The following is a 101,247-nucleotide window of genomic DNA, read 5'->3' as shown; positions in this document are numbered from 1 at the left end:
TAAGCGCATTACAAGCGCTCAGGAAAGCAGCACAGCACTGAAGGCAAAATCGCTTGGCAGAATGCCAGAATTTAACCGGCATTCCGGGCAGGCCTCTCTAAAAAGAGTGTTTTCACACAGCCTGTGTCCCCAGCCCGCCGTCGTCGAAGCCCCTGACGTTCTGGCCATGCATAGTTCCATCGCCAGCCACAACAGAAAGCGTTTCACAAGCCAGCAATCAAATTCCGCAGATTTGCCCGCGCCGTGGCTTCAAACTGCTCACGAGCCCACTCAGTGAGATAGATCTGCCCACGCTGCAAAAAGCCGTTCAGAATTTCCGCGCGTTTCTCCGCATACACATCCTGCGGCACCCACGCATACTCCGCACGGATCTGCCTCTCATACTCCAGCACACGCTCCAGCGGCTGCGCAAAGATGCCGAGATCAATGTCGATGATCCACGCATCATCCGCGCAGTCTCCCGGCTCGTGAGACTTCGTCAGCATGACCAGCCGCGCCACTTCGTGTGCGATGTCGCTTCCGCCCAGAGCCTCCACCGCCATCTGCGCGCTGCGCTCTTCATTCTCGCTCCCTTTCGGATCATACACCGCATCATGAAACCACAGCGCCATCTCGATGAGATCCGGCTTTGCGATCAGGCCCGTCTTCTTCGCCTCATCCAGGCACTGCAGGCATTCTTCGAGATGCTGCAAGGTGTGGTAGGCCCGCTGCGGCTCTGAGTAACATTTCAACAGCCTTGTGTGCCATGCACCCGCGTCGCCCGGCAAAAGCAGATTCCTCCACAGGGATTCGAAGCGATCGAATGAAGTCGTCATAAGTTCAGCAAGTCAGCCGTTGGCGTATGAGCCGCCCCGGTTCAGCCGCGGAAAATCAAAAGGTATGAAGCGACCGCGAACTGTAGTGCGCGCTTCACAACAATTTCAAGTGATGCTTCGGGCAACTTATTCACAGCAATCACTTCACCCCCGCGCTTGAATCCAGAACGCAGCGCGGTATCGCTGATTGCACACATGGATTGCCGCCAAACTGAAATCGTCTCCAGCCTCATGGCCTCGTATCACGAGGTGGGCGGGATCAACCACGTCGATTGCGGCAATCTGCCGTCCAAGCGCGCGATTGCCACCCTTTGCGAAGACTTGCTGCACCTGCTCTTTCCCGGCTTCTTTTCCGATGAAGCGGTGTCCTCCCAGGAGCTGGAGCTCATGACCAATGAACTCGTGGCCAGCATGCGCGAACGCCTCAACGTGGAAGTGCGCCGCAGCCTCCGCCTGAATGGCAACCATGAAAATCGCGATGAAGAAGTGTCCGGCATCGTCTGCAGCTTTTTGATGGGCCTGGCCGAGGTGCGCGCGTTGTTAAAAATGGATGTCGAAGCCGCGTATGCCGGCGATCCCGCCGCGCGTGGCTTTGAAGAAATCATTCTCGCCTATCCGGGCCTTGAGGCCATCGCCATTCAGCGCACCGCGCATGTGCTCTATTTGAAAAACGTACCCGTGATCCCGCGCATGATGACGGAGTGGGCGCACAGCCGCACGGGCATCGACATTCATCCCGGCGCGGAGATCGGCACGCATTTCTTCATCGATCACGGCACCGGCGTCGTCATCGGCGAGACCGCCACTCTGGGCAATCATGTGAAGCTGTATCAGGGCGTCGGCCTTGTGGCACGCTCGCTTGCCGCAGGACAGGCGCTGCGTGGCAAGAAACGCCATCCCACGCTGGAGGATCACGTCACGGTCTACGCCAATGCGACGATTGTCGGTGGCGACACGATCATTGGTGCGCGCAGCACCATCGGCGCAAACGTATTCCTCCTTGAATCCGTGGCACCCGACATGCTCTACGCCCTTGGCGACCAGGAGCACAAGGTGCAGGTCAAAAAGAAGAAGTGACGCGCATGTTCGATCTCTCCCAGCTCAGTTTTGATTTCTCCGCGCTGCCGCACTGGATGCCATTCAGCTCCGTGCGCGAACTTGCTCCCGCTCCCGCGCCGGCACCTGCCGGAGATGAGGAAACCATTCTCGACGGGCGCGATGAAACGCTGGAGGAGCAGACCCGCGCCATGCTGCTGGCGCTGGACATGCCCGGCGGCGCCAAGCTCGTAACCGTGACCTGGAATGCCCGACTGCGCAGCACCGCAGGTTATGCGCGGTATCCAGGCTGGGCCATCGAGCTGAACCCGCGGCTGCGCGAGTTTGAAGGGCAGGTGGATCGCACCTTGAAGCATGAACTGGCGCATTTGATCGCCTATCATCGCAGCGGAAGGAAACGCATCGAGCCGCATGGGCGCGAATGGCGGCAGGCCTGCGCCGACCTTGGCATTCCCGGCGAAAAAGCGCACCATCGCCTGCCGCTGCCGCGCAATGAAGTGGAGCGCAAGCTCACCTACGCCTGCCCCGTGTGCCAGACCACCGTGCAGCGCGTCCGCAAATTCCGCCGCCCCACCGCCTGCCTGCAATGCTGCAACCGCCACGCCGGCGGCAAATACGACGGCCGCTTCCGCCTCGCGCTGGTGGCGCAAAGGTAGGCAGATCTTCTCCGGGCGCTTTGCATTCTGGAGTGCTGCCGCGTGTCTTGAAGGCCCGCCGTCTACCAACGTTTTCAGACTGTGTGGCGCCGCTTCATCTTCCAGCCGATCCCCGCCCACAGCAGCAGGCCAAGGGTGAGGCCGATGAGGCGGGAGTTTGTTTTCGGATCGCCGACACGCTGGATGGCCACTTCCAGCACCGCGTGGTCTTTCAGCTTCGAAAAATGATGCGCCGTGCCATCGAGCGGAAGATCAATGCCAAGCGCCCGACGCCCCGTGGGACGCAGAGACTCCACCGTTTGCGCAAGGGTGGTGGGACGGCCTCCCGCCCTGCCATCGTCATCCTCTTTGGCCGCCGGTGCTGCCTTCGCTTTTTCCACCGCGTCTCTCGCTTCGGGCATTTTGGCTCCAGCACCGGGTGCGCCGAAGGGATCGGCACCCCTTAATGCGACTGCAGCAGGCTCCGCAGGAGAACCGAATGGATCAGCGCCCATGGCTGGAGCAGCGGGCTGCTGTGCCTCCGGCTTGGGCATTGGCAAGGCCTGCTGGAGTGCCTGGGGCTGCTGCACCGGGGTGCCCGCGATCACGCCCCCAAATGTGGTGCTGCCCGCCATGTTGGTGGTCAAGCTTGAAGCAGTATTGGGAACGGAAGCAGTCTGTGTCAGGGCGCCAGTTCCGACTGCCTGAGATCCCAGTGTCGTTGCTGCACCAAGAGTGAGAGAACCTCTGTCGGCATTTGCATCAGCCGTAGCCCAGCCTCCCGCGATACCGGCAACATTGGCCACCGCAACCGGCTGGTCCGTCCTGCCATAGAAGTTGACGGTGCCGCTTATAGCAGGCGGGCTGTTGAGGGTTACTCCCGCACCGCCGCCGGGGAGGGATTGCATGTCTTTCCCCATGGAGAGCACGCTGTTCGCAGGTTTGCCAGAGGCCATCTGTTCACCTCTTTTTTCTTCGGTCGTCGTGGCCGTTGCTTGATTGAATGCAACGATCGCGTTGTTGCCGAGGTTGTTGCTGCGGGCGTTGGAGTTGACGGTGTTGAAGGAGCCGTTGGCGTTCTGGGCGAGGGCTGTGGATTGGAAATTGCCGTAGTTTTGGGATGCCGTGGGGTTGAGGCTGTTGATGCTGAGGACGCCGCCCGCATTCACCGTGGTGCCGCCGACGTAGGCATTGGCACTGCTGAGAACGAGTGTTCCGCCATTCTGCTGCTGCTGCGGAACTCCGTTGGCGGCGAAGTAGCTGTTGTCCACGGCCACGTTGTCATTGAAAAGCTGGCCGCCGTTGGTGGTGACGGAGCCGGTGAAGGTGTTGTTGCCTGCGAGGCGGATCTGCTGCTCCTGCGGCGCGGCGTTGTTGAAGTCCCAGGAGGTCTTCCCCTGCTCGATCCTGCCGTTTTTTGCCACGCCTTTCCCGTTGGCGTAGTTGCTGTTCCAGTTCCCTTGCAGCAGTTCCTGCTGCTGCCTGACTTCGGTGTCCACACTGTCCTGGCGGGGGATGTCCACGGAGGCGCGGCTGCGGACTTTGGTCAGGATCTCGGCCTTCTTCTGCTGCACCACCTGGGCCAGCGCATTGGCGTCGCGGTAGGCGGCCTCGGCTTCCCGGTAGTCGAGTTTGCCGGAGGAAAGGAGGCGGTTGGCCTCGCCGAGTTCGCTGAGCATGCCTTCAAGCTGCAGCAGTTCGCGGCCTTCCGCGGCGGTGGAGGTCATGTTGCCGTCAAAGTCCTTGAGGCTCCAGCCTTGGGGAGTCCACACCGTCCAGGTGGTGCGCTCCACGGAGAGTCCGACGACTTCGGGGTCGTCCAGCTTTGTGGTTTGCTGCAATTTGCCGCTTTTTGCGAAACGATAGATCATTTTGACCTCCAACGCGCGCTGGCCCGGGCGGGTGTGGATGAGGGGGATGAGGCGGACGCGTTGGCCGTTTTGAGTTTCTTCATCGGCACGCACGGGTTCACCGGAGACGCTGACGCTGATGAGTTCGGCATGGTCTGGAAGGATGACGGGCAGGAACTGCAGGGAGCGGTTGATCAGGGAATACTGGGCGACGTCCCAGCGGGTGCCGTCGGGACGCAGGATGGTGGTCAGGTCAGCGAGGGTGATGAGGGCGGCGTTGCCTTCCGTGCTTGTAAGTTGTTGATAGGCAATCTTTAACGCACCCTCTCCTGTGGCGCGGAAGAACTGGGGGCGGAGAAGGCTGGCGGGCAGGTAGGGCACACTGTCGCGGGCCACGGGCTCCAGGGCGGTCTGGGTGGTGACCTTGGCTTCGCGGGCGGAGGCGTTGTCGAGGACGAACCAGCGGGTGAGGCGGCTGGCTTCCGGGACCTTCACGAAGGGGACGTCTAGTTCACTCGAAAGGGGTAAATCGAGGTCAAAGGTCAGTTCGGCGCGGTCCAGGACTTCGGTTTGGAGGGAGCATTCGTAGATGCGCTCGTTGTTTTCGATGTGGGAGCGGGTTTCGCGGAGGAGGGGGCCGCTGACGACGGCTTCGGGGAGGGAGGCGGGGAGGCGGATGCTGAGCTGCCTGACGGCACCTTGTTCCACCAATGCCACCACTTGCTGCGAAATGCGGATGCCGGCGTCTGAGGCGAGGACGAGGAGCATGGTTTCGGTGGTGAAGCGGGAGGGCTGGCGGGTGAGGGAGACGTCCAGGGTCCAGGAGGTGCCTTCGTGCTGCAGGCCGCGCTTCTTTTCCATGGGGGGAGCGATGGCAAAGACGCTGTCGAGGACGGTGGCATCGAGCTCTTTGAGTGCAGAGTTGTGTGTCGGATTCGGCAATTTGACCTCGTTGGCGGCGTGCGCGACGATCAAGGCCTTGCCGCCGACCTTTTCGTAGTTTTCGAGTTTGAGGGGTTCGAGGGTCCAGGTGGTGACGGGCTGGGGGGAAACCCTGGCCAAATGGACGACGAGGCGGGCCTCGGCACCGGCGAGGCCGGGGTGGAGCTGGAGGTAAAGCTGGGAGCCTTCGTGCTGCCAGGACATGAGGGCGGGGCCCTGGACGGCCTGGACTTCGTAACCGGCGGGGAGGCCGACGACGGCGTTGGTCCAGAGGCCGCGTTTGCGTTTGAGGGTGAGGGCGGCGAGGAGCTCGGCTTTCTGTTCGGTGAGCTGGAAGACGTAGGAGACGTCTGCTTCGGCGAAGAGGGCTGCGGGCTGGACGTCGTAGGTGGGGGCCGTGGGGCTGGAGGGGCCGGTGAACTGCCAGAGGCGGGCGGGTGTGGTGAGGCCGCTCCATTGCCAGCGGCCGGCGTCCTGCAAGTCCTGGTTTTGGGAGCTGGTGGAGCGCTGGGCGGAGCCGGCGGCGACCTTGAGCTTCATGGAGTCGTCGTGCAGGAGGGTGATGTCCTGTTTGACGCGGAGGGCAAGGGGATGGACGAGGGAGAGGGAGCGCTGGCCGGGGGCGCTGAGGAAGCGCTGGGCGCCCTGGATGTGGATGACGGCACCGTGGCTGACCTCGTGAAGGAGGGTGATGGTGAAGATGATCCTGCCGCCTTCGCGCCGGGTCTGGGTGGTCATGGCGGGGACGGGGACGATGCCTGCGCTGGGAAGGGTGGTGCGGATGTCGAAGGCGCCGATTTCCAGCGCGCCTTCATCGACCGCGAACTCCAGGGTGCGGCGGACGACGCCGGGGAATTCGTATTCGATTTGTGCGTCGAAGGATTCAGGCTGGAGTTCGCGCAGCGTGAGGGTGCCGCGGACGGTGGCGGAGGAGACGGGGGCTTCCCCGCGTTCGAGGCCGCGGGAGGAGCGCTCGAGGCGGACCTCATGGTGGGTGCCAAGGGTCTGGGTGAAGAGGCGGGCGGAGGGCTGCTCTTCGACAGTGGAGGCGGCGGCGCCGTTGATGCGGAGCCAGCCGTCGGACTTGGGGGTGCTGAGGGAGAGGATGCCGGAGAGAGCGGGAGGGAGGCTGAGGGTGAGACTCTTCCAGTCGCTCTGAAGAGGGAGGGTGGCGGTGAGGTCGATGGAATGGGTGCCGGGATGCTCGAGGGTGACGGCGTTATCGGTGAGGGCGGCGGATTTGCCATCGACACGGACTTCGCCTACGAGAGCGTGGGTGGGAGGGGCGGCAAAGGGAAGCTGCAGCTTGGTCCAGTCGCCACGGGAGGTGGCGGTGATGCGGGCTTCGAGGACGAGGCCGCGTTCTTCGATGCGGCCTTTGTAAAGGGCGCTGTGGATGACGGCTTCATGGGTGGAGTCGGTCTCCGGGGGCAGGGCGCGGCGGTTTTCCTTGGCGAGTTTCCAGAGGCGCTGGAATTCGTCGTAGCCCAGGTAATAGCGCTCGGCTTTCTGGGAGTCGAGGGGCTGCTTGACGTCGTAGGGGATGATGACGGTGTGGGCAGCGGGGTCGGGGGAAGGTTGTTTGTCTTCGGCGGGGAGGGTGGTTGCCAGAGACAGAAAGGCGAGCAGGAGGGGGAGGGCAGTCTGGGGGCCGGGGAGATTGCGGGGCGCTGGCCGACAGACAGGAGTGTCTGTCGTACCGACGGAGAAGAGGTGGCCGAGGAGGTGGAGGAGGAGGGCGGAGAGCCAGCCGAAGGTGAGGGCGTTGGCGAGGGCTAGATGGGGCGCGGGAAGAAGGAGGGGGAAGGCCCAGGCGGTGAGGATGAGGACGAGGAAGGTGAGGAACCAGGGGCGGTGCCTGCCCCAGCGCCAGAAGAGGGCCATGCCCAGGGCCATGGCGAGGACGGCACGGAACATCTGCCGGGACCAGGCGGTGTAATGGAGGGCGAGGGTTTCCGGGGCTTGAGCGCCGTGGAAGTGGAGGAGACGGCCGGTTTCTGGCAGGGTCACATCCAGGGGGATGAGGCCGGATTTGGCCTGAAGCCGGCCGTCGAAGAGCATTTCATCCACGTTCGCGAAAAGGCGGCCTGAGCTTTTTGAGACCGACTGCACATAGGTCTCGATAAGGTCGAGGTTTGGCTGGGTGTTGCGAACGACGAGCTGTGCGGTCGCAGGATTGTAGCTGGCAGAAGCGCCGTCAGGGAAGAGGATGCCTGCGGCTTCGAGGACTTGTCTTGCGGTTTTGAATCCCTGACCGCCCGCGTAGAGGAAATCTGGGGGGACGCGGTAGGTGCGAAAGGACTGCTCGCTGGCGTTTTCGGAGAGCGGGACGATGAGCACGGCGTGGGCTTCCACCTTGTACTTCATCTGCGCCAGTTCGGTGACGTAGCGGAGGGCTTCGCCAAGAGGGACGTCTTTGAGGTCGAGGCTGATGCTGGTGTTGGAGGGAGCCTCGCCCTGTCTCATGATGAGGTTGACGCCTCTGCTGCCGGATGTTTCGGCGAAGGTGTCGAGATCGCGTGTCTTTACACGCAGATATTCGATGGCCTCTTCGATGGTGGCGCCCTCAAAATGCACTGAGGGAAGAATGATCTTGTTCATCTTCTCGGTGAGGTAGGCTCCTGGTGAGCGGCCAACGCCATATTCGAAACCGACGAATCCATCCGCCGCAGGGGCAAGCTGCCTGCCTTCGATGACACCTGACGCTGTACGATCTGCCAGTCCAGGGTTAAGCCCTCCTCCAATGGTGGAAACGTAGGCTTCCACGAGGTCGAGATTGGCCTGGGTGTTGCGCACCACCAGTTGTGAATTGGCCGGGTTGTAGGAGGCTGCGGCACCCTCGGGGAAGGTGATGCCAATGGCTTCGAGTCCGCTTCTGGCGGTTGTTCGCTGGAGAGGACTTTGGCCCGCACCCGGGGGAGTGGGTGCGAAGGGATCGGCCGGAAGTAGCACTCCCTGCGACGAGGGCGTGATCTGTGTGAGGAAATCTGGTGGCACCGGGAAGCTGCGGGTGAGCAGTTCCGGCGTGCCTTCACCGATCGGGGTCACCATCACGGCGTTGGCCTCGACCTTGTATTTCATTTGCGCCAGCTCGGTGACGTAGCGCAGGGCCTCGCTCATGGGGATGTCCTTGAGATCGAGGCTGATTTCGGCGTTCGTGGGGGCATCGCCGGTCCTGAGGATGATGTTGACGCCTTTGACGCCTGAGGAGGAGTGGTCGAGGTCGCGGGATTTGACGCGGAGGTACTCGAGAGCTTCTTCGACGGTGGCCTTGTTAAAGTTCACCGAGGGGAAGATGATCTGGTTCATCTTGTCGGCGAGGTCGGAGCGCTGGTTGCTTGAGGCCCTGTCACCGCCAACATCAACAATCCCAAAGGGCATCACCTGGCGCTGCACGGGAACTTTGTCCTCCCACCGTTCATTCACCTGGGCGAGCATCTTGGCGCGCTGGTGGTCGTAGGCGGTCTTGAAGTAGGCCGTTCTTTTGCGCTCCGCGTTCTCAATGCCGCGGCGGGCGGCGCTGTTGTAGGGGTCAATGCGGAGGACGTCCTGGTATTGGGACATGGCGGCATCGTAGTTGCCGAGTTCGACGCTGGAGTTGGCGAGGAGGAGGCCTCTTTGAACCTGCACAGCATCGGTCTGGACGATGGGGGGATAGCGATCGGGATTCTTCAGGTTGGAGAGCGCCAAAGCGGCGGCTTTGTGTCCGGGAACGAGCCGCTGCGCCTCCTGGAGCAACTGCTGCGCCTCATTGAATTTTCCCTGCTTCGCCCGCTCCCGCGCCACGACCACGCTGCAATCCGCGAACTTGAGGCGGGCGAGATTGAGCCAGTCCTCGGTCTCGGGTGCGTTTGGAAGGGAATCCATGGCGGTCCTGTAGGAACCAAGAGATTCTTCATAGTCGCCTTCGCTGAACAGCTTGTCGCCGCGGTCCATGAACCTGCGCGTTTCTTCAATCCGATGGTGGCGCTTAGGACTTTCATGACCTACACGAACGCCGTGCTCATCGAATACCCACCCTGACCCGCCGGGGAGGAAATCGACGTTCTTCTCGTACCGGTAGGAGCGTTCGAAGATGTTTTGGAAGGGTTTGCCGAGGATGGAGACGAGGCGGGGCATGAGGCCGGGGGCGGCGGCGTCATTGAGGAGGTGGGACTGCTCGAGGGTGGTGTCCGCGGCGTCATAGCCGAAGGTGGCGGGGGCGTGGACGGCCCAGTCGGTGGAGAGGACGGGGACGTTTCCGACGAGGCGGATGGGCTCGAGGTTTTGAGTGCCGCTGGTGCTCCAGGCGGTGACATTCTGGCGGTATTGCAGGCTGACCTGGGTGTGGGGCTCGTTGGCGGAGCCGGCGGGGAGGGGGATGGCGATGGCGTTTTCGACACTGCGCACGGGCTTGACGGCCTGGCCACCGCTGGAGGTGCTGAGAAGTTCGGCGCCTTTGGGCAGATGGAGGCTGACGAATTGCTCGCCGGAGTGGGAGAGATCGAGCTGAACTTGGTGAAGGCTGTGGCCGTCGGTGCCGAGGACGGAGGTGAGGGTCATGCGGTTAATGACGAGGGCGGCGAGCTCTGAGTGGGCGTGACGCTGGGCAGTGACCGTGAGGGAGCTGTCTCCGGCACCGTAGGTGAAGGCGCTGGTGATGCGGTGGCGGGGCTGGTAGCCGATGACGACGGGAACACGCAGCACATCGAGCGGCTGCATGTTTTGGATTTTGGTGGAGAGCTGGGTGTCGGTGTTGGCCTCGATGACCCAGGTGCCGGAGAAGCGGCGGGACTGGGGGAGGGAGAGGTGGGGGAGAGTGGCGGTGAGGGAGGGGGGAGTGGTGGCGTTTTGGGGAGCGGGAGCGGGGTCAGGAATGGCCCCGGTGCTGGGGAGGCTCATGCGCCAACGGATGGTGTGCCTGCCCTTGGACTCCTGGCGGAGGGTGTAGGTCCAGGTGCCGGTGGCTTCATCGAGCTGCTGCTCGCCGACAAGGGGGGAGGTGACGCGGAGGAGCTTGGCGTTGGCGGTGGGGAGCTGGACCTGGAAGGTGCGCAATGGAGCGCCGGAGATATCGAGGAGGAACTGGCCTTCGATCTCAATGGTGCGGGCGCGGGGCAGGGCGTAGGCGGTGACTTCGGTGGAGAAGACGGCTTCGGCGCGCTCGACTTCAAAGGTGAGCGAGTGCTCGCGGAGGCCGAACCAGGCCATGCGGCCTTTGACGGGGGTGAGGCGGGCATCCCGGTCTTCGAGGCCCTTGGCTTCTTTCAAAGCGACGCGCCAGGCGTCGTCGAAATCGAGGGCGGTGTAGCCGGCGACTTTGACGGCGTCCGGAACATCGAGCTGACGGAGGGTGACGGTTTCAGGGTTCCTGGGGCCGGTCCAGGCCTTGGTGAGCTTGAGGCGGGAGGTGATGCTGAGTTCAAGGGGCGTGGACGGATCGATGGGCCGGAGGGGCAGAAGGGCGATGGTCTGGCCGACGCGACGCCAGGTGAGGGGGAAAGGGGAGGATGAACCGGTGGAATTGTTGACGATGTTTGAGGTGATGAGTCGTTCTGAGAAAACCGGCTGGCTGATGTTGTTGGGGGTGACGAGGCGCTCGGGGGAGGATGCGACGTTGCTGACGGCGAGCTGCTGAGAGCCGTTGGTGGTGAGCATGGGCGCGGTGCCACCGGCTGGCGTGGACAGGATGGCGATGAACTCCTCCTGCGGCGGGAGGGTGACTTTGACCTCGGTGACGGGGCGGTCGCTGCGAAGGGTGAGCTTGCGCTCGATTTGCACGCTGTCTTTGTCGATGCGGGCGAGGACATCGACGTCGGATTCGATGCGGGGCTTGGAGGTGCGGAGGACGAGGCGTGGCTGATCGACGCCGAGCTGGAACTCGAAGGTGCGGGAATCCACCTGGCGTGCGCCGGAGAGATTCAAGAAATCGAGGTCCGGGGCGAGGGAGAAGGTGACGCGGGCATGCAGGGGGGGATTGAGCTGGAGGAGGGGCGGCTCCGCAGCGTCTGCGAGGGAGCTGATCATGCGGCGGAGTTTCACGGTGAGGTCGTGCATGGCGCCATCGCGCTCAAGGGTGACGAAGAGCTTGCCGCCTTCCTGGCGCCAGCGGCGGAGGGCGGTGCCGGTGACATCGGTGACCTGGGCGTCCTTTCCGGTGAGGGGCCAGGCGATCTCGGTCTCGCGCCCGGTGTTGCTTTGAACACAGACGCCGAAGACGAGGGTGGTGGCGACGGAGGCCTCCGTGACCGAGACTTCCGCTGAGGCGGAGTCTGAGAAGCGCAGGGGCTGCGAGGCGATGGCTGGCGGGGCTTCGATCCAGCGGACGCGAAGGGCGCGGGGGGTGCCGGGAGGGAGGAAGGACTCGCTGTCGTGGTAGCTGCGGTGATCGAAGGCGACCTTGAGGGCATCGCCGCTGCGCTCGGCGGCTGATCCGGCAAGGAGGCGGACGCCGGGGGGCAGGGTGAGGTGCAGGGACCCGGCGAAGGGGAGATCCGGGAGTTCCAAGGTGCGCTCTCCGGCACCGAGACGAACCCAGAGGGGGAGCTGGGCTTCGAAGCGGAGTTTGGCGGGGCCGGGACCTTTGGCGAACAGAATGAGGTGGGGGGCGGCGGCGGAGCCGGCTTTGGAGCCTTGGGAGGCTGCCTGGGCGGGTTCCATGTGGGCGAAGATGCTGCCACCTTCCGAGGTGACGCTGCTCATTTCAAAGGGCCAGGGGATTTGGGTGCTGAGCCAGTCTTTGGAGGGAAGCTGGAGGGAGAGCTCTCCGCGCAGTGTGACGGTGGCGGCACCGGGGGCCACGGTGCCGTCCAGACGGAGGGACTCGATGGCGATGAGTTTCGGCGGGGCGAGCCTGGGGTCGGGATTGTCCTCGGGCTTGGTCTTGCCGGCGTCGCGGACGAGGGTGCTGTACTGCTCCGGGGAGAGGAGGACGGCGTTGGGGTGGGAGCGGAGGACGGTGTCTAGCTGGTTGGTGGGGACCCAGAGTTCCTGGCGGGGGGGCTCGGCTGAAAGGATGAAGGATGAAGGGTGAAGGGTGAAGGCCAGGGTGGCGAGGAGTGAAAGAAGATGCTGGATGCTGGTTGCTGGATGCTGGATGACGGAGGGGCGAGGGCTCGCAGAGGTGGGGGGACGGGCGGGGCGTTGTGGGACTGAAAACTGAGAACTGTGAACTGAAAAATGGGAATTGGCAGAGGGACTGGGGATGGCGCGGGGCGCTGGGAGATGGCGAGGCGTTGGGGTCGAGGACGAGTTCGAGCAGGAGGACGATGGGGTGGGAGAGAGCGTAGGGTGTGGCGAGAGCGGTGCTAAAGCACCGCAGTCCGGGGACGCTGGCGCGGGCTTTGGGGGATTTGGGATGTTGGCCCGCTGTCCACTTTGCGGAAAGGGGTGGGTCGGCTCATGGCCCGGTGGGTGACCGCCCTCGAAAGTGGGGCGCTGGGTGGCGGCGGCTTGGGGACAAGCCGCCCTACCTCTGCCGTAGCTGGGAGGGCGATGAAGAGGATGAGTGGGATTCATCTCGGTCAAGCGGCGGGGGGTTGGGGCGGCGGGAGGGGGGCTGGGTGGGGAAGGGGGGGCGGGAGGAGGGGCTGGGCGGGGGAGGGGGGAGCGGGGGGCTGGGGGTGGCGGTTGGTCCACCAGGTGTGGGTGCGGTGGACGAGGCGGGGGACGGAGGTAAAGAGGGCGCAGATGATCCAGGCGATGAGGAGGATGAAGGCGGCCAGCATGGAGGAAAGGAGGACGGGGACATTGGCAGCGCTGACGAGGCCGGTGAGGAGCATGGCGCCGAGGCCAAAGATGATGAGGTAGCGGAGCTTGACCGAAGGGGCGCTCTTCCAGCAGCGGATGCCGGCGATGAGGGAGACGAGGAAGGCGAGGGCCTGGTAGAGGAAAGTGACGCGGCGGCCGCGGAAGCTGACGCCGATCTCGGCAGGTGGACCGAGACGGTGCAGGACTTCACGATGGCCCTGCTGCTGAACCTGGGAGCCGTAGAGGAGGCGGATGTCATCCGTCACAGCTGGCATGCGGCTCTGCTGCGTCTGATCGAGGTTGTCGAGCTGAGGGCCAAAGGCGGGGAGAACGGTGTTGACGAAGGTCTGCATCTCCCGCCAGGAGGTTTCCCGGGATTCCGGGGAGAGGGGGCCGCTGAAGCTGGTGTAGTGCCACTCATTCTGCGGGAGCAGGAGGGTGTGGCGCGTCTCCATGATGCCGACATCGGCGACCTGGGGGACATTGACGGAGAAGGCGCCCCAGAGGCCGAGTTTTTCGCCCGGAGCCGTGCTGGGGGACTCGAAGACGAAACGGACGGGGAAGGCGACGCGGGCGGCATCGCCACTGGGAAGGCGGACGAGCATGTCCTCGCTGCCTTCACGGCGCATGGGCTGCTGGGCTTCCCGATTGACAAAGACGTCTGACTGGAGGCGAGAGCCCTGGGGGAGGCGGACGACGAGGAACTGGAGGTCGTTGTTTTTCACCCAATAGATGACCTCGGTGGTCTGGGCTTTGTCCGTGGCGACGGCGGTGATGAGGTCGGCGTGGGTGATAACGGCCTGGGGGACGGGAATGAAGCTGTTTTTGGCGAGTTCGACGCCGAGCTTGATGGGGAGGGAGCGGTACTTGTAGGCAAGGAAGACGCCGGGGCGCTGAAGCTCGGGGCGGAGCTCGCGGGCATCGATTTCTTCCAGGGTTTCGGGCTCGGCCTTGCGGATTTCGAGGCTGGGGGCCTTGACGACGGCGACCTGGCCGGTCTCCTGGAAGGCACCGGGGACGTGGACGTGGAGGAGGTCCATCTTGCCCGTTTTTCCAGCTTCGAGGGTGATGGGGCGCTCAAGGGTGAGGGTGAGGGAGAAGGCGCCCTGGCGCTCGCTGCGGAGAACGACTTCCCAGAGAGCGTAGCTGGCGGCGTCTGGAAGGGTGACTGGCTGAGGGGGCTGCCAGGCTTTGTTGATCTCCTTCACCTGCTGATCGACGAAACGGATCTGGTCTGCGACGTCCTTGGGGACGGCGAGAATGAAGCGATCGGTGGCGGCGTAGGCGACATCGAAAGCGAGGGTCCAGGAGTGGCGGGTGGACTGCTCTTTGACCTCGACGAGGGTGAGGACTTCAACGCTGACCTGGGAGCTGCGGCTTTTCAGGCTGAGGGTGGCGGGCTTGGCGGCATCGCGGTAGCGGAAGGCGAGTTCGGTGGCATTGGCCTCGCTCTGGAGATGCACGGCGCTGACGTCCTCCTGCTGGAAGTCGCCGAGTTCCTTGGTGTTGGGTTCCAGGCTGGAATGGATGGTGGCACCGACGAGGGCCTCGTGGCGAGTGACGTTTTGCGGGGCGAAGACGGGGAGCACGACGTCTGCCGTGGCCTGCGGACGGGTCTGGCGGGCGGTGAGGGTGAAGGAGAAATCGCCGGCGGTTTGCTTGGGGAGTTTGATGACGAGGTCCGCGCCTTCGAGGTTCCAGGATTCGATCTGGCCTTTGACATCGGTGATGTTCCAGCCGGCGGGGGGAGTGAGGCGGGCCTCGAAGATGCCGACGCGGCGGACGGTGTAGTGGAACTCGGTGCTGAGGGTGGCGGCCTCGCGGCGGACGGCCAGCTTGGTGAGGCTGGTGGCTTCGACCTGGGGCTTGGCCTCGGCGACATCGAGGGTGAGCTTGTAAGGCTGGCGGAGGATGCGGAAAGTGCCGACCTGGGAGCGGCTGTCGCCAGCGAGGGAGCGGGTGGTGGAGGTGAGGGTCTTGGGGGTGACATCGAGCTGCGCCTCGGCACCGACGACGACTTCGCCATGGGCCTGAGCAGCGCCGATGACCTCAAGGTCGGGGACGCTGACCTCAGCGGGCAGCTTGGCGACGGGGCCTTCGAGCTGAAGCTGGAGGGAGTAGTCATCGCGCAGAGGCTTCTCCGGGAGAACGACGAGGGTTTTGCGGGCCTGGGCGGGATTCCCGGCGATGGGGCCGTTTTCGATCTTCCACTCCTTGATGCCAGCGCCGGTGACGCCGAGGATTTCCTGATCGGCAGGGAGGGCGATTTTCAATTCGCTGATGGGAGCGCGGAGGATGCGCAGGGAGAGGTCTGCCGTGGTGGCGACGGAGCCGATGCCGATGTGGGTGGTGAGCCTGTTTTGTGCGAGGACGAGGGGGCTCATCTGCGTGACGGCCTTGGCGGAACCCCAGGCGATGTTTTGCTGCGAACCCGCGCCGAAGAAGCAGGCGAACTGAGTCTGGCCATTCTGCACCTGGGTGGTGAAGGCGGCGGCGGGCGCGAGCTGAAAGTCGAGGCCTTCGCCAGGGACGGTGATGCTGAGACGGGAGACGGCGGCGCGGGGGAGATTGAGAGTGACGCTGGATTTGCCGGCGGTGCGGATGATGGGGGCGTAGATTTTGAGGGAGATCTCATAGACGCCCTTTTCGGGGAGCATGAGATCGCTGCCGTCTGAGCGGGAACGGAGGACGGCCTTGCCAGTGGTGGCCTCGCCGATGCCGGGGGCGGCTTTATCTGTGAGGGGGAGGAGGACCCAGCCTTTCTTGAACGATTCGGCGGTGATCTTGGCATCGAGGATGACGCTGTCTCCTTCGACGCGGCCGGTGTATTCGGCTTTGGCGAGGACGGCCTCGGCGGGCGGGGCTTTTTCGGTCTCTTCGCGCTTCAGAGTGAGCTCGTTCCAGAGGTCGAGGAATTCGCGGTAGGGGAGAAAAACGCCTTTGCCGCCGTCCTTGAAGACTTTTTCGAGTTCATCGAAGGGGACGTAGACACGGCGCTCGCGCTCGCGGACGACGGTGGTGGGGGCGGGAGCGGGTGCCGGGGCTGGAGGGACTACTTTGGGGGGAATAGCCGCGGGCGGTGTCTGCGGGGGTGGACTCGGAGGCGTCTGCGCAGGCGGAGGCGCGGGTGTCTGCGCGACGAGTGCGGAGGCGAGGCACGAGACGAAGAGGAGGGACAGAAGCGCGCGCATGAGGAGGGTGGGTGGAAAAGGATTTCGAGAATTTTTTATCAGGAAGTGGGGCTGGTGACGAGATAAGTTGTGTAAAGGCTCGGTAAATTCTTAGGGGGGAGGTGGACGGGGGGGGGAGCAGGGTCGAATGACGAATGAAGGGGAGAGGGAGGCGTGGGCGGGAAGGAGGAGGTGGGCTTGGCGGAGCTTGTGGGGGCGAGGACGAGTTCGAACAGGAGGACGAGGACGATTTGTGGTGAGGGGCGATGGGGAAGGGAGGAGGAAGATTGGATGGTGCGGCACCGGCAGAACGGGGTGAGGAGAGTTATTCTTGGGAGGGACATGATTTGTCCCAAACTCTGGGGAGCGTCTGCGTTTATACTTGACCTGTGCGGTGAGAGCCGCTGGTTTATTGTCCCCCCCTAACTTTTTGTTATGAAAACTGCCGCGCGTTATCTTGCTGTTGCTTCTGTGTGTCTGATGGCCGCCTCCCGAGGGAGTGCCCAGCTGGCGGAGGAATACCGCATGTGGACGAACACAGCGGGCAAGACGGTGGAGGCGACACTGGTGTCTGTGGATGCGGTGGCGAAGACCCTGAAAATCAAGATGAAGGACGGGAGGGAGTTTGACGTGGAGATCGCCAAGCTGAGCCCGGCGGATTTTGAATATGCGAAGGCACGCTATGCGGCGATGCAGGCTGCGCCTGCCACAGCGCCCGCCGTGGCGATGCCTGCGACTCCCGCGGGAACTCCGCCAGCAACGACGCCACCCGCCACTCCGCCGGCGACGCCGAAGGGCGGTGCGAAGACGGCGGCGGTGGTGAAGAAGCCTGCGCCGCCACGGCCGGCGATCGCGGTGGTGCCTTTGGCGAAGTTTAAAGCGCCGGTGGTGAACGATTACCTGGGCGGGATCAAAGGACGGCCGCGAATGATTCACAACGCAGCGGAGTGGGCGGCGCTGAAGGCTCAAATAGCGGCGGATCCGGTGCTGGCGAAGATGCTGGAGACGCTGAAGGCTTCCGGGGACGATCTGGTGCAGGATCCGGCGCTGACGCGCATCAATGGTGACACGGGTGGCGAGGGGCCGAAGGCGGTGTACCGGATTGGTTTGATGGGTGCGCTGCACTACTGCGATGGCGATTTGAAATGGCAGCAGAAGGGCATCGATGAACTGCTGGCGTTTACCGACAAGGTGTCCTTCCGCGACTGGCACCCGGACCTGATGGACAATGTGACGGACATGGTGGTGGCGGTGGCGCTGGGGTATGACTGGTTCCGCGCGGGACTGAACAACGAGCAGGCGGCGACGATCCGCACGTGCCTGGCGGAGAAGGGGATCGGAGCGCTGATCGCGCACCTGGAGGGGGAGGAAATCCCTGAGAGCGCGAAAGGCGTGTCCGGCGGGCAGACTGGGACGAAGAAGGGCCCGCCGCCGAAGGCGCCGGTGAAGGGGCAGGCGAAGCCGGATGTGGGCAAGCTGCCGCCGGACAGCAAGCAGATGGCGGCGGCGTCCGCGCTGCTGCTCTCGGCGATCTGCCTGGTGGATGATGATCCGGCGACGGCGAAGAAAGCGGCCGATGCGGCGGCGAAGGTGTTTGGCAAAGGGATCGTGCGTTTTGCGCCGGCAGGCGTGTGGCCGGAAGGGCTGCAGGCAGGCGAAACGGTGATGGACTACGTGGCGATGGTGTCGAGCTCGCTGAAAGCAGCTTCGGGCAAGGACCTGAACATCAGCCTGCTGGAGGGGATTCCACAATTCAACACGGCGCGGATGCACATGATGGGGCCGAGCGGGCAGACGTTTAACTTTGGCGATGCGAAGAGCGCGACCTCGGTGCGGCCGTGGGTGGCGACGTGGCTGTGCGGAGTGGCGGGGAACCCGGGCATTCGTGCGGTGGCGGCGGGTGGCAAGATGCCGGTGACTGCGGCCTACTTCGGGCAGGTGGGGCATTTCATTTATTACAACCCGCATGCGGCGGGGGACGGCACGGCGGACACGATGGACTATGCGCAGCCGGGGGGCTTTGTGGCGACCTCGCGTTCGGGATGGGGCAAGGATGATTACTTCATCGCGGTGAAGGGCGGAGAGAACGAAGACACGACGGCGCAGCTGGACATCGGCAGTTTTGTGATGGAGGCGGGCGGACAGCGCTGGGGCATCGAGCTGGGAACGGAAGGGGACCGGGTGCCGGGTGCGGAGATCAAGCCGGGTGCGGACCGCACGAAGCGGTTCCAGCTTTACCTGGAAAACACGAAGGGGCAGAACACGCTGGTGATCGACGGCAACGACCAGGAGCAGGACGCGAAGGCGGCGGTGCTGCTGGGCAGTTCGACGCCTGAGCGCGGATCTGCGGTGGTGGACATGACGAAGGCGTATTCGAAGCCGGCGAAGGACGTGCACCGCGGAGTGATGGTGGTGCGCGGGGAGAAACCTTACGTGGTGATGCAGGATGACCTGTTCATGAAAAACACGGGCACGATCGTTTGGAGCATGCACACGAAGGCGGAGGTGGTTGCGGACGGGAAGGCGGCGAAGCTGACGCAGGGCGGCAAGACGCTGGTGGCGACGATTGTTGCGCCGGCGAGCGCGACTTTCAAACTGACGGAGCCGCCCGAGGCTGCCAATGAGCAGGCGCGTGATCTGATCAAAGAAAAGGTGCATGTGCTGCAGGCGGAGATTCCTGGAAGCAAAGGAGCGCAGAGTTTGTGCATCACCTTTGCGCTGGATGAAGCGCCTGCGCATACGCCGACGCCGGTGGCGACGTGGGGTGCGAAGAAGTAGGCGGGTCCATCAGCAAGCGACTGAACGGACGAGGCGGGCTGGAGACAGCCCGCTTTTTTTTGTGGCTGCGCGGGGCTTTGGGGAGGCGTGGGGGAAGAAGGGGCATACCATGGTGTATGGGGAGATGGTATGCTGGTGGACATGAAGATGACGGATGCTGCGGAGGGTTGTGGGACCAGGATGGTCCCACTCCTGCCAGAGTGTCGTCACGCGGATTCCACGCAGCGAAAACACATGGCTGCATGCCGGAGGGTGGCCTAAGGGCGGAGGGATCTCTTCACCCCACGAAAGCGGTAGCTGCGATGCAGGGCTGCGCCTTGCATCTCCGCGACCGCACTCCAAATGGCGGTGGGTGGTTGGGGAGCTTTGATGGACCGGGGCTTACGCCTGACTGCGCGCGGAGGTGCGGCTAAGGGGAGGGCTTGGAGAAGTGGGCGAGGACGGCCTTGGTGACTTCTTCGGGTGTGACGAGCTGCATGCAGTTGTAGTGGCCGAAGCGGCATTCGCGGTCGAAGCAGGGGCTGCATTCGATCTTGTGCTGGATGACCGTATGGCGGTCGCCGAGGGGGCCGGTTTCGATGGGGCAGGTGGAGCCGAAGATGCTGACGGTGGGGATGCCCAATGCGGCGGCGAGATGCATGGTGCCGGTGTCGTTGGTGAGCAGAAGCTGGCAGCCGCGCAAGGTGGTGATGAGCTCGGAGAGGCGGGTCTTGCCGACGAGGTTTTCGTGCGGGGCCGTCGGGAGCATGGCGGAGAGTTTTTCGCCCATCTCCTTTTCCTTCGGCGCACCGACGAGCTGCCAGCGGAACTGGGGGTGCTGGGCGGAGATTTGATTGATGACGGTGGCGAAGCGCTCCAAGGGCCAGCGTTTGGCGGGGCCGTATTCGGCTCCGGCGCAGACGGCGATGCGGATGGTGCCGTCGGTGGTGGAGGCGGGGGGGGTGCCGGAGTCCCAGAGGCCGGGCTGCTCGATGTCTGCACCGATGCCTTTGGCGATGCGGAGATAGCGGTGCGCGTGGTGCTCTTTGTCGATTTTAACCTTCGGCGGCTTGATGATCTGATTGAGCAGCTTGGCGCGGAAGGAGCCGCGGGTGCCGACGCGGCGGGGGATGCCGGCGAGCCAGACTTCCAACGTACTGCGGGTGGAATTGGTGCAGAAGACGGCGGCATCGAATTTGACGCCAGTGGCCTTGATGCGCCGGGCGACGGCGAAGAGGCCTTCCTTGGCGGGCTTGGCGATGTAGCGGGAGACTTCGGGCATGGAGAGCCAGAGTTCCTCCAGCTTGTCGGGGCCGAGGATGGTGATCTTGAGGTCGGGGCGGCCGCGTTTGATGGCGCGGACCATGGGGAAGGCCATGCAGGCATCGCCGAGCCAGTTGGGGCTGCGGATGAGGAGCTCGAAGGGCTGCAGGCGTTTCAGGTCGTAGTCCGGAGGAAAAGCGATGCCGCGGCGGTAGTTGGAGAGAAGGAAGTGGGGCTTGGGCGTCTTCCAGCGGTTGTGGACCCAGAACCAGGCCTCCGGCTGCTTGCGGATGAGGCCTTCCACAGCGGCATTGATGGCGAGAGTGAGACCCTCGGCACCGGGCCGGGAGGGGTCTGCCTTGACTTCGGGGGCGCAGAGCAGCCGCCAGCGGGCGGGGCCGTCATTGTAGACCATCATGGGCAGTACGACGGCATCCGTGCGGATGGCCATGAGCGCGGCGATGGTGGTGGTGGAGGCGAGGCGGTCGAAGAAGGGGCACCAGAGGCCGTGGTCGCCGGCGTGCTGATCGACGAGGACTCCGACCTGGCCGCCCTCGCGGATGAATTTCATCGGGGCGTTGAAGCCGGCCTGGCGGTCGAAGAGGGTGTAGCCGAGCTTTTCGCGGCGGCGGAGGACGAGCGCGTTCAGCCAGGGATTGCGCAGGGGCTGGTAGATGGCGCCGGCCTTGTGACCGCGCACGTACATGGAGGGCACCTGGGTGAGGATTTCCCAGCAGCTGGCGTGGAGGACGAGATTGACGACGGGGCGCTTGCCATCGTCAAAGGCGGCCTGGGCGCGCTGGGTGCCTACGGAGCGGACGTGCCTGCAGATGGCAGCCTCGGTCATGAGGGGGAGCTTGAAGCCGCAGAGGATGTTGGCGAAGAGACTTTTAAAATGCTCGCGGGCGAGGTGCCGGAGTTGGGCAGGGGATTTTTCGCGGCCGAAAGCGATGTGGAGATTGTGCAGGGCCAGGCGGCGGTACTTGCCACCGATGTAATAAGCGAGCGTGCCGAGCACGCGGCCGACGCACCACACCACGATGAGCGGCAGCAGCCAGAGCACGCCTTCGATGCACCGGAACAGCGCGTAAACCAGCCACTGCACGGTGCGCGTGGAAAAACTGGCGGAGTCTTTGGAGCGGCCCATGTGCGGTTCCTTATGCCGCAACGGCTCCGGACACGCAACCGTTCATGCGAGATCAAAGGCGGCGGCTCCGTTTGGCATGAGATGCACCGCATTCTTTTTTTGCTTACGATTTGTTTTCCGCTGCTGCTGCGGGCTGCGCCAGCCAAGCCGAACATCGTTTTCATCATGGCGGATGATCTGGGCTGGGCGGATGTGGGGTTTCATGGCGGAAATGCGCCGACGCCGGTGCTGGACAAGCTGGCGGCGGAGGGGCTGGAGCTGACGCACCACTACTCGGCGCCGGTGTGCAGCCCGACGCGTGCGGGGCTGATGACGGGGCGGTGCTGGAGCCGCTTTGGGGTGACGACGCCACAGAACGAACGGGCGCTGCCATGGGATACGATGACGCTGCCGCTGGCGCTGAAAACGGTGGGCTATGAGACGTGCCTGACGGGGAAGTGGCACCTGGGCTCGAAGGCCGAGTGGGGTCCGAATCACTTTGGGTTTGATCACAGCTATGGCTCGCTGGCGGGCGGGGTGGGGCCGTGGGATCATCACTACAAGAAGGGGCCCTTCATGGAGACGTGGCAGCGGAATGAGAAGCTGATTCAGGAGACGGGGCACGTGACGGATCTCATCGCCAAGGAAGCCTGCGAGTGGCTGGGCGCGCGGAAGGGCGCGCCGTTTTTCCTGTATGTGCCGATGACGGCGGTGCACCTGCCGGTGAAGGAGCCGGAGGAGTGGGTGAGCAAGGTGCCTGCGAGTGTGACGGGTGCGGTGGCGCGGCAGTATGCGGCGTGCATCATGCACCTGGATGCAGCAGTGGGGCAGATCGTGGCGGCGTTGGAGAAGAACGGGCAGCGTGACAACACGCTCGTCATTTTCACCAGCGACAACGGGGGCAGCACGGCGGAGAACAACGGGCAGGCCTATCCGCCGGACGGCTATGAATCGGGGCCGCTCACGGGGAACAACAAGCCGCTGCGCAACGAGAAGGGCACGGTGTATGAGGGAGGAACGCGGGTGCCGTGCCTCATGAACTGGCCGGGCGTGGTGAAGCCGGGGAAGCATGAGGCGCCGGTGCAGATCATCGACTGGATGCCGACCTTCTGCGCTCTGGTGGGAGTCAAACCGGCGAAGGATCTGAAATGGGATGGCGTGAACCTGTGGCCCCAGCTGGTGGAGGGGGCACCGCCGCAGCCGCGCATGCTTTACACCGTGGCGCCGGGTTTCAAATCACGCGCGCTGCGGTGCGATCCGTGGAAGCTGGTGGAACATGGCAGCGGGGAGAAGGCGAAGCATGAGCTGTATGACATCTTGGCAGATCCGAACGAGACAAAGGATGTGGCGGGGCAGCAGGCGGACGTGCTGGCGACGATGAAGGAACGGCTGCGAGTGAAGGCGCGGGCGGACCGGGATGCGGTGGCGAAGGATTGAGGTTTGGGCGTGGAGACGACTTTTAGAAAATTCGGCTGGCCGCAGAGGGGCAAAGGAGCCGAGGTGGCAGAGGTGTGAAGGCATTCATTCTGTGCGTCCTTTACCTCTCAGCCCCTGTGTGGCGAAATCGGAGGTGCTCAGAATTTCGAGCGCGAATAGCCGCGAATTATCGCGAATCAAAATCCGATCCGGCGCTGTAGCTATTCAGATCCACAGGGAATCTGGCTGCGACAGCTCGGGGATGTGTTTCACCCCTCACCCGGCCTCTCCCCGAAGAATGCTCAGAGCTACGAGGTCTGGGGCGGGGAGAGGAGGTTCGCGTTGCCACTCCCGCTGAGTTTTAAAGCGTCCCAGCGCCGTTCCCCTCTTCCCGTCCCAAGCCTGCACCCGGCGCTGTTTGATGCAATGCGTGGTGGAGATGCGGGGGCTTGCCAGAACGAGCTAAAGCTCTGGACTACTTTTGCCAAAAAAAAACGGGCGGTGCCGAAGCGCCGCCCGTTGGGATGATTTGTTGATGTGAAGTTGATGAAGAGATCCTATTTCTCGACCCAGCGGACGGCTTCCATGAGGAGTTCGCGGGCGGAGGCGAGGCCGAGCTTCTGACGGATGTTGGCCTTGTGGGCGTCCACGGTCTTGGCGCTGAGGGCCAGCTTTTCGGCGATGCTGTGGGAGTCGAAGCCACGGCCGACCATCTCGAAGATTTCGAGCTGGCGGTCGCTGAGCATGCGGGCGGGCTCGCCACGAGAGCCGCCGCGAGGGCCGCCACCGGAGACGATGCTGCCAAGGAGGGCGGCGCTGAAGAAGAAAGAGCCGGCGGCGACCTGACGCAGTCCCTGAAGGACGCGGGTGCTGGGCTCTCCCTTCATGACGTAACCCATGGCGCCTGCGCGGAGGCAGCGTTCTGCATACACGTTTTCGTCGTGCATGGAGTACACGAGGATCTGCATGTTTGGATGGCTGGCACGAAGCTTTTTGATGAGGTCCACGCCGCTGCGATCCTTCAGGGTAATGTCAAGAACGACAACGTCGGGCTTGATCTTTGTAATCTGCTGGAGAGCGGAGTTTGCGTCTTCAGCACTGCCGATCACCTGCATGTCTTCCTGCTGGTCGATCAGTTTCTTAAGCCCTTCGATAACGATAGGGTGGTCGTCGAGTATATAGATTTTGCTTTTCACGGTGATAGTAGAGGACTCATTTTCAAATAAATGTCAAGCCTACGTTCTTAAGAAGGGTTAACCCAACTCGCGCACTGCATTGCCTTTCAATGCCATGGGGCTATCTGGGAATAGCTTAGAATGGTCAAAAAATGTCCATCCGGGGGCCGGAAGGGCGGGTAGTAAGCCTGCAAAAATCCGAAATTTGCACCCCAAGATTGGATTACGCCCCCCGTCATGCTGGCAGACGCCATGAAAAACACCATCCACTCCGACACCACCGCGATTGGTTTTCAAATTGCTCCCATGATCGATGTCGTTTTCGTGATCATGCTATTCTTCATGGTGATGACGGGAAGTGTGAAGGTGGAGCGTGAGCTGAAGGCGCAGCTGCCTGATCCCGGGCACCCGGCCAAGCTGATCAAGTTTCCGGTGGAGGAGATCACCATCGGCATCGGCGAAGACGGCACAGTGACGATGAACGAGCAGGAGTTTGACACGCCGAAGGACAAGGCGCTGCCTGTGCTGACGAGGAGCCTGATCCGTGCGCAGGAGTCCTCCAAACGGCAGAATCAAAAGGTGCTGGTGACGCTGCAGGCAGAGGAGCAGGCGAGCTATGAGCGCATCATTGATGTGCTCAATGCCATGCACAAAGCCGGGATCCAAAACGTGACCTTCACGGTGGGGAGCGAGACGACGTTTTGATGCGCGGCGACAGGCCTGTGCGGCTGCGTGCGTTTTGTGCCCATGCCACGCTGCCTTTTGTTTCTGCTGCTGTCCGCAAGTGCTTTCGCCCAAATGGCCAACCGACCACCGGTGCCGCAATGGCTGGCGGCGAATGATGGAGGAGCGACGTTCACGCAGAAGGTGAAGCACGAGGGCAAGCTGCTGAAAGCGGTGCTGCTGACCGCTGGAGATGCGGCGGTGGAGATCGTGCTGGATGGCAACACAATCGCCACGGTGAAAGCGGCGGAGACGGCGAGTGGCACGGACCTGACGCGAGAACTGGGCGATGGCAAGGAGCACACTCTCGGCCTGCGGGTGCCGGGCAAGGCGAAGGCGGCGGCGCTGCTGGAACTGAATGGCGACCTGGCGGCGGTGCGCTGGATCGTGACCGATGACTCGTGGCAGAATGCGGTGGTGGCAGGGGCGACGGATGCGGACGCGGTGAAGAACCCGTTTGATCTGAAGAAGACTTTTGATGCCTACAACTCCTGGCAGCTGGCGAAACCGGGCGCGCAGAATCAGGCGACGGATGCCGCGACGCTAACGGTGCCGCCGGGTTTCAAAGCGGAGCTGATCCGCTCGGCGCAGCCAGGGGAGGATTCGTGGGTGTCCATGGCGTTTGATCCGCAGGGGCGCATCACGCTGGGGAAGGAGAAGAAGGGCCTGCTACGCCTGACGCTGAGCGGCAGCGGCGAGCAGAAGGTGGAGATGATCGATGACGAGCTGCTGGAGTGCCGAGGGCTGCTGTATGCGCATGGCTCGCTGTTTGCGAACGCGAACAACTCGAAGGCGCTGTACCGACTGACGGATGCGGACGGGGATGGCGTGTTTGAAAAACGCCAGGAGCTGATGCGCACGGAGGGTGGTGTGGGACATGGGCGCAATCACATCAAGCTCGGCCCCGATGGCGACATCTACGTGGCGCATGGCAACAACGTGCTGCTGCCAAAGAATTTGGATCCGGACTCGCCGCTGAAAAACTACGCTCCCGACCAGCTGATTCCGAATCCATGGGATGGCAGCATGTTTGATGGCAATGTGGAGCTGCCTGCGGGGCACATCCTGAAAGTGAAGCCGGATGGGAGCAAGGTGACGCTGATCGCGGGCGGGCTGCGCAATCCGCTGGATATCGCGTTTAACAGTCGGGGCGATCTGTTTACCTTTGATGCGGACATGGAGCGGGATGTGGGCACGCCGTGGTATATGCCGACGCGGGTGCTGCAGATCGTGCCTGGGGGTGATTATGGGTGGCGGCGTGGTACGGGGCGGTTTCCAGCGTGGTATGCGGACACTCTGCCGAGTGTGATCGATATTGGGCTGTCTTCGCCAACGGGGATTTTCTTTGGGTATGAGGCGGAGTTTCCAGATTCTTATCGTCGTGTGCTGTACCTGCTGGACTGGAGCTATGGGCGCATCATCCAAGTGGCTTTTTGCAAATCCGATGGCGCGGCCTACACGGCGATGCAGGCAGATTTTGTGACGGGCAGACCGCTGAATGTCACCGACGGTTGCATCGGGCCGGACGGCGCCATGTGGTTCATCACGGGAGGGCGAGGGACTCAGAGCGGACTTTATCGGGTGTCCTGGGCTGGCAAGAAACCCTATTTTTCTCCGATGCCCAACCGCCTCTTACGCCACTCCTCCGGCCCTGAGCTGCAAGCAGACACGATACGCGAACGAAGCGTGGAAGGAGGCTGGACACCGGACCTCTCCTTCACCTTTCAAGGCATTGAATCACCTGATCGGTTTGTGACCAATGCCGCGCGTCTGGACCTGGAAAAATCCGATCCCGCCCTGTGGAGAGAACGTGCCTCGGCGGGGAAGAGCATGCATGCTCTTCTAGCTCTCGCGCGGACCGGGGAGAAAAAAGACCTCCCGGCCATTCTGGATGCAGTGATGAGAGCAGCGCCGAAGCCCACGCTTGATGCGCTGCGTGTGATTGCCGTCGCCATCGCGCGGCAGGGGGCACCCGATGAGGCGCACCTGAAACAACTCAGCACCTGGGCTGCTTATCCCTCGGATGATGGACTGCAAAACCGCGAGCTCTGCCGCCTCCTTGTCTATCTGAAATCGCCGACGGTCATTGAGAAAACGATGCCGCTGCTCCAAGCGGCGACGACTTCGGAGGACCTGCTGTATTTCCCCTTCATGCTGCGCTATCTTAAAGAGGGCTGGACGCTGGAGCAGAGGCGTGTGGTGTTTGAGGCGCTGAACAAGGCGGAGAAGATGAACGGGGCCTCGACTTTCTTTAAAGCGATCAGCGACACGCGCAGCGAGCTGGCGGCGGCGCTGAAGCCGGAGGAGGCGAAGGAGCTGGCGGCGGTGATCTCGCCGGCGAAGCCGACGGTGCTTTCCGCGCATGCGCTGCCGGGGCATTCGTTCAAGAACTGGACGCTCGATGATCTGACGCCGCTGCTGGCAAAGATGGATGCGAAGACGCGCAACCGCGAGAGCGCGAAGGATGCGCTGATCCGCGCGCAGTGTGTGTTCTGCCATCGCGTGAGCAATGACGCGACGCTGCCGGCGGGGGTGTTTGGGCCGGATCTGGTGCAGGTCTCGGCGCGCTTCAATCGACGCGATCTGCTGGATCACATTTTGAATCCGTCGAAGTTCATCGATGAGAAGTTCCGCTACGTGACGGTGAAGACGAGCGATGGGAAAACGATCACCGGCAGCCTGGAGAGCGAGGACGATGAACGCGTGGTGCTGAAGACGAATCCGCTGGCGGCGGAGAAGACGGAGATCGCGAAGGCGATGATCAAGGAGCGCAGTGTGTCGGAGATTTCGCCGATGCCGCCGGGGCTGCTGAACTCGCTGAAGGCGGAGCAGATTTTGGATCTGCTGGCGTGGTTTGAGAATTTGAAGTGAGGGAGGTGTGAGGGCCGCTGCGCCCTCCAACCCAAATCACTCCCTCTTCGAAAACTGGCCTAATGGCTGACCTTGAGCTTGTAGGTCACTTCGCCGGGGTTTTCTTTGCGATCGCTGTTGGTGTTGATGCGCAGGACGACCTCGGGCCGGGAGGTTTGGACGAGGTAGGTGAAGGGCTTGAGCGTGGTCTCGGGAGTGACGATGGCGAGGACCTTGCCGGGCACGCCTTTGTCATCCGCAGGCTCTGCGATGACGAGGCGGTCATCGTCTTTGTAACTGGCTTTGGGGTCGTCAGGATTCTCGGTGGCGATGCCGCCCTTGCTTTTCCATTTTCCGGTCACGTATTCGAGGGTGATGGTGTCTCCTTTTTTCACGGCGCCGATGCGGCGCCCATTGGGATCATTGGCAGGAATGGTAACGATGGTTTCCTGCGAGCCGGATGAGGAGGACGAAGAGGAAGTCGAAACAGTCCTGGATGAGGTCTTGGATTTGCCAGCGAGACCGAGGCGCTCCTTCATGCCTTTGATCTCATTGGCGATGACCAGGGCCTCCTCGAGCTTGGCGGCCTTGGTGTAGGTGTCCTGCAGTTTGACGAGTTCTGCGAGATACTTTTCATCCAGCGGGCGGGTGACGCGTTCGCGGGCAGCCTCATAGGCGGTCTGCAGGCGCTCCATCTCAGCGGGCACCGTTTGAGCATGCAAAAGAAGACACTGGATGCCGAAAGCGAAGAGAAACAGGAGGCGGCTTTTCATGGTATAAAAACAAAGCATACAAAATTCTCTGCCGTGGTTTCAAGATGAATCGCGGGGTGAGGCAAGAGGGTTGACACCACGCACTCAACTACACATACTCGCGGGCATGTCGTCCCGACCCAAGTCATCGCTGCTGCCGCGAATCGCGCGGCTGGTGGTCGTGGGGGCGATCTGCCTTTCGCTGGGTGCGCACTGGGTGCTGCTGCAGGGCATCGCGTGGACAGGAATGTTCATCTCCTTTGCGAAGGAAGGCGCGGTGATGGAGGCGGTGCAGAAGACCTTTGACGGGCAGCATGGCTGCGCACTTTGCAAAAAGGTGAAGGAAGGCCAGAACTCCAAGGGCGGGCAGCAGCAGCAGGCTGGGCAGTCGCTGCAAAAGATCAATGCGGTGCTGGTGGAGATGACGACGCTGGTTGCGCCCGCGGGAGAGACGATTTCATTCGCGATGATTCGCGAGAGAATGGTGAAACGAAACGAGATGCCGGAGACGCCGCCGCCCAGACGCGCGCTGGCCTGAGCCTGTGGAGCGGCCTTTCCCCAAGGTGCCGCTCTTTTCTCCCGAATGCCAATGCGCCGGACCCGGATGTCCGGCCTGCGCCCTGTGCGCATGGTGATGCCGCCGCCACGCCTATGCACGCGGCCGCCTTTTCCGACCTCTCCCGTTCTTTTCCCGTTCCCTTTTTTCATTGCCATCATGAAACCCTTTTGCACCCTGCTTTTTCTATCCCTGACCGGCGCTGCGGCGCTGGCACAAACTACCAGTCCCAACCAGAAATCTGAACCCCCGGCGACGGAGCTCAAAGAAGTCGTCATCACTGCGGAGAAGGGATCGCGCTCTCTCACGGTGCCGAGCCTGGAGGCGCGGCAGGAGCAGATCGCGCAAAACACGGCGGGAGGCGCGAACGTGGTGGATGCAGAGTTTTACAAGCGGGGGCGTGCGTCCACGCTGAAGGACGCGCTGGATTTCTCGCCGGGGGTGCTGGTGCAGTCGCGCTTTGGCGCGGAGGAGTCGCGCATCGCCATTCGTGGCAGCGGCTTGCAGCGCACCTTCCACGGGCGTGGCATCTGGATGATGCAGGATGGCATGCCGCTGAACCTGGCGGACGGGAGCTTTGACATGCAGGCGATCGAGCCGCTGACGGCGAACTACGTGGAGGTCTTCCGCGGGGCGAATGCACTGCAGTATGGCTCCGCGACGCTGGGGGGAGCGATCAACTTCATCTCAAATACGGGCTACACGGCTCCGGCTTCGCAGGCACGGATGGAGGTGGGCAGCTTCAACACCTATCGCGGGCAGATTTCCTCCGGCTTTGTGAGCGGAAACACGGATGTGTATGTGAGCATCACGGCTTCGCACACAGACGGCTTCCGCGACTGGAGTAAGCAGGAGAGCTTCCGCGTGTTTGCGAACATCGGCACGAAGATCAGCCCGAATCTGGAGAACCGCGTTTACATCACCTATGTGGACAGCAATTCGCAGCTGCCGGGCAATTTGACGAAGGCGCAGATGCTGGCCAATCCGCAGCAGGCGGCGCCGGGTTCCTTCATCCCGACCGTGCCTGGCGGCGCGGGCTATCAGGAGCGCAACTACCGGCTCTTCCGACTGGCCAACAAGCTGACGTACACGGATGGCGACAGCAATACGCTGACCTTCAGCGCCTTCTGGTCATGGAAGGATCTGAACCATCCGATCTTCCAGGTAATCGACCAGCTGAGCAATGACCTGGGCTTTGACCTGCGCTATGATCACAAGGGGACGCTGCTGGGGCGCGAGAACACCTTCACGGTGGGCACGAACTTCATGTACGGCGGCACGAACGACAACCGCTTCTTTAACATCAACGGCGCACGTGGGGCGCAGGTGGGGGCCTACCGGCTGCAGGCGACGAATTTCAGCTTCTACTTCCAGGACAAGCTGCACCTGACGGACAAGCTCTCGCTGGTGGCGGGTGCGCAGGTGGCCTATGCCTCGCGTGAGCTGGACGAGCTGCAGACGTTTGGCGGCGTGAATCCGCCCGGGCAGTTCACCGGACTGCCAAACCTGATCAACAACAGCGACCGCATCGAGGCCTGGGGTTTCAGCCCGAAGCTGGGCCTGCTGTATGAGGCGGACCCGAAGACGCAGATCTACTTCAATGCGAGCCGGAGCTTTGAACCGCCGACGCTGGGTGAGGCCACACCGGCAGGCAACGGCCTGCTGCCGCTGAAGCCGCAGACGGCGACGACGCTGGAGCTGGGCACACGCGGGCAGCGCGAGCGTGTGAGCTGGGACTTCAGCTACTACTATGCGTGGGTGGAGCGCGAACTGCTGGCGCTGGGCTCCCCCATCCTGACTCCCACCACCACCGTGAATGCAGGCAAGACGATCCACCAGGGCATCGAGTTCGGACTGAATGTGGACCTGCTGCGCAACGTGGCTGTCTCCTCCGACCGCCTGGTGCTGAACCAGAACCTGCTGTGGAATGACTTCCGCTTCAGCAAGAGCGCGGCGTATGGCGACCGCCTGATGCCGGGCTTTGCGCCGGTGTACTACCGCGCACAGATGCTCTACCAGCACCCGAGCGGCTTCTACGCGGGCCCGACGCTGGAGTGGTCTCCCTTCAGCTACGCCGCCGACCTGGCACGCTCGACCTTTGCGGATCCGTATGCGCTGCTGGGCATGAAGTTCGGCTATCGCACCAAGAGGGGCCTGTCCTTCTACGTGGAGGCGCGCAACCTCACGAACGAGATCTACAGCCCCACGGTGAACGTGGTGACCAATGCCACCACGCCGGGCAGCAACGCCGTGTTTCTTCCCGGAGACGGCCGCAGCTTTTACGGCGGAATCGAGTGGAAGTGGTGACGCATGAGCACTCCTGGCGCAGGGCGCTGACACGCAGCCCTGCGCCACCCCTTTTCCACGCTCCCCAAAACACAGTCTGGAAAATCTTTTACCGTCCATCTTTTACCAGCGCAAAAAAACCTCCCGCACCGAATCACAGCCCCCCACCTCAAACTCCACCGCAGAGCCTCGACAGGCACGACTGGTGAATCCGGAATGCTGGTAAAAGATGGGTGGTAAAAGATTCCAGAATGCAATCCTGCCAAAACCCAAATCAGACGACGCTGACGCACTGAAAAACATCTCTCCACTTCTCCATCTCTCCTCTACCACTCTGCTCGTCTCCCTGTCTCATTGTCTCACCCTCTCTCCCCCCCATGAACTCCCGCCTCATCCGCAAACTCCACCGCTGGCTCGGGCTGGCCTTCAGCGTCTCCGTACTCATCGCCTCGGGAAGCGGGGTGCTGCATAATGTGATGACGCGCACGCAGGCGCCGCCTCCGCCGGTGAAGCCCTCGGGCGGGGGGATGGATGTGAATGCGATCAAGCTCAGCGTGGCGGAGGCGGTGGCAAAGCTGGGCGATGACAAGCCGGAGGTGCTGGCGGTGAACCTGCGCGGGATCGGCGGGCAGCCTTGGTACCAGATTTTCGTCAAGGCGCCGCCCACGCAGAAAATCTTCACCACCACCTCCAACGGCCCGCGCTACGTCAGCGCGGTGGACGGCCGTGTGGACCCCGCCATGGATGAGGCCTACGCGGCGGAGATCGCGTCCAAGTTTCTCGGCGGAGCCAGCGTGAAAAAAACGGACTACCTCACGAATTTTAACAGCGAGTACATCAACATCTTCCGCGTGCTGCCCGTGTATCGCTTTGATGCGGGCGATGCGCTGGAGACGCGCGTCTACGTCTCGACCACCACGGGCAGCATGACGCGGCACACCGACAGGCAGCGGCAGTTTGAGGCGAACATCTTCACCAACTTCCACAAGCTGGGCTTCATCCCAAACAAGGACACGCGCGACCTGGTGCTGACCGTGGTGAACATCGGGGTGTTTCTGGTGGCCTGCCTGGGCATCATGCTGTTCTTTGCCACGAGGCCGAAGAAAAAGTGAAACGTGGTGGAGCGCCGCGCAGGGAGCGGAGCGAGGCAGGGGCGCCACTGCCAGCGCAGGTGAGCGTGTGGCAGGGGGCGTGGACGGCGCAGGTCTCGGCGGCGATGGTGATTTTTTCGTAGGATGGCGATTTGGTCCTTCACCCTTTGATTCGGATGCGCTAGACGTATGCCTCATCACCCTATGAAAAAACTCTTCATCCTCGCCGCCACCTGCTTCTTTTCCCTCTGCTCCGCCCAGGCGGAAGTAGCGCCCTCCCACGCTGCCGCGCTGGAAAAAATGTTCGCCGTCATGAAGATGGACCAGCAGTATGAGGCCTCCCTCGTGGCCGGATTTGAGTCCGGCCTGGGCATGAGCGGAGACCAGATCAAATCTCTGCCGCAGGAGCAGCAGGACAAATTCAACGCCGCCATCGCCAAGGTGAAGATCAAGCTGATGGAGATGATGGGCTGGGCGCAGATGAAGGGCGAGATGATGGAGGCCTATGCCAAGGTTTTCTCCGAGAAGGAAGTGAACGACATCACCGCCATGATGGACTCGCCCACCGGGCAGATGCTGGTGTCCAAGCAGGTGATCATGGTCAGCGAGGCCATGAAGCGCACGCAGAGCAAGATGCAGGGCATCCTGCCTGAGATCATGAAGATCGTGCAGGACGAAATGACGAAGTAATCCGAACGCAGCAGGCCGCTCTTCTTTTTGAAATGCCGGGAGAGTCCCCGCGTACGAATGGAACTCACCATGACCTCCCGCATCCTCCTCACCCTGGCCATCAGCTCCCTGCTCACGCCCTGCACGTACGCGCAGGCACCGGCGGCGGAGCTGGTCTCCGTGGAAAAAATCTGGGACAAAGCCGCGCACAACGGCTTCACGGACCTGACGCGGTTTCAGAACCTGTTTTACTGCTGCTTCCGCGAGGCGGAGTCTGCGACCAAAGGGGAGGGCACCATCCGCACCCTCATTTCCGCCAGCGGCAAGACCTGGGTGGAAAACGTCACCCTGAACGACGCCGGCACCGACCTGCGCGATCCCAAGCTGATCATCACGCCGGATGACAAGCGCCTCTACCTCCTGTGCGAAGGCGTCTCCCCCACGGAGGGCCGCCAGCCGCGCTACTCCACCAGCATGGACGGGAAGGTCTGGACCCCGCGGCAAAAGCTGCTGACGAAGGGCGACTGGCTCTGGCGCGCCACCATCAATCCTGCGGACAAACGCTTTTACGGCGCGAGCTTCAACATCCACCCGAACTCCGGCGGCCCCGCGCCCGAAGCCGAGTGGTCGCTCAAGACCTACGCCAGCACGGACGGCAGCGTGTGGCAGCTCTCCTCCATCATGAAAGTGCCGGGCCAGCCCGGGGAAACCACCCTGCGCTTCCTCAAAGACGGCACGGCCCTGGCCCTCGTGTCCCGCAACGGCGGCGACCGCAAAGGCGTGATCGGCACCGCGAAAGCCCCCTACCGCGAGTGGACCTGGGCCGCCACCGGCCTCCCCCTCGGCGGCCCCAATTTCATCGAACTCCCCGACGGCAAAATCATCGCCGCCTCCCGCGGCTTCGGCGCCACCCCCGGCCCCCACATGGTCCTCTTCGCCATGACCCCCACCAGCCTCACACCAATTTTGGAGCTGCCAAGCGCCGGTGACTGCGCCTACGCAGGTTTGTACTGGCACGATGATCTGCTGCACGTGACGTACCACTCCAGCCACGAAGGCAAAACCGCGATTTATTATGCGCGGGTGAAGGTGAAGTGAGTCTTGTCCATGCGGAGCGGGCCCGTCATTGGCGGGCCTGCACAAACCAAACTCTGCCCGCGTAGCGAAGCTCGATGCCGCGCTCGCTGGATGTGACCCGCAAATCCCGCACGCTCATGCTGGTATCTGGGATGAAACAGGGACCCGGCACACCATCGAGCGTCCCGATGCGCACTTGCGATTCTGACACCTCGACATGGGACGGCTGTTCGCACGCCGGGCAGAAGAAATACAGCCATCGTTGTGCAGGCCACGACAAGCGAGACCCTTCCAGCACTTCTTCAAGAGTCGAAGGCTTGTGGCAATGAGGGCATGCGAGATTGGAAAGGATGTCGGGGACTCTTTTCATGACATGCCAAGAAGAAGAAACTCCAACGACGTGGGCGACTCAATGCTGCCTTCAAATCTGCATAGCGATTCATGCCCGGCAAGGAATCCAAAGTTTGCCCAATAGTAACAAAGATAGGCGCCCTGGACAGGCACGGGCATGGAAAAACTGAAGGTCGCACGACGCTGCGAATCCCGCTCCCGGCGAGAATAACGTGAAAACAACAGCTCAGCGACATCGCGCTCCACGCGGTTTGCCAGAGGATCGAGCGTGAAGAAAGCCACGAGATCCGTCCCCTCGTCCTTTCCGTTCAGTAGTTCGCTGACGGGAAAACGAGGCGCGTCCGAGCATCCGCTGAACAGGCGCTTCAGGGTCTCCGTGGGGATGGAGCGGCGGCGGACTTCCATGCGCGGAGCCCGCTGTCCATGATACTCATCCACCTCCGACATCACGATCCGCTCAAAGATGTTGAATGCATCGGAGCTCATGAGGAGGAAGAAGGCCTGGGCCTGCTGGAGTATTCAAGGACGGCTGGTTTTTGTCGAGTGGGATTCGATTTGTCAGATGCTGTGGGCACAACGCCCTGCATGAAGTGCGCAGACTCTATTTGATCGGCTCCGACGCCAGCCCGCCAACGAGATCCGCCAGGCGCTGGCCAAGCTGGCGCAGAATGTCATAATCCTGCGGCGAATGCAAACCGGCCGCCATCACCAAAACGCCGGGTTCGGTGACGGATAGATGGATGGGGCGCTCGTCAATCCAGAGGCTCCACACACGGCCTTTGCGAGTACGGATGAATTTGGCCGCAAGCTTGGTGATCATATCATCGATGTCGAGGAGCTGCTGATCGGTGATCGGCTCTGCGGTGATGACTTCGGCGGTTGGTCCCATGGCGTGGTGAGTCTGAAAGGATGAAAGAAAATGAGCACTGAACAGCTGGTATATCCGTGAGTTTGCCACCAGCGTCATTCGAGATGCCGGATGCTATGCAATGCCAACGAGCTGTAGAATTTGTCCATGCCGCAGCTTTCACCACTCATCCGAAGGCCGCTGCAAAGCATCACTGGCATGCCGATGTCCGGGCGGCAGCCACTCAAAGCCATTCTTCACTGCTGTGAGTCCGCGATCAGGTCCTGACGTGGGCGACCATCCGGCAGCAGTCGCCCAGCGGATGGCATCCACCGTGTGCCGGGGTGTGTGGTCGAAATGGAGGGAGTAGGTGTCCAGAAACAGGTAATGCGGCTGTTCCGGCTGACCCACGGTGACGCAGTCGGCACTGCAAAGCTCGCAATGCGCATCGTAGTGGTACAGCCATTCGCTGCCATCGATGACCAGCCTGCGAGTTCCTTTTTTGGGCCATGCCATATCAGATCAAATCCCTCAGCGGCGGCGGTGTGTGCAGCTCCATTTCCCAGTCTTCAAAAGGAGGATCCACTTTGAAGGTGGGATCGCAGTAGGAGCGGAGGTAGTCGGTGGCGCGTTTCTGCGCATGCTGGGCGTTCAGCACCTGGCCTTGGTCATCGAGTTCCAGCACGTTCGCAAAGATCGCGTAGGCCATCTCCAGGGCGCTGGGATCGCTGCCGTACAAGGAGAGGTAGTCGATGCCTTCCAGCATGTAGTGCGTGCCGCTGGACATGAAGTAGGCGAAGGTCCGCAAGGCACCGCTGAAGCTGTGGCTTAGTTTTTTCATAGGCAGGTGTTCGCTCATGCGGGAATGAGGGACGGATTTTCGATGTAGTAAACCCGGTCTGTATGTTGCAGCGGCGAAATGAGGCGCTTCTCGAGCTGCCAGTCGAGCGCCCTGCGGATGTGTTTCTCATCCATCGAGACCCACTCCCAGAGCATCATGTCAAAATTAAGCCAGCCTGCAGTCTGCCAGGCAAAGATGCGCATGCGATTGATCTGCTCGTGGCTGAAGCCTCGGCGTGTCAGCTCGGCAAGAACGTCGTCATACCAGTCGGCATCGTGCTCGGTATCCAGCACCTCTTCGCAGATGAGAGTCCAGGTGGAAAACTTTTCCCAGTGCGCCTGATTTTTCGGACATGCCGTCCCCGCCCGAGCGCGTGCCTGCGCCAGCGTAAACGACTCGCTACGGATGATGCCCTCAATAAACTCGGGGGTCACGACGGTCATGGTATGCGGACAAAATGACGGGCTGTAGTCACATTCCAGAGAGAAGGCTGAACAATGCTCAGTGGTTCTCGATAAACCGTGTCTGACATGCGCGACAGCCGACCTTTGACACTCCGCTTCATGCCGCATCGAGCTGGATGAAGGATGCGCGATTTTTCCGCGCGTAGTCGTGCAGTTCTTCGCCACTCCACCAGGCGGCGTTAGAGGTCACGCCGTCGAAGGTGGAAAAGTCGGAGTCTGCGAAGTGATCGAAGACTTCCTGGAGGTCCGGGCTGTCCAGCAGCCCTTTGTCCGCGTGCATCTGCCGCTCCCGGGGCAGGTGCTTGCTGGCCTCCCGGAGGATGCCTGTCTGATACGTGTTTCCCACGGCCTCATGCCCCTGAATGGCGACGCTGAAAAGATGCGGGACATTGTAGGCTGCCTGCGCAAAGCCGCCGTTGCCCACCTGATACTCCATCTCCAGGCACGCATAGTAAAACCTGGGCGGTTCAGGCCAGGCATCAAAGTCATTTTTTGAGTTCACGCGCTCATAAAGCAAGGCCATGAGCTGCTCGCTGATGGTCCATGGTTCCATGGGAGATTCGGCATCTTCATCGAAGAGGTCCTGGAAGGTTTCGAAGAGTGGCATGGCTGGAGCTTGGGGTTTTATTTCTGGCAGCGTACAGGCCCAATGCGATGGCAGGCATGGCCTGGGCAGGCCTCGGGCATCCTTCGGGCTCAGTTTTTGGGCTTCGCCTCGTTGACGATTTTTTGGAATTCGCCGATGAATTTCGGGATGGATTCGCTCTTGGGATTGGAAGTGGTGATGCGGGCCTTGATCGCGTAGCCGCCCTGGATCTTTGCATAGATGAACGACATGAGGATGACACCTTGAGCCTGGGCTGTGTAGGCACCCCTGGACCAGCCAGCGGTTTCATTCTCGGCGGTGGGCTGGTAAAATTTGACGTTGGCGTAGGTGCCTGTTTTTTCGAGCTGCTTCACCGCTTCCAGGCTCTCCTCCACCAGGGCGGCGGCTGACGTGGTCTTCTTTGGGTCGATCTGCCGGATGAAGACGGTCACCTCCACCTGTTCATCATCGTAGGGGACCGCCACGCCTGCTTCACCCGGCGCCGCTTCGTAGGGAGTGACCTCACCGCGTGCCAGCCCGCCGAGAGTTTCCGGGAGAGAGATGCCCGTCTGCACATGCTCATACGGTGTGCCCGCCAGGGCGAATGAGGAGAGAATGCTCATCGTCAGAATAAGAAGTCGTTTTTTCATGAAGTGATCCAGTTTGCTGCCTCGTGCGTGCGGTTTCATGAATCTACAGAAAATGCCACATCATGCCACACTTTACCTCAGGCCGACTGCTCTCTGCGTGGAACGGGCAGCAGCAGGTGCAGCTCGGTAAAGCTGCGGTAGTACTCCATCTGCGGACGTGAGGGATCGATGCCGTGCTGCTGGATCATGGCTCCGAAGGAGGGGCCGATCTGGTCGGTCTTGGATGACCAGTCGAGCATCTTCACCCGTGCGCAGGGGCCGGCGGCGATCTCGGTGATGGGAAAGCCGAGGGCAGCGAAGCGGCGCTCCTCGATTTCATTGTCCGGCACGAGTCCGGCGTGGTAGTCCAGGCCTGTCTCCGTCTCATAGACGAGGCCGTAGAATTTGCGGCCCTTCAGGCTTTTGAGGTGCGCCTCCAGAGCACGGAAGGCGGCGCGATTGCCTTCCGGGAACTTCGCGGAGCGGGCGGTGATCAGTCGCAGCGCGGGCTGCTGAATAATCGTGGCCGTCATGGTGTGTGCGAAGGCGTGCCGCCCAGCGGAGCCAGCGTGGTGGCGTCCGGAGTGACACCGGGTCCGCCGAAGGTGCGCAGCAGCTTTCTCAGGAGGATCTGGCTCAGTGCGATGGCACCGACCCCATAGCAGATGATGATGAGAAAGTGGGAGAACTGCAGCGTGGGGAAACCGGGCAGCGCCGCCGCTTTGAACACAAAGGGGCCGGACAGCGGGCCGATGAAGAGAGAAAGCCAGTAGGCGAGGTCGGTGGTGGGTTTTGTCTTCATGGTGGTGGCGGATGGATGAGCGGTGATGATGCGCTGCATGCGGAGCTGGAAAGAAGGTTACTGCTCAAGGACTGGCGACTGTTTTGAGGATCTTGCTTTCCAAAAAGTCGAAGGCTGCGGGCAGCGACTGCTCCACCATGGGAAAGGTGTGGCCGCCGCTGAGGCGCATGATTTCCACGGACATCTTCAGCGCCTTGGCATCGGCCAGAAAGGCTTCGTTCATCTGGCGCTCGGCCGCGTGGTCGGCATAGGCCACGAAGAGTGGCAGGGCTTGCAGGCGTGGCAGCAGGAGGCGCGGATCGACCGTGCGCCAGAATTGGGGATCGGTGCCGAAGCGCGGGGGCACGGCGTAGTTCTGACCTTCCTCGGCGATCTGCGGGCGCGGGAAATCGAGAATGCCAATGAGCGATGCCACGGCGGCGAAGTCGGCGGGACGACGGCAGGCGGTGTACATGGCGCCATAGCCACCCATGGACCAGCCGCCGAGGGCGCGCTGCGCGGCCGTGCGGCTCACTGGAAAATGTTTTTCCGCCAGGGCGATGACTTCATCCACATAATCCGCGTAGCGGTCTGTGGGTGTGACGGGAGAGTTCACATACCAGCCGTCCCGCCCGCGTGGCAGCACCACGGCGCACTTCGCGGCAAGGACGCGCTCGCGCGTGAGGGGATTTTCCAAAAGCGTGCGCTCATGGCGGCCACGGCCATGCAGAAAATAGAGCACCGGCAACGGCGCGGAGGTGAGCTCTGCGCCCGGTGGCAGAACGACGAGGAAGCGCATGGCCACACCGCTGAGCGCGGCGCTCTTGAATTCGCAGGACCAGATGCGCGGCTCCACCTGGGCGATCTGCGGTGCAGACGCAGGTGTCGCTGGCGCTGCACCTTCTTTTGCCACGGCTTTCTTCTCTGCGCCTGTGCACACGGAGGCTGCGGACATGCCGAGGAGGCACGCAGTGAGGAAGAGGCGGGTATGAGATGTCATGAAGCAGTCAATGACGCATGACATTCATCTGTTCATTCATTCGATGTGAGGTCGGCAGACACATCGCGCTGGTGATTATCCCTCCCGAGGCCCCGGCCACTTACGCCTGGGGCTCCACGGCTCTTTCTTGGGTGGCGTGCGCCGGCCATCGACGGTGCCGTCGCGCGCATCGATGGCGGTGGTGCGTTCGGCGACGAGCTGGCGGTTCAAGGTTTGGGATTCTTCGAGAAGTTCAAGCAGGGCCTCGATCACGAGTCCTGCCTGACCGATATCGCGCTCCAGCTGCGCGATGCGCTGCTCCACCTCGGCCACGCGCGAGTCTTCCTCGCGCTGCTGCCGCTGCTGCCGAAACCTTTCCCGCTGAAAGGCCGCGTTTTGACGCTGGGAAGCCTCCGCGAGGTCGCGCAGATGACTGGCCTGCGCCTGCTGAGGAAAGAAGAGGTCGAGGAAGTCCATGCGAGGAGCGAGTTGCGACGATGGTAGGGATTTCGCGCTGCGCAGCGACTACAAAATGAGGCGGAGAGTGGATGCTCAGGCATGCACGAACTTGGAGTGCCTGCACCCGCCCACCGCTGTCTGCTCAGCTCGCGCGTCACGGATGTGCGACGTCGCTCCAGGTGGGATCCGGATCGCCGTGCGAGGATGAATTGATCTTTTCGCGCAAAAGACTGATGAGCTGGATGAAGAGGCTGGACCTTCGAGGGCGGGCGTACAGCTGCGCGGCGGTGCCGCGTTCGAAATAGATGCCCACAGCAAAGGGTAGCGGTGGTTCCGGTGCATTGTAATGAGGAATGGACACCTGAATCTCGGTCGCCGAATGCGGCGCAAGCGTGTGCAATCCGGCACCGGTGCCGCACCAGCCCAGGCTGTGAGTTTTCCAGCCGGAAGGCTCCGCGATCCTGTAGCTGTAATGCGGAGCGGAGAGCCCTTCGCCATAGTAGGAAAAGGAATCGTCGGTGTCGTTCGCGATCCGGAAGGTGGCGAGCCGTCCGTATTCTCCCTCATGAAACCCCACGAAGTGTATCGACGGGCCGGACCTCAGGACGAGCCACAGCATGCTTCCCACCAGGAGCGTCCCGATGAGCGAGAGAAGGATGAACTTGGGTTTCATGCAGCAAAGCTCAAGTCGGCATGAGGGTGGAAATGGAGGAGCTTCATGGCCTTGCCCACACACCACGCTCCAGCATCACGATGCCTTGGGGTCGAAGTGTACTGCGGCCTGCGCTTCGGGTGGAAAGCAGAGGGCCGATGGAGAGAGGGCGTGTTTTCACAAACGGACTGCCGGCGCGGAGGGAGTCCGCCGTACGGCCGCCCGGACTCGCACCACCATCGGTCCAGAACACCCGATCAGCCATAGCGGCAACAGGCCTGCGCCTACCACGCATGAAAAGACTGCCATCGATGGCTCCCATCGCGGCTCATCGCAAAAGCCCTGGCCCGGTGCTGAGGCGTGGTAGTAAACCTGGATGGGTTCGTCAGAATGATAGCTGCGCGCCACGCGCGGAGCATGCGTGCGCACACGAAAGCTCATGCCCTCTGCCGTGTAGCCGACGACGAGGGTGTCGTGATCTTCAGGATGCATTTCAAGCACCTTCCCCATCACGCTGCGTCCTTCCGCCAGATAGCGGCGCGACTCCTTCCATTGAAACCATGTTCCGACCGCGCAAAAGATAACCATCGTTGCTGCAAAGAACAGCCAGGCCACCCGCATCCGCGGCTCCTCTTTGACAACACGCAAGGCCGAGCGCGCCGCGTAAACGGTCAGGATGCTGAGTGGAACAAGAACGATCAAGCCCACTGCTGCAATCAGCGCCCGCGAATCGCCTGGCTTCATCACCTCTGCCGGGCAGGCCACGGTCAGCAAAATCGACAGCAGGGTGCCGATGACAAGGCCGGAAAGCAGCGGATGTTTTTGCAGAAGTGACATCACCGGTGGTTATTGCCTGAAGGTTCGCAAAATGAGGTGGGGAGTGGAGCTTTGATGCCGACGTGCCAGGTCGGCTGACACTGACTTGAAGATCTCACCGGGCAGAAGGTTCATTGTCCCAGCTTCAAAACGGAGAACAAAACACCGAGAACAAAGAGAGTCACGATGCAGGCAGCTGCTGACAGCAAGAACTCCCGCGCCTTTCTCTTGTAGCCCCGGCCGCTGTAGTACAAAGCGCAGATGATGGGCCAGAGTGTCAGTGCAAACATGAACGCAAACAAACGTCCGGCCCACGAAAGCGGCTCCTGCGCGATCAATGCCTCGGCACGATCTTTGAGTTCAAGATCTGCCACTCTTTCCGGAGGCAACCCCCGCCGCTCCCACTCTGCTTGAGCAGCTGCGATCGCTTCTGGCTGGTATCCGGCAGGATTTCGCAGCATCTCACGCAATTCCTCGTCGCGCCTGAGCGGCAGCTTGTCCCAAAACTCTTTTGGCAGTGTCATAGGTGGTCTGATGGCTTGGGCTTCTCTCAGATCAATGTGCCTGCTGCGTTGAGGATTTGAAAGAAGCATTCCGTTTCAGCCCCCACACGAGTGCCCGTCCCGCGCCCTTGCTCCGCACCAGTCCGATGTCCTCTTCAAGGCGGCGTGTCCACTCCGGGCAGGGGCGCTCGTAGGGCAGGCCCAGCTTGTCCCGCAGCTCCACCCACGTGGTGCCCGCGCGGCTGCGCCGGAGATGCTGCTGGATGGCGGATTTGAATTCGTGGTAGGTCATGGCAGTCGCGGATAGGCTGTGCGAAGGTGGGCAGGGTGCAAGGGCGGAGTTTCAGGCAGCCTAACGCGGCGGCGATGGAATCACAGGGCACGCTTCATTCTCTTTGTAGCGACGAATCAGCGGGGATTTCGTCAAAGAACTGTCTCCACAGACCGTCTTCCGCATCGTCATCGACATCCCAGACACGGAGTCCACCTTTGCCGGTCTGGCGGAAGAAGTAGCCGGTGATGCTGTCGTAGCGGGAGTAGGCGCTGTCCTGGAAGATCAGGACTTCGCCTTCGGTGAATGAATCTCGAAGTGCGGCGAAGGTCTTTTTCACGCGATACCCATGGCCTCGCTGGAATGGACCATCGTGCGGGCCGCCGGCATTGGGGGAGGTGCTCATTGTTTCAACCTGCCCTCATTTCTTCACGCGGCTGTCATGCCACGGGCACCCCATCAATCGCATAGAACTGCGCATTCGCGGCACCTTCGCGCAGGGTTCTGGCGTGGCGGTATTCATCCGAATGGAAGAACTGCTGCGCGGCCTCATAGGTGGGAAATTCGAGAATGACCACGCGATTGGTCTCCTCCGGTCCTTCCAGCGTCATCGACTCGCCACCGCGTGCCACAAAGCGGCCGCCGTATTGCGCGATGATGGCGGGCGTGAGCTTCATGTACTCCGCGTAGCGTATCCAGTCGGTGACTTGGACGCGTCCGATGATGTAGGCTGGCATGGGGTGGGGGGGGTGTTTGCGTTTGCAGAGCAGAACATTTCTCTTCTTCATTCGGGAGCCTGGCCGCTGCGGCGGGTGCTCCGATCATATTCGGCCAGTTCATTGTCCTGCCAGCTCATCGAACGCTCGTCGTCCTCCATGAGGGAATCATGATCGCAGGAATCAAAATAGCCGGCGAAGAAATCCTGCAGGGTTTGAGTGTCGCCTCGGCTGTGCATGATGACGGTGATCTCATCGGAGCGTGCCGCCACGGCAGGAGAGATGTCCGCGGGCCTCAGTTCGCAAATGCGGATCAGGATTTTGAAAGCATAGGCGGTGAGGCGTGGATCGGAGTCTGAGAGCTGCGCGATGAGGAAGGCTTTGGAATCGGGATACTGCTCGGCGAATTCCAAGCACACCTTGTGCTGGGGTGGCATGCGCCAGGTCGGCCCCACTTCTCCGGACATGACGCATTCGCTTTGCTGCCATAGAGGAACCAGGGCCTTCCAGTCCACTTCCAGGTCTCCGGTGAAATGATAGACAGGTTCCATGGTCCGTACCTACTGCGAGGAGGGAGTTTTGTCGGGCGGATTTTTCATCAGCCACAGAATGGCTGCGGCGATGTCATTGTAAAAGACGCGGTGGTGCAGATCTCCAAATGCCAGCCGCGCGAGATACGCGATGGCCGTGTTTGGCACCACGATGGCCACGCTCAGGGCAGACTCCTTGAGCTCGGAAGAAAACGACTGCTGCGTGAGCACGATCTCGATCGGCGGGCGCTCCAGCTCCAAGGCGTCATACAGCACCCGCTTGCACCCGGTGTCCGCCTGCAGCGCGATGACGCGGCGCTGGCATTCGCCAATGAGCTCCTCCGTGGGAATGCCGCGAATGCGTGCGACGATGATCTCGCCGACGAGTTCGACCCAGAGCTGGGAGGTGGGGTTCATGGTGCGGGTCAATCAACCAAGTCTCCTGGCATTCTCAAGATCACGTCTGGCAGCAGCTTCATGCCGGTGTGCCATGTTTTGAGGTCGAGCTTCTGCGTCTGACCGTCCTGTTTCACGATGAGATCAATCTGGTCCTCCTCCGCGTTTTCTCCAAGATCATACAGCTCCTGAAACGTGATCGGCTTTCCACGATAGGTGATGGTTTCCTTCCCAGGGCCAGTGTTGTGATCAAAGATCACGGCCTTTTTGTGCACGCAGGAGGTGGCGGAGAGAAGCAGCGCGGCGCAAAGGAGCGCACGCGCTGATGCTTGATGCAGGTGCGGGAGAGGTTGCGTCATGGAGAAGCTGGCTGAGGGGTTCTCTCGACGGCTGGGTGTGGCGGAGCGCTGACCGACAGACAGGAGTTTCTGTCGTACTACACCAGATCCTTCCGCGTAAACGCCGCGGCCACGGGGTAGCCCTTTGCTTCGATGGCTTCGCGGCCGCCTTCGGAGCGGTCCACGAGGATGAGGGCGAAGGCGACTTTGCCGCCTTCTTCTTCGATGGCTTCGATGGCCTTCAGCGTGGAGCCGCCGGTGGTGATGACGTCATCGACGACGACGACGGGCTGTGATGTGATGAAGTTCCCCTCGATGCGTTTGCCACGGCCATGGCCTTTGGCTTCCTTGCGCACCACAAAGGCCTGTACAGGCGGGGTATCGCCGGCCATGCTGGAGCTCATGGCGACGGCGAGGGTGATAGGGTCCGCCCCCATGGTGAGGCCGCCGAGGGAGCCGATGCTGAGGCCGCGCTTCGCTTCCTCCTCGCGCAGCAGCGCATGCAGCACGCGGCCCACGAGGACGGCGCCGCGGGAGTCGAGGGTGGTCACGCGGCAGTCCACGTAGAGATCGCTCTCCTTGCCGGAGGCGAGGGTGAACTTGCCGGTCTTGATGGACTTGGCTTTGAGGATTTGCAGGAGTTCGGCGCGGTCTTGTTCGAGGGACATGGGAAAGAAATGGATGCTGGATGCTAGTGGCTGGATGCTGGATGCTCAGTGCTGGATTCGGTGTCGTCGTCGTTTGCGGCGTTTTCGGAAAGGGGTTCTTCTTTGTTTTCGGCGGGTGGTTCAGGCGCTTCAGAGGCGGTTTCGGACACGGATTCTTCTTCCGCTGCATCGGCGTCAGACTCAGCCTCAGTCTCAGTCTCAGCAGCTTCTTCGGCAGAGGGCGCGGCTTCTGCTTCCGTGCCTGCTGTCTCGGCGCTGCCTTCCGCGGAGGCTGGCGCAGCATCCGGCGCCGGGACGACGCCGTCCACGGTGAGCGTCACACCGACGGCTTTGGCGGCATCGGCGGCGGGGCCGCCGAAGGCGAGGAGGGTGGCGACTTCGTCCTGCATGTCGGCGATTTCATCGAGGCGGAGCTCGGGATCGCGCACGATGAAGATTTCGCCGGTCTTGCGATTTTCGTAGAAGAGCATCTTGGCGCCATCCACTTCCTTCTCGGCGGTCTGGGTGAGCTGGCGTTTGCGCTCCAGCATGAGGGCGAGGATGTAGCGGGCATTTTCGGTGCGGGGGTCGCCTTCCTCAATGAAGCGCTGGAGGAGGGCCTGGGCGCTTTCCTTCGGAGCGATCTCCGGCTTGGCCTCCACGAGGACTCGGCTGTAGATGGTCTTCCAGGCGGCGACGGGCTTGCGCTGCTCCTGCTCCTGCGGCCAGGCTTCGGCGCAGACATCGCGGCGGACGTAGCCGTTTTCCTCGGGATCAAAGTGAATGGCGGTGTGGAAGACCTCGCCGTCCTCAAAGGGGCGGCCGGTGAGGGCGCAAACGTGGGCGCGGCTGCGGATGGACCAGTTTTGCTGCATCAGCGATGATTAAAGTGACAGGTTTAACGAATCAAGTGGCGGAGGGACCGGGCAGGGGAGAGCGGCGGTTGCGCGGGCGGGCGATCTGCGCCGGGGCCTTCTTGAAGAGGCGGAGCTTGAAGCTGGGCAGATCCCGGTTCTGGGAGCGGAAGTAAAAGAGGAAAAGGCCGAGCGCGCCGAAGATGAGGTGAGGCATCCACACGGTGAGCCAGGGGGGCAGGTGCCCGCCTTTGCCCAGATTGAGGAAGAGATTGTTCATGAACATGAAGATGAAGAAAATGAACACGCTGCCGGCAATGCCGCCCACAGAGCCACGGCGGGAGTAGGCCACGCCGAGCGGCGCGGCGACGAGCACCAGCGCCATGGCCTGCCACGGCATGGCAAAACGGTGCCAGAAATGCGTGCGGAAGGGCGCCAGCTTGTCATCGGCCGCCTTGGGGTGGGAGCGCAGGTAGGACACGAGCTCCGGAACGCCCATGAAATCGGGCCGCAGCGCGTAGCTGACAAGGCTCCACGGAGTCTCCTCGATGCCCGGCACCTGGAGCACGCGCTGGCCGTCCGGACCCACGGGAAACTCCTTGATGGCGGCGACGCTGCCATTTCGATAGAGCAGTTCCTTACCATCATAAAAACGCCAGCCGGAACGCGAGGACCAGCCGACGGTGGGCGCGATGATGGTACGCGCAGGGCGGCCCTCCTTGTCCTCCTCCCGGATCTGCACGCCATGCATGCGCTCGGACTCGGTGCGCATGGAGAAGGGGAAGGTGCCCACGTACCAGGTGCGGTGGGTCTGCTCGTCATGGAACATGATGGCGGAGGCCATGATGGAGCCCGCCGCGTGGACTTTCATGGCCGTGACCTTGGCATCGCGGCTGCCTTCCGCCCGGGGGGCCCAGTAGTAGGTGGCGGCGGTGTTCAGCACGCAGGCGTAGATGCTGCAGATGAAAAGGGGCCGCAGCACGCGGAGCAGGCTGCGCCCGGTGCCCAGCATGGAGATCAGCTCATTGGCCTTCGACATGCGGGTGAGCGAGTACAGCACCGCGAGCAGGAGGGCCACGGGGAGGATCTGCGTGAACACGAAGGGGATCATGCCCAAATAGAAGGTGATGACCCAGACGACGCTGGAGTGGGACTCCTGGAAGTCCTTCAGGTTGTCCAGCAGATCCATGATGACCCACAGGGTGAAGAAGGAGACAAAGCAGAACACCAGCGGGTGCAGGAAGGTGCGCAGTGTGTACTTTTCCAGGATGCCGATGCGCCGGTAGTAGTGCAGGGCAAACGGCACCGAAAGGTACACCACACCGATGAAGACGAGCTTGAAGGCAAAGGCGACGGGCACGGGCGGCTCGCCGATTTCCGTCATGTGCGAGTGGGCGATGTAGTCCACCAGCTCGCTCGCGACGGCCCACACGGCCATGGAAATGGAGGCGACGCTGACCGGGAACATGAGGCGGCGCAGGTCTCCCCAGCGCCGCCAGATGACGATGAGAAGGACCGGCACGCCGAGCCGGATCCAGAGATTGAGATAGGGCAGCACACGGGCCAGCACGAGGATGCCCTCCGGCACATCCATCTGGGACTGCTGCGCCTGCTGCACGGCGGCATCCACCGCATCGTCCGGGTGGGTGCGGTGCCAGCCCATGAGCATGGAGATGATCAGCAGGGCGATGATCACGGCAAAGGAACCCCGCCCCAGATAGGGGAGTTCACGTGCCTTTTGCCAGGCTTTGGGCAGACGAATGAGCCACTTCATGCCGGAGGGAGCAATGAGAGTCGGTTAGGGCACCCGATGCGTCAAGGCTTGCACGGTCGCAGGGCAAAAAGAAGCCCGGAGCGGTCAGCTCCGGGCTTCGAATTTTGGGTGCTATGGCGGACAGCCGGCCCGCTGCGGAGTCCAGCGTCCTACTTTCATGAGCACCAAGCGCCAGACCCCGGCGGCTTGAGGACAAGCCGCCCTACCCGCGCTGGGCATGCAAGCGGGATCACTTCACTTCCAGGCAGACGCCTTCCACCGTGCTGCGAGCAAAGATCTTGCCATTGGCCAGCACTGGGTAGCTCCAGACCTTGCCGTCCATCACGTCCTTGCGGGCCACTTCCTTGTATTTGTCCGGCTTGGCTTCGACGACGACGATCTCGCCTTTGTCGCTGGTGGCGATGATCTTATCGCCCGCGAGGATGACCTGTCCGGGGCCGAAGCCTTTTTCCGCCCATTTGTCTTCACCGGTGCGGATGTCCACGCAGGCGAGGGGGCCGGCGCCGTATTCCTTAAAGCTGAACATGCCGTAGAGGTAGCCGTCTTTCACCACGGGGGTGCTCCAGTGGTTGAAGCACTGGTTTTCACGACGCCAGATCTGGGTGGCTTCGAGCTTGTCGCCGCTCTTGCTGATCTTGAAAGCGCCGGCGCCCACGCCGTAGCCGGCGGAGCAATAGACGATGTCATTGAACACCACCGGGGAGGCAGCGGTGCTGACCTTGAAGGGGAAGGGGGCGCGCCAGATGACGTTGCCGTTTTGCGGATGCACCGCGACGAGGCCGGTCTGCGTGAAGAAGATGGCCTGATGCACCCCAAGGATGTCTGCCAGCACGGGGGTGGCGTGGGTCATCTTGTCGTCCTCGGCTTTCCACACGGTTTCGCCGGTGTTTTTGTCCAAACCGATGAGCGCCTGGCCGGCACCGCCGCCCGCGAGCAGCAGCACATCGCCATCGATGACCGGGGAGGCGGCGTTTTCCCATTTGATCTGCACGCCGGCGTTGTCCTTCATCACGTCGTGGCTCCAGACGGGCTTGCCGGTGGCGGCGTCAAAGCAGAAGACTCCGAGCATGGAGTCGATGGCATAGACCTTGCCACCATTCACCACGGGGGTGGAGCGGGCGCCGTCGCCGCCTTTGTTGTCATTCGTGCCGGAGTCACCGCCGCCGTCGTATTTGGGGATCACGCTGAGGGGCTTGCTCCAGAGTTCTTTGCCGGTCTTTTCATCGAGGCAGAGAATCATCTCGCCCTTGTTGCCATCGGTCTCCCCGGTGACGAGGGTGTAGGCCTTGCCGCCTGCGACGGCGAAGGAGCTGAAGCCGAGGTTGGTGGGAGATTTCCAGACCTGCTTGAGGCTCCATTTGGCGCCTGCCGGTGCGGCGACGATGCCATTGCCCTGAGGGCCACGGAAAGTGCCCCAGTCGGTGGAGTCAGCGGAGAAAGCGGAGAAAGCAGTCGTGGCCAGGGCCAGACCGAGTGCGGTGGTGAGGTGCGTGCGTGTCATGATTGTGATGCTGCGGGTGTCTGTGAACGCGAAACGGGGTGCAATGTTTGCACCGCACGTCTGGGAAGACAACCGAGATCAGAATACGACAGAGGCCACGGCACTCCAAGCTATTCTGTTCTGCTCGACGCTATTCCGTAGGCCGGCGGGAGCGAGGCTCGCGCGTCACAGTATCGCCGGTGCCAGGGCTGGTGACGAACGGGCCGTCTGCCATCGGGGCGATCTTGGTGAAGCCGACTTCGGGCATGTCGCTGGGCTTGCCTTCGAGAGGGAAGTCTTTGCGCAGGGGGAAGTAAGGGTAGCCTTCCCACATGAGGATGCGGCGCAGATCGGGATGGCCGCTGAATTTGATGCCCATCATGTCGTAGGCCTCGCGTTCGTGCCAGTCGGCAGTGGCCCAGAGATCGCTGACGGTGGGGACCTCTTCGTCCTCCGCCATGGCGGCGCGCACGCGGAGATACTGCAGGTGGCCGTAGCCGTAGAGTTCGTAGACGATTTCAAAGCGCGGCTCCCGGCCCATGTAGTCCAGGCTGGAGACGTCCACGAGGTAGTCGAAGTTCAGTTCATCGCGGCAGTATTTCAGCAGGGGCTTCGCACTGGCGAGCTTGACGACGAGCGTGTGCTCTCCGCGAAACTCCTTCGTTTCCAGCACGGCATCGCCGAATTTCTGCTTCAGGGCTTCAACCATTTGGGCGGCTTTCATGGTCGTGAAAAAATTAAGCGGAGAGTTCTTCGAGGAGTTCCTTTTTCTGCTCCTTCGTGGAGTGCTCGGTCTCGATCTTGTGCTGCAGGCGCATCAGGCCTTCCAGCAGCGCCTCGGGGCGCGGCGGGCAGCCGGAGATGTAAACGTCCACCGGAATGAGCTGGTCGATGCCCTGGAGCACCGCGTAGCTGCGATACATGCCACCGGACGAGGCGCAGGCGCCCATGGCGATGCACCATTTCGGCTCCGGCATCTGGTCCCACACGCGTTTCACCGCGAGGGCCATCTTGTAAGTCACCGTGCCGGCCACGATCATGACGTCGGCCTGACGGGGGGAGAAGCGCATGACTTCCGCACCGAAGCGGCTGAGGTCATAGCGGCTGCAGGCGGCGGCCATCATCTCGATCGCGCAACAGGCAAGGCCCATCGGCATCGGCCACATGGAGTTCTTGCGCATCCAGTTGATGGCGGCGTCCATCTTGGTGAAGATGATATTGCCTTCGACCTTGGAGTCGTAAGCAGCAACGGTGGAATCAGCAGGGGCGACCATGGGAGTCAGGGGAAAGTTTGGGACCATGAGAATTACGCCCCCTGCGCAGGGGCGGCAATCGGATTGTGAAATATTTCACAAGCGGGGATTACGCCACCGGCAGCGGCCCAGAGGCCACCAGCTTCTTCTGACGCGAATCCACGATCAAATTCAGTCCCTCCAAGCTACGTGCGCCCAGCAGCAGCAAATCGCCCTTCTCAGCAAAGACGACCTCATCAACCGTGAAAGCCTTGTCCACTCTCACAATGGCAAAACCGACGCTGCGGGTGATCTGCTGACCGTTCGCCATCACAAAGGCGAGATCCTTCTTTTCGCGCTTCACGCCGATCTTCTCCAGCGTAGTCGCGGGTACCCAGGTATATTCGCTGCCGGTGTCCACGAGCATCTTCGGGATCCTGGCCGCCTGCTCACGATCCACGACGTTTTCGATCTTGGCTCCGACTTTGAAGGTTCCCATACTCAACCATGCAATCCTGACCGCTGTTTGAAAAGCTGATTCTCTTCTCAGTGACAGACCCTGGGCCTGCCTTGGGCCGGTTTTCCGCGAGGACGCGGAAAACGACACGCGGGCCGCGTGCGCTCCATCTCAAATGGCGTCCAACTGCGCCAAGTGCCAGCCTCAGGTGTGCCATAATTGGCACTTTGGCACAATGGATGACCCAATGGCCTCTCGTCTCATTCTCTGCCAATTATCTCATAACCAATGAATTGCATTTCAAAAACCCCACTTGGCACGCCTCTAGCCATAGAATGCTCAGCAACATTGTCAGTTTAACCTTTCTCCCCCAACCCAAAAAACCATGAGCAAAATCCTCGGCATTGACCTCGGCACCACCAACTCCTGCATGGCCGTCCTCGAAGGCGGCAAAGCAACGGTGCTGGAAAACAGCGAAGGCGCGCGTACGACGCCTTCCATCGTCGCCTTCACCAAGAGCGGCGAACGCGTCGTCGGTCAGGCCGCCAAGCGCCAGGCTGTGACGAATCCCCGCAACACTGTCTTCTCCGTGAAGCGCCTGATGGGCCGCAAGTTTGCAGAACTCACCGAAGCCGACAAACGCATGCCTTACAAGATCGTGGCCGCCAGCAACGGCGACGCCCACGTGCAGGTGGAAGTCGGCGGCGAAACCAAAACCTATTCCCCGCAGGAAGTCAGCGCCATGATCCTGGCCAAGCTGAAGGCCGACGCGGAAGCCAAGCTCGGCGAAACGATCTCCGAAGCGGTCATCACCGTTCCTGCTTACTTCAATGACAGCCAGCGCAACGCCACCAAGGCCGCTGGCGAAATCGCCGGCCTGAACGTGCGCCGCATCATCAATGAGCCGACCGCAGCCGCCCTGGCCTACGGCCTCGACAGCAAGTCGGACGAAAAGGTGGCCGTGTATGACCTTGGCGGTGGTACCTTCGACATCTCCGTGCTGGAAATCGGCGACGGCGTCTTCGAAGTGCTCGCCACCGACGGCGACACCCACCTCGGTGGTGATGACTGGGACAACACCCTCATCTCCTGGATCGTCAGCGAATTCAAAACGGACAGCGGCATCGACCTCAGCGGCCAGCCTGACGCGCTTCAGCGCATCAAGGAAGAAGCTGAAAAGGCCAAGATCGCCCTCAGCTCCAGCCAGAGCTATGACCTGAACCTGCCCTTCATCACTGCGGACGCCACCGGGCCGAAGCACATCATGAAGACCCTCACCCGCGCCAAGATGGAGCAGCTCACGGACAGCCTGTTTGAGCGCACCATCAAGCCCGTGAAGGATTGCCTTGCGGCTGCCAAGCTGGACGCCAGCAAGATCGACGAACTCGTGCTCGTGGGTGGCATGACCCGCATGCCGAAGGTGGTTGAGACCGCGAAGAAGCTCGCCGGCAAAGACCCGCATCAGGGTGTGAACCCAGACGAAGTGGTGGCCGTGGGCGCTGCCATCCAGGGCGGCGTGCTCAAGGGCGACGTCAAAGACGTGCTCCTCCTCGACGTGACCCCGCTGACGCTCTCCATCGAGACCGCCGGCGGCGTGGCCACCCCGATGATCCCGCGCAACACCACCATTCCGAAGAAGCACAGCCAGGTCTTCTCCACCTACAGCGACAACCAGCCCGGCGTGGAAATCGTGGTGCTGCAGGGCGAGCGCCCGATGTCCCGCGACAACAAGACGCTCGGCACCTTCAAGCTCGACGGCATCCCACCAGCACCGCGTGGCGTGCCACAGGTCGAAGTGACCTTCGACATCGACGCCAACGGCATCCTGCACGTTTCCGCCAAGGAAAAAGTCAGCGGCAAAGAGCAGAAGATCTCCATCCAGGGCAGCTCCGGCCTCAGCCAGGAAGAGATCGAAAAAGCCAAGCGCGATGCTGAAGAGCACGCCGAGGAAGACCTCAAGCGCAAGGAAGCCGTGGAAGTGAAGAACAAGGCGGAAGGCCTGAGCTTCGAGATCGAGAAACAGCTCAAGGACTGGGAAAGCAAAGTCCCTGCCGACCAGCTCTCCCCGATCAAGGACAAGCTCGCTTCCCTGAAGTCTGCTGTTGAATCTGGCGACACTGCCAAGATGAAGGCGCAGACCGAAGAACTTGAGAAGCTTTTCGCCGCTGCTTACCAGGCCGCTGCCGCCGCTGGCGCAGCTCCCGGTGCCGAAGGTGGCATGCCCGACATGAGCAACATGGGCGGCCAGCAGTCCGCTGGTGGCACCGAAACCAAGTCCCAGGACAAGGGCAAGGTGGTGGATGCCGACTTCGAAGTGGTGGACAAGGACAAGTAAGCTTTTCGGACGCGAACCCAGCCTGCTGACCTGATGTTGTCTCTTCAGACCAGAACGATTCCCACTCCGGTGACGAGCCTTCACGGCTCGCCACCGCGTGGCGGCCTGGAAGGACGCGAGACATTCGCCGGTGGTGCATCCACCGGTTCATATCGCGTGTCGTCAGTTTGCTTCGGTGGCGCACCGGCTGGTGCGCTGCCTTTTTCCGCGATGGGAAATCGCGTGGGTCCGGTGGCTGCACCACCGGCTCATATCTCTTGTGCCTCCGGCACAAGACTTCGTGATATGGACTTCGGCGTGTTGCGCGCGAGTGAAAACTCTCCGGCCTGCGGCGCGCCGCACAGGGGACTGTGCGGACCACTTTCCAACACCACCCAGCTACCGAGATGAGCCTCGAAGCCCTCAAAGAATTGTCTGCACTCGACGGGGAGGCGAAGGGCCTCCTGGCGAAGCATGATGAGCTGCTGCTGAGAATGCGCCGGAGTTTCCTCAACAAGATCGTTGAATGCTTCACCTCGCTGACGGAGGCGGAGGGCTTCCGGATCACACGCGATCCCATGGGCGCCACCGCGCGGCTCTCTGAGACGGAACTCATGATCAGCTGCACGGATCCTTCCCACACGCTGGTGGATTCCCAGGCAAAGTATTCCGTGACCTGCTCCCTGGCGCTGAACAAGGCCTACGGCATCCTGCTGTGCCGCCAGCCGCTGGTGCAGTTCACGAATCAAAGCGCCGACACGAACGACCAGATCACGAACAAGAAGCTGGAGATCGAATACCTGAAGTCGCTGATCGAAAATCAGGGTGGCGATCAATGGTTCGTGATGGGCCGGATGGAAAACACTGCGGATGTGCGGGGCTTCACCGGCATGCTCGGTTCTCCGTATGAGTCGTTTCAATCCTTTGAACAGGCTGTGAAAACCGCGCTGCGTGAGATCTCTCACGCCGCCATCGCCCCCCGCGCATCATGAAGACGACGAACACCCTTCTCATGATGACGGCGCTGGCACTTGCCTCCTGCGGTAAAAAGCCGGAAGCAGCCAAGGCCCCGGCTTCTGAAGCGCCTGCGGCGAAGATGGAAGCTGAAATCGCCAGTGCGCTGGCACCCGCGCCTGCGGCAGTGATTTCCGCTGCGGACGAGGCGCTGAAGAACGAAGCAGACGGCATCATCGCCCAATACCCCGGCAAAACCGCCACTGAACTGCTGGCCACTCCAGAACTGAAGGAGAAGCTGGCCGCGGCGATGAAGAAGCTCGGTGAAGATCCTGTACTGCTGAAGCGCGTGAACTCCAGTGTGGATCTCGCCGCCCAGATCAAAGGAATGGAAGGTGCGGCCAAGCTGGACCTGGACATGAAAGGCTACGACAAGAACCGCACCTCCCGCATGCTGCAGTCCGTGCTTTCTGAAGACCCGCAGCGCATTGTGGATTTTCTCGTCAGTGAGATCGGCGAAGCCTCCCCGGATCTCAGCTACGGAGGCATGGAGCGCGCGCCGAACGGCGTGGCGATCGTGCCGAACACCCTTCCCGCGCCGGCCGCTGCTGCTCCGCCGGCCACCGACCCCGAATAGATTTCCGCCCGGCCAGCCGGCACACCCAACCCGTGTGACAGCAGGCCGGGCAGACAACCCGAACCAAACCGAACCAGAACCAGAAACCCTAAAGCACAAACCAGACCAACTATGGCAACCTCCATTACACCCCTCGGACGTCGCGTCCTCGTGAAGCGCTCCTCCAGCGAAGAAAAGACCGCCGGTGGCATCTATCTTCCTGACACCGCCAAAGAAAAGCCCCAGGAAGCTGAAGTGCTCGCACTCGGCACCGGCAAGGACGATGAAGGCAAAGATGTTGCCACCCTCTTCACCGTGAAGAAGGGCGACCGCGTCCTCATCTCCAAGTACGGCGGCACCGAAGTGAAGCTCAACGGCGAAGACGTCCTCATCATCAACGAAACCGACATCCTCGGCATCGTTGGCTAATCCCTCCCCAAAACTCACCCCCCCACTCACTACTTAAACGATTATGGCTAAACAACTCAACTTCGACGAAAACGCCCGCCAGGCCCTCCTCCGCGGCGTCACCAAACTCGCACGTGCCGTGAAGGCCACGCTCGGCCCTGCCGGCCGCAACGTGATCCTGGAAAAGAAATTCGGCTCCCCCACCATCACCAAGGACGGTGTGACCGTGGCCAAGGAAATCGAACTTCCGGACGCTTATGAAAACATGGGCGCCCAGCTCATCAAGGAAGTGTCCTCCAAGACCTCCGACATCGCTGGTGACGGCACCACCACCGCCACCGTGCTGGCCGAAGCCATCTACTCCGAAGGTCTCCGCAACGTGACCGCCGGCGCCAACCCGACCTCCCTGCAGCGCGGCATCCTCAAGGCCACCGAGGCCATCGTGGCCAAGCTGAAGGAAATCTCCACCCCCGTGAAGGACAGCAAGGAAGTGGCCCAGGTCGCAACCGTGTCCGCCAACTGGGACGCCAGCATCGGCAACATCATCGCCGAAGCCATGGACAAAGTGGGCAAGGAAGGCACCATCACCGTCGAAGAAGCCAAGTCCATCGAAACGACCCTCGAAGTCGTGGAAGGCATGCAGTTCGACAAGGGCTACCTCTCTCCTTACTTCGTCACCAATCCGGAGACGATGGAGTGCAACCTTGAGAACGCCTACATCCTCATCAACGAGAAGAAGGTCAGCAACCTGAAGGACATGCTGCCTCTGCTCGAGAAGGTGGCCCGCTCCGGCAAGCCCCTCCTCATCATCGCTGAAGACGTGGAAGGCGAAGCCCTGGCCACCCTCGTGGTGAACAAGCTGCGCGGCACCCTCAACATCGTGGCCGTCAAGGCTCCTGGCTTCGGCGACCGCCGCAAAGCCATGCTGGAAGACATCGCCATCCTCACCGGTGGCCGCTGCATCACCGAAGACCTCGGCATCAAGCTTGAGAACATCGAGCTTTCCGACCTCGGCCGTGCCAAGCGCATCACCATCGGCAAGGAAAACACCGTCATCGTCGAAGGCGAAGGCGGCAGCGACGCGATCGCCGGACGCGTTTCCCAGATCAAGAACCAGATCGCGGAAACCACCAGCGACTACGACCGTGAGAAGCTCCAGGAGCGCCTTGCCAAGCTGGCAGGCGGCGTGGCCGTCATCAACGTCGGTGCTGCCACCGAAACGGAAATGAAGGAAAAGAAAGCCCGCGTGGAAGACGCCCTGCACGCCACCCGTGCAGCCGTGGAAGAAGGCATCGTCCCTGGCGGCGGTGTCGCTCTGATCCGCGCTCAGGCCGCCGTTGGCGATCTGAAGCTGACCGGCGACGAAAAGACCGGCGCTGAAATCATCGCTCGTGCGATCGAAGCCCCCCTCCGCCAGCTTGCTGCAAACGCAGGCGTCGAAGGCGCTCTGATCGTCTCCGAAGTGAAGAAGGGCAAGGGCAACACGGGCTACAACGTCGCCACCGGCGAATACGTGGACCTCATCAAGGCAGGCGTCGTTGACCCAGCCAAGGTGACCCGCAGCGCTCTCCAGAACGCCGCTTCCATCTCCGGCCTCCTCCTCACCACCGAGTGCCTCATCGCCGACATCCCCAAGGAAGAAGCTGCTGACGCAGGTCACAGCCACGACCACGGCGGCATGATGTAATTTTTGACCGCTGCGCGACCCAACCCTCGCCGCGAATCAAAACCCAAAACCCCCACCTGCGGCCCGGAAGCAATTCCGGGCCGCTTTTTGTTAAAGTAGTTCAGAGCTTTAGCTCGGTTTGGAAGCGAGATACCCAGCGACCGGAACGAGCTAAAGCTCATGACTACTTTGCAGAGCCGCTCGGGAACTTCTCTATCCCTTTTGAGTAGTGTTCATTTGAAATATGACCGAGTTTGCTCATATTTTGGGTGTTTCCCTGCTCCAACTTCATTCTTATCCCATCCCTCTCTCATGAACCTCTCCAAACTCCTCCGTTCGTTTTCTGCCCTCGCTGCTGCGTTTGCCCTTTCCAACTGCGCCACCAGCGCGCCCCACGCCACCTACGTGACGCCGCTCACGGCGGTGGTCAGCCAGGGAGACAGGGTGACCACGCTGGTGAACACCACGGACGCCCGGATGAGCGAAGGAGAGCGCATGATGCTGGCGGACCGGATCACGCAGAATGTGCAGGCACTCGCGCAGCCGGGCAGTGGCACCCACCACAGCTTTCAGCTTGCTGTGAACATCACCCGCTACACCAGAGGCAGCGGCGTCGTGCGCACCGCCATGCCTGGCATGGGGCAGATGCACGTTGACGGCGTGGTAACGATTTATCAGATGCCCAAGCGCGTGCCGGTGGGTGAGTTCATTGTGCGCAAGTCTTTTGCCATCGGCGGCCTGTACGGCCTGACGGTGAACATGGACAAGATTAACGCAGCTTTTGCCGAAGGCGTGGCCAAGACGGTCTGCCAGGTTCGATAGGTCGGAAAACGGTCTTTGTTTACGTTATTTCTTTAAATGGGTGAGTTTGGGATGGCCTGGCTTCGCAAGGCAGCGAAGCCGCCATCCCCCTGCGTACCGGCCCGCCACTCACGCGAACTTGGGCGGAGTGGTTGACAGCGGCATGCCATTGCGGTAGGAGAATGGCAAGGGAAGCGCAGCGAATTTGTGTTTTTTTTAAGCACTGCTGGCCGGACGATGGTCGAAGGATCGGAACGTCTCACTCGACGCGTCTCCCTTACAACCCCCCAGCCCCCCCTTTAATTCCAGATGCCCTGCACTGCGGTTTCCTCGTCGGTGAAATTGACCCTCCCCTCGTTTCGCAAGCCACTGACCAAGCTTGCGTTTCTTTTGCTCCTGGCATGTCCGTCTTATGGGAGCACCGTCCTCTGGGACACCAACTCCGGCACGGCGGACGCTCAAGACGGTGCTGGCAACTGGACCGTGGGCGGCACCACCTTCTGGAACACGACGCTGTCCACGAATGTGGCGACCACCAATGATGCCGTCACGGACATCGCCCAGTTTGGCAACAACACGGGTGCGGGCGGCACCGTGAATGTGAGCACGCAGAGCATCAACGGCCTGATTTTTGGCCAGACGACGACCACCGGCTACACGCTCTCTGCCAGCACCACGGGGCAGGTCCTCACGATCGGCAGCAGCGGCATCACCCTGAATTCCGGCGCGCTGGCGACGACGGTGGGCTCCGCGAATTTGGGGATTACTTTGAGCGCGAGCCAGACCTGGCTGAACAACTCCGCAAACATGCTGACGGTGGCGGGTGCTCTCACTCCCCTGGCTGCAGGCACGCTGACGTTTGATGGCACCGGCGACTTCACCATCACCGCGACCACACCGTCCAGCAATACCTCGGCCATCACCAAGAACGGCACGGGGACGGTGACCTGGAGCGCGGACATCAACACGACCGGCGCGCTCAACATCAATGCAGGGGTGTTCTTCCTGAATCTTTCCGCCAGTGCTGCCTCTGACATGACCACGATCAATGTGAACGGGACCAGCACCTTCCGCGTGGCGGGAGGCGCGGGGCTTTCCTCCAACAGCGTGATCACCCTGGCGTCTGGAGCCGTCTATGATGACCGCTTCAGCGGTGATACGATCTCCCGCCTGCTGGGCACCGGCACGGTGATGAACGGCTCCGGCACGGCAGGAACGACCACTTTGAATGTGAGTTCGAGCACGAACGCCACCTTTGATGGTGTCATCACGGACAACGGCTCGGCTTTGTTTGCGCTGACCAAGCAGGGCTCCAACATCTTCACTCTCACGGGTGCCAACGCCTATACCGGAACCACGACCATCACGCAGGGCACGCTGGCCTTGGACTTCACGTCCGCCGGCGGGGTCAGCTCCAACATCATCAACGGTTCCAGCGCGCTGACCATGAATCCCGGCGCGACGAACGGCAGCGCCACTCTGAGCATTCTGGGGGCCGCCTCGGAAACCAACAGCCAGACCTTTGCCTCCACCACCATTTCAAGCGGCACCAGCACTCTGTCCCTCGTCTCCGGAGCGGGCGGAACGCTGAACGTCACCCTGAAGGCCATCACGGTCAACGCCGCCGCTGCACTGAACATCGTGGCACCGGCTTCCGGCACCATCGCCACCACCAATGCGGCCGGCCTGATGGGCGGGAATGTGACTTACACCAGCGCCACTGGCGGCATCAGCTTTGCGAAAGTGGCGGGAGGGTTCGTGACGGCGGCCACGCCTGATTTTGTCTATGAAACGGGCAAGACCATCGACCAGGTGACGGGCTATACCAGCACGGGCATCCTGGGACTGGACAACAGTTCCACGGGCAACACGACCCAGGCCGCAGGCACAACGGTGATCGCAGGGCTGGACTACAGCGACACAGCAGCGCGTACCATGAGCCTCGGCACGGGGAACAGGCTGCAGCTTGCCCTTTCCGGCGGCATTCTTGCTGACACGACGGCTGGAAACCTGACGATCGGCAGCGTGGTGGATGACGGCACTCTCACTGCAGGAGCTTCTGGAGCAGGAGCCCTGACGCTGCATGAACTGAACAGCAGCGCCACACTGACCGTGAACGCTATTGTGGCCAACAATGCAGGCGGTGGCGCGGTTTCCATCAGCAAGACAGGCACGGGACGCGTGGTGCTGGCCGGAACCAACACCTACACGGGCACGACCACGATCAATGCCGGTGCCTTGGAAATCCAGAACAGCTCCTCCCTGGGCGGCACCGCGGGTGCGACGACGGTCTTCACCGGTGCGGCGCTGGAGCTCTCCGGCGGCATCTCAGTGGGGGCGGAGGCTCTGACGATCAATGGCACCGGGATTGCATCGGCTGGCGCTTTGCGGAACATCAGCGGCACCAACTCCTACAGCGGCACCATCACGCTCGGTTCGGCGACGACGATCGGTTCCACGGCAGGCACATTGACCCTGGGCGGCGCGATGGCGGTGGGTAATAACAACATCACCTTCTCCGGGACTGGGAACACAACGGTGAACGGCATCATCACCCAGGGTGCCACGAACAACCCCACCTTCACCAAGAACGGCACCGGCACGCTGACGCTGAATGCTGTGAACTCGCTGGCCGGAACGGGCGCGATCACTCTTGACGGTGGCACGGTTGTTTTGGGCAATGCGGCCGCTCTGCCGACAACGCGCACGCTTACCATGTCCACCAATGGCGCGGCGACGCTGCGTCTGGCGACGGACACCTCCGTGAATGCCCTGGTGCTGACCACGAGCAGCAACAACGCCACGAGCATTGTCTCAGACCGTGCCACGCAGGGCGCGGGCATCACCCATGTGCTCGGTGCAGCCAGCATTGGCAACAACACCATGAACATCACTGCGGGGACGAATGTCACCACCGGCACGGCAGGTGTGAGCTTCGCTTCGCTCAATCTCACGGCAGGGGGGGCCGGAACGGCGGTCCTCAATCCCACCACGGCCACGGTCACCGTCGTGGGAGCGGTCAACATTGGATCCAACAACTTTGCCAAAACTCTCAATCTGGGCGGCACCAGCACGGGGAATCTGATTTCAGGAGTCATTTCCAACGGCCTCAACACCCTCTCGCTGACCAAGAGCAACACCAGCACCTGGACGCTGACGAACACCGAAACTTACACCGGCGCGACCGCCATCACGGGTGGCACACTGGTGCTGGGCAGCGGTGCCAATCTGGCAGCCACAGCGGTGACGGTGAGCAGCGGCGCCACCCTGGCCGTGAATCCTGGCACAACGGGCGCAACCAACAGCACCGGCAGCACGCTGGTGCTGAACGCAGGCTCCATCTTCAGCATGAATGACGGTGCCACGAGCACCTTCAATGTGACGGGTGCCACCACCTTTGCCGCCACGGACACTCTGAACTTCGACATTGGCGGCGCCACCACCGCCATCGACCGCCTCGCCATCACCGGGGTGGCTACAAGCGGCGGCGGCGTGGTTTACATCACTGGCATTGGCAGCACCGCTCTCACCGCTGGAAATTACTCCTTCATCACGGCTGCCAGCGGACTGGGAACGGCCAACTTCAGCCTCGGCACCCCGAACGTGGCCGTGGGTGGTGTGCGTTATGGGCTTTCTCTGAGCGCTTCGACAGGAACGGCCGAAATCCTCACCGTTTCCACCACTGCGAATGCCGCCACATCCGCCTTCTGGACGGGCAGCCAGGACAGCAGCTGGAACACCACCAACACCGGCGGCACCTTCAACACCAACTTCTCCGTGAATGCAGCGGGTACGATCAACACGTTTGTCCTGCCATCCGCGAACACCAACGTCACCTTCACTGCCACCACGGCCACGAATCTGAGCACCACGCTGGATGCGAATTTCTCCATCAACAGCCTCACCTTCAGCGGCACCGGCACGGCAAACACCGCCGGCTCGACCATCGCCTCCGGCACAGGGGCCAACAAGCTCACGATCAATGCCACCAACGCCAACGGCAACACCGCCGGAAATGGCATCACCGTTGCCAGCGGCTCCGGGGCCAACACCATCAGCGCGGATGTGGTGCTGGGTGCGAGCCAGACGTGGACGGTGAACAATGCCGTCACCGCGCCTCTGGCCGTGACGGGGAGCATCACCGAAGCCACGGCAGGCCTCGTTCTGACCAAGGCGGGCACGGGAGCTCTGACGCTGGCGGGAACCAACAGCTACACCGGCGGCACCGTTTTGTCTGCGGGTGTGCTGAATGTGAACAGCACCAATGCCCTCGGTTCCGGTGCGCTGACCATCAGCGGCGGCACCCTGGACAATACCAGCGGCGCTGCGCTGACGGAGGTGACCAACAACGCCATCACGATTGGCGCCAGTTTCACCTTCTCGACGGCGGCAGGCACCGCCAGCAACAATCTCAATCTGGGCACCGGAGCGGTGTCCGTGGGCGCCAGCCGCACCGTGACTCTCAATGGCACGGGCACCACGCTGACCCTCGGCGGAGTGGTATCAAATACCACGTCTTCCGCGCAGACGCTGACGGTCAATGGTGCGGGGAACACCCTGGCCCTGGGCAGCCTTGTGCTGCAGACCGGGGGATCAGCGGCCATCACACAGATCTTCAACGGCACCGGCAACATCTCCGTCGCAGGTGTGATCAGCAACGGTGCCTCGTTTGCGAACGGGGTCACCTACAGTGGCACGGGCACCATGACGCTGGGCGGAGTGAATACCTACACGGGCAAAACCACCGTGAGCAGCGGCGTGCTGAGCGTGTCCACTTTGGCAAATGGCGGAACGGCCAGCGGAGTCGGTGCTTCCTCCAATGCGGCAGCGAATCTGGTCATTGGAGCCACGGGAACGCTGCAATACACCGGCGCGACCGTCACCATCGACCGAGCTTTCACCAGCAGCGCGGGCGGCAAGATTGAAGTCACCAATGCAGGCACGAACCTGACGCTGGGCAGCGGTGCGGCCTTGTCTGGAGCCTTTACCAAGACGGGAGCCGGCACGCTCACGCTGACGGGTTCGGCCACAAACACCGGCGTGGCGCCGACTGTCACAGCGGGGACGCTGGTGCTGGCCAAGCCCAGCAGCGCCAGTGTGAACACGGTCACCAGCACGCTGACCATCGCCGGAGGCACGGTGCAGCTCGCAGGCTCGGGCGGGGACCAGATCGTGGACACGGTCGGAGTGGTCATCAACAGCGGCACGCTGGACATGGGCGGGAAAAATGAAGTCGTGGGCGCTCTCAGCGGCACCGGCGGCAACGTGACCAACAGCAGCGCCACCACCTCCACCCTTACCTCCAGCACAGGCAGCGGCAGCTTCGGCGCCACGATCGCGGATGGCGCGGGCAAGATCAATGTGGTCAAATCTGGCAGCGGCACGCTGACCTTCACCGCCGCAGGCTCCAACAGCTACTCCGGCACCACCACGGTCAACAGCGGCTCGCTGGTGCTGAACTATGCCAACGGCTCCACCAACCTCATCGGCGATGCCTCTGCCGTGACTTTGGGCAATGCGACCCTGAGCCTCACCGGCGCGGTGACGAATGAGGTCATCGCCAGCATCGCGGTAAGCGCGAATGCGGCCGCAAGCATCATCCTTGGCAGCGCGAATGAAAAGCTCACCATCACCAGCAACACGGTGACCATGGGCGCGGGCTCCACGCTGAACTTCAACACTGCGGCGGGCGGAGCGGACGCCTCCACCAGCACCCTCGGCACCGGCATCGTGGCCTGGAACCCCACGCTGACCAACGGCATCATCAACAGTGGCATCACCGTCACGGACAGCACCGGCACCGGCTTTGCCACCGTGGTGGGCGGAAACGTGGTGCGACTGGTGGTTTCCAATCTTCTGCCTGCGTCCGGAGCCGTCAGCAGCACCAACTACCTGGTGGACAACAACGCCGGCGGTCCCTCCGCCCCAGGCAGCAGCAGCCTGACGCTGACGGCGAATGAAGGCGCCGCCACCGTCACGGTGGATACCTCGGCCAGCGCCGGCACGCTGGACTTGAACGGGTTTGTGCTCACCAGCGATGGCTGGTCCTTCAATGGCAGCAACCGCTACACCATCACCAACAGCGGCGCGGCGACGGCAGCGCTGAAGAGCTCCACGAGCAACGCCACCATCGCGCTGAACAATTACAGCACGGGCGGTGTGGAGATCGATGTTCCCATCCTGGCCAATGGCACGGGGGGCCTCTCTCTCAACGGCCCCAATACCACCACCTTCGGCGGCCCTTCCAACGCCAGCACCTACACCGGCGCGACGACCATCAACGGCGGCACCGTGGTGATCGCCAATGACAATGCTCTTTCCACGGTCACCAGCGTCGGGATCGGCAACAACAGCACCAGCACGGCGAACATTGACCTGAGCAGCGCCAGCCAGAAGTTCGGCGGCCTGACGGTTTCCTCCAACAGCGCCACGGCAAACGTGATCACCGTTGGCGCGGCGGAGACGCTGACCCTCACCGGCAGCCTGCTGGTGGGCACGGACCAGGGTGCGTCCAGCACCAGCAAGCTGACCATGACCGGCGGTGGTGCGCTGGTGATGACACCTACGGGCACGCAAAACGTCACCGTGGGCATCGGCCAGGCCTCCGCCAACTTCGGGCACACTGCCACGCTGGATCTTTCGGGACTTGGCAGTGTCACGCTCGGCAGCAGCGGGGCAGCGCTCAACGAAGTGCGCATCGGCTATGGCCAGCTTACCAACGGCATCGTCATTCTTTCCAACACGGCGAACAGCATCACCGCGACGACGCTGTATGTGGCGAACTCGCTCTCGCTTAACTCGAATTCAACGAGCACACTGACCTTGGGCACCGGCACGAACACATTCGCGGTGGACAACTTCAACGTAGGTTTCTCCAAGGCGGCGGGAATTGTTCAGTTTGCCTCACAGACGGCTGGAAGCGCCGGCACGGTGACGATCGGCGGCAAAAGCGCAGCCGGGGCGAACTTCATCATCGGCAGCAACAACGGCACTGCCACCGCAGCGGCAGACACCGGCGTGCTCGACCTCCGCGGCCACGTGGCCACCGTCACGGCCGCTTCCGTGCAGCTCGGCATCGCCAACAACGCCGCCGCAGGCGGAGCCACCGGCACCATCAGCATGGATGCAGGCACGTTCACCGCCGACAATGTGGTGCTGGGATCCAAGGCCGGCACCAACGGCACGGGACTCGGCGCCGGCATCATCAATCTCTCCGGCACGGCCTCCTTCACGGTGAACGCAGGCGGCAGTTTCGCCATGGCGGCCAACAGTGCGGTGACAGGCACCGCGACGGGTCTGCTCAACATCACCGGCGGCACCTTCACCTCAAATGTGGACATCACCAAGACTGGCGGCACCGGCACCACGGCCACCGTGACGCTGAATGGCGGCACGCTGGATCTGAGCGGGAAAAACATGGGAACCGCAGCGAACCAGATCGTCTTCAACGCCCAGTCCGGCGTGATGCAAAACGTCAATGAAATCAACGGCGGAGGTGCCGTGACCAAGACGACCACCGGCACGCTGACCCTGCTGGGCACCAACAGCTACACCGGAGCCACGACGGTGAGCGCAGGCACCTTCCAGGTGGGCGATGTGCAGGCTGGCTCCACAGGCAGCAGCGCCATCACCGTCAATGGAGCCGGCACGGTCCTGGCGGGAACGGGCACCATCAATGGCGCCACCGTGGTGACGCAGGGCTCCATCAAGCCGGGCGGCTCAGCCGGCGCCGGAGTGGGAACGCTCACGATCAACAACTCGCTTTCCGTCGCCACGGCCTCCAGCATCCGCATAGACCTCAGCGGCACCACCAGCAACAACGACGCCGCCGGTCTGGCCGCTGCGGTTTCCGGAGGCACTCTCGCCACGTGGGCTGCCAGCCATGCCAACGACGCGGGTGGCACCAGCAACGACCTGCTCAGTGTCAATGGTGCTCTGACGCTTGGCGGCACGGGGTCTTCTGGCAGCGTCGTGGTCGTCTCCAGCGTCTCAGGCACTTACGGAGCGACCGCCGCCTATGGGGATGTCTTCAACGTGCTCGACTGGACCAGCCTGAACGGGACTTTTTCTGTCGGCAGCACCCTGCAGGGTGTCGGCGGGACCTTTGGAGATCTCTCCCTGCCGGTGCTGACCAACGGCGAGTTTTGGGACGTGAGCCAGTTCATGACCACGGGCGTCATCTTCGTGGCACCCGAGCCGAGCCGGGCCTTGTTCGTTCTCTTCGGTCTCGGCGGCGTGGCACTGCGCCGGCGCCGGCGTTGTGCCGCCAGCGTGATCTGACAGCACCCCACAGCCAAACCTCCCTTCGCGGCCCGGAAGCAAATCCGGGCCGCTTTTTTGTGCCCGTCCATTCTTCGGAACCGAGGGCGAATGAAGCAAATAAGCAGCCGCCCTGCCGTCGTCTTCCGTTTTGACTGATGGCAGTCCATTTGAAAATGCCTCGGACATCACTCTTATTTGGGCGTTCTTTGCCGGCTTCCGTTTTTCACCTCTCATCACCTGTCATGAACCTCCCCGACGCCCTTCGCCGCCTGACCACCCTCGCTGCGGCACTCCTGCTCTGCAGCTGCGCCACCCGCACACCGCACGCCGTCATCATGGCGCCGCTCACCGCACAGGTTTGCTGGGGCGATGAATTCCACGCCAACGTCACCAGCCCTACCGGGCAGATGTCCCAGGCGGCTTGCCAGACTCTCGGCGTGCAGATCGACCGGGATGTCCAGGCGCTTGCCCAGCCGCCCACCGGCGCACCCCGCCGCTACCACGCGGAGGTCAACATCACCCGCTACTCGGAAGGAAACTTCTTCGCGAGCAGCGTGCTGCCCGGCGCCGGCGAGATCCACGTGGAGGGCACCGTGACGTTGTATCAGATGCCCAGGCGCATGCCCGTGGGAACGTTCGCCATCAGCAAGCACTTCATACCCGTGGGTCTCTTTGCCGCATTCGTGAAAGAATATACCATCTCCGACGCCTTCGCCAAAGGCGTGGCGAAGACACTCTGCAATGTGAGGTGATGGAGCGCGTGTGCGCTCTGCGGTACGACAGACACTCTTGTCTGTCCGTCGGCGCCCACGCAAGCCCGACGCGCCTGCGACTTAACGGACGTGCTCGCTGCGGGAGGTTTGCGGCCATCACGAGCTGAAGGGGCTGGCGTGAGTTTAAGGGACGGTTTTCCGCATGACGGGAAAAACAGCACGCGGGACGCGTGCGCTCCCGCTAGAACTGCGCGGCGGGTGCGTTCCCATCGCACCATGTTCCGACCTCTCGCCCTGCTGTTTTTTGCCTGCGCTCTCTCCGCCACCGCTGCGGGTCAGCCCAACATCGTTTTCATCCTCAGCGACGACCTTGCCCAAGGCGACCTCGGTTGCTACGGTCAGAAGCTGATCCAAACGCCCAACCTTGACCGCATGGCGCAGGAGGGCACGCGCTACTTGCAGGGCTACAGCGGCACGAGTGTGTGCGCCCCCTCGCGCTCGTGCCTGATGACCGGGCTGCACACGGGGCACTGCCCCATCCGGGCGAATCGTGAAATCGGTGCCGAAGGGCAGAAGCCGCTTCCCGCAGGCACGATCACCGTGGCGCAGATTTTGCACGATGCGGGCTACGCCACCGCCTGCGTGGGCAAGTGGGGCATGGGCATGTTCGACACCACAGGCAGCCCGCTGAAGCTGGGCTTTGACCACTTCTACGGCTACAACTGCCAGCGCCACGCGCACAACTACTTCCCCACGTATCTCTACAACGACGACAAGCGCTTTGACCTCCCCGGCAACACCGGCAAGGGCGTGGGCAAGACCTACGCGCAAAACCTCATCTCTGATGAAGTCATCCGCTGGGTGCGCGAGCACAAGGCCGGGCCTTTTTTTCTCTACTTCTCCATCACGCTGCCGCATGGCGATTTTGAGATCGACGACCAAGGAATCTACAAGGACAAGCCCTGGACTGAGAAGCAGAAGAACTATGCGGCGATGGTCACCCGCCTGGACAGTGATGTGGGGCGTCTGCTTGCCACGCTCAAGGAGTGCGGCATCGATGACAACACACTCGTCATGACCTCGGGTGACAATGGCTCCTCCTTTGCTCCTGATTCAGAAATGGGAAAGCTCTTTGACCAGGCCTCCAACGGCATGCGCGGCTACAAACGCAGCTTGTACGAAGGCGGTCTGCGACAGGCGGCGCTGGCGCGCTGGCCCGGGAAAGTACCCGCTGGGCGCGTGACGGACGAGCCCTGGGCCTTTTGGGATTTTCTGCCTACTGCGGCAGAACTTGCGGGTGCGAAGATCCCTGCGAACTGCAAAACGGATGGACTCTCCCTGGTTTCCTTTCTCAAAGGCGGACCGGCACCGAAGCGCGATCATTTCTACTGGGAACTGCATGAGGGCCCCTCACTGCAGGCGGTGCGCTTTGGTGACTGGAAGGCGGTGCGCAACGGTCCCCAAAGCCCCATCGAACTCTATGACCTGAAAACCGATGCCGGCGAGGCGCATGATCTGGCCAGCGAGAAACCGGATCTGGTGGCCAAAGCAGAGGCACTGATGCAGTCCTCCCGCACCGCCGATCCCGACTGGCCGCTAGTGCAGAAGCGGGCAGGGAAGGGGAAAAACAAGGCCAAATGATGATTCAAACCATCCCTAAACTTTGATTTACAGTGCTATAGATCTTTAAAATTAAAAAGTGGTGAATCTATGATATTTTGAAATTTCAGAGTCTTGAGAGTGAAGAAGGCTTGATTGTTTATGGAATTTTTAATAGATTTCGTGCAGTATGAGTTCCCGACCCCTTACCGCCACTCTGCCGCCCCCCGGCATGCCGATTCACTCCGGGGAACCCTTTGCCCATGAGTTTGCTTCGCTGGTGCAGGACATTCAGCGCACGCGGGACTGGTTCAACAGCCAGCTGGACGCTCAGCTGGCAAGCCTGCACAAGCTGTGTGCGGCCACTCCCAAAGAGGAGCCCAAGTGCGGGCTTTCGATGGCCACCCTGTTTGAAGCTCCGCATCCCATTTCACAACCGCAGCCTCCGCCCGTCGCAACCGTGGAAACGCCCGCCGTGATGAGCAAGGTGTCCTCGGTGAATCAGGCAATCGTTTTGCCCCCGACACTCACGGCAACGCTGGATCCGCAGCTGGAACAGGCAACGCTGCATGAACTGAACAACGCCCTGACACGCGCCTTTTCAGAGATCGCCGCGCGCGGCGGCATGCTGACCTGATTTCGGCATCACATTCTCGTGGGTCGTTCCGTAACCGTGACCGGATTTTCCGGGGACGAATAGTGATGATTCTTTGGCAAGCTCCGCCGTTCCGGCTACGTACCAAAGTGCTCCACATGAATACCATTATCACCGACCCTCTAGAAGCGTCTCGTCGCGAATTTCTCAAGACCACCTCGAAAACGATTGCCGGCCTGTCTGTGCTCTCCGGCATCACCCTTCCTCATGTGCACGCCGCCGGCAGTGATGAGATCCGCACGGCGCTGATCGGCTGCGGCGGACGTGGCACCGGAGCTGCGAGCAATGCGATGGGAGTGCAGTCGCGCATGACCCGCCTCGTGGCGATGGCGGACGTTTCCAAAGAGCGCCTCGACCAGAGCTTTGACGGCCTCACCAAAAAGCATCCCGACCGCATGTCTGTGTCTGAAGACGCGAAGTTCATCGGCTTTGACGCCTACAAGAACGCCATCGACACCCTGCGCAAAGGGGACGTGGCCATCTTCACCACGCCGGTGGCCTTCCGCTGGGTGCACTTCAAGTATGCCATCGAGAAGGGCGTGAACATTTTCATGGAGAAGCCCATCTGCACCGACGGCCCCACCGCGCGCCGTCTGCTGGCGCTGAATGAAGAGGCGAAGAAGAAAAACCTGAAGGTCGGCGTGGGCCTCATGTGCCGCCACTGCCGTGTGCGTGGAGAGCTTTTCAACCGCATCCAGGACGGTGAAATCGGCGACCTGATGCTCATGCGCGCGTATCGCATGCAGGGCGTCATTGGCAGCGTGTTCACACCGCGCCGTGATGTGGAGAGAAACCCGAACGAGCTGCTCTGGCAGATCAAAAACTTCCACAGCTTCCTCTGGGCCTCCGGCGGCGGCTTCAGTGACTTCAACATCCACAACATCGATGAAGCCTGCTGGATGAAAAACGACTGGCCGGTGGAAGTGCAGGCCAGCGGCGGCCGCACGGATCGCGGCGACAACGTGGATCAAAACTTCGACCACTATTCCTGCGAGTACACCTTCAAGGACGGCGCCAAGCTCTACCTCGAAGGCCGCACCGCACTGAACGTGCACACACAGTTCGCCACGCAGGTACATGGCACCAAGGGCAGCGCCATCGTCTCCACGGCCGGTCACTTCCCCTCCAAGGCCATGACCTTCAAAGGTCAGAACATGGTGCGCTCCAACATCATCTGGCGCGGCAAGCAGCCTGAGCCAAATCCGTATGATCTCGAGTGGCAGGACCTCATCGAGGCCATCACCAACGACAAGCCCTACAACGAAGTGGAGCGCGGCATCAAGTCCAGCGTCACCACTGCCATGGGCCGCGCCGCTGCTCACACCGGCCAGGTCGTGCGCTACAACGACTACATCAACAGCCCCTTCGAGTTCTCCCCGAACGCGGACAAGCTCACCCTCGACGGCCCGCCTCCGCTCGTGGCCGACAAGGATGGCAACTATCCCTTCCCGAAAGCCGGTCAGTTCAAGGACCGCGAGTACGCCATGGAGCCTCAGGCCAATCCGTTCCCGCTCATCGAGTTCCCACCCGAAGCCGCCCCCGAGCCGCTCTCCCCTCCGGAGCGTCCACGGCCTGCCGCGAAGAAGAAGGACGAGAAGAAGGCTGGCGCCTGATTCTGAAATACCAAGTGTCTGTTCAACCGCCGCCCTTCACGGGGCGGCGGTTTTTTTTTGGCGTAGGATGGGTGTGGCGTAAGCCCGCCCGTCTATGAGCGTATCGCAAAAAACCATGGCGTATGAACGTCCTCGCAGTCGGGCGGTGTGGCGGAGAGCGATGTGAAGGATGAGTGGGCCTTCGACGTCAAACACACCCAACTTACGGCCCGAGCTGCGCGCTTAGCGAATGCAGATACTCCTCGAGGTTGGTGTATCCATCGTTGCCGGCATCTGCCTTTCCATCTGCTGCATTTTGCGAGTCAAGGCCATGCGCCTGCTCCCAGGCATCAGGCATGCCGTCGTGATCGGTGTCCGCAGGTGCAGCACCTCCCGCCAGTTTTGGATGACCACCGACCTCTGCGGGTGAGTTGATCATGGAGCCTGTGCCGTTCTTCACGTCGGAAACGATGCGTGCATCAGCGGCATCGCGTTTGGGCTGTGTGGCACCGGCTTGGGCAAGCACCGCGGCATAGGCGCTGTCTGCATCCGTGGCGGTGACCGGCCACGTGGCATAGCGCTGTGCGGCGCGGTAATGCGTGGGCGCAATCTTCTGGTCAAACTTGTAGCTCACGAGAGACCAGTCATCGCTGCTGTTCTGCGCGCGATGCGGGCCGCGATTGCCTTCGACGAAAATCTTTGGAGTGCCGCTGGCATTGACGATGATCTCATACAGGCCGGGTTCGGTGGAGCGGCCGGGTTTGAAGAAGTTGCCGACGAAGTTCACGAAGGAATTGGAGTCAGTGTCGAAGACTTCGCCGGCGAGGTTTCCCGGATCATAGACAACGTTGTTGACGATGTCGTGCGTGCCGCCGGCGGAGATGAGCGGATTGCGGAAGCCATTGTGCGCCATGAGCGTGTGATGCACGGTGACGTGGTCGCAGCCGTCTCCAATGAGCAGCCCGGCGCTGTGGTGTCCTTTGTGGTGGCGGCTTTGATCCAGCGCCTCGCTGACGATGCACCAGCTGAAGGTGATGTCATGCGCGCCGAACCAGGTGCTCACGGCTTCATCTTCGCTCCAGCCTGCGGAGACATGATCGAGCACGACATGATGCGCGCCATCGGTCACCTTGCCATGCGTGCCGAGAATGGAGAGGGCGTCGTTGTCATCGGGTTCCATGGAGCGGCCTTCATTGCCAGGGCGGATGCGAAGGTGCTGGATAAGCACATCATGCGTGGCGATGGTCATGCCCGCATTTTTGAGGCAGATACCATCTCCTGGTGCCGTCTGTCCGGCGAGGGTGAAGAACGGATGCATGACGATGATGGGAGTTTCGAGTTCGATCGTGCCGCCCACGCGGAAAACGACAGTCCGCGGCGCGGGATCATTGAGCGCCTCACGCAGGCTGCCGGGGCCGTGATCTGCCAGGGTGGTGACTTCGATGACCTTTCCGCCCCGGCCTGCGGGCGTCCGGGTGCCAAAGCCTTCCGCACCGGGAAAGACGGGAAGGCCCTGCAGCGGCGGCAGTGCGCTGGGCTGGCCGGGATTCTTCGCCGTTTTTGGCGTGGTCCATTTGCGCACAAGTGGAATGCCCGGGTAAATGATGAAACCCACGAACAGAAAGCTGCCGCCATACAACGCCACGCGGCCAAGCAGAAGGGAAGACCGCTGCCGGAGCATGCGCCAGCCCTGCCATGCGGCCGCCAGCGGGCACAGTGTCATCACGCCAAACACCACGTATGGCGTGAGGTGTTTGACCAGCCAGTTGAAGCCCGTGGAAACACGCAGGACGTGCAGCAGCACAAAGAGCCAGAGCAGCAGAGGAAGTGCGAGCAGAAGGCGAATGGATCTGCCTTGGCGGTCGGGGGATGCAGCGTTCATCAGGGCATGTGGAACCCACGTTGTTTCCGCAGGTTGCGAAAGAGTGGATTGGTGGACTAGGGCGGGGCTAAGACCGTTCTGCAGCCAAACTGAGGGGCGATTTAGAAGTAAAACTCAGACTCGGCTCATAAGCTTGTGGTGTGGATAATCAGGAGTCTGCCACCCCCATAACAGAATCTCTAAGTGACACGCCCGAAGCCGAATGTGTGCGGCAGCTGGTCGGGCGCAGGCACTGGGTGAAGCTGGGACTGTGGGGTGCCCTGGGCACGATTGGAGGAGGTCTGGGCTACATGCTGGCACCTCCTGCAATCGTGCCGCTTTATTTCAATGGCCTGTATGCGTATGCCCATGAGAGCCACCCGGCCGTGATTCATCAGCTGGTGGCCGCAGCGAACGAACTGGTGGGGAAGCCCTACAAGTGGGGCGGCGGACATCAGTTTTTGTTCGACAACGGGTTTGATTGCTCGGGCTCCGTCTCTCATGTGCTCTATCGTGCGCGCCTGCTGGACCGGCCCCTGAGCTCCTCTGCGTTTGCCCGCTACGCCTGGCCCGGACCGGGGAGTTACGTGACGTTGTACGTCAATCCCGGCCACCACGTTTTCATGCAGATCTGCGGCCTGCGGTTTGACACCTCCGGCAATGTGGCGGGGGAAGGCCCGCGCTGGCGGGTGGCCAACCGCTCGTATGCGGGATTTTTTCCGCGGCATCCGGCCTGGCTTTGATGGCTTCTGAAGAACGTGAAAAGTCTAAACTCCCCTTGAGGACACTCTGAGTGTCCATTTAGACGCGGAACTCAGAATCGGCCTATAACGTTTCCGCGTGGGCAAGTCAGTTGCTAACATCCCCATACTGGAATCTCTGACAGAAACACCCGATGCCGAATGTGTGCGGCCGCTGGTCGGGCAGTCAATTTCATGGAATTCCGGTATGGGGGTGCCCCCCCCTTAGTCAGCGGCTGGCATTTGCGTTGCAGCGCTGCCATTCAGCGTTGCCTTTTTGACGACAGCCGCCGGACGCCCGGCTTGCGTATTCTGTATGCCCTAGCGGGTCCGAAAATGCCCCCGGTGGTCTGCGTGGGCGAATGCATCCCCTTTTCCTGAGGTTCCTCCCATGAGCACGTCCATCCGTTTGATCATTCCGCTGCTGGCGATGGGCCTGGGGGCCTGCCACAAAGAATCTTCTCCAGCCCGTGCCAACATGGATGCAGAGGCACGCCAGCGGGCCATCGAGGTGCGGCAAAAAGCTGACAGGGAGGCTGCTGCCATCAAGGAAGCTGCTGCCAGAGAAGCAGCGGCTCAGAAGGAGGCAGATGCCAAAGAAGCACGCTCCCCGGGATCAACCGTACCCAGCTCCAGACCACCCATAGCTGTGCCAGCGCCTGCAACCGCAACGGCTCAGCCGAAATGAACGCTGGGCGGATTGATGAAGTTAGGGGATATGCCAATTGACAGCTCAGCGCCCCTGCGGGCAGACTGTGCCGATGAACGAATCTCTCCGCCCAGTCATGTGTCTTTTTCAGCAATGGCGGACGTGGAGCACAGGTCTGGTGCTGCTCGTGGCTTCGTGCGCCGGACCGCTCGGCCATGACGGGCTTGCGGGGGCTGCCACGCCGAATGTGCAGGGGATCTACCAAGGATCCTACACATACGGAGGTGCTTATCATAAGCTGACCGGGCAGTCGGTGAACTTTGAAATTTCGCTGCGCCAGTCCCGAGGCTCCCACCAGATTTCAGGGGTCATCAAAGAACCTTACACAGGGACCGGAACGCTGAAGGACGGTTTTGTGTGGTCCGAGATCCGTGGCACCTGCGAGAGCGACAGCGGCTACACCCATTTGAAGTTTCGCAAAGCGAACCGGAATTCCAAAGAACCTGCGGTGATCTATCACGGCTCACTGCCACCGGGGTCCACCCTTCTTTCAGGCACGTGGTACCTTGAATCCAAGACGAGTGACAGCGGCGTGTTTCAGATCAGCGGAATGCAGGTTCACTAAGGCTGCAGTGCTTAGTGTCGGGAAGTAACCTGATTCATGGCAATGGCCGCAGCCATGCACCCTGCCGCCGAAATGCCCCCGAGTGGATGGAGAGTTGCTCCATCGCGTTAAACGCAAAGTCCCGGCGGCGTGTTCGTGATGCGGCCCTTTCAGGCCAGCAGACACAGCCACCGGGCAGGGTCTGCAGGGTTAGTTAATGGTGCTTGTACCAACCACGGTGCAGGCCGTTGTCATGATGGTAGTGACCCCAGTGACCGGGAGGGCCGGGCCGATAAAACGGAGCCGGCTGGGGCACCCACTGGTAGATGGGAAAGCCCATGCGATTGTAGCCCACGATGATCCGATGCTGATGGGGATAAGAATGCCCGGCTTGGGCAGGAGCGGCGAGACTGAACACGCCGACCACTGCGATGAGGGTAAGTAGTGTTTTCATAGGTTTTGGGGGAGGATTGCTCCACCGAATTGAACGGTGTCCTCCACTGTTTATTCGAATGTGGGCGCTTTCTTGGCTCTCTCGACCCCTTGGCATGTGCCAAAGAGTCCCTCCACGCCGGTCTTTTCGGCGGTCGGTCAGACCGGAGCGTTTAAAAAGGCGAGCGCCGCAGAACGTTGCGAATGCTGCGCAAGCTCCGCACGCAGGCTTTGGAGTTTCTCCAGCAGTTCTGCCCCCAGCCGTTCACGCAGGTGCTCCAGATGGCTGGCATCCGAGGCCTGCTGACGCACGGCTTTTTGCCAAGGGGCCGAGAAAATGAGGTGCATTGAGCTTTGCAGGTGGCCGGCACAGAGAGCCTCCCACTCGCCACCGTCCAGCCAGATGCCGCCGGTGTGGGAGCGCTCCACGCGAAAGGGCTGACCGTGACCGACGCGGTAGCGCGTCATGACGGTGCCGGACTCCGGGCAGAGCTTCACCACATCGTCAAACTCGCTCACGGGCGTGGCATTCTCCGCATGGGCGGCCTCGGCCGCAGCTTCTGCGGGCAGCTTGCTGCGCCAGCTCCAGTAGTTCTGCGCCGGGATCCAGTGCCCGCCGGTTTGAGGGCAACGGAAGGCGGTCAAGCCGGGTTCGAGTTCGACACTTTCCAACGATTGATGAGGAGCAAGCGGGCTTTGCATAGGGAATGAAGAGCGCAACTCTCTGCCAAAGAGGTTGGGTATGCCATGACATTTCCCGCGGGATTGTGGAAGAAGCCGGCGCTTCGCCGCCATTCGACAAATCCGGAGAGCTGCGCATGATTCCGCCCTCATGGCCAGCCGCGGAAAATCCATCGCCTTTGCCCGCATCCGTGCGGAGGTGATCCGGCTGGTGGGCCTGATCCCCGCCGGCAAGTTCACCACGTATGGCAGCATTGCCATTCACATGAATGTGATCCCCCGGCACGTGGCCACGGTGCTGGGACATCTGACCCCGGAAGAATCTGCCGCACTGCCCTGGCACCGGGTGGTGGCTGCGAGTGCGCGGATCAGTCCGAACATGCCGGAGGCCTCGGCGCGGAAGCAGCGGAGATTGCTGAAAGCCGAAGGTCTGCGTCTCGACAAAGAGGGTTACATCCAGGACGCAGACGAGCATTTCCACAACGTGGGCGTGCGGCGGAACATTCGCTGGAGCGAAGAAGGGTAATCGGTTGTTTTATTTCTGCTTTTCGCCTGAGGCTGGCTGTAGAAAATTCACTGGCTGCCAGGTGCCTGCGGCATCCCGTTTGAATTTGGCATCCCAGTCTGTGTTCACCCGCATGCCGTAATAAGTCAGCGCCAGGGTTTGATCGATCAGGTTCTCCTTTTGAATCCATATCCAGCCAAGGGCGAGCTCGTAGGCCGCAGAACCCAGACCGGAGCGGACACATTCCTCTTCGCAGGACTGCTGCACGAGATTGTCGAGGGTGCGCACCTGACGCAGCACATCGACGAGAAAGGCCCGCGCCTCCGGATCGGGCGCGCCTTGAGCATCTGGCAGGGTGATACCGATCTCACAAAGCTCATGCTCCAGCTCCCACTCCCAGGCACCCGTGACCTGCCGGGCTGCCTGCTCCGAGAGCTGCTTCAACAAATCATCCGGGGCATAGCGGTCACGGGGCAGGCGAAAAAAATGATCTTCCATGCGGAATGTCTGGCCATGGTCGGGCACCCGGCCAAGGCCCAAGGCACGGAACAGAGAGACGAAGAGTGAAGTCAGGCTCATGAGGTGCGGGTGAGGCCCCGCTCGCGAAGGGTCATCTGGCACCCAACGATTTCAGGACGTTTTCAATCTTCTGCAGTCTAGCAGCCACGATGGCAGGCTGCCAGTCGGGTCGGGTTCGCTGGATCTCCTTGATCGTCGCCTGTGCAGACTTCAAATTTTGGATGGCCTGTTCCCGACGACCGCCCTCCACAGCCTCCATGCCAGTTTTGCAGAGGATGAATGCGTGAAAGTAGGCGTTGGCCGTGTCTGAGGTCTCTTCGGCTGCATGTGTCACAGAAGCAAGCCCCAGCAGGGCGGCCATCAGCAAAGCGTGAAGAGTGGAGGTGCGTTTCATGGTGGCGGGGAACAAAGTGAATTTTGAAAACGTGAACCGTTTGAATGCGCGGTCTTCATTCCAAAGCCATCGGCGGCGCTGGCAGAGGCGGCGGCTGGGTGAATTGGGAGCCGCCGCAGGCCAGGCACTGGCTCTGGGAGGGTGCGTTGCGATTCCCACATTTCTCACAGGCCCAAGGTGCCATGGCCACCAGGATCTCTTCGCGGGTGTACTGGATGACCGAACGGGTCATTTCACCCTGGCAGCCATTGCAGCGGACATACTCTCCCAGCGTGCTGGTGGGAAACAGCGGGATGAAGTAGAGTGTGAAATAGCGCGAGACCCGCATGTGGGAATAGGTCGACGCTGCCATGCACTGCGGGCAGAAAAAGTTGCCGGTGGAAACCCTGGCTTCCTTGGCTTTCGAACCCCAGATAATCATAAGAATGAGGACGCAGATGTTAGCTATGTGATGCCAGCGGGCCCATCCCACCAGCCGTCTCCCTTTCAGAGACATAAGCGGGCTGTCCTTAGGCGAATTTATCGATGACGTGCATGGTTATCCGCTGCGAGACCCCGCTTTGTCGAGCATGAAATACGTCTTAATCTTTATTCGCTGGCAAACGTTCAGAGTGGATTGCCCGGGGATCACTTCTCGCGCACGAACTTCGACTCAGGCTCAAACTTCGCGCGGTCCTTGTTTTTCGTTGTCAGCGTGTCGCCGGCAATGCGGATCAGATACTCACGGCTGTCGGGGGCTTTCCCCTTTTCGAGGTAGGTCAGCCGCAAGACGCTGTCCGTCAGTAGGCGGAAGGTGCCAGACCGGGCGCCTTCGGAGAAAGTGCCGTCCTGGCGGAAATCCATGACGAGGTTCTTTTCGCCTCCCGCTGTTTTGAAAATGGTGGAACCGCGGCGTGCCTCAAGAAACTCCCAGCGCCCGAGGATCGCCTGAGCATTGTCCGCAAGCGCAGGGCCTGCAAAGCCCAGAACGAGGAACATCCAGAGAACCGGCGCGGAACGTGTCAGGAACGTTTTCATGGGTTAAAGGGAAGGAGATTCTTTGCAGGATAGGGTCAATCGCCAGCGATGTCGAGCAGCGTGACGGCAAGATCCTTGCAGGCTTGAGCGGCAATGCTGCGAACTCTACCAAGGCTGCGATCTTTGCGTCGGCACCGGAAGCCTTCATAGGGGAAAAGCAGTGCTTAAAGCAGGGAATGCTTGCGGTAAATTCACTGCATGCGGAACGTACCGCATGGCACGAAGCAGACCCAAGCTATCCGACACCCTGGTTGACTTATTGATCAAACTTCCACCCTGGCTGTCCCTTGCCATCGGAATTGCGAGCTACGCTGTCATGGAATGGTATCAGCGCACGCATGTGGCACCGAATGTGGAATGGATGATGTCAGCCGTTACGAGCATGTATCCGCCAATCGCTCTCGCTTTTTTTGTCGCATTAGCGGCAGGCAGTGCGGTACATCGAATACGCCGCGAGAGACTCGTGGATCAGCAAACCGGACTGGATTCGCTGCGACACACACCATGGAAAGAGTTTGAGTATCTGGTGGCGGAAGCCTTTCGCAGGCTGGGATATTCCGCAGACTATTCGATGGACCATGGGCCCGATGGCGGTGTGGACATCACGCTAAAGAAGGAGGGCCTCACGTCCTTGGTGCAGTGCAAGAGATGGAGAAGTGGCAGCGTGGGCGTGGCGGTCGCGCGGGAGATGCTTGGGATTTTACATGCAAAGAAAGCCCACGAGGTCTTCATCGTCACTACGGGCGGTTTTACTGCGGAGGCGAAAAGCTTTGCGCGAACAAACCCCATCAAACTGATCGACGGTGCCAAGCTGTGGAAGATGGTTGCGGAGGTTCAGGCCAAACCCGGCACTGCACCGGTGATGCCCGCTGAGATCAGCGCTGCAACCACGCCCGAATGTCCGAAATGTGGCGGTGAAATGGTGCGGCGCACAGCCAAACGCGGCCCGTCCGCAGGATCTGTGTTTTGGAGCTGCGCACGCTTCCCGAACTGCTACGGCAACGCCTCCATCCACGGGCAACCTGAGACGGCATGATCCGCAGCAACAACATCTTCGTCGATTTCGAAAGCGTGCAGGACGTCGACCTGAAGCTCATTGAGGGCAAACCGGTGAAGGTGTGTTTCTTGTTTGGCAAGAATCCGCCAAAGGTGAGTGTGGAGCTGATGAGGCAGGCGCACCGCCTCCATGACCAGGTGCAGATGATCAACATAGAAAGCCGTGGGAAAAACGCGCTGGACTTCGTGCTCGCGCACCAGACGGGCATACAGACGGCGGTGGACCCGGAATGCGGTATTCATATCCTGTCCAAAGACAAAGGCTTTGATGCCTTGATCACGCACCTCAAATCCCGCAACGTTCAGGCGGCGCGAGACGAGGTGTTTTCCAAAATCCCGGTGCTGACCCAGGAGCGCAAATCTGTGCCCAAACCTGCACCCAAGCCCAAGCCCAAGCCCAAAACCGAACCCGAGGACCGGCTGGAGCGGGTGAAGGCACGCTTTTCCAAGATGAAGCACTCGGCCAATGACGGCCGTCCCAAAAAGCGAAAGACGCTTTGCACCAAGATTCAGGAGGTTTTTCTCAAGGCGCTCAGCGCTGATGAAGTGGAGAAAGTGATCAGAGGGCTGGAACAGAAGGGCTGGATCGAGATCTCAGAAGACAAGGTGACTTATCATTTCTAAGGCGTCTCGGCTGAAGGCCGGCTCACTGTCCGTACACATCCACCCACTGGAGACCGCTTTTTGATCCTGGAGGCGTGAAGTAGCGGCGGCCAAGATAGGAGCCCTTCACTTCGCGCATGGCCCCCCCCGAAGGGTGGCTGGCGCGGGTGAGCACGGGCCTGCCATTAAAAGTGCCGGTTTCACTCGGGACCGGGCTGCAGGAAGCTGAAAGGAGCATGCCAAAACCAAGGACAAGGGAGGCGGAGTGTTTGAGTCGCGTCATGGAATGGGAGTAACGTTTTGCCGTTGATGAATGATGCAATAAAGTATCGTGCCACGATGTTTTGCAAGCCGGGGAGCCACCGTTTTTCCCTGCTTGTATTGGAGAGGGCATTCCGCTTTGATTTGAAAAAAGCTCCTCATGCCATGCTCCGGCCTCCTCTTCATGTCCCGTGTCAGATCGTGATGGCGGCTGCGCTGCTGTTTCAACCCTCTGAGATGCTGGCCGCCGAGGCCAATACGCTGACTGCGCAGGAGATGGCGGCGGGCTGGAGGCTGCTCTTTGATGGACGCAGCACCGCAGGATGGCACACCTATGGAAAGAAGGCGGTGTCTGCTGGATCCTGGCAGATCAAAGACGGCTGCCTCACACTGCCCCAGGGCAACGGCCGTCCGAACGGCACGGGCGGTGACCTGGTGACGAATGCGATGTACACAAACTTCGAGTTTGCATTCGAGTGGCGCGTCGGACCCGGGGGCAACAGCGGCGTGGAGTATCTTTTTACCGAAGGCGAGAAACGCAGCGCGTCGTTTTACGCTGGTGATCAAGGAGACAGTCCCTTGGGCTTTGAATACCAGGTGCTGGATGACGCTCCGCATGCAAAGAATGCGGCGGACAGGCTGGCTGCATCGATCTATTCGCTCGTCACCGCCACGGGCAAGACACTGCGTCCCGTGGGCGAATTTAATGAGGGCCGCATTGTGGTGGACGGCAACCACGTGGAGCACTGGCTCAACGGGCGCAAAGTGGCGGAGTGCGGGCTGGGCAGCGCGGAGCTGCAGCGCATCATCGCCGGCAGCAAATACAAGTATTACCCCGGCGTGGGCGTGAAACGTGCGACACCCATCGCCCTGCAGGATCACGGTGCCGAAGTGGCCTATCGAAATCTCAAGATCCGAGAACTGCGATCCGGCGCAGCCGGATCACCGGCAGCCGATTTGCCGAGGCCTCTACCCGCCGGCCTGCAGGTACGCCCGCCCATGCAGGCTGCGGACTGGCGTGTGTGGTGCTGGTCCAAGGCGGACAACCGCTGGATCGAGCACCCGCTGGAAAAAATGACCGTCCAGATCAAGGACGGCGTTCTCTCAGCGCGCAATACCACCAACGACGGCTGGCCCCGGGCGATCCTCGTCTATCGCAGCACATTGCTGGAAGGCGACTTTGCCATTTCCGCGGAGTATCGTGGCCAGCTTGAGTCCTTTGACCTCCAGGCTGCCGACGGCGCCAATCAACGCCTCACATGCCTGAACCCGCCGGAGGGCGGCCCATGGCGCTCCATCTCGCTCGTACGCGTCCGTGGTGACTGCACCGCCCGCATCGCAGGAGCCGCCGTCCCCGTTCAAAGCAGCAAAGCATCTTCTGGTATGAAGGGCTATCTCTGCTTCAAGCTGCGGCCGGGAGAACAGGTGGAGGTGAAAGGGCTGGAGGTAATCGTGGGAAGGTAGAAGTTCAAAACTTCCCCTTCAGCAGATCCCTCACCGCCGCATAGCCCTTCGGGCTGAAGTGGGTGCCGTCTTCGACGAAGAAGTCAGTTTTGGGCTGGCCTTTTTCATCGAGGAAGGCAGGGAAGAGGTCGATGAATTCGGTGTTCTTCTCGCTCCTGGCGAGTTCGGCCATTAGGCCGTTCATCTTCTGGATGGCGGCGAGCACTTCGGGCGAACTGCTGGAGCGACGCACGGGCGGAAGGCCAATGCAGAAGATGCGTGTATCCGGCAGGGTGGAGTGGATTTGGGTGATCAAGGCGCGTGCGGTGTCGCGGATCTGCTCCGGCGATTTTCCGGCAGCGAGGTCGTTGCCGCCGGCATTGAGCAGGATGGTTTTTGGCGCGTAGGGCAGCACAATGCGAGTGGCATAATGCTGCACGTCGGTGAGTTGTGCGCCGCCGAAGCCGCGATTGATCACCTGGTGCTCCGGGAAGTAGGTGGCCACATCGGTCCAGCGGCGCGCGTTGGATCCGCCAACGAGCAGCACGGCACCCTTTGGCGGCGGCGTGCTGGCATCGATGGATTCGAATTTCTTGATCGTCTCCTCCCAGCGTCCGGGGTTTCCACCGCCTCCTTTGCCTTTGCCACCTTTGCCGGGTTTGACGGGTGTTTCGGCGGCTGAGAGGCAGAGTGTGAGGGCGGACAGAACGAGGGCGAAGACGGCTAGGAGGCGTGGGGAAGGGGAGTGCAAGGTCATGGTTGGATCTTTGGTCAGCGTGGTGAAATCCCGTTCTAAGGTTGGAATGTGCCAGCTTTTAAACGGCTTTTTTGTTCCGGCTCTGGCTCGCAGCCCGTTCGAAGAAAAATCATTTTACATCGCATCGTTTAACACAATACTCCTGATTTAGGAGCAATCTACGTTATAGAGTAATGATGCATGTCCGCTGAACCGCCCATCGACTTTGCGAGCCTCAACACTGCTGTTCACGGTCCCATCCGTCTGGGGGTGCTGACGGCCCTGGCCACGGAGGAGTCACTGGATTTTACTTCCCTCAAGCGGCGGCTGACGGTGGCGGACGGCGCGCTGGGCATTCATCTGCAAAAACTCGAAACTTCTGGCTACATTTCCAGCACCAAGCGGTTCGTGGGGAAGCGCCCGAACACTCTTTACCAGCTCACCCCAGGCGGTCGGAAGGCGCTTTTTGAATACCTGCAAACGATGCAGCAGCTCATCGACTCTCTCAGCGCGGCCAGGCTGCGGCCACCTGTGAATCCAGAACACCCGTTGAACCCGCCCTCATCACCACCATGAACCCGCCCACACCCCCTTCACAATCGCCATCACCTTCGATGCCAGCTTACATGTCTCCAGAGCAACTGCAGGCAGACCTGACCACCATGCGCTCCGTGCTGGAAGGGGCCAGCGCCGACAAAGGCCCTCACCGGATGATCATTGCTGCAGGGAATTTCTTCACTGCTGCTGTGATCCTGCTCGCGGTGCCCTTCATCATGCTGATCTTCAGCATTCCGCTTTTTACCGAGCCGGAAAAGAAGGAAGCCCTTGTCGCGCCTGTGGTCGGTGGCGGGGTCATCCTCATCCTTCTCGTTTTATCCCTGCCGTTTTTGGTCGCGGGCTGGGGCCTGATGAAAAAGCGGCAGTGGGGCGAGGCCGCTGCGGTAGTAGCAGCCTGTTTCAATATCTTGAGCTTCCCGCTTGGGACTGCGCTGGCCGTCTATACCTTCTGGGCGATGTCCCAGGGCAAGCTGAAACCTGGACCTTCTGCATGACGCGCTGCTAATGCCCTCCGGACGTGGAGCCGCGGGCACAGTGGCCCTTGGACGAAAAGTTTACGGGTGGAGAATGAGCTGGTGGAGGGACTTGATGGTCCACTCGGTGAGCGGCTCGTTTCTCTGCACAAGCTCCTCCAGCAGCAGGATGGCATTGCGATGGTTCACCGCCTCCAAATGCTCGCGCAGTGACTTGCCGCCGATCGTGATGCCCTCCAGCGCCACCTTGGTTTCTTGAAGGGTAAGCGTATTGCCTTCGATGGCATTGGAATGGTACGTCCAGCGCACGATGAGGTCCTCCCGCAGATTCCGCACGATCACCGGGTCCAGCGGACGGTGCTGGTCCAGAGTCGCCTTGAGGCTGTCGATAGCGGGGAAGGAGTCATGGATGCAGCAGGTTACAGCATCTTTGCGCTTTTCGAAGCCTAGGTTTCGCTCCTCCCTTCTGCCATGAAGTAACCAAAAATTTGTCTGGCAGCAGCGGGCCATCGCAGGCGGAAAGAACCTCGACTTTTTAGCGAGCTACCATTCTCCGAACATGGAGGACAGGAGAAGCATCGCTGTGACCGCCCACAGCCAGAACCAGATCAGCCCAGCGAAAAACAACAAGGCGAGATTAATGCCGAGGCCGACCAAGCCATAAACAAGCCGCTCCCGGCCGGTCGTGTCAGTGAACCATTCCAGCATGGTATGTGAGTAAAGGGGGTTAAGATCCGACTTCCGTGGCCTCGGCTTCCTTGGCACCACGTTTCAGCATTACGGCAAGCAGGGCGATGTCGGCAGGGTTCACACCCTGGGCTCTCGCAGCTTGGCCGAGGGTAGCGGGCCGGAGGGCAGTGAGGCGGTGCTTGGCTTCGGTTTTGAGGCCGGGGATGGCGTGGTAGTCGAAGTCGGCGGGGATCATCTTTTCCTCCATGCGGGAGGTCTTGGCCACCATGTCCTCCTGCCGGGTGATGTAGCCGGCGTATTTAACGTCGTTTTCCACCAGACTCCAGACCTCCGGCGTGAAGCGGGAATACAGCTCGGCAGGAAGCTGGGCGGGGGTGCTTTCGGGGCGGCGCAGCCATTTCTCCAGAGTGCTTCCAGCATCGAAACGGGCCTCCTGCAGGAGGCTGCGAGCCGTGGCGATGGCGGCGATTTTCTCCTCAGTGTGGCGGATGCGGAAGGGGGAGACGAGTCCGGCCTGCGCGGCCAGGGGGGTGAGGCGGAGGTCGCAATTGTCCTGGCGGAGGAGGAGGCGGTATTCGGCGCGGGAGGTGAAAAGGCGGTAGGGTTCCGTGGTGCCCTTGGTCACGAGGTCGTCGATCATCACAGCGAGATAGGCTTGGCTGCGCTGAAGGATGAAAGGGGCACGTCCTTGGGCCTTGAGGGCGGCATTGGCTCCCGCGAGGAGACCCTGGCCGGCGGCCTCTTCGTAGCCGGAGGTACCGTTGATCTGCCCGGCAAAGTAGAGACCCGAGACTCGCTTGGTTTCCAAGGTGGGGTGAAGCTGGGTCGGGGGGCAATAATCATACTCCACGGCGTAGCCGGGGCGGATGATCTCGGCCTTTTCCAGGCCAGGAATGGAGCGGATGAAGTCATACTGCACCTCAAAGGGCAGGGAGGTGGAGACCCCGTTCACGTAGAATTCGCGGGTGTGGCGGCCCTCGGGTTCCAGGAAAATCTGGTGCCGCTCCTTCTCCGCAAAGCGTACCACCTTGTCCTCCACGGAGGGGCAGTAGCGCGGCCCGACCCCCTCGATCTTGCCGGAATACATGGCCGACTTGTGGATGTTGGCCCGGATGATGTCGTGCGTTTGGGGGGTGGTGTAGGTGATCCAGCAGGGAATTTGTTCCACGTGGAACTTTTCGGGTGCCCACGCATTGAGGGTAAACTGACTGGGACCGGTGCCGGGAAGGGGGGTAGAGCCCTCGATTTGGACCTCCGGTTCGTCCTCAGGAAGGGTGCCTGAGAGGTAGCTGAAGCGCGGGGCGGGCTCATCTCCGGGCTGCAACTCGCACTTGGAGAAGTCGATGCTGCGGCTATTCAGGCGGCAGGGGGTTCCGGTTTTAAAGCGCTGGACGTCAAAACCGAGGTTGCGAAGGCTGTCAGAAAGGGTGGAAATGCTGTCTCCCATGCGGCCTCCCGCTTGGTTCTGCTGCCCGACATGGAGCAGCCCTCGCATGAAAGTACCCGAAGAAATGACCACCGCCTTGGCCCGATAGACCATCCCGAGGCTGGTCCGCACGCCGACAACAGCGTCGTTTTCGACCAGGATCTCGGCCGCATTGCCCTGGTGCATGTCCAAGTTGGGCTGGTTTTCGATCAGCCATTTCATGCGAAACTGGTAAGCCTTCTTGTCGCATTGAGCCCGGGGAGCCTGCACACTGGGTCCTTTGCGGGCGTTAAGCATACGGAATTGGATGCCGGTGGCGTCCGTGTTTCGACCCATGACCCCACCGAGAGCATCGATTTCCCGCACCACATGGCCCTTCGCTAGGCCACCGATGGCGGGGTTGCAGGACATCTGGGAGATGGTGTCGAGGTTCTGGGTGAGGATGGCCGTCTGGCAACCCAGCCGAGCGGCCGCCATCGCTGCCTCCACCCCAGCGTGGCCGGCTCCACAAACGATGACGTCATAGTGCTTGGGAAAGGTGTAGAGGCTGGCAGACATGGGGGTGTGAGGGTAGCACAGGGGAAAAAATGTTCCATGTGGAACAAATGGGAATCGCGAGGGGCGGTTCAGAGGGATGAGGGAGGGGAGGAAAGGAGGCGATCACAGAGGACGGGGATCGAAGGTGGGGCCACGTGCACCCCTGTGAAGGGTAGGGAGACGGTTGATCTTGGGTCAGTCGTGGGCGGATTGACCGCTGCTGTTGAAGGGGCAGAGCTACCCCAACTAGGGGCACTCCCGTGCAGTAGACCACGGCGGACTGAGGACACAGGCTGTGTGAAAACTATTTCACCGGTTTGACCGGGGGCGTTCATGCGCAACAAGATGGGCATGAGCCACCTTCGAGGAACTGATCGCAGCGAACTGCAGATGCTGCCGCCATGCCTGGATGATTACGTCGCAGCGGAAGCCGCCGTGCGTTTCATCGATGCGTATGCCGAGTCGCTCGACTTCAAGGCCCTGGGCTTTGAGCGCTGCACAGCCAAGGGCACCGGGCGTCCGCCTTACCATCCGGCCGACCTGCTCAAGCTCTACCTCTACGGCTACCTCAACCGCATCCGCTCCAGCCGCCGCCTGGAGGCGGAGGCTGCGCGCAACCTCGAAGTCATCTGGATGCTGCGCACCCTGCGCCCGGACTTCAAGACCATCGCCGACTTCCGCCGTGACAACCGCAAGGCGTTCAAAGGCGTGCTGCGCGAGTTCAACCTGCTGTGCCGCAAACTCGAGCTCTTTGGCGCGGAGCTCGTGGCCATCGACGGCAGCAAGTTCAAGGCCAGCAACGGCAGGCGCCGCCACTTCAACGCCGAGCAGCTGCGCGAGGTGATCAAACACATCGACCAGCGCATTGATGACTACCTGCGCGAGCTCGACACGCATGATGCAGAGCAGGGGCCGCCACCGCCGCCTTCCTCTTCGCCACCCGCCGGCGGCAGGAAGCCTGAGACCATGGCCGAAAAGATCGCCGGACTGCGCGCCAGCCGCCAGGAGCATGCCGCGCTGCTTGCAGAGATGCAGAAGAGCGCCCGGACCGAAGTCTCGCTCACCGACGCCGATGCACGCAAGATGTGCGACACGCAGCGCGGCGGGTTCTTCATCGGCTACAACGTGCAGGTCGCCGTGGATGCAAAGCATGACCTCATCGTCGCCGAAGAGGTGGTGCAGTCGGCCTGTGATCGAGGCCAGCTCGGCGCCATCGCCCAGGCCGCGAAGACTGAACTCAAGGTGCCGAGCCTCGAAGTGGTCGCCGACAAAGGCTACCATTCGGCCGACGAGCTCGAAGCCTGTGAAGCCGCAGACATCATCACCTATGTGCCTGCGCAGGGCAGCACCAGCGGACGCAGCAGCAGGGACGGCAGCAGAGTGTTTGGCAAGGAGCGCTTCACCTACGACGCGGTGGCAGACGAGTATCAATGCCCCGGAGACAAGCGTCTCAGGCTGCGGGGCAAATGCCGCAGCCACGGCAAGACCGTCCTGCACTATGCCAATGCAGCGGCCTGCCGCAGCTGCCCTCTTAAGGCCCGGTGCACCGGCGGCAGCTACAGGAAGATCCACCGTCTGCGCAATGAAGCCGTGCTGGAGCGGGCAGCGGCACGCATGGCCGGAAAATCAGCGATCAGCGCCCGCAGGCGCGAAGTGGTCGAGCATGTGTTTGGCACGCTCAAGCAATGGGGGCACGGCGACTTTTTGACCCGCGGACTGGAGCGTGTGAAAGCTGAGTTCAGCCTCAGCGCGCTGGCCTACAACCTCAGGCGCGTGCTCAATCTCAAACCGATGAGCGAACTGCTCAGAGCGCTGCCCAAGGCGGCATGACGGGAGTCAACGGGCCTCAAATGCCCTGCACCCTCCCTCTGATAAGCGCATTACAAGCGCTCAGGAAAGCAGCACAGCACTGAAGGCAAAATCGCTTGGCAGAATGCCAGAATTTAACCGGCATTCCGGGCAGGCCTCTCTAAAAAGAGTGTTTTCACACAGCCTGGACAGTCCGCCCTACCTGCGGTCGGCTTGCGGGCGCACGACGCAGGATTGGGAGGTTGGGTTTCCCGCCTCTGCCGACGAACCCGTGCGTGTGTAATGGCACGCGCCCCTCCTCCTTTTTAATCCCATTTCTTTCCCCAAAAGAGAGCGCAGTAGCACCTGACCTTGCTGCGTTCAGCGCAACTGAAAGCCAGACCATCCGTCAACCACCTGCTCTGTGGAGCCGGCGGTTGAGGCCAAGCCGCCCTACGCCGCGTGGGTCTGCGAACGCCCAAGTGGCGAGGGGTAGGGAGCCCAGTCCACCCACCTCCGGTATCGAATCGCAAATCTTCGACAACGAGGGTTCAAGGGCCATCGAACCGGCGGCGTGAGGATGGTTCAGCCCGCAAACGCTCGGTGCAGGGGCAGGGTAGGGGCGGCTGGTCCTCCAGCCTCTGCAGCTGCGGCTCGATGGGATTGAAATTCATCCGCCCGAGAAGCCCAGCATCATCCTCCTTTACGCTAAGTCGTCTTCCTTTCCGTGAGAGCAAAAGCATACCCGGGAAGAGAGTGTAGAGAAGACCCTGCATTGCCTTCACCGCGATAGACCACCGGCGGCCTGAGCGCAGCCCAACGATCCAGCGTGAGAAGGGCCACTCGCCTGAGTACACCATGGCAAGGGACCCCGCGTGTCCCCTCCCGTGGACCAAACACCCTGCTTGCTTCCGGCATGCATCCAGCTAGTATCGCTCCCTCACATGGCCACTGCAACCGCCCCCTCAAACGCCCTGGCAAAACACGCTGCCGACCCCATCAATCAGAAGCTGACCGCTGCCGACAAGATCGAGCTCTACCGCAAGATGGTCCGCATCCGCCGCTTTGAGCAGGTGTCGCTTCAGCACTATCAGGCCGGTCGCATGGGCGGTTTCCTTCACCTCTACATCGGCCAGGAATCCGTGGCCGTCGGCACCGTCTCCGTGATGGGAGAAAACGATCACGTCATCACTGCCTATCGCGACCATGGTCACGCGCTGGCCGTGGGCATGGGCATGAACGAATGCATGGCCGAACTCTTCGGCAAGGCCACCGGCTGCTCCCGCGGCAAGGGCGGCTCGATGCACTACTTTGCTCCCGAGAAAAACTATTGGGGCGGGCACGGCATCGTTGCCGGTCAGACTCCTCTCGGCCTTGGCCTCGCCTACGGCCTCAAGTATCGTGGTCTTAAAGGTGCCGCCCTCTGCTTCCTTGGCGACGGTGCGGTGAACCAAGGTGCCTTCCATGAATCCCTGAACTTGGCTGAACTTTGGGATCTGCCCGTGATTTATGTGATCGAAAACAACGGCTACTCCATGGGCACCAGCCAGCAGCGCTCCTCCGCCTATCAGGATTTCCTGGCCAAGCGTGCCGAAGGCTACGGCATGGCCTGGGAGCAGTTCAATGGCGAAGACGTCTATGAAGTCCGCGCCGGAGTGGGCAAAGCCATCGCCCGCGCTCACAACGAGTCCAAGCCCAGCATCCTCGAAATCGCCACCTATCGCTGGGAAGGCCATTCGGTCGCAGACGCCAACAAGTTCAAGTACCGCACCAAAGAAGAAGTGGAGAAATTCCAAAACGACCACGACCCGATCCAAGTGTGGAAGCGCAACCTCCTCAACGAAGGCGTGGCCACGGAAGAAGACTTGAAGAAGATCGACAAGGAAGCGCAGAAGGAAGCCGAAGACTCCGCCGAGTTTGCCAAGAACAGTCCGTATCCAGAACCCGAAACCATCTTCGAGGATGTGTACTGGGAAGTGGACAACAAGACCGAAGCCGGCCAGACCGGGCGCCACTTCTTCAACGACTGAGAACGACCGTCAGACTTTAAGCGAGGATGGGAGAGCGAAAGCTCTCCCATTTTCATGTCACGAAACCTGTGTCCTCTGGTCGACTCCACGCTCATGCTTCGTAGCGTTGGTGAAGCATGCAACACGCGCTCTTCCCGCCGAGTGTCAGAGGGAAAAAACTCGGCGGGCTGATCTGGCATCAAATGGCACGCTTTATCCGCGGGGTGAGGCTTAACCCGCTTCTAGTGCATTCAATATCAATCTTTTATAATCACTTCGTCGCAGCGGTGGATGTCGGGGTGTCTGCCTCGGGGGCTAGAATGACCGCATGCTTTTCATAGGTGGCCTTGGCACCGACAAGCTGGGTCACATAATTAAGCGCCTCGCTCAAAGGAACGTTGCTCAGGGAAAGACTGAACTTCTTCTCGCCCAACTCGGCACCTTTCACAATCACGTTCGGCGTGATCTTGCCACCGCTGGCATTTTTGGACATCGCCCGCAGACCCTCGATGGCTTCGGTGAGGGTCACGTCCGACATTTCGATCTTGGGCAGGATCACCGTCGCGTATTGATTTTTCAGCGAGTCATCCTTCGGCTGATAATTCGCGCGGATGTAAGCGAGCATGTTCGCGGTCTCGGCATGCTTGGGATTGGCTGCCGCCACCCGGGAAAGGAGCCGGTAGGCCGTGTCGAGATCGCCTTTATAATAGGCGGCGCGTCCCTGCTGATAGATGGCATTCAGATCCTCCGCAGCGGAAGCGATGCTGGCTCCTGACATGAACAAGGCAGTGGTAAGAAACAAAACCGCCGTCGAGACCTTGGACCCAATCAATGATGTTTTCATAGTGATGTTGGATGATTTGTCTGATTTCATCAAATCGCTGAAAGAATGTCAAGACCATGCACGCAGCGCCAAGCTTGATGCCACGCGCATCCTGCTCCATCGGTGAACCATGCCGCCACCGAAAAAACCCGCCAGCCAGATCAGTGTCTTCATGGGCAGCGACGAGGCACGCGTGAAAGAGGCCGCGCTTTTGCTGGTGCGCAGCCTCACCCCGCCCGATGCGGGAGACTTCAGCAACGACATCATCGACGGCACTGCCGACAATGCCGAGCACGCCGGCACCATCTGCTCCAATGTGTGCATGGCCCTGCAGACCCTGCCTTTCTTCGGCGGCAGCAAAGTGGTGTGGCTGAAGAACGCGAACTTCCTCGGCGACAGCGGCCCTGGCAAAGGGCAGGATGCCGTGAACGGATTCGAGCGCATCCTCGATGTAATGGAACGCGGCCTTGGCACCGACGTGAGTGTTGTCATCAGCGCCACCGCCATCGACAAACGCCGCAGCTCCTACAAACGCATTTCCAAAATCGCGGCCATGGAGGTCTTCGACAAGCCGGACACCTCCCGCGCAGGATGGGAAGGCCCGGTGCTCGCCATGGCCTCCCGCAAAGCAAAAGACCTGGGCATCACCTTTGAAAGCGGAGCGCTGGAGCTGCTGGTGCAGATGGCCGGCGATGACACGCGACAGATGGAGAACGAACTGGAAAAGATCGACCTCTATCTCGGTGAGCGCCGCCGTGCTGGAATGAAGACGGTGCAGCACATGGTGTCCATGAGCAGGGCAGGGGTGCTGTGGGATCTCGGCAATGCCATCGGCAAACGTGATCTGCCCCGCGCGCTGGAACTGCTGGGCACGCTCATGTACCAAGGGCAGAACGCCATCGGCCTGCTGCTCGCCGCCATCGTGCCGCGGGTGCGCAGTCTGCTTCTCATCAAGGACCTCGGCTCGCGCCACCGGCTGAACAAGATGAACTACAACGGCTTCTGCTCCTCGCTCGAAGCCCTGCCCTCCACGGCCACCTCGCATCTGCCGCGGAAAAAAGACGGCACTGGCTTCAACGCGTATCCCATGTTTCTCGCGCTGCCGGAAGCAGGGAACTTCACGCTCGAAGAACTGCACGCAGGATTCAAAGCCTGCCTCGCCGCCAATTCAAAGCTCGTCACTTCTTCGCTCGATCCCAAGCTCGTGCTCGAGCGTCTGCTCGTCGGCCTCCTGGCCCGTCAATCCCGCTGATCTTCCCATGTCCACCTCCACCATTCTTACCTGCCTTGCCATCGGTGTCATCAGCGGTGCGGTCGCGGCCCTGTGTGGTGTCGGCGGTGGCGTGGTCATGGTACCGGCGTTTGTGTTCTTCCTGAAGCTGCCTCACAAAACAGCGGTCGCCACCTCGCTGGCCATCATCATTCCCACCGCGCTGATGGCCACGACACAAAATGCCAGAAACGGCTATGTGGAATGGAAGGTGGCCGCCATCACCGCCGTGTCCGCATCCATCTTCGCCTACTTCGGCGCGAACTGGATGAAGACACTGAGCAGTGAGACGCTCACCCGCATCTTCGGTTTTGTGCTCGTCACCTTTGGCGCGCGCATGCTGCTGTACGGAAAGGCGTGAGCCCTCACCACACCAGCGCGTCGAGAAAGAAAGTCGCCACCATGATGAAGGCGACGATGAGACGCAGCACCAGACCGACGCCCGTGCCAAGCAGCGAACCCCAGGCGGATTTGGCCGCGGGCTGCAGCCGTTTTTTGGCAAAGACCAGCTCGAAGGAAACACCACCGATCAAGGGACCGAGCACCAGGCCAAACGGCATGAAGAACATGCCCACGATGCCGCCGATGAACACACCGGCAATGCCCCAGCGGCTGGCGCCAAACCAACGCGCGCCCATGGCACCACTGGCGAAATCGACCACGTAGGACAACACGAGCTCGAGCGATAAAAAGACAAAACCCCAGAGGCTCATGCCGGACTCCGGACGCAGCACGGTATGAATAATCGCCGCAGCGAAGATCAGCATCGGCCCCGGCAAAAACGGCACGACGGAACCGACGATGCCGACGACGAGCAGGCAGATCGTCAGCGTCCACACTCCCCACATGGCCCAGGGCATGTCCGTGAAGAAATGCGAGGTCGCATTCCAGGCATGAGTGAACCACTCAGTCATCCCGCCAGAGGGTTTTGGTTTCCACGGGCTTGCGAACGCTCCTCGGCCAGTTCAGTCCGACGCGCGGCCATCCAAGATAGATGAGGCCCACGCAGCGATCCTCCGCGCCGATTTGCAGCCACTCCGCAAACGCAGGCGTGCCCAGCAGCGGAGGTGAAGACCAGTAGCAGGCCAGTCCCGCCGCCGAGGCAGAGAGCTGCAGATTTTGCAGAGCGCAGGCCACCGCCTCGATCTCTTCGATCTCAGGAATTTTGTCACCACCACGGCGCTCCATCACTGCGGCGATGACGACAGCGGAGAGCAGCGGGTTCTCCCCCATCTTCTTCATCTTGTCCTCGCGGAACTCATGCGCTGGCGTGGTCTGGCGATAGACTTTCTGCATCGCTTCCGCGAGACGCTGACGTGACGCCCCCTGATGGACGATAAACTTCCAAGGCTCCGTCAGTCCATGCGTGGGCGCCCAGGTGGCGTCTTCGAGCACGTGAGAGAGAAGCTCACGCTCCACGCTGCGCGTCGCATCCATGTCCACCGGTTTGATGGAACGACGATGGCGGATGAGTGCGCTGATTTGTTCGTGCGATGCGATGCCAGTCATGCCTGCGAGTCATGCGTCCTGCTGCACGCACTGTCAACCCGCTGCCACCCTGCATCATGCCTGAAAGCCGACTGTGGAGTTGCCATTCTGGTCTTAGGAGCTAAAACACCCGCAGTACCCCACAAGAGGGTCGCCGGTAGAATCAGCTTTGGATTAACAACCCATCAAAAACATGAGCACCATATACGAAAAAGCCAGATTGTTTTTTGACGCCTGTGACAGCGGTAAAGGCTGGCAGGTTTGCAAAGAGTACTGCCATCCAGATGCCACGTTCTCGGCGCAGGGTGCGGCGCTCGCCGACATCAGCACCTTGGAAGGTTACACCGACTGGATGAAGGGTTTTTTCACGCCGGTGCCGGACGGACGCTATGAGCTGCGCTTCTTCGCAGAAGATCCGGAGCGCCAGTGCGTTGCGGGTTATGGCGTCTATTACGGCACGCACACCGGACCGGGTGGACCGGTGGAGCCTACCGGCAAGAGCCTGTCGGCTGAATATATGTATGCGATGCAGTTTGAAGACGGTCGCATCCGGCACATGACCAAGATTTGGAATGACACCTTCGGTCTCCGGCAGTTGGGGTGGGCATAGCCTTCCTTCAGGTCGGAGCCCAGAGGCGGTTGTTGAGCGGGGAGATGCGGAGGATGAGGCCGGCTCTATGACAGCCGCAAATCGTCGTGCCCAGTATTCGGACGCACAAAACCCACGCCTCCGAGTTCCATTCAGTGATTCGGCAAATCAAACACTATGAACCGCGACCAAATTCAGGAACAACTCAATGGCAAGATGTATTGGGACGCCTCAGAATCTGAGGTGCGCGACTGGTTGAGCGCTAAGCACGGCATCATCGAGAAAGAGGCAGATGAGATGATCGCCATAGGGACCAAGGCAAAACAAGCTTCGATCCGGAAGTCTAGTTTGATCCGAATGTCGGTGTCACTAATCGCGGCACTACCCTTGGGATTTTTCGCGTGGCTGGCGATGCAGTCTTCTCAAAGGCGCGCTGCCGGTGCCCTCGGAACTCTCTGCTTAGGGTGTCTTGGTTATGCAGCCAAAAACTTTGTGCAGGTCTTGAATGGCCGCTGTGACACCGCCATTGATGCGTAGCTTGGCTGGCATGATGCCACGGCGAATTCAGTCATCACAAAACACGCGCCCATGTTAGCTGAGATCTGGAACTTCATGCGCCGTCACTGGCTGCACATGCTGCTGGCCGTTCCCGGGGCTGTGGTGTTTACCCTGGTTCATGAGGGCGCTCACGCCGCAGCTGTTTTGGTTCAGGGCGGCACAGTCCTTGAATTTGTGTGGCTGCCCCCCGGAGACGGGAAGTGGGGGTATGTTGCCTATGACCCTCCGGCACAAGGTAGTTTCTCTTCCCTCTTCGTCTCCCTTGCGCCCTACCTGCTCTGGTTCTTTCTGGCGGCAGTCGTCGCCTTGCTTTCCCGGAGGCGTCGGCCATTCCCATTCTGGGTGGCCTCCTCGTTGTACTTTTGGTTGTTTGCCGCACCGCTGGCCGATGTGGCCAATACTGCCTTTCCCTATCTCGTCGGACGAGAGAACGACTTCTCACACGCGTTTGGCACCCCTTCATGGACTGACCTGTTCCTGACAGCCGCTCTGACTTTGCTCGCGCTTGTCGCAGGACATCTCGTGCAGCGGCGCCTGTACCGTGCCCAAGGACTCGGGCTGCCGGCTTACTTGGTGTTGAGTTTGTCGGTTGTGCTCGCACTGCTCTGCATCACCGTCGGGATACCTGGATCCTACCTTTGAGGAAAACGCGCACCGGAATGCCGTTGACAGCTCCTCGGACGCCTTGTTAAAAGGACTGCGTATGGCCTGCCCTGCTCCTTCTGATGGGCGCTGCACTTCGTGGCCGTTCGAATCCCGCACTACTCCTCATGCAAACTCCACCGCCCATCCCCACTCCGCCGCCGCAACCCGTCTTCGGCATGCCCCAGCCGCCCCCGATGGCAGCTCCCACCAAGATGGCGGACAGCGCCGCCATGCGAATGCTGCTGCCTGTGGGCAGATCCGGATGGGCCATCGCCGCGGGTTACCTGGGCCTGTTTGGGCTCGTCATTCTGCCCGCTCCGCTGGCATTGATCATTTCCATCGTGGCCATCCGTGATATTCGGAAGAGCAAGCGCACGCCCAATCCCAAACACGGCATGGGCCGGGCCATCTTTGGCTTGATCGTGGGCGTGGCAGGCACCGCAGTCCTGATCTCGATGATCGTGGCTGGAGCCTTAAAGTAAGTTTCGTTCACCAGCGAGTAACCGGGGTGGCACAGAGCCGGGCATTCGTGCTCTCTTTGTGCATTTCCATTCCTCCCGCGCATGCAGATCGTGGCAGGGCGCGCCGCTCCACATCGTTTGTGGATCCCGTAGCAAGCCTCAATGACGACAGTGACCTGGCGGTCTTCAACACGCTGATGAACCACATCCGCGAGGCCGCCACGTGCCAGGCGAAAATTCAGCCGAAGGGCCAGAAGAAATCAGGCAAAGTCTTTGATGGCACATGCATACGGCCATTCCCAGATAAATCCATCCTTCATCCCTCCCCATGAAAAGGCTTCTGTTCACACTTCTGCTGCTGGTTTTTGCTCTGTTCATGACGGCTGTCATCGGCTGGCAAAAAGGGCAGACATGCCCGCCCTTTGTGGGATACGCGTGCTATGAACTCAGCCACGGCGAACAGCGTGGTCAGCTCCTCCAGTTCATAGAGAAAGCCACCCAGTCTGCTGGCGACACTCATTTCGTGCAGCACCGCTGGCCAGGAGCGCAAGATGCCGCGCAAGCGGTGAGCGCGTATCGTGCCTCCCTGCGGTACTCCGTGACCCGCAGCCAGGGTCATCCTCGTCTCAATGTGTGGTGCCTTGCCTCCACCGGCGAAACCGCCGCCGACGGACCGACGTTCCCGGGCCAGCGCCCCTATGCCGCCGAGTTCGGCGCACCCAGTTTTCAGAAAGGCATGCTGGTCTCTCAAACAACCCGGCCCACCGCCCTGGAAAAAATGCTCTACGGCCTCGGCCTGTTTCCGCCAGGGGAGCCGCTGCCATAAAAGATTCGATCCTGAAGGAAAGCACCCAGCATGCCGGGCCATTCCCCGATGGACTTCCCGTCCGGCTCCGCTTCTTTCCGCCACTCATGAGGAAACCGGCCGCGCTTCGTTTGTTCTTTGTCCTGCTCGTCGTTGCGGCGGGATGGTTTGGCATTTCGCGGCTGGATTTTGATGTGGATCCGCTGAGCCTGCTGCCACAGGAGCTGCCGGGCCTGCAGGGAACGAGGCTGCTGCGGGAGCAGAAGCGCAATCTGCTGCTGATCGCGGTGCAGGCGGAAGACCCGGCGCTGGTCGAGGTGACGGCAGATGCGCTGGCCGAGCACCTAGCAGCGAAGCCGGAGCTGTGTGCGAGTGTGCGCAGCAAATCGCTGCTGCAATCGGACCCGGCGATCATCGCTGAAGTCGTGGCGTATCTTTGGCTGAATGCACCGCCGCAGGAGGTGGCGAAGCTGACCGCGTCGCTTGAGCCCGCGGCCATCGAGTCGCTGCTGGTGAAGTCGAAAGAGGCGGCAAGCTCTTCACTGGATCTGCAAAACGCCACGCTCAGCGGTTACGATCCTCTCGGCCTCGCACGCGGTGCGCTTGCACTGCTGAGCGGGGGAGGGGACATGAGCAGCCTGGTGAGCGATGAGTTCAGCAGCGCGGACGGCACCCTGCGCCTGCTGTTTGTCACACCGCCAGGGAAGGCGCTGGAGGACTATCGCGCGGCCAATGCCTGGCTCACGCAAATCAAAGCAGAAGTGCGCGAGAAGTGGCTGCCACAGCAGGGAGAGCTCACGGGCGTGAAGATCGGCTTCACGGGAGATCCGGCGTTTCAGGCGGAGATCGCCACCGGCATGGAAGGGGACATGCGGCAGTCGATCGGAGCCGTCACCTTCATTGTGGGTTTTCTCTTCTGGCTGCTGCATCGCAGCGTGAAGCCTCTGTTCTGGCTGCTGCTGGCCATCCTTTGCGCGAACATGCTCACGCTCGGCACCGCGGGCGCCATCTATGGTTCGCTCAATGTGATGTCGATGGGGTTCGCAGCCATCCTCACGGGTTTGATCGAAGACTTCGGCGTGGTGGGGCTGCATGTGGCACGTGAGCATCCCGGCGAAGGCTTTGGCAGCATCTGCCGTCGTGTGCTGCCGAGTGTCGCGTGGTCTGCGGTCAGCATCGCGGGCATCTTTGCCATGCTGGGCCTGAGCCAGCTGCCTGGTGTGGCCCAGCTCGGAGTATTGTCCGCACTCGGCGTGTTGATCGGCGCTGCGGTCATGATCTTTGGCTTTCTGCCGCTGGGCATGACCACAGGCAAACTCGGAGAGCACCACGGCACCACCCGCTTTGCCATGAAGATGCAGGGCGTCATGGTGGTGTGCGTCTTGAGCGCGCTGATAGCCGCCAGCGTGGTCATGGCTTGGAAGGGCCTGCCAAAGATGGATTTTGGCTCCGCCGTGCTACGACCCGACAAGAGCGAGGCCTTTGATGTCATCGACGAAATCGAGAAGCGCATGCTGAACAGCAGCGCCGAGCCTGGGCGCAATGTGCCGCTGATCTTTGCCGCCAAGGACAGCGCTGCTTTGCGCCACAGCATCGTCGCCGCGGAGAAGGTCTTAAAGAATGACGAAGTCGAAGCAAGCATGCTGCCGCTCGCGCTCGTGCCTGACGCCGCGGCACAGCAGGCGAACCTCGCCACGCTGCAATCATTCGCCACACATGCAGAGGCTCTCAAGCAGGCCACCGACGCCGCAGGCTTCACCGAAGTGGCCTTTGCTCTGACACAAAGAGTTTTCAAGCAATGGCAGGAATGGGCCTCCGAGAAGACCGCCCTGCCGCTGTGGCCCAAACTCATCGTTCTCGAAAACCTCGGCGGCATCGTCTCCCAGCATGCCGAGCACGGATTGATGGCCGTGGGCTCCGTGCGCCTGACCGCAGGCCGCACTCTGGAAAACGCGCAGGTGCTGCATGCGGTGGAGCAGATTCCCGGTGCGCACCCCGCCGGCTGGGCCTTTCTGCGCACATCGCTGGAGCCTTTGCTGAAACGGGAAATCCTGCGCGTCTGCCTGCCCACCGTTGTCATCGCGTGCATCCTGTTCCTGCTGGTGTTTCAGGGCTGGCGGGAGCGGGTGTTTGCCTTCTTCACCCTCGCGGTCAGCGGCTGGATCCTGCTGGGCAGCATGTCGGCCTGCGGTCTGACGTGGAACCTCATGAGCGTGGGCGCGGTGCCGCTCTGCCTCGGCCTGGGGCTCGATTTCACCATTCACGTCATGCACTCCCTGCGCGAGCCAGGCATGAACCGGGAGCGGATTGCCTCCCTCGGCCGCTCGCTCGCCTACTGCGGCCTGAGCACCGGGCTGGGATTTGGCGCTCTGGCGGCGGGCAGCAACCGCGGCCTCATCACCCTCGGCATGACCGCTATGATCGGCGTTCTCACGGTTCTCATCACTGCGGCCTTCGCCCTGCCGTGGGTCTGGTTCCGGAGGCGGGAGTAAAGCCCTCGCCCAGCCCCCAGTTCCACCCCCCTGATTTTTTCGCTGGCGCTTCCGTCTCTTCTGACTACTATGCCCGACTCTCGATTGAGATGGTGGCCGTAGTTCAACGGTAGAGCCCCAGATTGTGATTCTGGTTGTTGCGGGTTCGAGTCCCGTCGGTCACCCCACTTTTTTCTTGGAGTGCTGCCGGACTTCCGGCTACAAGGAAAGCACTCATGCAAACGCTGGAACACGTCCTCGGCCATACTTTTCGCGACCCAGCGTTGCTCCAGATGGCGCTCACGCATGGCAGCGTCGGCTACGAAAGCCAGCGCGCGCAGGCAGACAATCAACGGCTTGAATTCCTCGGCGATGCCGTGCTGCAGCTGGCTCTGTCCCACCTGCTCTTTCACCGTCTGGAACAGGCAGACGAAGGCGTGCTGACCCAGGCACGCGCTCAGCTCGTTTCCACCAAGGCGCTCGCACGCATCGCCCGGCGTATCGGACTCGGCGCCTACCTGCGCATGGGGCGCGGGGAGGAGGCCAATGGCGGTCGAAACCGCGAATCCACCCTGGCAGATGCGCTCGAAGCCGTGGCAGGCGCCATCCACCTCGACTCCGGGAGCGCAGCCGCTCATGAATTCGCCGCCCGACTCTTTGCCGAGGACCTTGAAGCCCTCAGCCGTGGCCCGCTGGACGCCAATCCCAAAGGACAGCTGCAGGAACTCATTCAAGCCGTGGGCATCGAGCCGCCGCAGTATGAAATCGTGGGCGCAGAAGGGCCGGACCACGCCAAAAACTTTGTCGCCGTCGTGTCCTGGCAGGGCGCGCAGCTCGGGCGGGGCAGCGGTCGCAGCAAAAAAGATGCGGAAGTTCAAGCGGCGCAGACCGCACTCGACAATCCAGCCCTTGGTGAATTGCTGCGAACAACTCGTGCACAACTTGACCAACAAAATCGCAAGCCATGAGAACAAGGGCGAACACCTCCGGTTATTCCAGTTCGCTCACAATTCCTGCCGAAACCGTCCACACCGTCAGTGCCCGTGGAACCCCTGTATTTCCAAGGCGGAACGCACTTGTTGGTGTTGTTCGCAGTACTTACGGATATAGCTTTTCAGGCAAGCTGATCATTCCCAATCATAAGAGCTGGGAACAACTCCCCTTCATCTGAATCTCGCCTCTCCATGGACTCCTCCCACATCCAGGAAGTATTTGAGGCCCAGCGAAAAAATCGCTGGCATATTGCGCAAAGCACGGCGGAGCAGCGCATCGAAAAACTGCAGAAGCTTCGTGCTGCATTGATTTCCCGCCGGCATGAAATTGTCGCGGCCATGCGGCAAGATTTTGGCAAGTGTCAGGCAGAAGTCGCGCTTTCCGAAATCGCACCCATCACCGAGGAGATCGCGTTTGTGTGCGCCCGTTTGAAGCGCTGGATGAAGCCGAAGCGCGTGGCCGCGCATCTCTTCACGCTCGGCTCACGCAGCGAGGTGCGCTATGAGCCCAAAGGGCAGGTGCTCATTCTCGCGCCGTGGAATTATCCTGTGCATCTGTTTCTGCTGCCGCTCGTGGGCGCGATCGCCGCGGGCAACGTGGTGATGATGTCTGCCTCTGATCGTACCCCGCACACGGAGGCGGTGCTGACGAAGCTGATCAGCGAAACGTTTTCTGCCAATGAAGTCGCAGCGTTCATGGGCGGCGTGCCTGCGGCAGAAGCATTGATGGAATGTCCCTTCGATCATGTGTTCTTCACCGGCAGTCCTGGCGTGGGCAAAAAGATCATGGCCAAAGCTGCGCAGCATCTCGCCACGGTCACCTTGGAGCTGGGTGGCAAATCGCCGGCGGTTCTGCATGAGACCTGTGACATTCCGCAGGCGGCGCACGCCATCGCGTTTGGCAAATTTCTCAATGCGGGTCAGACCTGCATCTGCCCGAACCATGTATGGGTGCCACGCGATCTGGCTGCTCCATTTGTCTCCGCCATCAGTCAGCGGATACGTGATTTTTATGGCGAAACTCCGGAGCAGCGCCGGGCCTCGCCCGACTTTGCGCGTGTGGTGGATGCCCGAGGCTGGCAGCGCATGAAGCACCTGCTCGATGCCTCACTCGCCGAAGGCGCGCAGGCCGTCATGGGTGGCGAAACAGACGAAGCCACACGCTATGTGGCACCCACGGTGCTGAGCGGCGTCACGCCCTCGATGACGATCATGCAGGAGGAAATCTTTGGCCCGCTGCTGCCGGTGCTTGTGTATGATTCTCTCGATGAAGTGCTCGCCTTCATACAGTGCGGCGGCAAGCCGCTCGCACTGTATGCGTTTGGCCATCAGGAGGCCTTCATCCAGCGAATGCTGAACGAAACCAGCGCCGGCGGCACGGTCATCAACAACACACTGCTGCACATCGTGAATTCGCATCTGCCTTTCGGTGGCGCGGGCCAGAGCGGGCAGGGGAGCTACCACGGACATCACAGCTTCCGCACGTTCTCGCATGAGCGCGCCGTGGTGCACCAGGGGGGGCTGATCGCTTCGCTCGTGTCCCTGCCGCATCCGCCTTATTCAAAGATGAAGGCCATGGAAAAAATCGTGCTGAAGCAGAAGACAGGACTGGGGCCGGATTGAAAAGTACGACAGACGCTCCTGTCTGTCGGTCAGCGTTCACGCACTGTTTGGGATATGCACGCGTCTGTAGCTCGACGATGGGCAGGAGTGCCCATCGTACTACTTCAGCGGCCAGAACACGGGCACCAGCGCCAAAATGACGAGGAGCATCACCACCGTCAGACCGCCGCCTACTTTGAGGAAGTCGGCGAAGCGGTACTTGCCTGGGCCATAGACAAGAATGCAGCTCGGCTCAAACGGGGTCAGCATGGAGGCCGAGGCGCTGAGCATCACGCCGATGGCAAAGGCGCGCTGACTCGCGCCCATGTTGGCGGCGGCCTGCAGCGCCACGGGAAGAACGACGAGCGCCGCGGCCGCGTTGGACATCGGCTGTGTGAGCAGAATCGTTAGCAGGCAGAATCCGGTGAAGACGGCAAAGAT

The 101,247-nt window shown here is 61.4% G+C and carries 92 protein-coding genes, 1 tRNA gene and 1 pseudogene (1 of these 94 running past the window's edge); 44 read left to right on the top strand and 50 right to left on the bottom strand.

The features are described from left to right. Window positions 1–203 precede the first annotated feature (203 nt). The gene (locus ACILSO_RS14890) at window positions 204–692 is read right to left on the bottom strand and encodes a hypothetical protein (RefSeq protein WP_395738218.1); all 489 of its coding nucleotides are present in this window, start codon (window positions 690–692) and stop codon (window positions 204–206) included. A gap of 318 nt (window positions 693–1,010) precedes the next feature. Here ACILSO_RS14890 and ACILSO_RS14885 point away from each other — a divergent pair, with 318 nt between their 5' ends. Both ACILSO_RS14885 and ACILSO_RS14880 read left to right on the top strand, forming a co-directional pair. Continuing rightward, window positions 1,011–1,892: a serine O-acetyltransferase gene (locus ACILSO_RS14885; protein WP_395738217.1), complete on the top strand. Its 882-nt coding sequence runs from the start codon at window positions 1,011–1,013 to the stop codon at window positions 1,890–1,892. Window positions 1,893–1,897: 5 nt separating this feature from the next. Further along, window positions 1,898–2,527 carry a SprT-like domain-containing protein gene (locus ACILSO_RS14880; RefSeq protein WP_395738216.1) on the top strand — a complete coding sequence of 210 codons (630 nt, stop codon included), beginning with the start codon at window positions 1,898–1,900 and terminating at the stop codon, window positions 2,525–2,527. Window positions 2,528–2,601: 74 nt separating this feature from the next. Here the strand turns inward: ACILSO_RS14880 and ACILSO_RS14875 are convergent, their stop codons facing one another. Then, on the bottom strand, window positions 2,602–12,795 hold the full coding sequence (locus ACILSO_RS14875; protein ID WP_395738215.1) for an autotransporter-associated beta strand repeat-containing protein: 10,194 nt from the start codon (window positions 12,793–12,795) through the stop codon (window positions 2,602–2,604). A gap of 5 nt (window positions 12,796–12,800) precedes the next feature. Continuing rightward, entirely contained in the window at window positions 12,801–16,217 is a 3,417-nt protein-coding gene (locus ACILSO_RS14870; RefSeq protein ID WP_395738214.1) for a hypothetical protein, read from the bottom strand. A gap of 459 nt (window positions 16,218–16,676) precedes the next feature. Between ACILSO_RS14870 and ACILSO_RS14865 the strand changes: the two genes are divergently transcribed. Further along, entirely contained in the window at window positions 16,677–18,974 is a 2,298-nt protein-coding gene (locus tag ACILSO_RS14865; RefSeq protein ID WP_395738213.1) for a heparinase II/III family protein, read from the top strand. Window positions 18,975–19,383: 409 nt separating this feature from the next. Here ACILSO_RS14865 and waaF read toward each other — a convergent pair whose 3' ends face one another. After that, window positions 19,384–21,363 carry a lipopolysaccharide heptosyltransferase II gene (waaF, locus tag ACILSO_RS14860; protein WP_395738212.1) on the bottom strand — a complete coding sequence of 660 codons (1,980 nt, stop codon included), beginning with the start codon at window positions 21,361–21,363 and terminating at the stop codon, window positions 19,384–19,386. Window positions 21,364–21,444: 81 nt separating this feature from the next. Between waaF and ACILSO_RS14855 the strand changes: the two genes are divergently transcribed. Then, window positions 21,445–22,779 (top strand): sulfatase-like hydrolase/transferase, encoded by a 1,335-nt coding sequence (locus tag ACILSO_RS14855; RefSeq protein ID WP_395738211.1) that lies wholly within the window; start codon window positions 21,445–21,447, stop codon window positions 22,777–22,779. 536 nt (window positions 22,780–23,315) lie between these two features. Here ACILSO_RS14855 and ACILSO_RS14850 read toward each other — a convergent pair. Then, window positions 23,316–23,954, bottom strand: coding sequence for a response regulator (locus tag ACILSO_RS14850; RefSeq protein ID WP_395738210.1), 639 nt, complete (start codon window positions 23,952–23,954; stop codon window positions 23,316–23,318). 231 nt (window positions 23,955–24,185) lie between these two features. Here ACILSO_RS14850 and ACILSO_RS14845 point away from each other — a divergent pair, with 231 nt between their 5' ends. Both ACILSO_RS14845 and ACILSO_RS14840 read left to right on the top strand, forming a co-directional pair. After that, window positions 24,186–24,638 (top strand): ExbD/TolR family protein, encoded by a 453-nt coding sequence (locus ACILSO_RS14845; RefSeq protein ID WP_395738209.1) that lies wholly within the window; start codon window positions 24,186–24,188, stop codon window positions 24,636–24,638. A 42-nt stretch (window positions 24,639–24,680) separates the two neighbouring features. Then, entirely contained in the window at window positions 24,681–27,527 is a 2,847-nt protein-coding gene (locus tag ACILSO_RS14840; protein ID WP_395738208.1) for a hypothetical protein, read from the top strand. A gap of 59 nt (window positions 27,528–27,586) precedes the next feature. Here the strand turns inward: ACILSO_RS14840 and ACILSO_RS14835 are convergent, their stop codons facing one another. After that, window positions 27,587–28,279: a hypothetical protein gene (locus ACILSO_RS14835; protein ID WP_395738207.1), complete on the bottom strand. Its 693-nt coding sequence runs from the start codon at window positions 28,277–28,279 to the stop codon at window positions 27,587–27,589. Between the two features lie 106 nt (window positions 28,280–28,385). Between ACILSO_RS14835 and ACILSO_RS14830 the strand changes: the two genes are divergently transcribed. From ACILSO_RS14830 to ACILSO_RS14810, 5 genes are all read left to right on the top strand, one after another. Continuing rightward, the gene (locus ACILSO_RS14830; protein ID WP_395738206.1) at window positions 28,386–28,796 is read left to right on the top strand and encodes a hypothetical protein; all 411 of its coding nucleotides are present in this window, start codon (window positions 28,386–28,388) and stop codon (window positions 28,794–28,796) included. Between the two features lie 177 nt (window positions 28,797–28,973). Then, window positions 28,974–31,121 carry a TonB-dependent receptor family protein gene (locus tag ACILSO_RS14825; protein WP_395738205.1) on the top strand — a complete coding sequence of 716 codons (2,148 nt, stop codon included), beginning with the start codon at window positions 28,974–28,976 and terminating at the stop codon, window positions 31,119–31,121. 356 nt (window positions 31,122–31,477) lie between these two features. Then, the gene (locus ACILSO_RS14820; RefSeq protein ID WP_395738204.1) at window positions 31,478–32,212 is read left to right on the top strand and encodes a hypothetical protein; all 735 of its coding nucleotides are present in this window, start codon (window positions 31,478–31,480) and stop codon (window positions 32,210–32,212) included. A 183-nt stretch (window positions 32,213–32,395) separates the two neighbouring features. Next, window positions 32,396–32,881, top strand: coding sequence for a DUF2059 domain-containing protein (locus ACILSO_RS14815; protein WP_395738203.1), 486 nt, complete (start codon window positions 32,396–32,398; stop codon window positions 32,879–32,881). A 69-nt stretch (window positions 32,882–32,950) separates the two neighbouring features. Then, on the top strand, window positions 32,951–33,958 hold the full coding sequence (locus ACILSO_RS14810; RefSeq protein ID WP_395738202.1) for a sialidase family protein: 1,008 nt from the start codon (window positions 32,951–32,953) through the stop codon (window positions 33,956–33,958). A 25-nt stretch (window positions 33,959–33,983) separates the two neighbouring features. Here ACILSO_RS14810 and ACILSO_RS14805 read toward each other — a convergent pair whose 3' ends face one another. From ACILSO_RS14805 to ACILSO_RS14670, 28 genes are all read right to left on the bottom strand, one after another. Further along, complete coding sequence (locus tag ACILSO_RS14805; protein WP_395738201.1) at window positions 33,984–34,307, bottom strand: hypothetical protein; 324 nt, start codon at window positions 34,305–34,307, stop codon at window positions 33,984–33,986. Next, a complete protein-coding gene (locus ACILSO_RS14800) occupies window positions 34,304–34,774 on the bottom strand; it encodes a hypothetical protein (RefSeq protein ID WP_395738200.1) in 471 nt (156 codons plus the stop codon). Before ACILSO_RS14800 ends, ACILSO_RS14805 begins: the two co-directional genes overlap by 4 nt. A gap of 115 nt (window positions 34,775–34,889) precedes the next feature. After that, window positions 34,890–35,177, bottom strand: a complete 288-nt coding sequence (locus ACILSO_RS14795; protein WP_395738199.1) for a hypothetical protein — start codon at window positions 35,175–35,177, stop codon at window positions 34,890–34,892. 138 nt (window positions 35,178–35,315) lie between these two features. After that, window positions 35,316–35,651, bottom strand: coding sequence for a hypothetical protein (locus ACILSO_RS14790; protein ID WP_395738198.1), 336 nt, complete (start codon window positions 35,649–35,651; stop codon window positions 35,316–35,318). A gap of 1 nt (window position 35,652) precedes the next feature. Next, entirely contained in the window at window positions 35,653–35,976 is a 324-nt protein-coding gene (locus ACILSO_RS14785) for a hypothetical protein (protein ID WP_395738220.1), read from the bottom strand. A gap of 14 nt (window positions 35,977–35,990) precedes the next feature. Continuing rightward, a complete protein-coding gene (locus ACILSO_RS14780) occupies window positions 35,991–36,419 on the bottom strand; it encodes a hypothetical protein (RefSeq protein ID WP_395738197.1) in 429 nt (142 codons plus the stop codon). A gap of 118 nt (window positions 36,420–36,537) precedes the next feature. Next, on the bottom strand, window positions 36,538–37,047 hold the full coding sequence (locus ACILSO_RS14775) for a hypothetical protein (protein WP_395738196.1): 510 nt from the start codon (window positions 37,045–37,047) through the stop codon (window positions 36,538–36,540). A gap of 89 nt (window positions 37,048–37,136) precedes the next feature. Continuing rightward, a complete protein-coding gene (locus ACILSO_RS14770; RefSeq protein ID WP_395738195.1) occupies window positions 37,137–37,676 on the bottom strand; it encodes a hypothetical protein in 540 nt (179 codons plus the stop codon). A 77-nt stretch (window positions 37,677–37,753) separates the two neighbouring features. Next, on the bottom strand, window positions 37,754–38,188 hold the full coding sequence (locus ACILSO_RS14765) for a hypothetical protein (protein ID WP_395738194.1): 435 nt from the start codon (window positions 38,186–38,188) through the stop codon (window positions 37,754–37,756). Beyond that, window positions 38,185–38,496 (bottom strand): hypothetical protein, encoded by a 312-nt coding sequence (locus ACILSO_RS14760; protein WP_395738193.1) that lies wholly within the window; start codon window positions 38,494–38,496, stop codon window positions 38,185–38,187. Before ACILSO_RS14760 ends, ACILSO_RS14765 begins: the two co-directional genes overlap by 4 nt. Window positions 38,497–38,521: 25 nt before the next feature. Continuing rightward, window positions 38,522–39,436: an alpha/beta hydrolase gene (locus ACILSO_RS14755; protein WP_395738192.1), complete on the bottom strand. Its 915-nt coding sequence runs from the start codon at window positions 39,434–39,436 to the stop codon at window positions 38,522–38,524. A 75-nt stretch (window positions 39,437–39,511) separates the two neighbouring features. Next, on the bottom strand, window positions 39,512–39,892 hold the full coding sequence (locus ACILSO_RS14750; protein WP_395738191.1) for a hypothetical protein: 381 nt from the start codon (window positions 39,890–39,892) through the stop codon (window positions 39,512–39,514). 136 nt (window positions 39,893–40,028) lie between these two features. Then, the gene (locus ACILSO_RS14745) at window positions 40,029–40,547 is read right to left on the bottom strand and encodes a hypothetical protein (protein ID WP_395738190.1); all 519 of its coding nucleotides are present in this window, start codon (window positions 40,545–40,547) and stop codon (window positions 40,029–40,031) included. A 156-nt stretch (window positions 40,548–40,703) separates the two neighbouring features. Next, window positions 40,704–41,363, bottom strand: coding sequence for a hypothetical protein (locus tag ACILSO_RS14740; RefSeq protein WP_395738189.1), 660 nt, complete (start codon window positions 41,361–41,363; stop codon window positions 40,704–40,706). A 110-nt stretch (window positions 41,364–41,473) separates the two neighbouring features. Then, window positions 41,474–41,935, bottom strand: a complete 462-nt coding sequence (locus tag ACILSO_RS14735; RefSeq protein ID WP_395738188.1) for a hypothetical protein — start codon at window positions 41,933–41,935, stop codon at window positions 41,474–41,476. Next, complete coding sequence (locus tag ACILSO_RS14730; protein ID WP_395738187.1) at window positions 41,898–42,137, bottom strand: hypothetical protein; 240 nt, start codon at window positions 42,135–42,137, stop codon at window positions 41,898–41,900. Before ACILSO_RS14730 ends, ACILSO_RS14735 begins: the two co-directional genes overlap by 38 nt. 94 nt (window positions 42,138–42,231) lie before the next feature. After that, window positions 42,232–42,522, bottom strand: a complete 291-nt coding sequence (locus ACILSO_RS14725) for a hypothetical protein (RefSeq protein ID WP_395738186.1) — start codon at window positions 42,520–42,522, stop codon at window positions 42,232–42,234. A gap of 34 nt (window positions 42,523–42,556) precedes the next feature. Next, window positions 42,557–42,853, bottom strand: coding sequence for a DUF1330 domain-containing protein (locus tag ACILSO_RS14720; protein ID WP_395738185.1), 297 nt, complete (start codon window positions 42,851–42,853; stop codon window positions 42,557–42,559). Window positions 42,854–42,900: 47 nt separating this feature from the next. Then, complete coding sequence (locus tag ACILSO_RS14715) at window positions 42,901–43,383, bottom strand: hypothetical protein (protein ID WP_395738184.1); 483 nt, start codon at window positions 43,381–43,383, stop codon at window positions 42,901–42,903. Between the two features lie 9 nt (window positions 43,384–43,392). Then, complete coding sequence (locus ACILSO_RS14710; RefSeq protein WP_395738183.1) at window positions 43,393–43,779, bottom strand: hypothetical protein; 387 nt, start codon at window positions 43,777–43,779, stop codon at window positions 43,393–43,395. 8 nt (window positions 43,780–43,787) lie between these two features. Then, window positions 43,788–44,117, bottom strand: a complete 330-nt coding sequence (locus tag ACILSO_RS14705) for a hypothetical protein (RefSeq protein WP_395738182.1) — start codon at window positions 44,115–44,117, stop codon at window positions 43,788–43,790. 77 nt (window positions 44,118–44,194) lie between these two features. Then, window positions 44,195–44,764 carry an orotate phosphoribosyltransferase gene (gene pyrE, locus ACILSO_RS14700; protein WP_395738181.1) on the bottom strand — a complete coding sequence of 190 codons (570 nt, stop codon included), beginning with the start codon at window positions 44,762–44,764 and terminating at the stop codon, window positions 44,195–44,197. Between the two features lie 23 nt (window positions 44,765–44,787). Further along, window positions 44,788–45,618, bottom strand: coding sequence for a hypothetical protein (locus tag ACILSO_RS14695; RefSeq protein WP_395738180.1), 831 nt, complete (start codon window positions 45,616–45,618; stop codon window positions 44,788–44,790). A gap of 31 nt (window positions 45,619–45,649) precedes the next feature. Next, a complete protein-coding gene (locus ACILSO_RS14690) occupies window positions 45,650–47,371 on the bottom strand; it encodes an LptF/LptG family permease (protein WP_395738179.1) in 1,722 nt (573 codons plus the stop codon). A gap of 229 nt (window positions 47,372–47,600) precedes the next feature. Beyond that, a complete protein-coding gene (locus ACILSO_RS14685) occupies window positions 47,601–48,872 on the bottom strand; it encodes a PQQ-binding-like beta-propeller repeat protein (protein ID WP_395738178.1) in 1,272 nt (423 codons plus the stop codon). Between the two features lie 130 nt (window positions 48,873–49,002). After that, window positions 49,003–49,575: an NADH-quinone oxidoreductase subunit C gene (locus ACILSO_RS14680; protein ID WP_395738177.1), complete on the bottom strand. Its 573-nt coding sequence runs from the start codon at window positions 49,573–49,575 to the stop codon at window positions 49,003–49,005. A gap of 13 nt (window positions 49,576–49,588) precedes the next feature. Further along, window positions 49,589–50,125, bottom strand: coding sequence for an NADH-quinone oxidoreductase subunit NuoB (gene nuoB, locus ACILSO_RS14675; RefSeq protein WP_395738176.1), 537 nt, complete (start codon window positions 50,123–50,125; stop codon window positions 49,589–49,591). An 88-nt stretch (window positions 50,126–50,213) separates the two neighbouring features. After that, window positions 50,214–50,582: a retroviral-like aspartic protease family protein gene (locus ACILSO_RS14670; protein ID WP_395738175.1), complete on the bottom strand. Its 369-nt coding sequence runs from the start codon at window positions 50,580–50,582 to the stop codon at window positions 50,214–50,216. A 343-nt stretch (window positions 50,583–50,925) separates the two neighbouring features. On the opposite strand from ACILSO_RS14670, the gene dnaK reads away from it, so the two are divergent. The 11 genes from dnaK (at window position 50,926) to ACILSO_RS14615 (ending at window position 70,141) form a co-directional block, all read left to right on the top strand. Continuing rightward, complete coding sequence (gene dnaK, locus ACILSO_RS14665) at window positions 50,926–52,875, top strand: molecular chaperone DnaK (protein WP_395738174.1); 1,950 nt, start codon at window positions 50,926–50,928, stop codon at window positions 52,873–52,875. A gap of 386 nt (window positions 52,876–53,261) precedes the next feature. Beyond that, the gene (locus ACILSO_RS14660) at window positions 53,262–53,846 is read left to right on the top strand and encodes a hypothetical protein (protein ID WP_395738173.1); all 585 of its coding nucleotides are present in this window, start codon (window positions 53,262–53,264) and stop codon (window positions 53,844–53,846) included. Beyond that, a complete protein-coding gene (locus ACILSO_RS14655; RefSeq protein WP_395738172.1) occupies window positions 53,843–54,445 on the top strand; it encodes a hypothetical protein in 603 nt (200 codons plus the stop codon). The genes ACILSO_RS14660 and ACILSO_RS14655 overlap by 4 nt, the downstream gene beginning before the upstream one ends. Window positions 54,446–54,556: 111 nt before the next feature. After that, window positions 54,557–54,853, top strand: a complete 297-nt coding sequence (gene groES / locus ACILSO_RS14650) for a co-chaperone GroES (protein WP_395738171.1) — start codon at window positions 54,557–54,559, stop codon at window positions 54,851–54,853. A 40-nt stretch (window positions 54,854–54,893) separates the two neighbouring features. Next, complete coding sequence (gene groL, locus ACILSO_RS14645; RefSeq protein WP_395738219.1) at window positions 54,894–56,519, top strand: chaperonin GroEL; 1,626 nt, start codon at window positions 54,894–54,896, stop codon at window positions 56,517–56,519. Window positions 56,520–56,810: 291 nt separating this feature from the next. After that, complete coding sequence (locus ACILSO_RS14640) at window positions 56,811–57,320, top strand: hypothetical protein (RefSeq protein ID WP_395738170.1); 510 nt, start codon at window positions 56,811–56,813, stop codon at window positions 57,318–57,320. Between the two features lie 315 nt (window positions 57,321–57,635). Beyond that, complete coding sequence (locus ACILSO_RS14635; RefSeq protein WP_395738169.1) at window positions 57,636–65,579, top strand: autotransporter-associated beta strand repeat-containing protein; 7,944 nt, start codon at window positions 57,636–57,638, stop codon at window positions 65,577–65,579. Between the two features lie 224 nt (window positions 65,580–65,803). Next, entirely contained in the window at window positions 65,804–66,313 is a 510-nt protein-coding gene (locus ACILSO_RS14630; protein WP_395738168.1) for a hypothetical protein, read from the top strand. Window positions 66,314–66,550: 237 nt separating this feature from the next. Continuing rightward, complete coding sequence (locus tag ACILSO_RS14625; protein ID WP_395738167.1) at window positions 66,551–67,915, top strand: arylsulfatase; 1,365 nt, start codon at window positions 66,551–66,553, stop codon at window positions 67,913–67,915. A 148-nt stretch (window positions 67,916–68,063) separates the two neighbouring features. Next, window positions 68,064–68,510 (top strand): hypothetical protein, encoded by a 447-nt coding sequence (locus ACILSO_RS14620; protein ID WP_395738166.1) that lies wholly within the window; start codon window positions 68,064–68,066, stop codon window positions 68,508–68,510. Window positions 68,511–68,626: 116 nt separating this feature from the next. Then, the gene (locus tag ACILSO_RS14615) at window positions 68,627–70,141 is read left to right on the top strand and encodes a Gfo/Idh/MocA family protein (RefSeq protein ID WP_395738165.1); all 1,515 of its coding nucleotides are present in this window, start codon (window positions 68,627–68,629) and stop codon (window positions 70,139–70,141) included. Window positions 70,142–70,343: 202 nt separating this feature from the next. Here ACILSO_RS14615 and ACILSO_RS14610 read toward each other — a convergent pair whose 3' ends face one another. Beyond that, entirely contained in the window at window positions 70,344–72,002 is a 1,659-nt protein-coding gene (locus ACILSO_RS14610; protein WP_395738164.1) for a polysaccharide lyase family 1 protein, read from the bottom strand. 206 nt (window positions 72,003–72,208) lie between these two features. Here ACILSO_RS14610 and ACILSO_RS14605 point away from each other — a divergent pair, with 206 nt between their 5' ends. The 3 genes from ACILSO_RS14605 to ACILSO_RS14595 all read left to right on the top strand — a co-directional run bounded on the left by ACILSO_RS14605 (window position 72,209) and on the right by ACILSO_RS14595 (window position 73,995). Then, the gene (locus tag ACILSO_RS14605; protein WP_395738163.1) at window positions 72,209–72,724 is read left to right on the top strand and encodes a peptidoglycan endopeptidase; all 516 of its coding nucleotides are present in this window, start codon (window positions 72,209–72,211) and stop codon (window positions 72,722–72,724) included. A 388-nt stretch (window positions 72,725–73,112) separates the two neighbouring features. Next, window positions 73,113–73,409: a hypothetical protein gene (locus ACILSO_RS14600; protein WP_395738162.1), complete on the top strand. Its 297-nt coding sequence runs from the start codon at window positions 73,113–73,115 to the stop codon at window positions 73,407–73,409. A 97-nt stretch (window positions 73,410–73,506) separates the two neighbouring features. Further along, window positions 73,507–73,995 (top strand): hypothetical protein, encoded by a 489-nt coding sequence (locus ACILSO_RS14595; protein ID WP_395738161.1) that lies wholly within the window; start codon window positions 73,507–73,509, stop codon window positions 73,993–73,995. 193 nt (window positions 73,996–74,188) lie between these two features. Here the strand turns inward: ACILSO_RS14595 and ACILSO_RS14590 are convergent, their stop codons facing one another. Next, complete coding sequence (locus ACILSO_RS14590) at window positions 74,189–74,428, bottom strand: hypothetical protein (protein ID WP_395738160.1); 240 nt, start codon at window positions 74,426–74,428, stop codon at window positions 74,189–74,191. A 137-nt stretch (window positions 74,429–74,565) separates the two neighbouring features. Further along, window positions 74,566–75,051, bottom strand: coding sequence for a hypothetical protein (locus tag ACILSO_RS14585; protein ID WP_395738159.1), 486 nt, complete (start codon window positions 75,049–75,051; stop codon window positions 74,566–74,568). 187 nt (window positions 75,052–75,238) lie between these two features. On the opposite strand from ACILSO_RS14585, the gene ACILSO_RS14580 reads away from it, so the two are divergent. Next, the gene (locus ACILSO_RS14580) at window positions 75,239–75,613 is read left to right on the top strand and encodes an MGMT family protein (protein WP_395738158.1); all 375 of its coding nucleotides are present in this window, start codon (window positions 75,239–75,241) and stop codon (window positions 75,611–75,613) included. Window positions 75,614–75,622: 9 nt separating this feature from the next. Here ACILSO_RS14580 and ACILSO_RS14575 read toward each other — a convergent pair whose 3' ends face one another. The 4 genes from ACILSO_RS14575 to ACILSO_RS14560 form a co-directional block, all read right to left on the bottom strand. Then, window positions 75,623–76,171, bottom strand: a complete 549-nt coding sequence (locus tag ACILSO_RS14575; RefSeq protein ID WP_395738157.1) for a hypothetical protein — start codon at window positions 76,169–76,171, stop codon at window positions 75,623–75,625. A 31-nt stretch (window positions 76,172–76,202) separates the two neighbouring features. Next, window positions 76,203–76,505 carry a hypothetical protein gene (locus ACILSO_RS14570; RefSeq protein WP_395738156.1) on the bottom strand — a complete coding sequence of 101 codons (303 nt, stop codon included), beginning with the start codon at window positions 76,503–76,505 and terminating at the stop codon, window positions 76,203–76,205. Between the two features lie 55 nt (window positions 76,506–76,560). Further along, window positions 76,561–76,926, bottom strand: coding sequence for a zinc-ribbon domain-containing protein (locus ACILSO_RS14565; protein ID WP_395738155.1), 366 nt, complete (start codon window positions 76,924–76,926; stop codon window positions 76,561–76,563). Between the two features lie 206 nt (window positions 76,927–77,132). Then, on the bottom strand, window positions 77,133–77,522 hold the full coding sequence (locus ACILSO_RS14560) for a hypothetical protein (protein WP_395738154.1): 390 nt from the start codon (window positions 77,520–77,522) through the stop codon (window positions 77,133–77,135). A 160-nt stretch (window positions 77,523–77,682) separates the two neighbouring features. Between ACILSO_RS14560 and ACILSO_RS14555 the strand changes: the two genes are divergently transcribed. Together ACILSO_RS14555 and ACILSO_RS14550 are read left to right on the top strand one after the other, a co-directional pair. Then, complete coding sequence (locus ACILSO_RS14555; protein ID WP_395738153.1) at window positions 77,683–78,558, top strand: restriction endonuclease; 876 nt, start codon at window positions 77,683–77,685, stop codon at window positions 78,556–78,558. Next, entirely contained in the window at window positions 78,555–79,202 is a 648-nt protein-coding gene (locus tag ACILSO_RS14550; protein WP_395738152.1) for a PIN domain-containing protein, read from the top strand. Before ACILSO_RS14555 ends, ACILSO_RS14550 begins: the two co-directional genes overlap by 4 nt. Window positions 79,203–79,224: 22 nt before the next feature. Here the strand turns inward: ACILSO_RS14550 and ACILSO_RS14545 are convergent, their stop codons facing one another. Next, entirely contained in the window at window positions 79,225–79,464 is a 240-nt protein-coding gene (locus ACILSO_RS14545) for a hypothetical protein (protein WP_395738151.1), read from the bottom strand. 143 nt (window positions 79,465–79,607) lie between these two features. On the opposite strand from ACILSO_RS14545, the gene ACILSO_RS14540 reads away from it, so the two are divergent. After that, window positions 79,608–80,906 (top strand): DUF1080 domain-containing protein, encoded by a 1,299-nt coding sequence (locus tag ACILSO_RS14540; protein WP_395738150.1) that lies wholly within the window; start codon window positions 79,608–79,610, stop codon window positions 80,904–80,906. Window positions 80,907–80,910: 4 nt separating this feature from the next. On the opposite strand, the gene ACILSO_RS14535 is transcribed toward ACILSO_RS14540, so the two are convergent. Continuing rightward, on the bottom strand, window positions 80,911–81,642 hold the full coding sequence (locus ACILSO_RS14535) for a GDSL-type esterase/lipase family protein (RefSeq protein WP_395738149.1): 732 nt from the start codon (window positions 81,640–81,642) through the stop codon (window positions 80,911–80,913). Between the two features lie 180 nt (window positions 81,643–81,822). Between ACILSO_RS14535 and ACILSO_RS14530 the strand changes: the two genes are divergently transcribed. After that, window positions 81,823–82,197 carry a winged helix-turn-helix domain-containing protein gene (locus ACILSO_RS14530; protein ID WP_395738148.1) on the top strand — a complete coding sequence of 125 codons (375 nt, stop codon included), beginning with the start codon at window positions 81,823–81,825 and terminating at the stop codon, window positions 82,195–82,197. Then, complete coding sequence (locus ACILSO_RS14525) at window positions 82,194–82,673, top strand: hypothetical protein (protein ID WP_395738147.1); 480 nt, start codon at window positions 82,194–82,196, stop codon at window positions 82,671–82,673. The genes ACILSO_RS14530 and ACILSO_RS14525 overlap by 4 nt, the downstream gene beginning before the upstream one ends. Window positions 82,674–82,742: 69 nt before the next feature. On the opposite strand, the pseudogene ACILSO_RS14520 reads toward ACILSO_RS14525, so the two are convergent. The 3 genes and pseudogenes from ACILSO_RS14520 to ACILSO_RS14510 all read right to left on the bottom strand — a co-directional run. Beyond that, window positions 82,743–83,063, bottom strand: a pseudogene (locus tag ACILSO_RS14520) (Fic family protein); the annotation flags it as partial. Between the two features lie 132 nt (window positions 83,064–83,195). Beyond that, window positions 83,196–83,360, bottom strand: a complete 165-nt coding sequence (locus tag ACILSO_RS14515; RefSeq protein ID WP_395738146.1) for a hypothetical protein — start codon at window positions 83,358–83,360, stop codon at window positions 83,196–83,198. Window positions 83,361–83,379: 19 nt separating this feature from the next. Further along, the gene (locus ACILSO_RS14510; RefSeq protein WP_395738145.1) at window positions 83,380–85,326 is read right to left on the bottom strand and encodes a tRNA uridine-5-carboxymethylaminomethyl modification enzyme MnmG/GidA; all 1,947 of its coding nucleotides are present in this window, start codon (window positions 85,324–85,326) and stop codon (window positions 83,380–83,382) included. Window positions 85,327–85,656: 330 nt separating this feature from the next. On the opposite strand from ACILSO_RS14510, the gene ACILSO_RS14505 reads away from it, so the two are divergent. Continuing rightward, a complete protein-coding gene (locus tag ACILSO_RS14505; RefSeq protein ID WP_395738144.1) occupies window positions 85,657–87,135 on the top strand; it encodes an IS1182 family transposase in 1,479 nt (492 codons plus the stop codon). Window positions 87,136–88,037: 902 nt separating this feature from the next. Next, on the top strand, window positions 88,038–89,123 hold the full coding sequence (gene pdhA, locus ACILSO_RS14500; RefSeq protein WP_395738143.1) for a pyruvate dehydrogenase (acetyl-transferring) E1 component subunit alpha: 1,086 nt from the start codon (window positions 88,038–88,040) through the stop codon (window positions 89,121–89,123). Between the two features lie 250 nt (window positions 89,124–89,373). On the opposite strand, the gene ACILSO_RS14495 is transcribed toward pdhA, so the two are convergent. Next, the gene (locus ACILSO_RS14495; RefSeq protein WP_395738142.1) at window positions 89,374–89,946 is read right to left on the bottom strand and encodes a tetratricopeptide repeat protein; all 573 of its coding nucleotides are present in this window, start codon (window positions 89,944–89,946) and stop codon (window positions 89,374–89,376) included. A 109-nt stretch (window positions 89,947–90,055) separates the two neighbouring features. Here ACILSO_RS14495 and holA point away from each other — a divergent pair, with 109 nt between their 5' ends. Beyond that, a complete protein-coding gene (gene holA / locus ACILSO_RS14490; RefSeq protein WP_395738141.1) occupies window positions 90,056–91,177 on the top strand; it encodes a DNA polymerase III subunit delta in 1,122 nt (373 codons plus the stop codon). Window positions 91,178–91,184: 7 nt separating this feature from the next. Further along, the gene (locus ACILSO_RS14485; protein ID WP_395738140.1) at window positions 91,185–91,556 is read left to right on the top strand and encodes a TSUP family transporter; all 372 of its coding nucleotides are present in this window, start codon (window positions 91,185–91,187) and stop codon (window positions 91,554–91,556) included. A 4-nt stretch (window positions 91,557–91,560) separates the two neighbouring features. On the opposite strand, the gene ACILSO_RS14480 is transcribed toward ACILSO_RS14485, so the two are convergent. Next, window positions 91,561–92,109 (bottom strand): DUF456 domain-containing protein, encoded by a 549-nt coding sequence (locus tag ACILSO_RS14480; RefSeq protein WP_395738139.1) that lies wholly within the window; start codon window positions 92,107–92,109, stop codon window positions 91,561–91,563. After that, window positions 92,102–92,704, bottom strand: a complete 603-nt coding sequence (locus ACILSO_RS14475; RefSeq protein WP_395738138.1) for a nitroreductase — start codon at window positions 92,702–92,704, stop codon at window positions 92,102–92,104. The genes ACILSO_RS14480 and ACILSO_RS14475 overlap by 8 nt, the downstream gene beginning before the upstream one ends. A gap of 172 nt (window positions 92,705–92,876) precedes the next feature. Here ACILSO_RS14475 and ACILSO_RS14470 point away from each other — a divergent pair, with 172 nt between their 5' ends. The 9 genes from ACILSO_RS14470 to ACILSO_RS14430 all read left to right on the top strand — a co-directional run bounded on the left by ACILSO_RS14470 (window position 92,877) and on the right by ACILSO_RS14430 (window position 100,827). Further along, on the top strand, window positions 92,877–93,293 hold the full coding sequence (locus ACILSO_RS14470) for an ester cyclase (RefSeq protein ID WP_395738137.1): 417 nt from the start codon (window positions 92,877–92,879) through the stop codon (window positions 93,291–93,293). A 156-nt stretch (window positions 93,294–93,449) separates the two neighbouring features. Continuing rightward, window positions 93,450–93,809: a hypothetical protein gene (locus ACILSO_RS14465; protein ID WP_395738136.1), complete on the top strand. Its 360-nt coding sequence runs from the start codon at window positions 93,450–93,452 to the stop codon at window positions 93,807–93,809. Window positions 93,810–93,860: 51 nt separating this feature from the next. Beyond that, complete coding sequence (locus tag ACILSO_RS14460; protein ID WP_395738135.1) at window positions 93,861–94,472, top strand: hypothetical protein; 612 nt, start codon at window positions 93,861–93,863, stop codon at window positions 94,470–94,472. 128 nt (window positions 94,473–94,600) lie between these two features. After that, window positions 94,601–94,957 carry a DUF4190 domain-containing protein gene (locus ACILSO_RS14455; protein ID WP_395738134.1) on the top strand — a complete coding sequence of 119 codons (357 nt, stop codon included), beginning with the start codon at window positions 94,601–94,603 and terminating at the stop codon, window positions 94,955–94,957. Between the two features lie 307 nt (window positions 94,958–95,264). Beyond that, a complete protein-coding gene (locus tag ACILSO_RS14450; protein ID WP_395738133.1) occupies window positions 95,265–95,762 on the top strand; it encodes a hypothetical protein in 498 nt (165 codons plus the stop codon). A gap of 86 nt (window positions 95,763–95,848) precedes the next feature. After that, a complete protein-coding gene (locus ACILSO_RS14445) occupies window positions 95,849–98,233 on the top strand; it encodes an MMPL family transporter (RefSeq protein WP_395738132.1) in 2,385 nt (794 codons plus the stop codon). Window positions 98,234–98,325: 92 nt separating this feature from the next. Further along, window positions 98,326–98,400: transfer RNA gene (locus tag ACILSO_RS14440), tRNA-His, on the top strand. A 48-nt stretch (window positions 98,401–98,448) separates the two neighbouring features. Then, window positions 98,449–99,180, top strand: a complete 732-nt coding sequence (rnc, locus tag ACILSO_RS14435) for a ribonuclease III (protein WP_395738131.1) — start codon at window positions 98,449–98,451, stop codon at window positions 99,178–99,180. 216 nt (window positions 99,181–99,396) lie between these two features. After that, window positions 99,397–100,827: an aldehyde dehydrogenase family protein gene (locus tag ACILSO_RS14430; protein WP_395738130.1), complete on the top strand. Its 1,431-nt coding sequence runs from the start codon at window positions 99,397–99,399 to the stop codon at window positions 100,825–100,827. A 99-nt stretch (window positions 100,828–100,926) separates the two neighbouring features. On the opposite strand, the gene ACILSO_RS14425 is transcribed toward ACILSO_RS14430, so the two are convergent. Next, a protein-coding gene (locus tag ACILSO_RS14425) for an SLC13 family permease (RefSeq protein ID WP_395738129.1) crosses the window boundary here: on the bottom strand, window positions 100,927–101,247 show its 3' end. 1,443 nt of this gene lie beyond the right edge of the window; the window shows 321 of its 1,764 coding nt (coding positions 1,444–1,764); its start codon lies beyond the right edge, outside the window — the gene reads right to left on this strand; it ends in the stop codon at window positions 100,927–100,929.

Origin of the sequence: Prosthecobacter sp., assembly GCF_044226605.1 — a bacterium.
Lineage (GTDB): Bacteria > Verrucomicrobiota > Verrucomicrobiia > Verrucomicrobiales > Verrucomicrobiaceae > Prosthecobacter.
Note: the sequence above shows the minus strand (reverse complement) of the source record. Positions and strands in the feature narration are given on the sequence as shown.

Bases quoted from the DNA above. Each gene is read 5' to 3' on its own strand.
- ACILSO_RS14865 (WP_395738213.1), top strand. From the start codon at position 16,677: ATGGCCGCCTCCCGAGGGAGTGCCCAGCTGGCGGAGGAATACCGCATG.
- ACILSO_RS14455 (WP_395738134.1), top strand. From the start codon at position 94,601: ATGCAAACTCCACCGCCCATCCCCACTCCGCCGCCGCAACCCGTCTTC.
- ACILSO_RS14690 (WP_395738179.1), bottom strand. From the start codon at position 47,371: ATGAAGTGGCTCATTCGTCTGCCCAAAGCCTGGCAAAAGGCACGTGAA.
- ACILSO_RS14460 (WP_395738135.1), top strand. From the start codon at position 93,861: ATGTTAGCTGAGATCTGGAACTTCATGCGCCGTCACTGGCTGCACATG.
- ACILSO_RS14730 (WP_395738187.1), bottom strand. From the start codon at position 42,137: ATGACCTACCACGAATTCAAATCCGCCATCCAGCAGCATCTCCGGCGC.
- waaF (WP_395738212.1), bottom strand. From the start codon at position 21,363: ATGGGCCGCTCCAAAGACTCCGCCAGTTTTTCCACGCGCACCGTGCAG.
- ACILSO_RS14495 (WP_395738142.1), bottom strand. From the start codon at position 89,946: ATGAAAACATCATTGATTGGGTCCAAGGTCTCGACGGCGGTTTTGTTT.
- groES (WP_395738171.1), top strand. From the start codon at position 54,557: ATGGCAACCTCCATTACACCCCTCGGACGTCGCGTCCTCGTGAAGCGC.
- ACILSO_RS14815 (WP_395738203.1), top strand. From the start codon at position 32,396: ATGAAAAAACTCTTCATCCTCGCCGCCACCTGCTTCTTTTCCCTCTGC.
- ACILSO_RS14505 (WP_395738144.1), top strand. From the start codon at position 85,657: ATGAGCCACCTTCGAGGAACTGATCGCAGCGAACTGCAGATGCTGCCG.
- ACILSO_RS14540 (WP_395738150.1), top strand. From the start codon at position 79,608: ATGCTCCGGCCTCCTCTTCATGTCCCGTGTCAGATCGTGATGGCGGCT.
- ACILSO_RS14760 (WP_395738193.1), bottom strand. From the start codon at position 38,496: ATGCAGCGCATCATCACCGCTCATCCATCCGCCACCACCATGAAGACA.
- ACILSO_RS14875 (WP_395738215.1), bottom strand. From the start codon at position 12,795: ATGAATCCCACTCATCCTCTTCATCGCCCTCCCAGCTACGGCAGAGGT.
- dnaK (WP_395738174.1), top strand. From the start codon at position 50,926: ATGAGCAAAATCCTCGGCATTGACCTCGGCACCACCAACTCCTGCATG.
- rnc (WP_395738131.1), top strand. From the start codon at position 98,449: ATGCAAACGCTGGAACACGTCCTCGGCCATACTTTTCGCGACCCAGCG.
- ACILSO_RS14750 (WP_395738191.1), bottom strand. From the start codon at position 39,892: ATGGACTTCCTCGACCTCTTCTTTCCTCAGCAGGCGCAGGCCAGTCAT.
- ACILSO_RS14480 (WP_395738139.1), bottom strand. From the start codon at position 92,109: ATGACTGAGTGGTTCACTCATGCCTGGAATGCGACCTCGCATTTCTTC.
- ACILSO_RS14475 (WP_395738138.1), bottom strand. From the start codon at position 92,704: ATGACTGGCATCGCATCGCACGAACAAATCAGCGCACTCATCCGCCAT.
- holA (WP_395738141.1), top strand. From the start codon at position 90,056: ATGCCGCCACCGAAAAAACCCGCCAGCCAGATCAGTGTCTTCATGGGC.
- pyrE (WP_395738181.1), bottom strand. From the start codon at position 44,764: ATGTCCCTCGAACAAGACCGCGCCGAACTCCTGCAAATCCTCAAAGCC.
- ACILSO_RS14535 (WP_395738149.1), bottom strand. From the start codon at position 81,642: ATGACCTTGCACTCCCCTTCCCCACGCCTCCTAGCCGTCTTCGCCCTC.
- ACILSO_RS14655 (WP_395738172.1), top strand. From the start codon at position 53,843: ATGAAGACGACGAACACCCTTCTCATGATGACGGCGCTGGCACTTGCC.
- ACILSO_RS14430 (WP_395738130.1), top strand. From the start codon at position 99,397: ATGGACTCCTCCCACATCCAGGAAGTATTTGAGGCCCAGCGAAAAAAT.
- ACILSO_RS14565 (WP_395738155.1), bottom strand. From the start codon at position 76,926: ATGATTATCTGGGGTTCGAAAGCCAAGGAAGCCAGGGTTTCCACCGGC.
- ACILSO_RS14600 (WP_395738162.1), top strand. From the start codon at position 73,113: ATGAGCACGTCCATCCGTTTGATCATTCCGCTGCTGGCGATGGGCCTG.
- ACILSO_RS14745 (WP_395738190.1), bottom strand. From the start codon at position 40,547: ATGAAACCCAAGTTCATCCTTCTCTCGCTCATCGGGACGCTCCTGGTG.
- ACILSO_RS14880 (WP_395738216.1), top strand. From the start codon at position 1,898: ATGTTCGATCTCTCCCAGCTCAGTTTTGATTTCTCCGCGCTGCCGCAC.
- ACILSO_RS14595 (WP_395738161.1), top strand. From the start codon at position 73,507: ATGTGTCTTTTTCAGCAATGGCGGACGTGGAGCACAGGTCTGGTGCTG.
- ACILSO_RS14450 (WP_395738133.1), top strand. From the start codon at position 95,265: ATGAAAAGGCTTCTGTTCACACTTCTGCTGCTGGTTTTTGCTCTGTTC.
- ACILSO_RS14775 (WP_395738196.1), bottom strand. From the start codon at position 37,047: ATGCCACTCTTCGAAACCTTCCAGGACCTCTTCGATGAAGATGCCGAA.
- ACILSO_RS14785 (WP_395738220.1), bottom strand. From the start codon at position 35,976: ATGAAAAAACTAAGCCACAGCTTCAGCGGTGCCTTGCGGACCTTCGCC.
- ACILSO_RS14570 (WP_395738156.1), bottom strand. From the start codon at position 76,505: ATGAAACGCACCTCCACTCTTCACGCTTTGCTGATGGCCGCCCTGCTG.
- ACILSO_RS14670 (WP_395738175.1), bottom strand. From the start codon at position 50,582: ATGGGAACCTTCAAAGTCGGAGCCAAGATCGAAAACGTCGTGGATCGT.
- ACILSO_RS14840 (WP_395738208.1), top strand. From the start codon at position 24,681: ATGCCACGCTGCCTTTTGTTTCTGCTGCTGTCCGCAAGTGCTTTCGCC.
- ACILSO_RS14560 (WP_395738154.1), bottom strand. From the start codon at position 77,522: ATGAAAACGTTCCTGACACGTTCCGCGCCGGTTCTCTGGATGTTCCTC.
- ACILSO_RS14795 (WP_395738199.1), bottom strand. From the start codon at position 35,177: ATGGGACCAACCGCCGAAGTCATCACCGCAGAGCCGATCACCGATCAG.
- ACILSO_RS14855 (WP_395738211.1), top strand. From the start codon at position 21,445: ATGCACCGCATTCTTTTTTTGCTTACGATTTGTTTTCCGCTGCTGCTG.
- ACILSO_RS14705 (WP_395738182.1), bottom strand. From the start codon at position 44,117: ATGACGCAACCTCTCCCGCACCTGCATCAAGCATCAGCGCGTGCGCTC.
- ACILSO_RS14800 (WP_395738200.1), bottom strand. From the start codon at position 34,774: ATGAGCTCCGATGCATTCAACATCTTTGAGCGGATCGTGATGTCGGAG.
- ACILSO_RS14720 (WP_395738185.1), bottom strand. From the start codon at position 42,853: ATGCCAGCCTACATCATCGGACGCGTCCAAGTCACCGACTGGATACGC.
- ACILSO_RS14715 (WP_395738184.1), bottom strand. From the start codon at position 43,383: ATGGAACCTGTCTATCATTTCACCGGAGACCTGGAAGTGGACTGGAAG.
- ACILSO_RS14470 (WP_395738137.1), top strand. From the start codon at position 92,877: ATGAGCACCATATACGAAAAAGCCAGATTGTTTTTTGACGCCTGTGAC.
- ACILSO_RS14630 (WP_395738168.1), top strand. From the start codon at position 65,804: ATGAACCTCCCCGACGCCCTTCGCCGCCTGACCACCCTCGCTGCGGCA.
- ACILSO_RS14610 (WP_395738164.1), bottom strand. From the start codon at position 72,002: ATGAACGCTGCATCCCCCGACCGCCAAGGCAGATCCATTCGCCTTCTG.
- ACILSO_RS14680 (WP_395738177.1), bottom strand. From the start codon at position 49,575: ATGAAAGCCGCCCAAATGGTTGAAGCCCTGAAGCAGAAATTCGGCGAT.
- ACILSO_RS14465 (WP_395738136.1), top strand. From the start codon at position 93,450: ATGAACCGCGACCAAATTCAGGAACAACTCAATGGCAAGATGTATTGG.
- ACILSO_RS14790 (WP_395738198.1), bottom strand. From the start codon at position 35,651: ATGGCATGGCCCAAAAAAGGAACTCGCAGGCTGGTCATCGATGGCAGC.
- ACILSO_RS14515 (WP_395738146.1), bottom strand. From the start codon at position 83,360: ATGCTGGAATGGTTCACTGACACGACCGGCCGGGAGCGGCTTGTTTAT.
- ACILSO_RS14545 (WP_395738151.1), bottom strand. From the start codon at position 79,464: ATGACGCGACTCAAACACTCCGCCTCCCTTGTCCTTGGTTTTGGCATG.
- ACILSO_RS14525 (WP_395738147.1), top strand. From the start codon at position 82,194: ATGAACCCGCCCACACCCCCTTCACAATCGCCATCACCTTCGATGCCA.
- ACILSO_RS14805 (WP_395738201.1), bottom strand. From the start codon at position 34,307: ATGAAAAGAGTCCCCGACATCCTTTCCAATCTCGCATGCCCTCATTGC.
- ACILSO_RS14530 (WP_395738148.1), top strand. From the start codon at position 81,823: ATGTCCGCTGAACCGCCCATCGACTTTGCGAGCCTCAACACTGCTGTT.
- ACILSO_RS14710 (WP_395738183.1), bottom strand. From the start codon at position 43,779: ATGAACCCCACCTCCCAGCTCTGGGTCGAACTCGTCGGCGAGATCATC.
- ACILSO_RS14810 (WP_395738202.1), top strand. From the start codon at position 32,951: ATGACCTCCCGCATCCTCCTCACCCTGGCCATCAGCTCCCTGCTCACG.
- ACILSO_RS14870 (WP_395738214.1), bottom strand. From the start codon at position 16,217: ATGCGCGCGCTTCTGTCCCTCCTCTTCGTCTCGTGCCTCGCCTCCGCA.
- ACILSO_RS14685 (WP_395738178.1), bottom strand. From the start codon at position 48,872: ATGACACGCACGCACCTCACCACCGCACTCGGTCTGGCCCTGGCCACG.
- ACILSO_RS14735 (WP_395738188.1), bottom strand. From the start codon at position 41,935: ATGCTTCTTTCAAATCCTCAACGCAGCAGGCACATTGATCTGAGAGAA.
- ACILSO_RS14835 (WP_395738207.1), bottom strand. From the start codon at position 28,279: ATGAAAAGCCGCCTCCTGTTTCTCTTCGCTTTCGGCATCCAGTGTCTT.
- ACILSO_RS14830 (WP_395738206.1), top strand. From the start codon at position 28,386: ATGTCGTCCCGACCCAAGTCATCGCTGCTGCCGCGAATCGCGCGGCTG.
- ACILSO_RS14640 (WP_395738170.1), top strand. From the start codon at position 56,811: ATGAACCTCTCCAAACTCCTCCGTTCGTTTTCTGCCCTCGCTGCTGCG.
- ACILSO_RS14660 (WP_395738173.1), top strand. From the start codon at position 53,262: ATGAGCCTCGAAGCCCTCAAAGAATTGTCTGCACTCGACGGGGAGGCG.
- ACILSO_RS14620 (WP_395738166.1), top strand. From the start codon at position 68,064: ATGAGTTCCCGACCCCTTACCGCCACTCTGCCGCCCCCCGGCATGCCG.
- ACILSO_RS14820 (WP_395738204.1), top strand. From the start codon at position 31,478: ATGAACTCCCGCCTCATCCGCAAACTCCACCGCTGGCTCGGGCTGGCC.
- ACILSO_RS14575 (WP_395738157.1), bottom strand. From the start codon at position 76,171: ATGAGCCTGACTTCACTCTTCGTCTCTCTGTTCCGTGCCTTGGGCCTT.
- ACILSO_RS14485 (WP_395738140.1), top strand. From the start codon at position 91,185: ATGTCCACCTCCACCATTCTTACCTGCCTTGCCATCGGTGTCATCAGC.
- ACILSO_RS14550 (WP_395738152.1), top strand. From the start codon at position 78,555: ATGATCCGCAGCAACAACATCTTCGTCGATTTCGAAAGCGTGCAGGAC.
- nuoB (WP_395738176.1), bottom strand. From the start codon at position 50,125: ATGGTCGCCCCTGCTGATTCCACCGTTGCTGCTTACGACTCCAAGGTC.
- ACILSO_RS14770 (WP_395738195.1), bottom strand. From the start codon at position 37,676: ATGAAAAAACGACTTCTTATTCTGACGATGAGCATTCTCTCCTCATTC.
- pdhA (WP_395738143.1), top strand. From the start codon at position 88,038: ATGGCCACTGCAACCGCCCCCTCAAACGCCCTGGCAAAACACGCTGCC.
- ACILSO_RS14825 (WP_395738205.1), top strand. From the start codon at position 28,974: ATGAAACCCTTTTGCACCCTGCTTTTTCTATCCCTGACCGGCGCTGCG.
- ACILSO_RS14625 (WP_395738167.1), top strand. From the start codon at position 66,551: ATGTTCCGACCTCTCGCCCTGCTGTTTTTTGCCTGCGCTCTCTCCGCC.
- ACILSO_RS14755 (WP_395738192.1), bottom strand. From the start codon at position 39,436: ATGACATCTCATACCCGCCTCTTCCTCACTGCGTGCCTCCTCGGCATG.
- ACILSO_RS14510 (WP_395738145.1), bottom strand. From the start codon at position 85,326: ATGTCTGCCAGCCTCTACACCTTTCCCAAGCACTATGACGTCATCGTT.
- ACILSO_RS14695 (WP_395738180.1), bottom strand. From the start codon at position 45,618: ATGCAGCAAAACTGGTCCATCCGCAGCCGCGCCCACGTTTGCGCCCTC.
- ACILSO_RS14740 (WP_395738189.1), bottom strand. From the start codon at position 41,363: ATGTCACTTCTGCAAAAACATCCGCTGCTTTCCGGCCTTGTCATCGGC.
- ACILSO_RS14590 (WP_395738160.1), bottom strand. From the start codon at position 74,428: ATGAAAACACTACTTACCCTCATCGCAGTGGTCGGCGTGTTCAGTCTC.
- ACILSO_RS14725 (WP_395738186.1), bottom strand. From the start codon at position 42,522: ATGAGCACCTCCCCCAATGCCGGCGGCCCGCACGATGGTCCATTCCAG.
- ACILSO_RS14765 (WP_395738194.1), bottom strand. From the start codon at position 38,188: ATGACGGCCACGATTATTCAGCAGCCCGCGCTGCGACTGATCACCGCC.
- ACILSO_RS14445 (WP_395738132.1), top strand. From the start codon at position 95,849: ATGAGGAAACCGGCCGCGCTTCGTTTGTTCTTTGTCCTGCTCGTCGTT.
- ACILSO_RS14780 (WP_395738197.1), bottom strand. From the start codon at position 36,419: ATGACCGTCGTGACCCCCGAGTTTATTGAGGGCATCATCCGTAGCGAG.
- ACILSO_RS14845 (WP_395738209.1), top strand. From the start codon at position 24,186: ATGAAAAACACCATCCACTCCGACACCACCGCGATTGGTTTTCAAATT.
- ACILSO_RS14885 (WP_395738217.1), top strand. From the start codon at position 1,011: ATGGATTGCCGCCAAACTGAAATCGTCTCCAGCCTCATGGCCTCGTAT.
- ACILSO_RS14615 (WP_395738165.1), top strand. From the start codon at position 68,627: ATGAATACCATTATCACCGACCCTCTAGAAGCGTCTCGTCGCGAATTT.
- ACILSO_RS14580 (WP_395738158.1), top strand. From the start codon at position 75,239: ATGGCCAGCCGCGGAAAATCCATCGCCTTTGCCCGCATCCGTGCGGAG.